General features: G+C 42.6%; 125 protein-coding genes and 6 pseudogenes (2 of these 131 cut by a window edge). 12 read left to right on the plus strand and 119 right to left on the minus strand.

Going from position 1 to position 115,343, the window contains the following annotated elements; genetic code table 11:
* Both ACDD58_RS02295 and malQ read right to left on the minus strand, forming a co-directional pair.
* Positions 1-641 carry the 5' portion of an extracellular solute-binding protein gene (locus ACDD58_RS02295; protein ID WP_118210375.1) on the minus strand. Its footprint begins 697 nt before the window's first position, so only the first 641 of its 1,338 coding nucleotides appear in the window; its start codon is at positions 639-641; its stop codon lies off the left edge, out of view.
* An 84-nt stretch (positions 642-725) separates the two neighbouring features.
* Entirely contained in the window at positions 726-2,339 is a 1,614-nt protein-coding gene (gene malQ / locus ACDD58_RS02300; protein ID WP_118210376.1) for a 4-alpha-glucanotransferase, read from the minus strand.
* Positions 2,340-2,491: 152 nt separating this feature from the next.
* Here malQ and ACDD58_RS02305 point away from each other — a divergent pair, with 152 nt between their 5' ends.
* The gene (locus ACDD58_RS02305; RefSeq protein ID WP_118591467.1) at positions 2,492-3,511 is read left to right on the plus strand and encodes a LacI family DNA-binding transcriptional regulator; all 1,020 of its coding nucleotides are present in this window, start codon (positions 2,492-2,494) and stop codon (positions 3,509-3,511) included.
* 81 nt (positions 3,512-3,592) lie between these two features.
* Here ACDD58_RS02305 and ACDD58_RS02310 read toward each other — a convergent pair whose 3' ends face one another.
* From ACDD58_RS02310 to ACDD58_RS02345, 8 genes are all read right to left on the minus strand, one after another.
* Complete coding sequence (locus ACDD58_RS02310; RefSeq protein ID WP_370775509.1) at positions 3,593-4,831, minus strand: MFS transporter; 1,239 nt, start codon at positions 4,829-4,831, stop codon at positions 3,593-3,595.
* A gap of 164 nt (positions 4,832-4,995) precedes the next feature.
* Positions 4,996-6,291, minus strand: coding sequence for a helix-turn-helix domain-containing protein (locus ACDD58_RS02315; protein ID WP_370775511.1), 1,296 nt, complete (start codon positions 6,289-6,291; stop codon positions 4,996-4,998).
* A gap of 83 nt (positions 6,292-6,374) precedes the next feature.
* Entirely contained in the window at positions 6,375-7,640 is a 1,266-nt protein-coding gene (locus ACDD58_RS02320; RefSeq protein WP_006858962.1) for an ATP-binding protein, read from the minus strand.
* 173 nt (positions 7,641-7,813) lie between these two features.
* Complete coding sequence (locus tag ACDD58_RS02325; RefSeq protein WP_022113081.1) at positions 7,814-8,254, minus strand: MarR family winged helix-turn-helix transcriptional regulator; 441 nt, start codon at positions 8,252-8,254, stop codon at positions 7,814-7,816.
* An 81-nt stretch (positions 8,255-8,335) separates the two neighbouring features.
* On the minus strand, positions 8,336-8,647 hold the full coding sequence (gene trxA, locus ACDD58_RS02330) for a thioredoxin (RefSeq protein WP_015559488.1): 312 nt from the start codon (positions 8,645-8,647) through the stop codon (positions 8,336-8,338).
* A gap of 139 nt (positions 8,648-8,786) precedes the next feature.
* On the minus strand, positions 8,787-9,662 hold the full coding sequence (locus ACDD58_RS02335; protein WP_370775516.1) for an NAD(P)/FAD-dependent oxidoreductase: 876 nt from the start codon (positions 9,660-9,662) through the stop codon (positions 8,787-8,789).
* 348 nt (positions 9,663-10,010) lie between these two features.
* On the minus strand, positions 10,011-11,381 hold the full coding sequence (locus ACDD58_RS02340; RefSeq protein ID WP_370775517.1) for an MATE family efflux transporter: 1,371 nt from the start codon (positions 11,379-11,381) through the stop codon (positions 10,011-10,013).
* A 68-nt stretch (positions 11,382-11,449) separates the two neighbouring features.
* Positions 11,450-12,817, minus strand: a complete 1,368-nt coding sequence (locus tag ACDD58_RS02345) for an MATE family efflux transporter (protein ID WP_370775520.1) — start codon at positions 12,815-12,817, stop codon at positions 11,450-11,452.
* Positions 12,818-12,957: 140 nt separating this feature from the next.
* Here ACDD58_RS02345 and ACDD58_RS02350 point away from each other — a divergent pair, with 140 nt between their 5' ends.
* A complete protein-coding gene (locus tag ACDD58_RS02350; RefSeq protein WP_370775522.1) occupies positions 12,958-14,007 on the plus strand; it encodes an Rpn family recombination-promoting nuclease/putative transposase in 1,050 nt (349 codons plus the stop codon).
* Positions 14,008-14,099: 92 nt separating this feature from the next.
* On the opposite strand, the gene ACDD58_RS02355 is transcribed toward ACDD58_RS02350, so the two are convergent.
* The 3 genes from ACDD58_RS02355 to ACDD58_RS02365 form a co-directional block, all read right to left on the minus strand.
* Positions 14,100-15,746: an IS66 family transposase gene (locus ACDD58_RS02355; RefSeq protein ID WP_370775525.1), complete on the minus strand. Its 1,647-nt coding sequence runs from the start codon at positions 15,744-15,746 to the stop codon at positions 14,100-14,102.
* A gap of 146 nt (positions 15,747-15,892) precedes the next feature.
* Complete coding sequence (gene tnpB, locus ACDD58_RS02360) at positions 15,893-16,246, minus strand: IS66 family insertion sequence element accessory protein TnpB (RefSeq protein WP_006855325.1); 354 nt, start codon at positions 16,244-16,246, stop codon at positions 15,893-15,895.
* A complete protein-coding gene (locus ACDD58_RS02365) occupies positions 16,239-16,577 on the minus strand; it encodes an IS66 family insertion sequence element accessory protein TnpB (RefSeq protein WP_370775526.1) in 339 nt (112 codons plus the stop codon). Before ACDD58_RS02365 ends, tnpB begins: the two co-directional genes overlap by 8 nt.
* Positions 16,578-16,804: 227 nt before the next feature.
* Here ACDD58_RS02365 and ACDD58_RS02370 point away from each other — a divergent pair.
* From ACDD58_RS02370 to ACDD58_RS02380, 3 genes and pseudogenes are all read left to right on the plus strand, one after another.
* Positions 16,805-16,915: pseudogene (locus tag ACDD58_RS02370) on the plus strand (relaxase/mobilization nuclease domain-containing protein); the annotation flags it as partial.
* Between the two features lie 159 nt (positions 16,916-17,074).
* Positions 17,075-17,806 (plus strand): hypothetical protein, encoded by a 732-nt coding sequence (locus ACDD58_RS02375; protein ID WP_370775528.1) that lies wholly within the window; start codon positions 17,075-17,077, stop codon positions 17,804-17,806.
* A 28-nt stretch (positions 17,807-17,834) separates the two neighbouring features.
* On the plus strand, positions 17,835-18,215 hold the full coding sequence (locus ACDD58_RS02380) for a hypothetical protein (RefSeq protein WP_370775531.1): 381 nt from the start codon (positions 17,835-17,837) through the stop codon (positions 18,213-18,215).
* A 74-nt stretch (positions 18,216-18,289) separates the two neighbouring features.
* Here the strand turns inward: ACDD58_RS02380 and ACDD58_RS02385 are convergent, their stop codons facing one another.
* Positions 18,290-18,430, minus strand: a complete 141-nt coding sequence (locus tag ACDD58_RS02385; RefSeq protein WP_370775533.1) for a hypothetical protein — start codon at positions 18,428-18,430, stop codon at positions 18,290-18,292.
* A gap of 20 nt (positions 18,431-18,450) precedes the next feature.
* The gene (locus ACDD58_RS02390) at positions 18,451-20,595 is read right to left on the minus strand and encodes a hypothetical protein (protein ID WP_370775535.1); all 2,145 of its coding nucleotides are present in this window, start codon (positions 20,593-20,595) and stop codon (positions 18,451-18,453) included.
* A gap of 481 nt (positions 20,596-21,076) precedes the next feature.
* On the opposite strand from ACDD58_RS02390, the gene ACDD58_RS02395 reads away from it, so the two are divergent.
* Entirely contained in the window at positions 21,077-22,330 is a 1,254-nt protein-coding gene (locus tag ACDD58_RS02395) for a transposase (protein WP_370775537.1), read from the plus strand.
* A 219-nt stretch (positions 22,331-22,549) separates the two neighbouring features.
* Here ACDD58_RS02395 and ACDD58_RS02400 read toward each other — a convergent pair whose 3' ends face one another.
* The 6 genes and pseudogenes from ACDD58_RS02400 to ACDD58_RS02425 form a co-directional block, all read right to left on the minus strand.
* Entirely contained in the window at positions 22,550-22,693 is a 144-nt protein-coding gene (locus ACDD58_RS02400) for a hypothetical protein (RefSeq protein ID WP_370775539.1), read from the minus strand.
* Between the two features lie 90 nt (positions 22,694-22,783).
* Complete coding sequence (locus ACDD58_RS02405; protein WP_370775540.1) at positions 22,784-23,968, minus strand: IS630 family transposase; 1,185 nt, start codon at positions 23,966-23,968, stop codon at positions 22,784-22,786.
* 116 nt (positions 23,969-24,084) lie between these two features.
* Positions 24,085-24,976 (minus strand): annotated as a pseudogene (locus tag ACDD58_RS02410) (YhcG family protein).
* Positions 24,977-25,001: 25 nt separating this feature from the next.
* Positions 25,002-25,406, minus strand: coding sequence for a hypothetical protein (locus ACDD58_RS02415; protein WP_055169603.1), 405 nt, complete (start codon positions 25,404-25,406; stop codon positions 25,002-25,004).
* Between the two features lie 22 nt (positions 25,407-25,428).
* Positions 25,429-25,779, minus strand: a pseudogene (locus ACDD58_RS02420) (23S rRNA (uracil-5-)-methyltransferase RumA); the annotation flags it as partial.
* 336 nt (positions 25,780-26,115) lie between these two features.
* Positions 26,116-27,090 carry a hypothetical protein gene (locus tag ACDD58_RS02425; RefSeq protein WP_370775543.1) on the minus strand — a complete coding sequence of 325 codons (975 nt, stop codon included), beginning with the start codon at positions 27,088-27,090 and terminating at the stop codon, positions 26,116-26,118.
* A gap of 149 nt (positions 27,091-27,239) precedes the next feature.
* Here ACDD58_RS02425 and ACDD58_RS02430 point away from each other — a divergent pair, with 149 nt between their 5' ends.
* Positions 27,240-28,565, plus strand: a complete 1,326-nt coding sequence (locus tag ACDD58_RS02430) for an IS1380 family transposase (protein ID WP_241070783.1) — start codon at positions 27,240-27,242, stop codon at positions 28,563-28,565.
* 159 nt (positions 28,566-28,724) lie between these two features.
* Here ACDD58_RS02430 and ACDD58_RS02435 read toward each other — a convergent pair whose 3' ends face one another.
* The 98 genes and pseudogenes from ACDD58_RS02435 to ACDD58_RS02920 all read right to left on the minus strand — a co-directional run bounded on the left by ACDD58_RS02435 (position 28,725) and on the right by ACDD58_RS02920 (position 111,855).
* Positions 28,725-30,245, minus strand: coding sequence for an ATP-binding protein (locus tag ACDD58_RS02435; protein WP_370775545.1), 1,521 nt, complete (start codon positions 30,243-30,245; stop codon positions 28,725-28,727).
* A gap of 120 nt (positions 30,246-30,365) precedes the next feature.
* Positions 30,366-31,322, minus strand: a complete 957-nt coding sequence (locus tag ACDD58_RS02440) for a hypothetical protein (RefSeq protein WP_007885387.1) — start codon at positions 31,320-31,322, stop codon at positions 30,366-30,368.
* 171 nt (positions 31,323-31,493) lie between these two features.
* Positions 31,494-32,087 carry a hypothetical protein gene (locus tag ACDD58_RS02445; protein WP_370775548.1) on the minus strand — a complete coding sequence of 198 codons (594 nt, stop codon included), beginning with the start codon at positions 32,085-32,087 and terminating at the stop codon, positions 31,494-31,496.
* 212 nt (positions 32,088-32,299) lie between these two features.
* The gene (locus ACDD58_RS02450; protein WP_370775550.1) at positions 32,300-33,934 is read right to left on the minus strand and encodes a recombinase family protein; all 1,635 of its coding nucleotides are present in this window, start codon (positions 33,932-33,934) and stop codon (positions 32,300-32,302) included.
* 12 nt (positions 33,935-33,946) lie between these two features.
* Positions 33,947-34,846 carry a recombinase family protein gene (locus ACDD58_RS02455; protein WP_243102982.1) on the minus strand — a complete coding sequence of 300 codons (900 nt, stop codon included), beginning with the start codon at positions 34,844-34,846 and terminating at the stop codon, positions 33,947-33,949.
* Entirely contained in the window at positions 34,818-36,434 is a 1,617-nt protein-coding gene (locus ACDD58_RS02460) for a recombinase family protein (RefSeq protein ID WP_199654295.1), read from the minus strand. The genes ACDD58_RS02455 and ACDD58_RS02460 overlap by 29 nt, the downstream gene beginning before the upstream one ends.
* 90 nt (positions 36,435-36,524) lie before the next feature.
* Positions 36,525-36,683, minus strand: a complete 159-nt coding sequence (locus ACDD58_RS02465; RefSeq protein WP_182435217.1) for an SHOCT domain-containing protein — start codon at positions 36,681-36,683, stop codon at positions 36,525-36,527.
* 81 nt (positions 36,684-36,764) lie between these two features.
* Positions 36,765-37,160 (minus strand): hypothetical protein, encoded by a 396-nt coding sequence (locus ACDD58_RS02470; RefSeq protein ID WP_055215788.1) that lies wholly within the window; start codon positions 37,158-37,160, stop codon positions 36,765-36,767.
* A gap of 705 nt (positions 37,161-37,865) precedes the next feature.
* Positions 37,866-38,291, minus strand: coding sequence for an RNA polymerase sigma factor (locus ACDD58_RS02475; protein WP_006859205.1), 426 nt, complete (start codon positions 38,289-38,291; stop codon positions 37,866-37,868).
* Positions 38,292-38,665: 374 nt separating this feature from the next.
* Positions 38,666-39,247 carry an accessory gene regulator B family protein gene (locus ACDD58_RS02480; protein ID WP_370775553.1) on the minus strand — a complete coding sequence of 194 codons (582 nt, stop codon included), beginning with the start codon at positions 39,245-39,247 and terminating at the stop codon, positions 38,666-38,668.
* Between the two features lie 3 nt (positions 39,248-39,250).
* Positions 39,251-39,412 carry a cyclic lactone autoinducer peptide gene (locus ACDD58_RS02485; protein WP_117485427.1) on the minus strand — a complete coding sequence of 54 codons (162 nt, stop codon included), beginning with the start codon at positions 39,410-39,412 and terminating at the stop codon, positions 39,251-39,253.
* 105 nt (positions 39,413-39,517) lie between these two features.
* Positions 39,518-40,813, minus strand: a complete 1,296-nt coding sequence (locus ACDD58_RS02490; protein ID WP_215679529.1) for a sensor histidine kinase — start codon at positions 40,811-40,813, stop codon at positions 39,518-39,520.
* A gap of 1 nt (position 40,814) precedes the next feature.
* Positions 40,815-41,519, minus strand: a complete 705-nt coding sequence (locus ACDD58_RS02495; RefSeq protein ID WP_370775555.1) for a LytR/AlgR family response regulator transcription factor — start codon at positions 41,517-41,519, stop codon at positions 40,815-40,817.
* 56 nt (positions 41,520-41,575) lie between these two features.
* Entirely contained in the window at positions 41,576-41,911 is a 336-nt protein-coding gene (locus ACDD58_RS02500; protein WP_006859200.1) for a helix-turn-helix domain-containing protein, read from the minus strand.
* Positions 41,912-42,114: 203 nt separating this feature from the next.
* Positions 42,115-42,543, minus strand: coding sequence for an HTH domain-containing protein (locus ACDD58_RS02505; RefSeq protein WP_118210394.1), 429 nt, complete (start codon positions 42,541-42,543; stop codon positions 42,115-42,117).
* Between the two features lie 25 nt (positions 42,544-42,568).
* Positions 42,569-43,285: an AAA family ATPase gene (locus tag ACDD58_RS02510; protein ID WP_118210395.1), complete on the minus strand. Its 717-nt coding sequence runs from the start codon at positions 43,283-43,285 to the stop codon at positions 42,569-42,571.
* A gap of 15 nt (positions 43,286-43,300) precedes the next feature.
* Positions 43,301-44,701 carry a prepilin peptidase dependent protein A gene (locus ACDD58_RS02515; RefSeq protein ID WP_118210396.1) on the minus strand — a complete coding sequence of 467 codons (1,401 nt, stop codon included), beginning with the start codon at positions 44,699-44,701 and terminating at the stop codon, positions 43,301-43,303.
* Positions 44,702-44,752: 51 nt separating this feature from the next.
* A complete protein-coding gene (locus ACDD58_RS02520) occupies positions 44,753-45,424 on the minus strand; it encodes a hypothetical protein (RefSeq protein WP_118210397.1) in 672 nt (223 codons plus the stop codon).
* Between the two features lie 123 nt (positions 45,425-45,547).
* Positions 45,548-46,546 (minus strand): hypothetical protein, encoded by a 999-nt coding sequence (locus tag ACDD58_RS02525; RefSeq protein WP_147403018.1) that lies wholly within the window; start codon positions 46,544-46,546, stop codon positions 45,548-45,550.
* Positions 46,547-46,610: 64 nt separating this feature from the next.
* Complete coding sequence (locus ACDD58_RS02530) at positions 46,611-48,017, minus strand: hypothetical protein (protein WP_118210399.1); 1,407 nt, start codon at positions 48,015-48,017, stop codon at positions 46,611-46,613.
* Positions 48,018-48,074: 57 nt separating this feature from the next.
* Positions 48,075-49,265, minus strand: coding sequence for a DUF4885 family protein (locus ACDD58_RS02535; protein WP_118210400.1), 1,191 nt, complete (start codon positions 49,263-49,265; stop codon positions 48,075-48,077).
* A gap of 400 nt (positions 49,266-49,665) precedes the next feature.
* Positions 49,666-50,166 carry a hypothetical protein gene (locus ACDD58_RS02540; protein WP_243102983.1) on the minus strand — a complete coding sequence of 167 codons (501 nt, stop codon included), beginning with the start codon at positions 50,164-50,166 and terminating at the stop codon, positions 49,666-49,668.
* Between the two features lie 2 nt (positions 50,167-50,168).
* On the minus strand, positions 50,169-50,438 hold the full coding sequence (locus ACDD58_RS02545) for a hypothetical protein (protein ID WP_118210401.1): 270 nt from the start codon (positions 50,436-50,438) through the stop codon (positions 50,169-50,171).
* A gap of 66 nt (positions 50,439-50,504) precedes the next feature.
* Positions 50,505-52,040, minus strand: coding sequence for a hypothetical protein (locus ACDD58_RS02550; RefSeq protein WP_370775563.1), 1,536 nt, complete (start codon positions 52,038-52,040; stop codon positions 50,505-50,507).
* 226 nt (positions 52,041-52,266) lie between these two features.
* A complete protein-coding gene (locus ACDD58_RS02555; protein WP_008115723.1) occupies positions 52,267-52,815 on the minus strand; it encodes a hypothetical protein in 549 nt (182 codons plus the stop codon).
* Between the two features lie 45 nt (positions 52,816-52,860).
* Entirely contained in the window at positions 52,861-53,634 is a 774-nt protein-coding gene (locus ACDD58_RS02560; protein WP_006859189.1) for a hypothetical protein, read from the minus strand.
* 95 nt (positions 53,635-53,729) lie between these two features.
* Positions 53,730-54,464, minus strand: coding sequence for a sensor histidine kinase (locus ACDD58_RS02565; RefSeq protein WP_243103023.1), 735 nt, complete (start codon positions 54,462-54,464; stop codon positions 53,730-53,732).
* Between the two features lie 32 nt (positions 54,465-54,496).
* The gene (locus ACDD58_RS02570) at positions 54,497-55,117 is read right to left on the minus strand and encodes a DUF6033 family protein (RefSeq protein WP_242994368.1); all 621 of its coding nucleotides are present in this window, start codon (positions 55,115-55,117) and stop codon (positions 54,497-54,499) included.
* A 71-nt stretch (positions 55,118-55,188) separates the two neighbouring features.
* Entirely contained in the window at positions 55,189-55,722 is a 534-nt protein-coding gene (locus tag ACDD58_RS02575; RefSeq protein ID WP_195492559.1) for a DUF3879 family protein, read from the minus strand.
* Between the two features lie 45 nt (positions 55,723-55,767).
* A complete protein-coding gene (locus tag ACDD58_RS02580; RefSeq protein WP_118585951.1) occupies positions 55,768-56,238 on the minus strand; it encodes a hypothetical protein in 471 nt (156 codons plus the stop codon).
* A gap of 80 nt (positions 56,239-56,318) precedes the next feature.
* Positions 56,319-57,295, minus strand: a pseudogene (locus ACDD58_RS02585) (transposase).
* 150 nt (positions 57,296-57,445) lie between these two features.
* On the minus strand, positions 57,446-58,180 hold the full coding sequence (locus ACDD58_RS02590) for a hypothetical protein (protein ID WP_370775567.1): 735 nt from the start codon (positions 58,178-58,180) through the stop codon (positions 57,446-57,448).
* A 31-nt stretch (positions 58,181-58,211) separates the two neighbouring features.
* A complete protein-coding gene (locus ACDD58_RS02595) occupies positions 58,212-59,165 on the minus strand; it encodes a hypothetical protein (RefSeq protein WP_370775570.1) in 954 nt (317 codons plus the stop codon).
* Between the two features lie 22 nt (positions 59,166-59,187).
* Positions 59,188-59,676, minus strand: coding sequence for a hypothetical protein (locus ACDD58_RS02600; RefSeq protein ID WP_008115717.1), 489 nt, complete (start codon positions 59,674-59,676; stop codon positions 59,188-59,190).
* An 87-nt stretch (positions 59,677-59,763) separates the two neighbouring features.
* A complete protein-coding gene (locus ACDD58_RS02605) occupies positions 59,764-60,801 on the minus strand; it encodes a DUF4885 family protein (RefSeq protein ID WP_118671630.1) in 1,038 nt (345 codons plus the stop codon).
* A 208-nt stretch (positions 60,802-61,009) separates the two neighbouring features.
* Positions 61,010-61,555, minus strand: coding sequence for a hypothetical protein (locus ACDD58_RS02610; RefSeq protein ID WP_370775572.1), 546 nt, complete (start codon positions 61,553-61,555; stop codon positions 61,010-61,012).
* A gap of 218 nt (positions 61,556-61,773) precedes the next feature.
* Complete coding sequence (locus tag ACDD58_RS02615) at positions 61,774-62,157, minus strand: hypothetical protein (protein ID WP_242986232.1); 384 nt, start codon at positions 62,155-62,157, stop codon at positions 61,774-61,776.
* Entirely contained in the window at positions 62,117-62,764 is a 648-nt protein-coding gene (locus ACDD58_RS02620) for a hypothetical protein (protein WP_015516270.1), read from the minus strand. The genes ACDD58_RS02615 and ACDD58_RS02620 overlap by 41 nt, the downstream gene beginning before the upstream one ends.
* 120 nt (positions 62,765-62,884) lie before the next feature.
* Positions 62,885-63,262, minus strand: a complete 378-nt coding sequence (locus ACDD58_RS02625) for a hypothetical protein (RefSeq protein ID WP_370775575.1) — start codon at positions 63,260-63,262, stop codon at positions 62,885-62,887.
* Between the two features lie 66 nt (positions 63,263-63,328).
* Positions 63,329-64,156: a hypothetical protein gene (locus tag ACDD58_RS02630; protein WP_117947338.1), complete on the minus strand. Its 828-nt coding sequence runs from the start codon at positions 64,154-64,156 to the stop codon at positions 63,329-63,331.
* A 16-nt stretch (positions 64,157-64,172) separates the two neighbouring features.
* Complete coding sequence (locus ACDD58_RS02635; RefSeq protein ID WP_370775578.1) at positions 64,173-64,367, minus strand: hypothetical protein; 195 nt, start codon at positions 64,365-64,367, stop codon at positions 64,173-64,175.
* A 247-nt stretch (positions 64,368-64,614) separates the two neighbouring features.
* A complete protein-coding gene (locus tag ACDD58_RS02640; RefSeq protein WP_370775580.1) occupies positions 64,615-65,871 on the minus strand; it encodes a sensor histidine kinase in 1,257 nt (418 codons plus the stop codon).
* Position 65,872: 1 nt separating this feature from the next.
* A complete protein-coding gene (locus ACDD58_RS02645; protein WP_243238044.1) occupies positions 65,873-66,580 on the minus strand; it encodes a LytTR family DNA-binding domain-containing protein in 708 nt (235 codons plus the stop codon).
* A 421-nt stretch (positions 66,581-67,001) separates the two neighbouring features.
* A complete protein-coding gene (locus ACDD58_RS02650; protein ID WP_006859185.1) occupies positions 67,002-67,256 on the minus strand; it encodes a helix-turn-helix domain-containing protein in 255 nt (84 codons plus the stop codon).
* 8 nt (positions 67,257-67,264) lie between these two features.
* On the minus strand, positions 67,265-69,055 hold the full coding sequence (locus ACDD58_RS02655; protein WP_370775584.1) for a VirD4-like conjugal transfer protein, CD1115 family: 1,791 nt from the start codon (positions 69,053-69,055) through the stop codon (positions 67,265-67,267).
* Positions 69,040-70,590, minus strand: coding sequence for a DUF3991 and toprim domain-containing protein (locus ACDD58_RS02660; RefSeq protein WP_147618315.1), 1,551 nt, complete (start codon positions 70,588-70,590; stop codon positions 69,040-69,042). The genes ACDD58_RS02655 and ACDD58_RS02660 overlap by 16 nt, the downstream gene beginning before the upstream one ends.
* Before the next feature lie 39 nt (positions 70,591-70,629).
* Positions 70,630-73,440, minus strand: a complete 2,811-nt coding sequence (mobP3, locus tag ACDD58_RS02665) for a MobP3 family relaxase (RefSeq protein WP_370775586.1) — start codon at positions 73,438-73,440, stop codon at positions 70,630-70,632.
* A gap of 10 nt (positions 73,441-73,450) precedes the next feature.
* Positions 73,451-74,941 carry a hypothetical protein gene (locus tag ACDD58_RS02670; RefSeq protein WP_226948313.1) on the minus strand — a complete coding sequence of 497 codons (1,491 nt, stop codon included), beginning with the start codon at positions 74,939-74,941 and terminating at the stop codon, positions 73,451-73,453.
* Between the two features lie 526 nt (positions 74,942-75,467).
* The gene (locus ACDD58_RS02675; RefSeq protein WP_015517143.1) at positions 75,468-75,926 is read right to left on the minus strand and encodes a hypothetical protein; all 459 of its coding nucleotides are present in this window, start codon (positions 75,924-75,926) and stop codon (positions 75,468-75,470) included.
* Positions 75,927-76,216: 290 nt separating this feature from the next.
* The gene (locus ACDD58_RS02680) at positions 76,217-76,636 is read right to left on the minus strand and encodes a PIN domain-containing protein (RefSeq protein WP_015517142.1); all 420 of its coding nucleotides are present in this window, start codon (positions 76,634-76,636) and stop codon (positions 76,217-76,219) included.
* Positions 76,620-76,865, minus strand: a complete 246-nt coding sequence (locus tag ACDD58_RS02685; protein ID WP_006857303.1) for a hypothetical protein — start codon at positions 76,863-76,865, stop codon at positions 76,620-76,622. The genes ACDD58_RS02680 and ACDD58_RS02685 overlap by 17 nt, the downstream gene beginning before the upstream one ends.
* A gap of 63 nt (positions 76,866-76,928) precedes the next feature.
* Complete coding sequence (locus tag ACDD58_RS02690) at positions 76,929-77,339, minus strand: hypothetical protein (protein WP_015517140.1); 411 nt, start codon at positions 77,337-77,339, stop codon at positions 76,929-76,931.
* 199 nt (positions 77,340-77,538) lie between these two features.
* Entirely contained in the window at positions 77,539-78,165 is a 627-nt protein-coding gene (locus ACDD58_RS02695) for a DUF3879 family protein (RefSeq protein WP_118590733.1), read from the minus strand.
* 199 nt (positions 78,166-78,364) lie between these two features.
* Positions 78,365-78,760 carry a hypothetical protein gene (locus ACDD58_RS02700; protein WP_015517138.1) on the minus strand — a complete coding sequence of 132 codons (396 nt, stop codon included), beginning with the start codon at positions 78,758-78,760 and terminating at the stop codon, positions 78,365-78,367.
* Between the two features lie 400 nt (positions 78,761-79,160).
* Positions 79,161-80,009, minus strand: coding sequence for a hypothetical protein (locus tag ACDD58_RS02705; RefSeq protein ID WP_118590715.1), 849 nt, complete (start codon positions 80,007-80,009; stop codon positions 79,161-79,163).
* Complete coding sequence (locus tag ACDD58_RS02710) at positions 80,006-80,566, minus strand: RNA polymerase sigma factor (protein WP_118590713.1); 561 nt, start codon at positions 80,564-80,566, stop codon at positions 80,006-80,008. Before ACDD58_RS02710 ends, ACDD58_RS02705 begins: the two co-directional genes overlap by 4 nt.
* A gap of 202 nt (positions 80,567-80,768) precedes the next feature.
* A complete protein-coding gene (locus ACDD58_RS02715; RefSeq protein WP_243096624.1) occupies positions 80,769-81,026 on the minus strand; it encodes a hypothetical protein in 258 nt (85 codons plus the stop codon).
* A gap of 502 nt (positions 81,027-81,528) precedes the next feature.
* Complete coding sequence (locus ACDD58_RS02720) at positions 81,529-81,891, minus strand: DUF3846 domain-containing protein (RefSeq protein ID WP_118590711.1); 363 nt, start codon at positions 81,889-81,891, stop codon at positions 81,529-81,531.
* Positions 81,892-81,905: 14 nt separating this feature from the next.
* Positions 81,906-82,160: a DUF6103 family protein gene (locus ACDD58_RS02725; RefSeq protein ID WP_015519964.1), complete on the minus strand. Its 255-nt coding sequence runs from the start codon at positions 82,158-82,160 to the stop codon at positions 81,906-81,908.
* A gap of 53 nt (positions 82,161-82,213) precedes the next feature.
* Complete coding sequence (locus ACDD58_RS02730) at positions 82,214-82,885, minus strand: DUF5688 family protein (protein ID WP_118590709.1); 672 nt, start codon at positions 82,883-82,885, stop codon at positions 82,214-82,216.
* A 9-nt stretch (positions 82,886-82,894) separates the two neighbouring features.
* Positions 82,895-83,248: a DUF6103 family protein gene (locus ACDD58_RS02735; RefSeq protein ID WP_055216309.1), complete on the minus strand. Its 354-nt coding sequence runs from the start codon at positions 83,246-83,248 to the stop codon at positions 82,895-82,897.
* 60 nt (positions 83,249-83,308) lie between these two features.
* Positions 83,309-84,394: a C40 family peptidase gene (locus tag ACDD58_RS02740; protein ID WP_302791111.1), complete on the minus strand. Its 1,086-nt coding sequence runs from the start codon at positions 84,392-84,394 to the stop codon at positions 83,309-83,311.
* Positions 84,370-84,879 carry a gamma-glutamylcyclotransferase family protein gene (locus tag ACDD58_RS02745; RefSeq protein WP_055193265.1) on the minus strand — a complete coding sequence of 170 codons (510 nt, stop codon included), beginning with the start codon at positions 84,877-84,879 and terminating at the stop codon, positions 84,370-84,372. The genes ACDD58_RS02740 and ACDD58_RS02745 overlap by 25 nt, the downstream gene beginning before the upstream one ends.
* A 30-nt stretch (positions 84,880-84,909) precedes the next feature.
* Positions 84,910-85,929 (minus strand): amidoligase family protein, encoded by a 1,020-nt coding sequence (locus ACDD58_RS02750; protein WP_118177360.1) that lies wholly within the window; start codon positions 85,927-85,929, stop codon positions 84,910-84,912.
* A gap of 32 nt (positions 85,930-85,961) precedes the next feature.
* The gene (locus tag ACDD58_RS02755) at positions 85,962-87,797 is read right to left on the minus strand and encodes a VirB4 family type IV secretion system protein (protein WP_118177361.1); all 1,836 of its coding nucleotides are present in this window, start codon (positions 87,795-87,797) and stop codon (positions 85,962-85,964) included.
* Entirely contained in the window at positions 87,790-88,362 is a 573-nt protein-coding gene (locus tag ACDD58_RS02760; protein ID WP_015519970.1) for a hypothetical protein, read from the minus strand. Before ACDD58_RS02760 ends, ACDD58_RS02755 begins: the two co-directional genes overlap by 8 nt.
* Complete coding sequence (locus ACDD58_RS02765; protein ID WP_015519971.1) at positions 88,346-88,624, minus strand: hypothetical protein; 279 nt, start codon at positions 88,622-88,624, stop codon at positions 88,346-88,348. Before ACDD58_RS02765 ends, ACDD58_RS02760 begins: the two co-directional genes overlap by 17 nt.
* Positions 88,605-90,026 carry a DNA cytosine methyltransferase gene (locus tag ACDD58_RS02770; RefSeq protein ID WP_370775596.1) on the minus strand — a complete coding sequence of 474 codons (1,422 nt, stop codon included), beginning with the start codon at positions 90,024-90,026 and terminating at the stop codon, positions 88,605-88,607. The genes ACDD58_RS02765 and ACDD58_RS02770 overlap by 20 nt, the downstream gene beginning before the upstream one ends.
* Before the next feature lie 12 nt (positions 90,027-90,038).
* Positions 90,039-90,899 carry a conjugal transfer protein TrbL family protein gene (locus ACDD58_RS02775; RefSeq protein ID WP_006857288.1) on the minus strand — a complete coding sequence of 287 codons (861 nt, stop codon included), beginning with the start codon at positions 90,897-90,899 and terminating at the stop codon, positions 90,039-90,041.
* A gap of 25 nt (positions 90,900-90,924) precedes the next feature.
* On the minus strand, positions 90,925-91,263 hold the full coding sequence (locus tag ACDD58_RS02780; protein WP_006857287.1) for a DUF3852 domain-containing protein: 339 nt from the start codon (positions 91,261-91,263) through the stop codon (positions 90,925-90,927).
* 29 nt (positions 91,264-91,292) lie between these two features.
* A complete protein-coding gene (locus ACDD58_RS02785) occupies positions 91,293-91,760 on the minus strand; it encodes a hypothetical protein (protein WP_007884370.1) in 468 nt (155 codons plus the stop codon).
* 3 nt (positions 91,761-91,763) lie between these two features.
* The gene (locus ACDD58_RS02790; RefSeq protein ID WP_370775599.1) at positions 91,764-93,533 is read right to left on the minus strand and encodes a hypothetical protein; all 1,770 of its coding nucleotides are present in this window, start codon (positions 93,531-93,533) and stop codon (positions 91,764-91,766) included.
* 106 nt (positions 93,534-93,639) lie between these two features.
* Positions 93,640-94,185, minus strand: coding sequence for a DUF6550 family protein (locus tag ACDD58_RS02795; protein ID WP_055232588.1), 546 nt, complete (start codon positions 94,183-94,185; stop codon positions 93,640-93,642).
* 116 nt (positions 94,186-94,301) lie between these two features.
* Positions 94,302-94,850 (minus strand): hypothetical protein, encoded by a 549-nt coding sequence (locus ACDD58_RS02800; RefSeq protein WP_370775601.1) that lies wholly within the window; start codon positions 94,848-94,850, stop codon positions 94,302-94,304.
* Complete coding sequence (locus ACDD58_RS02805) at positions 94,847-95,251, minus strand: DUF4320 family protein (protein WP_172676015.1); 405 nt, start codon at positions 95,249-95,251, stop codon at positions 94,847-94,849. Before ACDD58_RS02805 ends, ACDD58_RS02800 begins: the two co-directional genes overlap by 4 nt.
* A 23-nt stretch (positions 95,252-95,274) precedes the next feature.
* Positions 95,275-96,147, minus strand: a complete 873-nt coding sequence (locus ACDD58_RS02810) for a secretion protein F (protein ID WP_082414110.1) — start codon at positions 96,145-96,147, stop codon at positions 95,275-95,277.
* 14 nt (positions 96,148-96,161) lie between these two features.
* On the minus strand, positions 96,162-97,091 hold the full coding sequence (locus tag ACDD58_RS02815) for a type II secretion system F family protein (RefSeq protein ID WP_055232593.1): 930 nt from the start codon (positions 97,089-97,091) through the stop codon (positions 96,162-96,164).
* Complete coding sequence (locus tag ACDD58_RS02820) at positions 97,085-98,440, minus strand: ATPase, T2SS/T4P/T4SS family (protein WP_117485255.1); 1,356 nt, start codon at positions 98,438-98,440, stop codon at positions 97,085-97,087. Before ACDD58_RS02820 ends, ACDD58_RS02815 begins: the two co-directional genes overlap by 7 nt.
* Entirely contained in the window at positions 98,437-99,237 is an 801-nt protein-coding gene (locus ACDD58_RS02825) for an AAA family ATPase (RefSeq protein ID WP_055193259.1), read from the minus strand. The genes ACDD58_RS02820 and ACDD58_RS02825 overlap by 4 nt, the downstream gene beginning before the upstream one ends.
* A 12-nt stretch (positions 99,238-99,249) precedes the next feature.
* Complete coding sequence (locus ACDD58_RS02830) at positions 99,250-100,098, minus strand: Flp pilus assembly protein CpaB (protein ID WP_370775604.1); 849 nt, start codon at positions 100,096-100,098, stop codon at positions 99,250-99,252.
* 115 nt (positions 100,099-100,213) lie between these two features.
* On the minus strand, positions 100,214-100,639 hold the full coding sequence (locus ACDD58_RS02835) for a prepilin peptidase (protein WP_015522556.1): 426 nt from the start codon (positions 100,637-100,639) through the stop codon (positions 100,214-100,216).
* 1 nt (position 100,640) lies between these two features.
* Complete coding sequence (locus ACDD58_RS02840; RefSeq protein ID WP_015522555.1) at positions 100,641-101,057, minus strand: septation protein SpoVG family protein; 417 nt, start codon at positions 101,055-101,057, stop codon at positions 100,641-100,643.
* 60 nt (positions 101,058-101,117) lie between these two features.
* Complete coding sequence (locus ACDD58_RS02845; protein WP_007886404.1) at positions 101,118-101,348, minus strand: DUF6133 family protein; 231 nt, start codon at positions 101,346-101,348, stop codon at positions 101,118-101,120.
* A gap of 80 nt (positions 101,349-101,428) precedes the next feature.
* Positions 101,429-101,842 (minus strand): SpoVG family protein, encoded by a 414-nt coding sequence (locus ACDD58_RS02850; RefSeq protein WP_242863444.1) that lies wholly within the window; start codon positions 101,840-101,842, stop codon positions 101,429-101,431.
* A gap of 14 nt (positions 101,843-101,856) precedes the next feature.
* Positions 101,857-102,384, minus strand: coding sequence for a YodL domain-containing protein (locus ACDD58_RS02855; RefSeq protein WP_055193256.1), 528 nt, complete (start codon positions 102,382-102,384; stop codon positions 101,857-101,859).
* Complete coding sequence (locus ACDD58_RS02860; RefSeq protein WP_370775608.1) at positions 102,381-102,635, minus strand: hypothetical protein; 255 nt, start codon at positions 102,633-102,635, stop codon at positions 102,381-102,383. Before ACDD58_RS02860 ends, ACDD58_RS02855 begins: the two co-directional genes overlap by 4 nt.
* Positions 102,629-102,916 (minus strand): AbrB/MazE/SpoVT family DNA-binding domain-containing protein, encoded by a 288-nt coding sequence (locus tag ACDD58_RS02865; RefSeq protein WP_007886400.1) that lies wholly within the window; start codon positions 102,914-102,916, stop codon positions 102,629-102,631. Before ACDD58_RS02865 ends, ACDD58_RS02860 begins: the two co-directional genes overlap by 7 nt.
* Positions 102,897-103,346 carry a hypothetical protein gene (locus ACDD58_RS02870; protein WP_006857271.1) on the minus strand — a complete coding sequence of 150 codons (450 nt, stop codon included), beginning with the start codon at positions 103,344-103,346 and terminating at the stop codon, positions 102,897-102,899. Before ACDD58_RS02870 ends, ACDD58_RS02865 begins: the two co-directional genes overlap by 20 nt.
* Positions 103,347-103,368: 22 nt before the next feature.
* Positions 103,369-104,343: a DNA adenine methylase gene (locus tag ACDD58_RS02875; protein ID WP_055193254.1), complete on the minus strand. Its 975-nt coding sequence runs from the start codon at positions 104,341-104,343 to the stop codon at positions 103,369-103,371.
* A 171-nt stretch (positions 104,344-104,514) separates the two neighbouring features.
* Positions 104,515-104,607 (minus strand): annotated as a pseudogene (locus ACDD58_RS02880) (DUF4314 domain-containing protein); the annotation flags it as partial.
* 297 nt (positions 104,608-104,904) lie between these two features.
* Positions 104,905-105,102, minus strand: a pseudogene (locus ACDD58_RS02885) (DUF4314 domain-containing protein); the annotation flags it as partial.
* Complete coding sequence (locus ACDD58_RS02890) at positions 105,096-105,398, minus strand: Fe-S metabolism protein, SufE family (RefSeq protein WP_370775610.1); 303 nt, start codon at positions 105,396-105,398, stop codon at positions 105,096-105,098. The gene ACDD58_RS02890 and the pseudogene ACDD58_RS02885, both read right to left, overlap by 7 nt.
* A gap of 75 nt (positions 105,399-105,473) precedes the next feature.
* Positions 105,474-107,126 carry a hypothetical protein gene (locus tag ACDD58_RS02895; RefSeq protein ID WP_370775612.1) on the minus strand — a complete coding sequence of 551 codons (1,653 nt, stop codon included), beginning with the start codon at positions 107,124-107,126 and terminating at the stop codon, positions 105,474-105,476.
* The gene (locus ACDD58_RS02900; protein WP_044927633.1) at positions 107,116-107,724 is read right to left on the minus strand and encodes a hypothetical protein; all 609 of its coding nucleotides are present in this window, start codon (positions 107,722-107,724) and stop codon (positions 107,116-107,118) included. Before ACDD58_RS02900 ends, ACDD58_RS02895 begins: the two co-directional genes overlap by 11 nt.
* Positions 107,725-107,793: 69 nt before the next feature.
* Complete coding sequence (locus ACDD58_RS02905; protein WP_178728281.1) at positions 107,794-108,822, minus strand: hypothetical protein; 1,029 nt, start codon at positions 108,820-108,822, stop codon at positions 107,794-107,796.
* A 65-nt stretch (positions 108,823-108,887) separates the two neighbouring features.
* Entirely contained in the window at positions 108,888-109,622 is a 735-nt protein-coding gene (locus tag ACDD58_RS02910) for a hypothetical protein (RefSeq protein ID WP_227970554.1), read from the minus strand.
* A 171-nt stretch (positions 109,623-109,793) separates the two neighbouring features.
* Complete coding sequence (rlmD, locus tag ACDD58_RS02915) at positions 109,794-111,350, minus strand: 23S rRNA (uracil(1939)-C(5))-methyltransferase RlmD (RefSeq protein ID WP_370775615.1); 1,557 nt, start codon at positions 111,348-111,350, stop codon at positions 109,794-109,796.
* A 169-nt stretch (positions 111,351-111,519) separates the two neighbouring features.
* On the minus strand, positions 111,520-111,855 hold the full coding sequence (locus ACDD58_RS02920) for a helix-turn-helix domain-containing protein (RefSeq protein ID WP_118210705.1): 336 nt from the start codon (positions 111,853-111,855) through the stop codon (positions 111,520-111,522).
* A gap of 286 nt (positions 111,856-112,141) precedes the next feature.
* Between ACDD58_RS02920 and ACDD58_RS02925 the strand changes: the two genes are divergently transcribed.
* The 5 genes from ACDD58_RS02925 to ACDD58_RS02945 form a co-directional block, all read left to right on the plus strand.
* A complete protein-coding gene (locus ACDD58_RS02925) occupies positions 112,142-112,654 on the plus strand; it encodes a nitroreductase family protein (RefSeq protein ID WP_370775619.1) in 513 nt (170 codons plus the stop codon).
* Positions 112,655-112,883: 229 nt separating this feature from the next.
* Entirely contained in the window at positions 112,884-114,341 is a 1,458-nt protein-coding gene (locus ACDD58_RS02930) for a transposase (RefSeq protein ID WP_370775622.1), read from the plus strand.
* Positions 114,342-114,408: 67 nt separating this feature from the next.
* On the plus strand, positions 114,409-114,696 hold the full coding sequence (locus tag ACDD58_RS02935; RefSeq protein ID WP_370775625.1) for a hypothetical protein: 288 nt from the start codon (positions 114,409-114,411) through the stop codon (positions 114,694-114,696).
* 94 nt (positions 114,697-114,790) lie between these two features.
* Positions 114,791-115,054, plus strand: a complete 264-nt coding sequence (locus ACDD58_RS02940; protein WP_370775628.1) for a nucleotidyl transferase AbiEii/AbiGii toxin family protein — start codon at positions 114,791-114,793, stop codon at positions 115,052-115,054.
* Between the two features lie 95 nt (positions 115,055-115,149).
* On the plus strand, positions 115,150-115,343 hold the 5' portion of the coding sequence (locus ACDD58_RS02945) for a nucleotidyl transferase AbiEii/AbiGii toxin family protein (RefSeq protein ID WP_370775631.1). It continues 181 nt past the right edge of the window; 194 of the gene's 375 nt are visible here — the first part of the coding sequence; it begins with the start codon at positions 115,150-115,152; its stop codon lies off the right edge, out of view.

Raw genomic sequence — 115,343 nt, forward strand, 5'->3', positions numbered from 1 at the left:
CCTTTTTCTAACATGGTATCAAAGCTCTTAATATCATCATCTGAAAATACACTCTTATCATAGTACATGAACCATGTATTTGATGTAAACGGGAATGCCACTACTGCATCATTGTAAGTAACAGATGCTGTAATAGAATCAGAGTTTGTTGTAGTTACATAGTCAAGATAGCTTCCTCCAAGCTCTGCTAATGCATTTGCAGATACCAGATCCGGGATGTTATCGTTTGCTAACATATATACATCTGCGGAGTTTTCAACATCCTGTGTAACCGTTGCTTTTGCATCACCCTCTGCACATACACCATAATTGAAAGTGATATCCCAGTTTGGATGAGCTGCGTTGAATGCGTCACACTCTTTTGCAAGCCAGCCTGTATCCTGATCTTCCTGTGGGCTCCATACTGTAATTGTACCGGACCATGGCTCATCTTCAGAATCTGCGGCTGCTGCCTCAGTACCTGCGGTATCTACGGCTGCTGCCTCAGTACCTGCGGTCTCCTCTGCTGCTGCATCACTTGTTGTGCTGTTGTCTGCTGCTGCATCGCTTCCAGCATTGTTTGCGGCTTTGTTTCCGCATCCTGCTGCCATGGTTGTCATCATAGCTGCTACCATTAATAATGACACTGCTTTCTTTTTCATTTTTTTCCTCTCCTTTTCTTTTTCCCAAAAAGTTTTCATGAACTTTGTTTTTATATAAAATGCAATCTGCACTTTATAACATAATTATCTGTGATAAACCGACGCAAGCGTCCGGATCCATGCCCTTCGCTCCTCACTCAGTTCATCGGTTCCAATCCTCCATCTCCAGTTTCTCCCGACGGTGGATGGTGCATTCATCCGCGCTTCATTTCCAAGCTTCATCAGATCCTGCATCTGTATGATCACCACATCTGCAATGCTTGCATAGGCAGCCCGGATCAGCGCATCCGGTATTTCTTCTTTATATTTGATATTCAGATACTCGTACAGATAAGCAAGCTCATAATCTGTTTTGTCCCTGAAGTAACCAACAATTGTTTCATTGTCATGCGTTCCCGCATAAACGACAAGATTGCAGTCGGTGTAATTATGTGGAAGATGTTCGTTTGCCGTATCATCCCCAAATGCGAACATCAAAATCTTGATGCCCGGCCATCCGGTTCTTGCCATCAGCTTCTTCACGCCCGGTATCGGACTCTTTCCTGCGATATCCTCAACGATGATGTGTGTATCTCCGATCACTTTTTCGATTGCATCCGTAAGTTTCTTTCCAGGTCCCCTACTCCACTTTCCACTTCTTCCATCTTCTGCCTTGTTCGGTACGACATAATACTTTACGATCGCTGCAAAATGATCAAGCCGTATCACATCAAACAGCTTTGCATGTTCTAACATGCGCGCCTGCCACCAGGCAAATCCATCTTCTTCCATCCGGCTCCAGTTGTATACTGGACTTCCCCACTTTTGTCCATTCTCTGAAAATGCATCCGGCGGAGAACCTGCAACTCCTTTTGGCGTCCCATCCTCTTCCAATAAGAAAAGTTCCCGGTTTGCCCATACATCCACACTGTCTAATGCCACATAAAACGGAAGATCACCAATCAGCTGGATACCTCTGTTATTTGCATATTCTTTTAATTTTTTCCATTGTTTAAAAAATTCAAACTGGCAGAATTCATAGAACAATATGTCTGTATGTAACGTTGTTTCATACTCTTTTAATGCCTCAGGATCCCGGCTTCGAAGCGGTTCGTCCCACTTCTGCCATTCCTCATCACCAAAATGTTTCTTTAATGCAGTATAAAGTGCATAATCAGAAAGCCATCTGGCATTTTCCTCACAGAACGTTACAAAAACTTCATTTTCGATATCGAATCGTGCGAACGCCATTTTCAAAACTTTAAAGCGGTTCTCATAAATCATCGCATAATCAATATCCGCTTCATCATTTCCCCAATGGAAACTTCGGATCTCTTCCACACTAAGCAGCTTCTCCTGCACAAGATCATCCAGATCGATCAGATATGGATTCCCGGCAAATGCGGAATATGACTGATATGGACTGTCTCCAAAACTGGTTGGACCGATCGGCAGCACCTGCCAGTAACGCTGTTTTAAATCCACCAGCAGATCTATAAACTGGAATGCCGCATCTCCTAATGTACCAATTCCGTATGAAGATGGTAAACTTGTGATCGCTAAGAGGATTCCTGCTCCCCTTGCCATTCTTTTTGCATCCAATGATCTTCCCCGGTCCTTCCTCTCTTTTTTTTCGCTTTTTTTCGTATCTGTGATAATTTTATTACTGGAAACGTTTTTTGTCAACGAATTTGCAACTTTTAACAGCGTTTTTGCCATATTTGCCGTTTTTGCTATATCGTTTTTGTTTATTTTTACAACGAAACCACTCAAAAGTTTCGAAAATTTTAGTATGTCTGCTTGTCAACTTTTTGTTTTCTTTATATAATATAAAAAAATCAACTGTTTTTACTAAGGAGAGGATCTTACCCATGGCAACAATCAAAGATATTGCAACAAGACTCGGTGTTTCCGTCAGTACCGTATCAAAAGGTTTAAATGGCGCGAGTGACATCAGCGAAGAATTACGTCAGATGGTGCTTGACACTGCAGTTGAAATGGGATACGCAACAAAAAAATCAAAGAAAAAAGAAAACCGCAAGCTTGCGGTCTTTATCGAAAATATGGAATATGAAACGGAAGATCAGTTTGGCTACGATATCGTACTCGGTTTCAAACAGAATGCTTTCCGCCATAATTGGGATGTCACCGTTATCCCGGTCACACCTGCTTTTCAGCTTACAGAAAAATATGATACATACATGTTAAAGAACGGTTTCTGCGGTGCCTTTTTAGTCGGATTCGCCCTGCATGACGAATGGATGCAGCAGCTTTCCCACACCACAATGCCGACTGTTCTCTTTGATAACTATATCGAAAAAAATCCTAATGTCTGCTATGTCGGCACCGATAATTACGAAGGTATCGACGCAGCCGTAGATCATCTGTATACCCTCGGCCACAAAAAAATTGCTTTTTTAAACGGTTCCCTGCACTCCATGGTATCCGAGCAGCGCCAGGAAGCATTTTTTAACAGCATGAAAGCTCATGGACTGGCTGCTGATGAGAAGCTGACCGCCTACGGCTATTATGTGGCAGACAGTGCAAAATACCATGTTCCGACTTTTCTCGGTGCAGGTGCAACTGCGATCATCTGCGGCAACGATCTGATTGCTTCCGGTGTAATTGCCGAGTGTAAGCTGCGCGGTTTCCGCGTTCCGGAGGATATCAGTGTGATTGGTTTTGATGATCTTCCGCTCTCTGCCTCCTTAGAGCCGCCGCTTACCACGGTTCGTCAGGAGCGTAATGAACTTGGAAAATGCGCTTACGTCGTTTTAAATTCTCTGGTGCACCACATCCCGTTCTGCCGGACGCAGATCCGGGCAAGACTCATTGAAAGAGAATCGACGGCACGCTGTCAGGCAGCACCCGAGATAAAACCACTGGTGTAAAAGTGATAGATTTATAAGCAATGCTATACGGGTATAAAGAGGTGGTTTTCAGTTCTCTGACTGGAAAATTGCAGTATCTCACTACTCCGTTTTCCGAACCGCCTCATATACGGGGCGGTTTTCTTTTGCCGGAATGCAAATCAGTAAAAACATAGCGGTAAGTTCTGCTACTGAGAGCATCAGAATGGCTGACCGATAAGACATAATCTGCCCCAGTGCTCCCGCTGCCATCTGGAATGCCACACTTCCGATCGCAAATACCATATTAAAAAATGCGTTGATACGCGCCCGCATATTTTCGGGCAGATAGCTCTGCACTGCTGTCTCACGGATAGTCGCACTTGAGATGCCAAGTGCCCCACAAAGGAAACGGTTACACAGCATCAGCGGATATGGCAGATATAAAAGTAAAATATCCATCAGTCCATAGACCGTATAGACAAATTTGGTAAACGCATAACGTTTTTTTACCGGTATTTCTTTTTTATACTGAAAAATGCCGCCAAGTCCCCGCCCGATCATTTCCGCACTTTTTAAAAATCCAAGCATCGTAACCGTAAGCCACGGCACTGTCTGGTAAAACGCCTGTATCAGTACGGTATTTCCATCTGACACACCGCTTGTGATACTCATATAAGTATAGATGTTACGAATGCCCTTTTCTTTTTTCAGATAATGAAATCCTTCCCTGATATCCTGACAATACTGCTTCCAGGTATAATCGTCCTGTGCTTCTTCCTTTTCCTCATGAATCCGGCTCTCCACGATGACAGATACCATCGTGATACCGGCAACCAGATAAAAAATGTGTGCCATGGATATTTTTTCATACAAAAAGGTTGCCGCCGGGGACATTGCAATAATGACAAGCGGATAGATCGTATTGCTGACCGCATAGCCCTTCTGCTCCATCCCGTTCGGGATCAGATTTGGATACCATGCATCATATGCAAGACGGTAAAACACCGAAATCGTTCCTACCGCAAGAACAAATATCAGATACAGCAGATAGTTGAACGCATGACCACTGATATAGATTCCCATCATCGCATACAACACCGCTGTCAGGATATCGAGTCCGACAATCCATTTTTTCTTTCCGCCTTTATCAATCAAAGGTGCTGCTAAAACAGAAAGAACAACGTCCGGCAAAACGCCGCAGATCAGTACCAATGCTGATAAGAATGTAGATCCGGTCTCATCAAATACCAAAAGGCTGATCGGCAGGTTCATGGCTTCGCCGCCCACGGCAGTTAAAATGGTTGCTATGGCGATACTGGTGAAATCTTTTGTCCAGAGTGTTTTTTGCTGGTGTGACATGTTTTTCCCTCATTTCATGTTTTGTAGTATAACGTAATGTTTATGATGTCCGGAGCAAATAGTGGATTCCAGACATCATATATCGATTGCTACAGTTATTATATATTCCACTTTAAACTAGATAAAGCGAATTGATTTGGGAAAATCGGCACAAAAAAAGCACGCTAAAACGTACTTTTTCTGGTCTTTGCGGAAATTTGTTCACTAAACTCCAGTGCCTTTTTATATTTTCGCTGCCTCGTATAGGCTTCTAAAATCACATTTTTATACTGATAGAGGAAACCAAACGACTTTTCTTTTATGAGTGCCCTGATCAGTCGTTCGATCAGATCTAAATATGCCGGATCCGCCGTAAAGTCTGGCTTTTGTTCCATGCAAAGTTCCTCATACATCAGACGCTCTGCCATCTTACCCTTCATATCTTTCCGGAAAAGTAACTGCTTCATTATTGCAAGATAATGATCCGCCTCCCTGGTATTTCCAAGGATAAGATGTAACCATGCCTTTTTATGACAGAGCAGGAAATCTTCTGACCGGACACGGTTTAAACAGTCGAGTGCTTCCTCATATCTTCCAACTGCAAGATAGGTCGCCCCCATATTATAATATAATCCCTGCTCGTATTCTTTCCACCATCCGGTATTCTGCAATAGCCTTCTGGTGCGCTCATAATAGACGGTCATCATCTCATCCATATCGACACATGCATATGCGCTTCCATTCATAAAATAATAATCCGCCAGTGCATATACATTTCCCTCTTCCAACGCCGCCGTCACAAAACGGTTCTCCATCCGGTGAATCGCGTCGTATTCTGCCTGTTCATAATAACCGGCAATCAGACAGCACATGCCAAGCGTGTTCTGCAGTCCGTGCTGTACTTTCTGATACCACTCCATTTTCTCTGCCGGATCTTTTGTGAGTCTTGAACAGACCAGACTGTAATAGGCATACTGTTTTTCATCCATGCAGTCTTCTAACTGCGCTAAAGTGCTGACATTCTCATTCAAAAAATTCTGTATGTCATTTCCATCCGCTTCTTTTTTCATCAAACTTTCGATAAAGCTCTCATCTACTTCTTTCCATGTGCTCTTACTGTAATAAATTGCGGACACCAGTCTGATATCGATTGTAAGCGGTGACATCAAAAGCCTGTCCCATTTTCCGGCAAGTTTTTTCCATACCGTTTCATTTTCCAGCCCATATTGCAGATTGTAAAAAAATTCATCCATCTGTTTCCTGCTCTCAGTAAGAAACGCAGAATCTGTCTCATAATTGATTCCAAGTCTTGCAAAAAGCTGCTTTAAAATTGCCATATCCGGCTCCGCCGATCCACGCTCGATTTTGCTTAAATACGAAACCACACAGATGCCATAGCAGACTTCTTTCTGCCCCTTTCCCTGTCTGATCCGCTCCGCGCGCAAAATCATCCCTGCCGGATTTTTTTCTTTTCTATTCATACTTATTTTCCAAATTTTTGTCTCTGTGAACTATCTATCGTCTTTATAAAGCCCATTGGATTTTTCTGTTATAAAATTGCCTCTTAAATCGGCGCAAGCAGGTACTCACACAAAATCTGATATAATTTTTGCGGTTCAACCGGTTTTGCAATATGTGCATTCATGCCCGCTTCCTTGCATTTTCTCACATCTTCCAGCGTATCGTCTGCACTCAATGCTATGATCGGAATGATCTGCGCATCCGGCTTTGCAACCTTCCTTATCGCTCTCGCCGCAACAAAACCGTTCATGTTTGGCATCTGGATATCCATCAGTATCGCATCAAAATGATAGGGTTCTTCCGCTTTAAACTGCTCTAATGCCGCTTTTCCATCCTGCGCACTGATCACATTTACCGCCACATGCTCTAAGATACGCCTGCTGATCTCAACATCAAGTGGATGATCCTCCACAAGCAGAACCCTCTTTCCCCGCAGGATGTTCTGTATCTCCTCCGCGGAACGGTGTGCCACTTCGATCTCCGGCTGTATCTCCGCAATCTCAATCTCAAGATGGACTTTTATCTCCGTACCTTTCTGCGGCTCGCTTTTTACCGTGATCGTTCCGCCCATCAGATCAACGATGCTTCTCACGATCGCAAGTCCGAGTCCCGCTCCGTTTCCCGGTTCACCCTGATTCACGCTCTCCTGCGTAAATGGCTGGAAGAGAATCTGCTGAAACTCTTCGCTCATTCCCATTCCGTTGTCGGACACCACATAGTCGGCACAAAATTGATTGTTGTGCGTGGCATAATTACAGATGCGGAATGTGACCTCCCCGCCCTCCGGTGTAAACTTCACCGCGTTGGAGAGCAGATTAAAAAATATCTGGAAAAACCGCACTGGATCAACCATCATATTAATGTTGATCTCCTCATGCGGCATATGAAATCGGATCCATTTGCGCTCACACATCGGCTCCATCATATTTTCCACTTCATTTAAAAATTCCGTAAACGAATACGGCTTGGGATGAAGATGGAACTTTCCGTTTTCGATCTTAGACATATCCACCAGATCATTCAAAAGTCCCATCAGAAATTCACTCGCGCCGCGTATCCGGTTTAAGCACTCTTCCATCCGCTCCGGATGTTCCGTCTCTTCAAGTCCTAACGCCGTTGCCCCCACGATCACGTTCATCGGTGTCTTGATCTCGTGACTGATGCGCGACAAAAACTCTGTTTTTACTTCTGCAACTTCCTCTTTCGCTGCATCCCTCTGCACCTGCATGCGCCGCAGACGCACCGTGTCAAACAAAAACAATCCCACAAGTGCCGCGATCAGTACTGCGATCAACATTGTCTGTTCCATAACAAAACCCCCAGTGGTTTCTACTCTTCATAAATGACTGCCTGTTTTCCGGCAATCTTATAAGGATAATTTTACCATAGTGGTTTGGTGGGGTGCAACTGGATTAGGGGGAGAAATCACTTTAACTTTCTGTTGCAGATACACTTGTCAAATGTTTGAAATATGATTTATTTTCATTCTTTTCCAAGCACTCCCAGCACTTTGTGCAGCAGCCGGTACAACTCATCAGCATCTTCTTTCTCCAGACACACGCAGCAGCCCATTTTTTTTGGCACCAGCACGGCATCCTCTTTCAGCTTTTCGCCGAGTTCTGTGATCGTCACATTTAACACACGCTCATCCTCACTGTCCCTTGCGCGTACAAGATAGCCTTTCTGCTCAAGCTTTTTCAGGACAGGCGTGAGTGTGCCGGAATCCAGATATAAAAGTGCTCCCATATCTTTCACGCTGATCTGTCTGTGTTCCCAGAGCACCATCATCGCGATATACTGCGTGTATGTCAGGTCAAGCTCATCTAAAAAAGGCTTGTACTTGCGCACGATCTCTTTGGAACAGGCGTAAAGTGGAAAACACAACTGGTTTTCCAGTTTTAATGCATCATATTTATCTGGCATGATAATCCTCATTTCTACCGGCACACCATTCTGCAATCCAGGTTGTTCCCAGACGATGTGCCAGTTCACAGTCAGCTCTTTCTAATTCAGATGTTCCTCGATAAAGCTGCGCATTGCGTCTTTCGGCTGGAATCCAACCGTTCTTGCCACTTCCACGCCATCTTTTAACACGATGACTGCCGGGATGCTGACAATGCGGTACTCCTGTGCAAGTCCCATGTTTTCATCGGAATCTGCGTTGTAAAACTCTGCCTTGCCGGAGAGTTCCTCGGATAATTCTTCCATCACCGGTGCTAACATCTGGCACGGTCCGCACCATACTGCGGAAAAATCGACAACTGCTACTCCTTTTTTTGCTTCATTTAAATCGTTATTTGTAATTTTCTTTACCATAATATTTTCCCTTCCTGCGCTGCCCTTTGCGCATAATATACTGTTTATTTCTAATATATATCTACATATCTATACATCTGCTGTAATGACATACAACGCGGTTTAAATTTTCCACATTCCTTTTTATATGGGCTGTGATTTACTGCTTTCCGGCTGCACGTTTCTTTGCATCCAGATAAGTCACGGCGGATAACGCTGCAACATTGCCCTGTCCGGCTGCTTTAATATACTGATACGGTGTGCCAGTGATATCACCACAGGCGAATAGTCCCGGAATATTTGTCTCCATGGACAGATTAACCTTTACATGATTTCCGTCTAATTCAAGTCCCGGCACGAGCTGTTTCGGAGATACAGCATCACGCAATACAAAAACACCATCCACAAAGTGTTCTCCCTGCTCAGTACGGAGTCCTTCTACTTTCTTTTCCCCGAAAATCTCGTTCGGACGTTCTTTGATCACAGTCACCCGCTCCGAAACCTCCGGTTCATGCTGATACATCGGAAAATAAAGTACTTCTGCTGCCACTTCCGCAAGAAAATCTGCCTCATGTTCCGCATCCTTTCCGTAACCGATAACAGCAACTTTTTTCCCTTTATAAAAGCAGGCATCACAGGTTGCGCAATAGCTGACGCCACGTCCTAAAAACTCATCCTCACCCGGAAGGGTTTTTCCGGAGACAACTCCGCATGCTAAGATCACACTCTCTGCCTCAAGCATTTCCTCGCCTGCCTGAATTGCAAAATAGTCACCCATCGCATAAACAGTACCAATACGGCTGTCCGTAATGTCAATCTCCATCATGGCAAGCTGCTTTTCAAACGTTTCTGCCATTTGGGCTCCGGTCACAGCCGGAAGTCCCGGATAGTTCATGATCTGATGCGCCTTGCTCACCTTATCACTCATCTGCTTTTTGCCGATCAGCAAAATGTTTTTATTTCTTACTTTTGCAGTCAATGCGGCAGAGACACCGCCAGGACCGGTTCCAATGATCGCTATATCTGCTCTCTCCATTTTTCTCTCCACCTCCAAATCATTGTCTTAAATTTAATTGTGTACAATCTTTACGTTTTTTATCATACAGTAAGATACACTCACTTGTCAAGCAAAAAAAGAACCATGAGATTATTTTCTCACAGTTCTCTTTTCCTATGCGTTATTTTATTTTTCTGTAAACTTATATACTTTTGACTTCAGTGTCACTGTGATCTGCTGTCCTTTGCCGGAAATCTTCTGAATGTTAAATACTTTTGCACTCTTCGTTGCAAACGGACTCATTTTTTCTTCTGCATATTTATCGCCCCCGCTTTTCTGCCAGCTTAAACTCGGTTTTAATTGTTTTGCTTTTATCCCATTATACGCTCACGCTTCGCCCTCTTTCAATATCTTTTTGATATTGAATAAAAACAAAGTTGCTGCAACAGTTACCGAGATAAAATCCGAAACCGGCTCTGCTAAAAAGACAGCAAACACCTTGTCCGCAAAGAAATGCGGCAAAATATAGATCAACGGGATCAGCAGGATGATCTTTCGCAGACACGCAATAAATAACGAAATTTTTGCCTGACCAAGTGCCATAAATACCTGCTGTACTGCAAGCTGAATGCCAAATACTCCGGTTGCTGCCATATAGATGCGCAGTGCCCATTTTGTCATTTCGAATAGTTCCTGCGAACTGCTGTTAAACAGATGTACAAAAGCACCCGGTGCAATTTCCACTGCCAGCCAGAAGATCACAGTGTATGTAAAACTGCAGATCAAAAGCAGATGGTATGCTTTTTTAACACGATCCATCTTTTTTGCTCCGTAGTTAAAACTCATGATCGGCTGGGCCCCCTGTGCAATTCCCTGTACCGGCATAAACTGAAGCTGCATAATACTGCTTAAGATCGTCATGGCTCCGACCGCCACATCACCGCCGTAACGTGACAACGATGCATTAAATGCGATATTGATCGCACTCTCCGTCGCATTCATGATAAAAGGTGATACGCCGAGCGCGCATACCGGCAAAAGCACCGATGCTTTTGGTTTGAAATATTTTGTTTTTATTTTCAGTTTTGTCTGTTTTCCTGTCAGGAAACAAATAACCCAGATCGCTGATATTGCCTGCGATATCACGGTTGCAAGTGCAGCCCCCTGCACGCCCATGCCAAATACAAAAATGAAAACCGGATCTAAAATAATATTGCAGACCGCCCCGATCAGGACTGTTTTCATCCCCACTTTTGAAAATCCCTGTGTATTGATAAAGGAATTTAATCCCATTGTCAGCATGACAAACAATGTTCCTTTTCCATAAATCTTCAGATAGGAAAGTGCATACGGCAGCGTGTTCTCACTTGCACCAAACAACATCAGAAGCGGCTCGGCTGTAAATTCCAATACCACCGTTAAAATAACTGCGATCACAACCAGCGCCATTGTACAGTTTCCAAGTATTTCCTCCGCTTCGTCATTTTTTTCTTTTCCCATGTAAATCGCAACACGCGGTGCCCCTCCATATCCGATCAGACCGGAAAATGCTGTGACAAGCATCAGTATTGGAAAACATAAACCCAGACCGGTCAGTGCCACGCCTCCGTTTTCCGGGATATGACCAATATAGATACGGTCTACAAGATTATAAAGAAGATTGACAAGCTGTGCGATCACGGACGGTATTGCCAATGTCAGCAAAAGCTTTCCAACACTGCCCTCTCCCAGGTTGATTTCATTTTTTGACTGTTTCATTTGTATGTTCTCTTCTTTCGTTATTTTTTTACATCTGTCTTTATTTTTATAAAGTCTGCATCAAAGATTTACACTTGCGCCACACTAAATTTTTCCAAAATCTTTTTCTGCTTATAGTGATAATAAATGATCATACCGACAGCACTGACAAACCAGGTGACCGGGTAGCATGCGACGATCTGTGAAAGTGTCCCATCCGGCACGATCCAGGTAACCCATACGACACGCAGCACACAGATACCGAGCATCGTCATTGCCGTAGACACAAGCACATGTCCCTGTGCACGCAGTGAACCGGAATATACCTCGATAAACACAAACAGAAAATAGGTCGGTGATATGATCTGCATCATGCCAAGACCGATCTCCACCACATTTGCATCCGTGGTAAATATACTAAATAAAAACCTTCCGGCAGACATTAAGATCACACTTAACAGGATTGCTGTCACAAACGCCATACCAAGACACTCTTTCGTTCCTTTGCGGACACGGTCCATTTTCCCTGCTCCAAAATTCTGTCCAACAAACGTGGTTACCGCAATTCCAAATGCGCTGTTGATCATCCAGAAAAGGCTGTCTATTTTTCCAAACGCAGCCCATGCTGCCATCGTATCGACACCAAATCCATTTAATGCAGCCTGCACGATCACATTTGAAATGCTGTACATGCTCGATTCGATACCGGTTGGCAGTCCGATCGTCAGCATGTTTTTCAACACGCTTTTATGAATTTTGATCTCACGTGGAATTAACTTTAACCCGGCAGTATGATACATTAATGCCACACTGACGAGCACAGCGCTGATCCCCTGCGCGATCAGTGTTGCCATTGCCACGCCAAGGACTCCCATTTTAAATCCAAGCACCAGCACCAGATCCAGAATAATATTGACGATGCAGCAGATGATCAGAAAATAAAGCGGACGTTTCGAATCGCCGATTGCCCGTAAGATTGCCGCTCCCATATTGTAAACAAAAATAAATAAGAGTCCCGCAAAATAAATCCGCACATAAAGTGTCGAGTCAGGCAGCAGATTTTCCGGCGTATTCATCCATTTTAAAACCATACGTGTCATAACAACACCGATCACTCCGGCAATGATACCGCCTGTGATTGCAAATGCATATGCCGTGTGCAGTGCCTTATGCAGCTGTTCCTCATTTTTTGCCCCAAAATGCTGGGAGATCATAACTGTTGCGCCGGCAGATAATCCGGTAAAAAATCCGACCACCAGATTGATGATCTGACCGGACGAACCGCTGACGCAGGATAGTGCCTCTTTTCCGACAAACCGCCCGACGATCACCGCGTCCACGGTATTATACATCTGCTGGAAAAATGTTCCCACCAGTATCGGAAAAAAGAATAATAACAACTGTTTCCAGATCACGCCTTCTGTAATTTTATTTTCCATTGTATCTTTTGCTGCCATAAAAATGCCTCCTGTCTTGTTGTCATTCGTTTTCTTCCTCTCTTACTGCATTTGCTTCAATTTTTTCCATACCACTTATTATACACTGTTATTATAGTGATTGCCCAAAGAAAAGTATAGTTATAGTTTTTGAAATTACATTGAACCGGAAGATTTCTAAAGTGAATGCACATACAGAGCACACAGTCTTTTTAAACAGTGAGTTTAAAAGCGTCCGATTTGATGTCTATGCCCTGGATGAAGATGAAGTCAGTTATGATGTTGAAATGCAAAATGAGCACACCAGAAATTTACCAAAACGTTGCCGCTATTATCAGAGTGAACTTGATATGTCTGCATTAAAGCCGGGGGAGGATTGCAATGCTTTAAAGCCAAGTTATATCATTTTCATATGTACCTTTGATCCTTTTGGAAAAGGACGATATCGCTATGTGTTTGAAGAATACTGTAAAGATGCAGACATTTCACTGGTGGATGAAACGCAGAAGATCTTTTTTTATACGAATGGAACGGACCGGGAAAATATTACACCTGAGTTATTGCAATTCTTTACTTATTTGAAGAGCAGTACGGAAGATGTTTCCAATATGCAGAAAGATGAACGTATTCAGAAAATTCACGAAAGAGTAACGTACTTAAAACGTAACAGGGAATTGGAGGCAGGCTATATGACAATGGAAGAATATATCCATGAGGAAGCTGGACGAAGGGCAGAGCGTATGGCAAAAGACATGGCTCAGAACATGGCAAAAGATATGGTCAAGAACATGGCAAAAGATATGGCAGATTCACAGATTCAAAGAACCCTTTTAACATTTTTGTCTGATCTTAGTCCGGTTTCCGATGAATTAAAATCTAAGATTGAAAGCGAAAAGAATGCTGATACGCTCACATTATGGCTCAAACTTGCAGCACGTTCTGAATCGATCAAACATAAGACTTTTTCGGTATCCCTTGATATAACGGAACGTATGCTGCACGATATCTTAGTTCTATGTGACAGCAGATGCTCCGAGAGCTTTCTGCCATCCATAATACGCTCTATCTGTTCTTCATCTGCCTCAAACAGATCTCCCAGATGGCATTTTTCTTTCGCATCCATCCCCAGCAATTTTTTCGCATATTGGTTGCAGCTGTCAATTTTACCATCAACATTTAATACGATAATTGCCATTTTTGCCTCATTGTAGATTGCGTCGGTAACATTGTCTTTTGAAAGTAAGTACGTAATCATCTGTACCTTGCCTAAAAAAAAACATGCCGCCCATCAGGGCGGCACATTTTATTTCTTCTTTTTGGTTCGAAATCCTTCCGGTAATTCATTTGACCATGGCAAAAGCCGATTTAGATCATCCGGCTTTGGAAAAGGTCCCATTTTACGAAGTTCGTCTAATACATAGGAAAGATATACATACGGCTTCAGACCATTCAGCAGGGCTGTTTCTGCGATACTGTAAACAACAGCACTGGCATCTGCGCCACGGATACTCTTGGCAAACAGCCAATTTCGGCGGCCTACTGCAAAATTTTTGATTGCACGCTCCGCACTATTATTATCAATGCTCAGATGCCCATCATCCAAGTACCTGCGAAGATAGTTTTCCTGATTCAGCGTATATAAAATGGCATCACCAATAAGGGAAGATCTGTCTACAGAATCTTCCATCGAATGCAGCCATTCAAACAGGGCATCCACCACTGGACACGACTGTTTCTGACGTTCCTGATACCGTTCTTCCGGCGTCTTATCTTTGATCAGTTCCTCTACTTTATACAGGATTCCGATCCTCGTCATTGCCTGATATGCAACTGTTTCTTTCAGCTGCTCCTTTGTGAAATCCTTTTTTAATGCCGTGAGTGCAGCATCAAAACGGCGTCTCGCATGGGTAAAGCATCCGGTTACGGTGATGGAATCGTTCAGTCCATGATACGCCTGGTATCCATCACACGTCAGATATCCATGAAATGTATCTCCAAGGAAGTTTACCGGGTGATATCCGGCACGCGTTCTCTCATAATCAAAGAGAACCATCTGTGGGGCTTCACTGTAATGATCTGTCAGATATACCCACATCCAGTTTTGAGATGATCCTTTCTGATCTGGTTCATCAATCACCTGGATCCTGGTTTCATCGCAATGGATGTATCTGCTCTTTAGGAATTCTTCCTTCATCTGCCCATAAAGCAGTCCCAGATACCGGTCTGCACAGCTGATGATCCAGTTTGCCATTGTTTTTGTTGAAAGATTTAAGTCATACCTTGCGAATTCCCGTTCCTGTCTTGCCAGCGGCATGCCATTGACATACTTTGCATTCATGATTCCGGCAACCAGCGAAGGTGTAGCAATGCTTCCCTTGATCAGCGGAAACTCTTTTTCCGGCCGGATCATAGCACCACATTTTGGACAACTGTATACATAGGTTACTTCTTCAACCACTTCAAAGGTGGAGGGGATGAATTTCAGTCGTTTTACGACTTCTTTTGTGACGACTTTATACTTTGTTCCACAGTCCGGACAATAGCGGTCTTCGCCGGTCAGTTTATATTCGATTGTTTCTGTTACTTCGAAATTAGAGAGATCTTCTTCTTTTTTGCCGGTGCGTTTTTTCCGTTTGTGCGATGGAATCACGATTTCCTCTTCAATCTCAGCAGTATCCATATCTGCATTGGTCTCAGCCTCATTAAACAGATCCATCTGTTCATATCCATCTGCGTATTTTTCACTGGAAGAACCGAAACGTCTTCTTTGTGCAAGCGCAAGACGGTCTGAAAGCATTGCGTTCATAAATTCCAGTTCTTTCTGCTTGTCTTTCAGAAGCTGTACCTCGGTCTCTTTTTTTTGAACCTGATTCTGCATGATTCTCATAACTTCCATCATGTTTTCACGGCTCATGTTATTCAGCTGTTCCTCTGTAAAAAACGGATCCATCCGGCAATCTCCAAACTCTTATATGATAATTCCAGTATAGCATAGAAAGTCCAGCTGTTCGAGAAAAATCAACGTTTTACTGTGTAGGAATATATACCGATATCCACAAGTATTTCGTGATTTTTGCGAATTGACAAATCCGTTCTTTATACAACAATCTTTGGATGTCTTTCTTCAAAAGCTCCCTTCGGAGTAAGTGAAAGACCATCACACAGCCAATGCATTTCTTTCAGGGTCACTTTCTGTAATTCATCCGGAGTATCCGGCCAGTGAAAGGAATCTTTGTCAAGCCTCTTCATCAGAATCCAGAAACCGGATCCGTCCCATTGCAGAATCTTAATAGAAGTCCGCCTGCGGTTGCAGAACGCAAACATGCAGCGCGAATAGGGATCAAGTTTGAATTTTAGCTTGATAATTGCAGCCAGTCCGTGATAGCTTTTTCTCAGATCGGTAGCTCCACAGGCAAGGTAAACGGTTGTGCCACCTGCCAGATCAAGCATGATCTTTCAGCCCCTGGATCAGAACACGAAAAAATTCCGGTGGGCATTCAGGCATCACTTCAATCCGAATAGCGTTTGTGATAAAAATGCGGACTGGAGACGGGCTGATATTCAAAGTCTCATTCTTTGAAATCTCTTTTTCCGTTGGCATTTTTGCAAAAATCATATCTGTATCTGATTGTTCGTCCAATTTTTTCAGCTTGCGCATCCAATAATTCATTGTAGAGACTGGAACGTGATGTTCCTGACACCATGTTTTGCAAGTCTGCCCACTGGATTGAAATTCATGGATTCGTTCAGACCACAGAGTGATTTTTTTATCTTTTTTCATAATGATACAGTTTCCTTCCTTTGTTATGAAAAGAGTGTATCAGAAAAATATAGTTGCTGACAGATACGGATGATTACGTACTTACTTTTGAAATACTGAATTCTGCTGCGCTGGAACGGATAGTTATTTCATCTTTTTTCTTTTTCAAATAGGATGCCTCCTTTATAAATTGAAATGCGTTTTTGCTATTTCATCAAATGGCAAATTCAAATCCAACGTCCTGACATATTCATAATCACATCATATTTTGTGCTGCTGATAACATCGAGCATAACAAATATCACGACTGCAAACAGTCGTATTACCGCATCCGAAAACTAAGTGATGAACTATGCAAAGCGCATAACCTTTCCATCATCATTCCGGGCGGTGAACGTGGCAAAAAATACAAAGAATGGCAGTCTGATCAGAATGGCTCTACTTGGAAAACCCAGCTTAGAAGGGACATCAATTTTTGCATCAAGTCAGCTTCCATATACGAAGATTTTTTACTTTTAATGAGAGCCAAAGGATATGAAATTAAAGGGGAATCCATAGTAACCGCAAGCGGTTCCATAGAAGAAGGTGCTGCCAAATACATCTCTTTCCGTCCTCTGGATAAACAACGTTTTGTCCGTGGCAGTACGAAATCGCTTGGTAAGGAATACACAAAAGAACGTATCCGGGAACGCATCGAAATGAAATGTGAGCAAAAATCTGTTATTCCGAAAAAAGACTACTCTGCCCTCAGGCTCATTGATACCTCGGATGAAAAATTCCAAAACAGTCCCGGACTCCAGCAATGGGCAACTATCGAGAATTTGAAGATTGCTGCACAAAGCTATAATGAAGTTGGTTCTCTCTCCGATCTGAAGCATCAGATTACTGTGAAAACCGAAGCCGGAAAATCTGCCAAACAGAGCGTTGTTAAACTGGAACACCGCATGAAAGACCTTGCAGAAATCATCAAATATGCCGAGCAGTACAAAACCAACCGCTCCTATCACATCGCCTACAAAAAGTCAAAGAATCCAGACGCATATTTCCGCCGATACGAAAGCCAGTTCATTCTATATGGCGGTGCACGACGTGTACTTGAGCAGATTGGGATAAACTTAAAAGGATTGAATGTTGATAAGCTAAAAGCGGAATATCAGGAACTAATGAAACAGAAAAATGAACTGACTTCCACCTACAAGAACTGTGCAAAAGAGGTTCAATCATTAAACCGAAAACTGGAAAATCTGTGATGCACTTGCTTCTCTATTCAAGATGCACTTGTTAGACGTCAAAGAAATCGATATATACGAGACTGTATATGAAGAACAGCGTTTTCAGGACAATGGCTATTATGGAGTACAATATGTCAAGAAAAAAGGCGTATTGGGAACCGATACTATTACCAATAAATACAATGCCCTTTACTATCCCAACTACCTGGAAGTAATCACTGAATTCGATGATAACGAACAATATGACGAATATATGTCTGAACTCAGATGTTGTGGCAATGATATTCCTGAAAACATCCGTATTAACAAATTCTTAAACCAACTTGTCGACTTGTATAAAATTTATAAAAACGGAAGTCTGCCTGAAGAAGCATACCTTCATTCCATAGATGCAATTGTCACTCAAGCCAAGGAGCAATATCGATAGTAAAAAAAGGAGCCAAAGAACTGAGTAAATACACTCAATTCCTTAGCTCCCTTTAGCTCTTATCGAATACCCATTTATCCGACGACAATATTCTTTTTAACTTCTAACACTTTAAACTCACCGTTTTTGGTGGTTCTTATCTCTGCATCATTTCCTCGCTTGGCTATTTTACGAAGTGCTTCAATAACCTTCTTCTCATTTTCTGTTAATGCCATTCACAACCCTCCAATGCAGCTTAGATTATGATAAATGCCTTGTTTACCATTTCAGTCATAACCTGCTCAAGCTCATTTATAAGTATTCTCGTAAAATGCTCACTACCAAAGAATACCTTAAATGAATTCTGTAGCTTTCTCATTGCTCCATCATACCCGGGAGTATTGTTATATATGTTTGTGAGGAACTGTTTCAATTCCGGATTACCATAAGATAAATCATATGCAACACGATCAATCAAAGATGCAAATCTATACTCATTCATAAAAAATTGGACATAAAACTCGTACAGGCGCTGAAGGGCAATATTTCTCTCCCCCATTGCTGGATTCAATCCAGCTTCGAGATCACAGTTTCCATACAATGTTTTCAACACCTCCATCAGGACATCATCATCAAGATTATCTGCTGTAAATTTAACTGCACTGTTTTCATCAAACTTTACAAATGATGGAAATTCATTTTTAAGCATTCGTTTTAGAAGTCCCTTCATATTGATTTCAAAATTTCCATACACTGATGCTCTTGTTTTATGTCCTAATCCAATCGTCAAGTTATTCCAGTAAACATATACGCTTCTACCATGAAGCCTAGGTGTTTTTTTGCTAATCACATATCCATTAACAATATCCGTTTCTTCACAAAGACTATACTGCATACTTTCAATTTCAGCCTTAATTCTCTCTGGATCCACTGAAACCTGAATAGCTGATTTATCCGGTTCAATCGCTGTAACAAACAAAGGATTCTTAACACCGACAGGTAATGTATCTCTAAGTGTTTTCATCGAATAGTCAACAATTTTCTCAAATAGTCCTTCCGGTTCAAAGTTTTGCTTACGTACATCACCTTCCAATGATTTTAATATGTAACTATCCTTGAGATATCTCATAGATAACCAGTCAACTTCTTCCTGCGGAAGCATCTCAGCATACTCATGAACCATTTTTTCTATATCAGCAAGAACCTCTTGGATATTATGAGTATAGGTTTCTTCGTCAATATACAAATCACCAGTGTTTCGTTTATTTATTAAGTTCTCAACCTTACGATCAGCTTTTGTAAACAAGACATACACAGAAGTGTCCAAATGACTCTTCTTCATAAGTTCTTCTTTCTTTTCAACCAAAGCTCTACAACATTCCGTCAATGTATCATCACGTTCCTCAAGGCTTAAAAGAAATAGAATTGTATCAGCTTTACAGTTTAATGCAGCTTCAAGTCCTTCCTTAGTACTTGTTGCATCAATACCTTTCTGAGTAAGCCCCATCGTATCTCTAATGCAAAATCTAAAAGGCAAATCCGGCGATTTAGCTTGAGCAATATCAATAAGTTCCCTTCTAGGTCTACATGCAATTGAGATATGATCAACCATAAGACTATAAGGTGCATATGGATCGAATAAAGTCTCTAATACATTTATTCCATCACCTTTGTCATCCAGGCTATACTGAACCATTTCTTGTGAATACATTTCATTTCCAACAGATTTCAAAAGAATCTCCCCAACAATGTCGCCTATCTTATTAAGCCATTCATCATATCCAGACTTAATTTCTTCTGGCATATCTTCGAGCATTTCTTCAAAAATCATTTCTCTGACTTCTGGTAGCTTTACTTTTTTGCTCTTAAGCTCATCGCGACGTTTTCTTACTTTTGCCTTAAATTCATTCTCTACCATATAGTCGAGTACTGGCATAAGAGCATCTTTCAATTCATCTAAACTAATATCATCTCTAATTTGTCCTAAATGATAATGTGCTTCCTCTGGTTCAAGGATCTGTTCAAATACCTTTTCATCAAAGGCATCCAATGTATCTTCTGTATCACAATCGTTTCTTCCAAACAAATCCATAAGAACAGTTAAGATCGCCATATGTATATCTTTAGCCGCATAATCCTTCTTAATAATCTGAATAGCAAAAGTCTCTTCATCTGCAATTCTTTCATCAAAACAGAATTCACATGGAATTATGGTCGTCTGGCTCTTTTCTCCGATTCCAATTTTCATATAGGGAATAAGCCTATGATTCAACAATAAATAAATCAAAGTGCTCTTACCAGAACCTGAAGGAGCTACCACAACTAATTGTGGCGCTGAACTACGTCTCTTAAGTGCTGATAAAGCAGTGACCTTATTATTTCTAATCTCATAAATCTTCATAAATAATCATCCTTTCAAATATCAATTAGTTGTTTTCAGTTACTGAAAAAATGTTATCCTGACATAAAAAATACCCCCTTGCTAGATAGATTTATAGTCAACTATCCAACAAGAGGGTACAAAAAAACTGTGCCAACATGCACAGCAACATTCGTATCTCTATCACATCTGTCGCATACACATTTCAACGGAGTTCGCTAAAATCATATAAGGACCTGATTACAACTCATCGCCCCGATGGAACGCATCTTGTTGGTCAGTTTTCTATATTCTTATGAGAATGATATCAAACTTTTTCACAAAAGTCAATATGCCGATATCTTGAGTTTCCGTACTTTTATCCACAAAGCCCCGTTTTCATAATCATCGTCATAAACAACTTTCAAAAAATGCCCAAAATATAAGGAATCCTTTCCTGTTTTGTAGTAAAATTAAGGTGTCTAATCAAAAAGATACTAAACAAAAATCAGGAGGACTCCTTATGCTTAATTCTACAACAAATACTTATACTTTGAAACGGGAAATTTTAACTTTTTCAAATAAAATTTCAAAACACCTGTCCAAGCCGGACAAAAAGTTTTCTGCCGAGATGACTTATGGTATGCTTGCCTCCAGAAGCTGTCTTTTAACCGATGTTGTGGATCAGCTTCACGAAGATTCCAAAAAGGTCAATTCTGTTGAACGGCTGACCAGACATTTAAACAATGGCATTTCCTCCACCGCGCTTAAATCTTATCTTACTGCCATCCGTAAATGGGCTCCGCAAGAACCTGTCATACACATTGATGACAGCGATGTTGTAAAGCCTGATGGTTACAAATTTGAAGCTCTCGGACTTGTCAGAGATGGCTCTAAAAGTACTGCTTCCAAAACAGTTTATGAAAAAGGATATCATGTAACAGAAGCCTGTGTTCTCACTAAAAATAATCATCCTGTCAGTATTTTTTCAGAAATTCATTCTTCAAAAGAAAAACATTTTACCTCTATAAATGATGTTACTTTTTCTGCAATGGAACGTGGTGCAGCTCTCTTTGGCAAAGCAACCTTTGCCATGGACAGAGGCTACGATGACAACAAGATGTTTCTGAAACTTGATGAACTGGAACAAGACTATGTCATCCGTCTTACTGCCAAAAGGAAACTCTTCTTCCATGGAAAATGGGTTCCTGCCACACAGCTTCGTAATCAGAGAAAGGGTAAGATTAAAACTGCCCTGACATACAAGGGTAAAAAGCATGATGCCTATCTTTCTCATGTGAAAGTACAGATTACCGCTTCAAAGAAAGATATTTATCTCGTACTGGTTTACGGCATTACAGAACATCCCATGATGCTTGCAACCAATAAGAAAATCAAATCCAAAGAAGACGTGGTAAATATCGCCCTGACTTACTTTTCCAGATGGCGCATTGAGGAATATTTCCGCTGTAAGAAGCAGATGTTTCAGTTTGAAAACTTCCGTGTGAGGAAGCTCGCTGCAATCAATGCCCTGAATTTTTATATTACCCTGTGCATGGCATTTCTGGCACATATGTCCATGAAACCAGAAACGCATGCACTAAAGGTTGCAATCATACAAAAAGCAGACCCTGTAAAGGAAAAGGTACATTTCTGCTATTACCGGTTAGCCAAAGGTATCTCCGGCATACTATCATATGCAAAAGAAGGCGTCAGGCTGTGGTTTCGGACAAAACGTCCGGCATATCGTCAACTCTGCCTTAAGCTGACCGCTTAGATAGATAAAAGAATACATCTCCCAAAGCCCGATTCCGGTGGGGCTTATTAAAGTGCCTCTACTCATAGAACTGTCAATCTAAAATATCAAAAAAACTGACAGATTGGTGCTTTGGGAAGATGTAATCATGTTTTGATTACATTTTGCGGAAACTCAAGGCCGATATGAAAAATCTACATTTTCAGTTTCACTTTCTCTCCAGGTAACTTGCTGTACTCATTATACGTCCCTAAGTAAACTCTCTAAATAAGCCAGATACTTTCTCTCCTGCTGCTTTGCTAAGACATATTCTTCCGACTGGATATAATCTCTTAAGGAATCATCGAATCCGTCCTTGATACATTCTTCAAGTTCCATTGTCATTCACACCTCCAATACCGGGATAAATATTGATTGGCCTGTTTAACAAAATAAAATAACTTCAGATAGCGAACCTAGTATTTCATCCTTTAATTAACTCGACTTTTTGACAGACAGTGTATCAACAATGATTTCTTCCGATACATCAATATCATCGAGATTATATTTCCAATGGAACACAATCGGCTCTTCGTTTATTTCTACAAAATATCTGTAGATACGATTAGTAAGTTCCTCCTTAGATTTAACACGGATACCTTTGAGCATCTGACAAGTCATCTTGCTAAAGAAACTTTCAACCATATTGAGCCATGATCCATGTTTGGGAGTGAATACAAATTCGAATCTTCCCGGTACAGTTGCCAGGTATTTTCTGGTCGCCTCTGATGTATGAACTTTAAGATTATCGAGTACGATGCAAATCTTGTCTCCCTTTGGATACTTATCATCTAACAGCTTCAAAAATTCAATGTATTCCGTGCTGCTGTACTTGTCTCTTACAAGAGGAATCGCTTCTCCTGTTTGAAGATCAATTGCAGCTAATAATGAAAGAGTCCCCAAACGTTTATATTCGTAATCTCTATTGATGGTCGGATGCTTTTCGTTCGGCATTAAATCATCTGATGTTGTTGCAATAGCCTGTATTCCTGGCTTTTCATCATAAGACAGCACATGTATAGGTGTATCTTCAGATATAATGAGCTTTCCAGATTCATCAAACTGCATTTCAAGCTGCTTATACACAAGCAGGACATTATGCATTTTGGAATCAAAATTAGGATCCCTGTTCTCACAATAATAAGTTATTTTATGTGGCTTTATATCTGCCTCGTCAAGAATTGTATGTACTGTACTTTTATGAATGGTGGATAGTCTTGTGTATCCAGCTGCTTCAGCAGTTTTATTGATATGTGAGATTAGCTTTGCATACGTCCATGTTTCAGCAGCATATCCAAAATCAATTGGCTTCTGGCATGCAATGTTAATGATCCAGGCTTTTTCTTCGTCTGTAATCTCTGCATTCCTGCCACGACCAGGGGCATCAAAGAGTGCATTTTCAATGCCGCCTTCTTTAAACTTTTTCAGGCAAAGCATGACGCTGCAGCGGTTGATCCCCACTTTATCAGCAATCGCATCTATTGATACGGAATCCGCACGTAATAATAGAATGCGCGCTCTTGTAACTGTTTGAGCCTGAATTGTTCTGGCACGAGTCTGACGTTCCAGATATTCTCTTTCTTCATTGCTGAGTTCGATTGATGATGCTCTTTTGCCCATGCAAATGCCCTCCAAAATTTTTATAAGGACATTATAGCACAGGTTCTGAATATAGTCGAGTTATTAAAAGGATATTATACTAGTTCCATAAATTTTGCACCACCCTGATGTAAAATTTATTCTTTTTTCATACCGTCAATATATTCTTCTGTCTTACTAGCTTCCAATGCTCGATATTCCTGATTTAATTCTCTCAACAATTCTTCTTCGCTTGGCAAATATAATTTATACTTTGAAGCAAAAATTTGTGTTTCGTTTTCCGGCAATGTATATTTAACTACAGACTCACTCTTGTCTGCACATAATACAATGCCTATCGGCGGATTATCTCCCTCATTCATAAGCTCTCGCTCATAATAATGAACATACATCTGCATCTGTCCTAAATCCTGATGTGTTAAGTCTCCAACCTTTAAATCAATCAATACAAAACATTTTAAGATGTAATTATAAAATACAAGGTCAATTCTAAAATGGCGTCCATCAAACGTTATTCTTTTCTGCCTTGCGACAAATGAAAAGCCTCTGCCAAGTTCCAAAAGGAATTTCTGCCGCAACCTGCTCTTTATTTTTACTGGATAATAATCTTTCGTAAAAGAAAGAATTTATCTGTCTTTCAAGCTGTCTGGTACTCCATTGTGATTTTACGGCTTCCTGCATATAAAATTCTCGTGCTTTATCATTTTCCACACGCATCAAAAGCCGATAATGAGTCCAACTCAATTCGCTACGCAGTGCGTAGCCATTTGGAAATGTCAAATAAAACTGCCTCATATTTTTCAAATTGGCAACAGTAAATCCTTTTCCAAAATCTTGAGTCATTTGTTTCGATAATTCTTTCAATAAACCTGTTCCATACTCCGCCTTTTCGTTACCGCCCTGTTCTTCAATGATTGATTTTCCGATATTCCAATAGGCTTCAACCATTGCAAAATTGGCTGTCTGATAGACTTTATTTCTTGCTGTTATCAAGATGTTCTTTATCTCACCATAAAATTTTTGTTCCATAAAAACCTCCGCAAGACACCTAGTTTTATTTGTATAAATCCTTTCTCAATCGATTTACAAGTATATTAAATTGTTCCTCACTTTTCTGGTAAATAAATTTTTCTAATTCCTTGACAAGACCATCATCTTTTGAAATTAACTTCAACTTAGGAATTGCCATCTTCAAATCATTTATTGCATTATTTCTATTTTCATCATCTGATAGCTCTTGTATATTATACCTTGCAACTCCTAAAGAAAATTTCGCTTCGGCTGGAAAAAGTACAATTTGCGCAAATACAATTATAGATTCATATACTCTCTTTTTTTCCTCAAAAACATACTTTTTCTTATCTTGCAATGGTTGAAAAATAAATGTGGACAAAATCAACGTTATTACAGAAGAACCTAATATACTAATAATTATGGAAATTACATTATCTATACTCATTTGCACCCCTTCCCTGCTACAATTAAATCACTTCAAAATGCTTCAATGCATCCTTTATCGCTTCCACTTTCTCTGCCGTCGGATGTTTCCGCGGCTGTTTCAATTCTTCTACCGCATTAGGAGCATCATACATCGGCAATCCTAAATCTCTCTTTACCTCTGCGATATATGCAGTATGTACTTTGAAGCCATATTTAGCTTCTATGTACTCCTTTATCATTTTGTAGGTCACTCGTTCCTTGGGCTTGTATTCTTCGGCTCTTTTAGCGATATTATCAAGTGGAACTTTTCCCTCATCCTCACCAAACTCAACTTTTACGTTGATATGTCCGTCTGGCTTTTTGTGGGAAAGCAGTACTACCGTCTCCACATGTGTCGATAGGGTAATTGAGATGCACTTTCCAGAGTTTTCACTTTACTCTGGGAGCGAAAAATGTTGCAATCCTCTGTGACGAGGCTGCAAAAAATTGACATGATGCTCTCTCTTATGCCCCTGCATAGCAAAAGATTGCATTGTATTTTAGATGTAAGCCAGACCAGCTTACGATTACTCTGCTCTTTCTCTATGGTCCACTACTCATCCCTTGATGATAACTTCTAAGATATTGTACCATAAATTGTTTATTGGGGAAATTACTTCCCGATAAAAATGGGCAGAAGAAAACCTCCAAATCTGTTGTGGACTTGGAGGCATTATTCCAACCATTTACTATCTTAAACAATAATTTGTCTCTTTATATTTTGTCTCAATAAAAACATCTAACAAAGCTTTTTGCTCTGTAGATAATTCAGCATGATCTCTAATCCATAAATGAATTGCTTTTCCTATTGCATAAGATAATTTTTCCTGTTGCGATGCACTTATATTATTTCTAGAAACATTCGGGATAAATTCTCGATTAAAAATATTAATAACGGCTCCCTTTAATATTACTCCATCAACAAGATATGGTATCTTAATCCTTAATCCTGATAGTAAAACATTCTTAACATAGCATGTATCAGTATTTTCCCATCTAAATCTTCCTTTAAATGTATTTTCCTCATTATAAGGCAAAACAGCATTTGATTCTCCTGTGACAACCCCTTTTTTTATAATTTCTGGCTTTACTGGTGTTAAAGAGCCATGATGAAACTGATTTCTAAATCCGCCTAATGTATATCCACCAATAATGCTCTCACTTGACTCTTCTATTATAAAATCGTAATCTTCAAACTCATCTTCATCTCCCCATATATTTATAGCTTCATAATTTCCTATCTTATCAAGTGCTTCTTGGTAATCTTCTAAAACATCATAGGCTTTAAGGAATTCACTTTCTTCATCTTCTGTAATAATCGGAATTTTCAAGAATGTAATTTTCCCATCTTTAACAAAGTTTTTAATGGATATATTTTCTTCATCCACCGAATACTCCTCTTCATTATAGCAATAACTCTCGTACCCATTTATGTCACTTAAATATTTTGCAAAATTTATTTGTTTATAGCTACAATCAATGAATGCCTCTATACCACTTAAGTATTCTGAAAGACATATGTTTTCTGCAATTATTGTTTCAATCCTCTTAATATTACATTCCAATGGCATTGATACACCTTTTTCCATTGTTGATATTTTAATCGGTATTCCACAATCCAAAAAATTATTTTCTATAAAAGATACCAATCCTATATTATTCACGGCACAGCCGTGAAAGTGGCTGAAAACCACATAGTTTCTATATTTTAACTGAATATTGCTTTTCACCTATCAGATGAATGAAAAAAGAGCATCCATTTGTGGTAAAATTAAGGTGTCGAATCTTAAAAAATAACCCAAAGGAGCCCTTTATGAGTATTGTAAACACCTTAGCCTTAGAAAGCAATAGACAGATAAAAATAAATTTTGATGGAGGAGATCTCTCCTCCGATGCAGGTCTGCTTCTTATCAAAGAATTCATAAGCAAGCTTGGTATTGATAAGCTTTTAGACAAAACTTTCAAGACCAATGATCCTGCATTATTCAGATATCACACGGATCAGAAAAATCTGCTCCAGATGATATATATGATCATTGCCGGTTATTTCGAAGATGATGCTTCCGATGAACTGACCAATGATCCGGTATTCAAGTCTGTACTTGAAAAAGATGCGCTTGCATCACAGCCTACGGTATCGAGATTCTTTAACCGTATGGATGAAGATACCTTAAACCAGTTCCTTGCGATTGCCAGAGTGCTTCGGAAGAAAATTTACAGTATTCAGATGCCATCGGCTGTTATTCTGGATCTGGATTCCACCCTTCTTGATGCATACGGCAGACAGGAAGGCAGAGCCTTTAACTTTCATTATCAAAGCAATGGTTATCATCCGCTTGTCTGTTATGACGGAATGACTGGAGATCTGATAAAAGTACAGCTTCGTGATGGAACACAGTATTCCTGTACAGGAGTGGTTGACTTCCTGCAGCCGATACTGGATGAATACCAGAATGATTATCCTGCAATCCGTATTCTGCTTCGTGGTGATAGTGGTTTTGCGACTCCTGATCTTTATAAGCAGTGCGAAGAAAACGGCACAAGCTATGTGATCCGGCTGAAGGAGAATGGTCTTCTCCGTGAAAAAGCATCCTATTTTGTGGATGAACTTAATGAAATCACCAGAAATAACAAAGTGGATTATGCGGTAGTTTATGGTGAATTCATGTACAAAGCAAAGTCATGGCCTTATGAAAGGCGTGTGGTATGCAAGGTTGAAAAGCCGGAAAACCAGATGGTTTACATGTACACATTTGTTGTCACAAACATGGATTCCGCACCAGAGTATCTTATCAAATTTTACTGCAAGCGAGGTCTGATGGAAAACTTTATCAAAGAAAGCAAATCCGGTTTTGATTTTGCTTCCGTAAGCAGTCATACCAGAATCGTAAATGCAAACAGACTTCAGGTACACGCTCTTGCGTATAACATATTTAATTGGTTTAGACGATTGGCGTTATCAGCAAACATGCGAAAACAACGCATAGATACCGTCCGTTTAAAACTGCTGAAGATTGCTGCAAAAGTAATTCGTTCAGCAAGATATATCACATTCAAGCTGTGTAGCAGCTGCCCTTATAAGAATGAATTCTATGAGACACTTTCAAATATCGGTAAGCTGAATGTACAGCTGGAATAGCAACTATTAACGAACCTTGACAGCTTAATAACCGCTCAGAACTCTGCTACAGGGATTTTATACCCTTTTTGGAGATTGGTTGAGCGATGTTTAGGCTACATGGGTCAATTTGGGGATTCATGGTACAGTTATCAGTTCAGATACTGTTCCGTGAATAATTCAGGCCAATCTTTCTATATTATTATTGAACACACTTAAACATTGGTCATAATCTAAAATTATTTCTGTTCCCTGCTGTCTTACAGTATCTTCATAAGTAAGGCATATGTACTCACTGTTTCTTTCAAATGAAATTCGATTCATTTTCTGTTCATTATAATAAACTGTATTAACCTCCACTTTATCGGATAGCATAAAACATGCCAAAAAACCTATTCCATAATGCCCTATTGGCGAATATTCTCTATCTTGTAGCCTATAATCATCTGACGCATAATAAGATACACCAACATTCAGAAAATACTTTTTCAAAATATCTATAGACATACCACTACCATTGTCCATAACCATAACTTTTTTTCGATCTTTGTCCAAAATCACTGAAATATATGGCTGATAATTTTGATATCTAAATTTTTCCATTTTAGTGGCCGATTCTTCCATAGTCTTACATGCATCAATTGAATTTTGTATTAATTCTCTTAACCCATATTTTCTATCACCATAAATATGCTCTCCCATCAATAAATTGGTCACTGCATTATAATCCAAAGAAAGTCTTAAATCAGAAAAACTAAAACCCTTCGATTGAATTTGGTTTACTACATTTGTTTTTAATGGTAATAGATATTTCTCGTCTACAAAACTTTCACATAAATCTACAGCATTTTTTAATTCTCCATTAATAGCATCAAAGTATTTTAAAAGTTTTCTATGAACAGATGGGTCCTGACTTGTACCCTGAAAGAAAATTTCTAATTCATTTGTTTTAGGGTTTCTTCTTATTTTATCATAGTTCTCTATCACAAAATGTTGTTTCCATTCTAAATCACTAAATTCCTTTGGGTTCAAATATTTATATAAATATAATGGTGCTCTTTGCTCATCAATATCCAAATAGTCAGATATTCTAAGTAGCACAGAGATATACTGTGCATTAAGATCAAAATGTCCCTTTTTTTCATCATTATGCAAGTTCTTTTTTATCCATTCAAAATCTTCATTATGCGACATGCATATTTGTGCAAGTTCAGATTTAAATGAAATATTTGTTGATTCTGGAATCAAAAATAACCTTTCATCCATCTTTGTCTCAATATAATCTCTCGCACGTTTACCATGTACCGGCCTTACGCACTCTTGCAAAGCGGTCATTTCATCCCCATATTTCTCAAGTACTTTACTATATTTTCTTTCACCCAATATCGCATGGTCTGCTTTGATTTCCTTAATTTCGTCCACATTTGCAATCATTCCAATATCATGCAACAATGCACTATATATAAGTAATGCTACTTCTAATTCACTTAGTTTATTTATATCCACAACAAGTGCATACATATATTCCATCACATTTATAGAATGTCTTACACCATGAACTGTATAACTTGCAAAAACATTATTAATTTGCGGTAATATCGTATTAGCATATTCTATAGTTTCATCTAACTTACTTAAAAATTTACTATCTTTTTCCTTTAACCACATATATAAATGGCTTTCCTGTACTTTTTCTATCATCTTAATCACTCTCTATTAGTTATTACCTAATTCCAAATATCCATCTAATTTCAATATTCCTAATATAACAGGAGCCTCCAAGTTATTTAAACTCAAAGGCTCTCTTTTTCTTACATAACTTTATGCAAGTGCAGGTTCCTTCCCTGCAATAATCGCTTTCACTTCTTCTATATCCTTATCTGTGGCTGAGGCTATCTGCTCTGCTGTAAAACCATTCTTATACATTTTTATAATAAGTCCTGCTTCACCTTCCGCACGTCCAATCGCAATACCCTTTTCTTCAATTCCCTGACTCAAGTTACACATAACGCTCACATCCTTCCTGAAGTTCTCCTCAATAGGAATATCGTATTCATTTCCAATTATGTTTAGTTTTTCATCTATTGTAAGTTCCTGTGACAGCAACGCTCCTAACAGACGGTGCAGTTCATATGTCTCATCATGTTCCGGCAGATTCTTTGCCAGTCCAAGCATGATGATATTCAGCAGATCAAGATTTCCCTTCCATTGATAGGAACCGATCAAATCTTCTTTTGTGAGATGCACATGGCTCATGCTGCTCTCTTCCATGTTCATACATACCCAGATCGAATATACACGCTTAATGTCATCGTAGCTGGAATTCTCAAAATCACGTTCTTTTTGTGATGAGATCAGTCTGCTCACATAAAAGATTGCCCGGTTTAAGATTTCGTATCCCTTCGGCTCATCTTTCTGTGCTTCCACATTTATGATGATCTGTGACAATCCGTCTCTCATACGCACATAAAAAACGATATCAAATCTTACCAGACCTTCATTGATCTCTTCATTTTCTGTGTTGAAACCGACCAGTCTCTCACCATTTTTTTCGCTGGCTGCATTTGTGAGTCCAGGCTCTACCGGTACCGTACTGATATGTGGTGTTCCCTCAATGCAGTCGACCACATCCTTGGGATTCATGCCCTTAAACTCATCAACTGTTTTTACCAGTATATGTGCCAGTATGCTTTTCTGTCCTAACAGACGCTTTGCACTCGTATCATACTGTGCTTTTGAATCTGTTGCTTTCACTGCATTTTTCAATTCTGTATTCACTGGCCTTCCTCCTTTTTGTAACAGATATAGTCATCCCCAAAAAGGCATCTGACCACACCTATATTATAACTTACCCATTTCTTTTATACAATCAATTTTTACATTTGGAAAATGAACATAAGAAAAACTCCAAACCTGCCATAGACTCGGAGTCTTGATTCCATCCATTTTTTACATTGTCTGCACTGGAACATGTTGTTCCTGCTCCTCATGTTCCAAAACATCCTGTTCTGGCACAGGCTCTATACCGTTTGCTTGCTCCTGCCCTTTTGCCATATACCGGATTTTAATGCTGCTGTAATCAACCACTGCCGGTTCCAGCACTTTTTTCTCTAACATGTTTAACATCGCTTCGGTGTCAAATTTCCCCTCAAAATAAAGTTCCTCATCCACCTTTATCGGTACATCCATTTCTTCCGGTGAACTGCCAAGGATCGTCCTCCAGCGTCCGGCTACTTTTCCACACATTTCCATAAATTTTTCATGGATATCCGGCTGTTCATTACAGGTCTGCAAAATCTTTTGTGCCACCTTTCTCCATGTAGGTGTCTCTATCCATTCTCCCGATGCGAACTGGACTGCCAGTGGTCTTTTCCCTTTCAGTTCCGCCGGGGATACTGTGATAAGGCTGCTTTCCCGGATCGTATCTCTCTTATCTGTATGCATCTCCCCACTCCGGTACATCTGGAGCAGTGCATCACATTTCGTGTTTACAAGTTGTAACATTTCCTCCCTCAGTTCTTCTATCAGTTGCTCATAATTCATACGCTTTTCTCCTCCTGTCGCACACTTACTTCATGTACTTTTTTTATATCCACTTTCTTTTACTCATTTTCCGTTATATGCTTTCTGCTCCTGCTGTCCTTTCCTATTTTTATGCCAACAATAAAACGCCCGGATCATCGGGCATTTTATTCTTACCATAAACTGGCAGGAACAACGTTTCCTATTTACTTGCTGCCATTCCTGCCGCAGTCTTACTCATATCGAATCTCCTGTTCCATGACTATGCCTGACTGGAACTGTATCAGCAGTTTCTCGCTGGATTCCACTTTGATGGTGGAGATCAGCCGTCTCACAAGGTCATTGTCGAACTCTGGTATCTGGCAGGTGCTTGTGCTTAAGTAATGGTCGATATCTTGGATTCTCTGTTCATAGCTGTCAGACATCTGTTTCTCGTTTCTGGCTGTTTTCTGTGCCTCTTTTAAGGCATTGATTTCCTCTGCTATGGTGCGGTAGCGTTCATCAAACTCCGGTGTGTAAGAGCCGGTCTTTGCATTCTCTGCAATTAGTGCCACCATCTCATCCTGCTTTTCTTTTATCTTTTCTTCGTATTCTCCGGACTCTTTTGCGGTGCTGTAGCTCCCGATGACATGGATGATGTTCTGCCGGAAGTTTTCCATAAATTCCATATCATCACTTGTGATCCTGTGGATGGCTTCCATCACCGCCCTGTTTAATGCGTTCTCTTCGAGTGTCTCGGATTCCCCGCATTTCTTCACTCCGTTGGTCAGCCGATTGCTGCATCTCCAGACCACTTTCTTTTTCCCGTTTCTCGCCCAGGTGACTCTCCTGTACTCCTGTCCGCATTTTCCGCAGATCAGCATGCCGGTCAGTGCATAGGTGGAGGAATACCTGCTTTTCTGGTTCTTCTTCCGGGTGACAGCCGCCTTGCATAAGGATGCCCTCCGCATCATCTCTTCCTGTACCCTGTAGAACAGCTCTTTCGGAATGATTGCCTCATGGTCATCTTCCACATAATACTGCGGTACGATTCCAGTGTTCTTGACTTTCTTTTTTGTCATGAAATCCACCGTATAGGTTTTCTGCAGTAATGCATCTCCCATGTATTTTTCATTGCGGAGCATTTTGTCTATTACCGTGGAATGCCATTTGTCCTGCCCTGTGGCGGTCTTGATTCCCTGCTCTTCCAGATGCTTTGCGATCTTCCCGGTACTGTAGCCCTCCAGATAAAGCCGGAAAATCAGCTTTACGATCTCTGCCTCTTCGGGTACGATGACCAGGTCACCATCCTCGTTTTTGGTGTATCCCATGAACTTTGTGCAGTTTACGATGACCTTGCCTTTTTCAAATTTCCTCACGACTCCCCAGCGGATGTTCTCACTGATGTTGCGGCTCTCCTCCTGTGCCAGACTGCTCAAGATGGTAATAAGGATTTCGCCGGTTCCCTCCAGTGTATTGATCCCCTCTTTCTCGAACACCACCGCCACGTTCTTTTCCTTCAGTTTTCGGATGGTCACCAGCGAGTCTACCGTGTTCCTCGCAAACCTGCTGACCGACTTTGTAAGGATCATGTCGATCTTTCCTGCAAGGGCATCCTGTATCATGACATTAAAGTCTGCCCTCTTTTTGGTGTTTGTTCCACTCTTTCCGTCATCCGCATAGATGCCGGCATTTTTCCAGTTTTCGTTTTCCGATATCTTGCTGGTATAATACTCCACCTGTGCCTCATAGCTGCTGTCCTGCTCTTCCAGTTCCGTACTGACACGGCAGTAGGCAGCGACCTTCATTTTCTTCTCTGACAGTTTCACATTCCGGTCATACTGCACCTTGGCAGGTATCATGCTGATCTTTTTTGCTGTTTCTGCCATCTGCTCTCCCTCCTAATCCTTATATCCGGCTGTGACACGGCTCCCATTGATAAACTCCACTTCTGCCATGTTTCCGCCATGCACCCAGATACGTGCGATTATTTTTCTATATAAATTTTCATCAAATGTTTCCAGTTCCTTTTTTCCTGCAAGGATGTTTTTGACCTCCTCTGTCCGGAACTCCCCATCCCTGACCTCCAGTGTCCGGTAGCGTTCCTCTGCCCTTTCATAGAGCAATTTCATCAGGTCTGTTTCTGTGCGTTCCTGTTCTTCTTTCATCCGCTGCAGGTTCCGCTCCAGAACCCGGTACTGAGGGCTGACCTTTTCCTCCTGCCTGTGTACCCGGAGCAGGCCTTTGTTTCGTATCACTGCATTGATGGCTTCCACACACACCTGCTTTGCCTGCCCGTCTGTAATAAAACTGTTCCTGCAGTTTTTTGCTCTGCCAGTCACATAACTCTTGCACTTCCACTTGGCAGTGCCGCCACGCTCTTTTTTGTGGCTCGGCTGGATATGGCTGCATACTGCCCCGCATTCTGCACACCAGATGACACCTCCGAAGAGGATTCTCTCATCCCTGCCGGGCCTGTGGTCTGCCCTTCCAAGCTCTGTCCTCACCTTTTCCCGTCTGCACTGGACTCTCTCAAACAGTTCCTCTCCTATGAGCTGCGGATAGTAGTCTGTGCCAAGGTAGCTTGGGTTTTCCAGTATCCTGCCGATGGATGCGTGGGTCCAGGACACTTTCCCTTTTGCATTGCATATGTTTCTCCCTTTCAGGTTCTGGGCGATCCTGCCTGCCGCCACCCCGCTGTCATAGTCTGTAAATATCTGTTCCACAATTTTTCTCTGCTCTTCACAGATGGTAATTTTTCCATCCACAACCTTATAGCCGATTGGCATGTGCCACTGCATCCTGTCCGCCTCCCCTCTCCGTCAGTTTCAGTCCGTTGTGCAGGCAGAAGGTGATGTCGTGTTCCTTGGAGACCACGATCTTCTCTGCTGTCATTTTAAACAGTTGCTCGTCAAACTCCTCCCTTAATCCGTCCTGTTCTGCAATCAGTTGGATAAGCTGTTCGGTCCGTACAATTTCTTTTGTCCTCCGCAGCTTTCTGGTCAAAAGTGTCTTTTTTCTTCTGCATTCCGTCAGCTGCCAGCCAAGCTTGCTACTGCTCTCCATAAAAAGAGCAGAGTCCATATATCCTTTCCTCATGACTTGGTTTAGGATTTGGCTCTGCTCGCTTATATCTTTGATTTCCTTATCCAGTTGTCTGATTTCCTCACTGTCCTGCCTTGCTGCCACAAGTTCTGTCAGCTCTTTTAACAGCGGCTCTAATATCGTTCCCTGATTGGTGTACAGCTTGTTCCACATGTCTGTAAAAGCCCGGTGCAGTACATCCTCCCGGATGGCTTTCATGCAGCAGCTCTCTTTATCCTCCACATGTCCGCTGCACGTCCAGATGATTTTCTCATAGGGTTTCCCGATGTAGATTTTCTGCCGCCGGAAGGTTCTTCCGCATTCCCCACAGATGATTCTGCCGGAAAACAGGTATCTTTTGGTGTAGTCACTCTTGTTCATGTGCAGTACATCCACCCGGTATGCCATCAGGTTCTGCACCGCTTCTGCCTCCTCATGTGTGACGATTGGCGGATGGCTGTCCTTGATGAGATACTGGTTTCTCTGTCCGTTGTTTACCCGGCGGACAAATGGGAACCTTGTTTCTGTATAGGTTCTCTGTTGCAGCATATCTCCCTCATAAATCGGATTTTTCAGAATGTCCTGTATCACCCCGTCCTGCCACTTTTCTGCACCCCGGATTGTCGGAATGCCTTTCTGGTTCAGTGCCTTTGCTATCACATACACTCCCATGCCGTTTAGGTAGGATTCATAAATCCACCTTACGGTTTCTGCCTCGGATTCTATGATGACTAAATTTCCATCCTCGTCTTTTCCATAGCCATACGCTGGCGTCGATATGATATAGGTTCCATCCTGAAAGCGTTTCTGTATCGCCCATCGGTTGTTGCTTGAGATGTTTTCTGATTCCCCCTGCGCCACCGATGCCAGGATGGTAATGAACAGCTCGCTTTTTTCTGACAGCGTGTTGATATTCTCTTTTTCAAAGTAGATTCCAACGCCAATCTCCTTCAGCTTTCGGATGGTCTGGATGCATTCCACCGTATTTCTTGCAAATCTTGTGATGGATTTCGTAAGGATCAGGTCGATGTTCCCATCCTCACAGTCTGAAATCATCATCTGGAACTCATCCCTGTGCTTTACGTTTGTTCCGCTGATTCCTTCATCCGCATACACCCCTGCAAACTCCCACAGGGGGTTGCTCTCGATTTTTTCCGTATAGTACTCGACCTGTGCAGTATAGGAAGTTGCCTGTGCCTGACTGCCGGTACTGACTCTGGCATATCCGCACACTTTCAGCCTGCGTTCTTCCTGTGTATGTTTCTGCGCTTTTGCTGCCTTTATGACAGTCACTTTTTTTACCATACTTTTTTCTCCTTTCCCAGTATTTTCAAGGGTTTTCACTCCCTGTCAGCAACATACACTACCACATAGTTTTATATATATCCAGTGTTATTACAGATATACTTTTGCCAGTTCGGGGGAAAAGGTCTTGACATTCAAAACCCGGATTTTTTCCCATTCTTCCTCGGTTAACAGCTTATCTTCATGCATCCTTTTTAAGAGAAATTCAGCAATCTTATACCGCACCTCATTCGCTCCGCTTTCCATCATCTCTCCCCTTTTTCCTCCCACAATTTAAGTAAGTTAAATTCATTCTCCCAAGAAAAACACTTCCGCCCAGAAGAAACACCTTTACATCATCCCGATTTCAGCCATGGTTGCAGCCTCATCTTCTTCCCGGAAATACTGTTCCGATACATCCCTGCTGACTGAAAGCACCTCTCCCGCGTCCTTTTCTCCCATCTGGATCGGGATTAAGAACGGATGGATTTCCTTACAGAATTCCAGATTGGGACAGCTATTGATAAAATAGCCACAGGTATCTAATATCAGCCTGTCACACATATCTGTGATGACGATCTTTTCGGCTTCAAACATGTGGCTGCCGATATAATTTGCGATATTTTCTGCCGTGGTCGAGATATAGTCCTCTTTCCGCTCCCCTCCATCACTCGGATAAAGATAGGCATATCCTGCCCTCTCCGTTTCAAAAATCCTTAACATCATTTCGGTATCTTCTTTCTTCATTTCCTGTTTTCCTCCATTCCCCATTTTTCAGTTTTTCTTAACCCCACAAGAATACGGCGGAAGTTCCCCTCCGCCGCATGGTTTCTGTAATTAAGTCTTACTGCCATAATCCTTCACTTCATAAATAAAAAGTGTCTGTCCCTATTCGTCACTACTCCCCGGAACCGAAACGCCGCCAAAACAGAGAAGAAAAAATCCCAAAGCCGGCATTTCATGGGCAGTCAGTCCAGACTGTCTTTGGTCCCTGCCACTCGGACAGGCAGACATCACAGGTATCTCACCTCCACCACTGCGTGCTGGCTAATCTCAAGGTGTATCATTATTGGCCATTCCCCTCTTCGCGCCTGTCCACCACAGACAGGCTGTACCCCGACTTTCCCGCTCGGCTCCTTAGATGCGATCTTTTTCACAGCATGGCTGGCAGAAAGAACATCTGCCCGATTGCTGCAGGAGTGTCACTGCGCCCCGGTTACGGCTCATGAAACGGCTAACGTATCTGAACTGCTGGATATGGCTGGCAGGATATGGCGTGATTCCATCCTGCGCTCGGAGCCCTGCATTCCTCTCCGGCATTTTTCAATGTGCGTTTTGTCTGCCTGTGTCGTATCCACACACGAGACATGAGAGGATTCCCGGAAGAGACCATCTGTCCAGAAAAAGTTCCTCTCATAAGGTACTCACAGAAAAACACGTTTTGAGGGGGTATTAATCAAAATATTTTTTTATTTTCTTTACCGCACCGTTTATGCTCTCCCGGATGTTCTTCTCTCCGACCCCTTCTTTCGCTGCAATCTGCCGGTATGTCATGCCCTCAAAAAAATAAAAATGCAGCCGCTCTCTCTGCACTGGAGTGAGTGACTGCATTGCTTTCTGCAGGGTTTCTATTTCCATCTGCCGGATGACCGTATCCTCTACCGATTCCCCGGTCAGCTCCACCAGATCTTCCGTTTCTCCTTCTGTATATCCGTCCTTGGTCGTATGTCTGATATCCCGCATTTCCTGTGCGTGGGCTTCTTTGCGGAACGTATCGACAAGTGCCTCGTAGACTTCTCTGGTCACATAGGTGTATTCCAGCTCACCAACTGCATCTTTATAAAAATCCTTGACTCTGATCCTGATCCATTCTGACATTCAAATGTCCTCCATTTCGTAATTTTTTTGAAATGAAGGACATCTGGAGGGCCTCTGGGTTCTGCTTTACTGGAAAAAGACAATAAAAAAAGGTGCTGTTCCCATGCAAAATAAAGCATGCAAAACTGCACCCGGATGTTATCCTTATGAACTTTTCCCTTTCTGCCGCCCCCTGCAATCCGGTGCGGCATAAATTCCCCAAAACATGCCACGCCTTTCTTCTCCTAAGCCTTTTTGCGGTACTATACTTGGAAAGAAAGTGCGCTTCAATATAAGTGTAATAAGTCTTACGGTACCTGTAATAAGTTACCGTCTTGGATTGTCATCCCTCCTGTTTTCCAGAAAAAAAGTCCCTTCCGTTTGTTCGGAAAGGACTATCCATTTTCGGTATGCGACTGTATCCATAGCTGTGCTTTTCCTACGAGCATGAACAGTGCCGTGATGCAGATGCCCGTATAAACAGCGTAAGCATACGGTATCTGGCCTGCATACCACAAAATGCCAAGCACAGCCAGTTCCAACGCTGCAATCAGCCTTGCTTTTCTGCCAAAATGCTTTTGTTCCTCTTTATCCAGTTTCCGGTTCTTGCTGTGCATGGGACTGAGTAAAAAAATAATCCCTGCGGACACCAGCAATACTGCCAGCAGCCATGCCAGCGATGTCTTACAAAACACAGCCTGTGTATAAACCGGAACCAGCAGCACCAGATTGGAACCAAGATAACAGAAAATCCTGCTGTCTGAGTGATATCCACCAGTATAGCTGCGAAGAACCATAAAAGAAAGGGTAAACACTGCCACAACCGCCAGTTGCTCTGTGAGCAGGCCGATGACCAGTGCCGTCACAACGTTTAGAAGCAGGATCATACCATTGCGTATTCCAAACTGGTATAATTCCTGCTCCTCCTCTTTTATGATTCCCCGCTCAACCATACGGTGGCTGAGCCATTTCGTCATGATTTAAAACCTTCTGAGTTTTTTGGAATCTTCTGGCATCTTGTCCTGTCCGAAATACCACATGCAGGAACGGTTGGTTGCCATGGTTGTCACCATGAGTGCCAGTGCTGCCATCACGCTCATGGATTTGCTGCTCAGTCGGTACATCCAGTTTCTTTTCTTCATTTTTAGTAAAACCCTCCTTTTTTTGATATTTTCACTCTAACAGTTTCCATATAAAAATCAATCTATCTGTAACAAGTTGCAGGTTTGCTGTAATAAGTTGCAAGTTCACTCCAGTTTTGTGATTCCATTGAGCAGAAGGGCTGCCTCAAAATGTTCCCCCTGATCCTTTAACAGAAGCTCCCCGCCATATTTTTCTGCCACTTTCCGCACTGAACGGATTCCCCTGCCGTGTTTTATTTTATCTTTTTTGCTTGTCTGTCGATAGGAACTTGTCCCGGATGGCTTGCTGTTCTTAATGGATAAAAGCAGTCTGCCCTCTTGAAACTTTGATTCTACATGAACATACCGTTTTTCCTGTTCCACTGCCATTGCTGCCTCTATCGCATTATCCAGAAGATTCCCATACAGAACACCCATGTCCCCGATATCCACGGATACTCTCTGGGGGAGCAGCGTTGTAACCTGCATCGGTATCTCTTTCTCTTTTGCCTTTATGCTTTTTACTTTTAATATGGCATTCACCACAGGATTTGCGGAATAAATGATCTCTTCTGCCAGCCGGATATCTCCCAATACTTCCTGCAGTCTGTCCTTGATCAGTTCCGCACTTCCCTGTTCCGCCGCTGCGAGCAGTCCCGTCAGCCGGTTCTTCATATCATGCCGGATGTCCTGTATCTGTTCCTGATACCGTTCCATGTCCTGATAGTATTCGTTCCGGTATAAGATTTCCCTCTGGATCATTTCCTCTTCGTGCTGTTTTTCTTCCACTGTCGTATACTTTTCAATCATCAGAAAGATGATATAGTTTGTGATGATAATGACAAAGATGATACACATGCACAGCACCACCATCTGTGCCGAGATTAATTCTTTTGCAACTTCTATCAGTAAAAAACAACTGATCAGGCTGCATAAAGGTATCATTGTCAACATATATTGCGTTTCTTTTGGCATTGCTGATAGTCGAATGCTTCTTCTAGATTTCAGTCTGCAAAACACCTCCACAATAGTTGCTTTCAAAAGTGCCATAAAAAACACGATAAAATAATATGAAACCGTGGTATCGTCCAACACCTTTTCCATGAATGCCTTATTAAACAAATATCCTAATGGTTCTGCAACTCCCATAATCCCCATATACAGCAGAACCGCAATCAGCCTGCTTGCAATCCCTGCCTCATACTGGCAGACATATACACAGAGAATTGCAACCATCGTCACAAAATTCAGCCAGCTTATCCCCATCTGGTTCACCGCACTTCCAATCAGCTCGCACACTATCAGCAGAAGGACCGAAAACTCCATGGAAGTTTTTCTGTTTCCGATGAACTCCTCTAAATATCTGCGGTAAATGCAGAGGTCAAAAAGATTTATGACAAGCCTCACCCCATATAATGCCATGTCACATTCCTCCCTGCACAAACGCTATGTGCTTTTCCGTCAGCTCCTTCCGGTACCCTCTTGTCACTCCCAGCTCTGTGCCGTCTGTAAGCATGACCATGCCGCTGGATACGGAATGAACATGTTTCAAATTAACGATAAAAGAGCCATGAACGGCGGCAAACATGCGCTCATCCAGTTTCTCCCATATTTCATTCAAATTCATGTTGGACTGATATTTCATTTTCTTTGTGTGGATAATCGCCTGACGCCCCCGCTTTTCCAGATACAGGATTTCGTCAAACTTCAGACTGTACCGCACCCTGCGGTAACTAAATGAAAAACTCTGATTGGTCAGATTCAGATAGGTTCCTGCCTTCTCAAACAGCACACGGAGCCTTTCTTCTGAGATTGGTTTTGGAATAAAATCAAATGTGACAACTTCAAATACACTTGGCATGTATTTGGTATAGCTGGTAAGAAACACCAGCAATGCCTTGGGATCTGTCTCACGGATCTGTTTTGCCACCGCCAGTCCGTCCATTCCAGGCATCTCAATATCAAGAATGTACATATCCGGCTTTTGCTCCGCATCTGCACATTCCCTCAATAATTCTTCCGGTCTGGTATAAAACGCATACTCCACCGCATAATCGATCATACGCAGTGTATAGCGTCTGATCCTTTCAATGTCCTGCTGATTATCATCGCAGATTGCTACCCTCATACATCGTCTCCTTCTCAATATATTTATCAAATATACATCCCGGAGACTGTGCTGCATTAACGGCCTGTCATCAGCTTTCTCATATACGCAAGCATACGGTCTATAAATGCATCCCGTTCCTCCCTGCTACAGTTTGCAAGGAACAGTTCAATATCAACCTTATGATTTGTATCCCCCGTAACCAGATAAGTCGGCTCAATCCTGTACTTCTCATACAAGATCAGCATTTTCTCCGGCTGTAAGCCATAGACACCGCTTTCGATTTTTCGATAATGCTCTACCCCTACATCCAGCGTCTCTGCAAAAACTTCCTGCGTATATCCACTGTTTTCTCTGGCGGTTTGCAACCTTTTTCCGATCTGTATATTGATTTCCTTCTTCTCTGCTTTCATGGAATTCACCTCGCTTTTATGGTAATGATACCAACGAGAAATACCTGAAAACAGATTGCAACACAACACTTCAAAAGTCGTATTGCGACATATCTCCATAAACGAAAAGTGAGCAGCAGACACCAATCTGCTACTCGCCTTCTATCTTTCTTTATTCTAATTACATTTCCTGCTATTCCACCAGTTTCCCAAGCACCACATGATTATATTGGCAACTCACAATCTTTTAGCCAAAATCGCAGTTCCATAACAGTCACAGCAATTTTATATTTTACTTCGATTTCAACTTTTTCTAGTGGATTGGTTAAAAGCCTGTCAATATCCTGTTCCTCAACACCAGCCATCTTTGCTATCGTAAGCTTGGATATGCCGTGATAGGAAACAAGCACTTCCAAAAAACCGCTTAGTTGCCTATCCTTATCTTCAATCGCTCCAAAATACAGAAATCCTGCTTTACTAAGTATTTTAAGACGCAATGTAGGATCATCTGGCAAACATTCCACATTGCCCATTACTACTCCATCTATTGTTTCTTCAGTTATTTCTAAATATTTTGAAAGAGTATTTTTATTAAAACGATACTCCTCAATTAAAGAAGTCAACATTTCTGAAATATTTTTTGTTTTTATCATATTTGTGCCCTAACACATTGTTTCTTTACTCTGTCAACAATTTATCCAGCAACATCTGCCTATTGTTTATAAACATTTCTGTCACTTGATAACTCTCTGTTTCTTCATATTCACATAAATGTATGCTTCCATTATCAAAACAATAGATATCTGCATCTGGTATGCCTAATAAAATAGGTGAATGTGTAACTATAAAAAATTGTGCTCCCTCTTTTGCACATCTATATATTTGTATTAACAATGTAAGCTGTCTCTGAGGTGATAATGCAGCTTCTGGTTCATCAAAAAGATACAGACCATTTGGCTGCAAATTGTTCTGCGCTAACGCGAGAAAACTCTCTCCATGTGACTTTTCATGATATTTAACAGAAGGATGCGCAAAATCTGCATATTCTTCTTCCTGCGTTGCAACATTATAAAAACTTTCGGCTCTAAGAAAATATCCCCATTTTTCCTTCCGATAGCCTTTTGAAATTCTTATCGCATCACATAATTCTGAATGTGTATCATGCGTAGAAAAAACATAATTCTTTGTTCCACCCTCAGGATTAAAACCATGTGCTACGGCAAGTGCCTCCAATAAAGTGGATTTGCCACTGCCATTTTCTCCGACAAAAAAAGTAACCGGTTTGTTGAAATCAAGTTTTTTAACACCCAAAAAAGCCTCAATTCTCTTTAAATAACTATCGTTATCAATTCTATCCCAATCGAATGTTACTCCTTGTATAAATTGATTATTCATTTAATTACCTTTGCTTTATTTTTTTATCTGAATTGTACCGTCTGCCATGAAAAACTGTACGTTTAACTCAGACATAATATCTTTGTGCTGTGTCCGATTATATGCTAAAATTTCCCGGATATCGCTTGCGTAATCCTGATAGGTCAGGTTCCCGCCCGGATTATTTAACAGGTCATCCAGTGTTTTCGGCAGACCATGTATCGTTGCATTTTCCACGGAAAGGTCTCCAAGCGATACACTGCCACCGGTTGCCTTATGTAAAAATTTTTCCACATCCGTCGCAGCTTTTAACAGATACTTTTCTTTCTCAGACAATGCCTGTATTTCCGAATCCATAGAAAAATAAATATCCATCAGCTCCTCCGAATGCTTTGACAGAACATCCTCTATCTTCTGTTTCATTACATGATCATTGATACCATCCACACTTACCTGACCATCCGCCCCAATTTTTATGGAAAACGTGGAATCGGAACTATCCATTCCCGCTTCCTGCAAATCAGCAAATATCTTATCTTTTACTGTGGTATTCATTTTTGCACTTGCATTCGCACTATCCAGCTCTGCTGCGGTACAGAAGATATTTAAAAGTGCATTTTCCTGCTCGGTCAGTTCTTTGCCTGCTGCCTTCTTTTCCAGTAAATTGTGAATCTGCTCATCGTCCGGCACTGCCCCACCCTGCATGACCTCTTCTGCCTGTTCCTGATGCAGTTTCTCCATCTGCTCTGTATAATAGGCTTTGTACTTCTGCCGGATTTCCTTAATTGCACGCATTTCCTCCGTATCGGTTAAGCCTTCCTGCATCTGCTTCCTGACTGTCCCTTCATACTTCTGAACCTCTGCCATTTCCTGATAAGCTCCATGACTTTTATCCGCCTGTGTTGTCTGGAAGGAAAGATGATATTCGGCATCCGGGTTTACCATTGAACCGTCCTTTGCCTGTACTTTTACGGTATAACCCCGGTTGTCCGAATTCCAGTTCGGTATGGTAATACTCAGACCTCCATTTCCATTCTCTTTCCCAATGCCAACCTGACTGCCTTCCTCATCATACAAAACCATCTCATAATCACAGCCTTCCGGTATATGATCTAAAGTGATCGTAATATCCTTATTATAGGTATTCTTCGCGAAACTTAATGCCCGGTACTCTGTAATATTGAATTTGTAATAATCCACATCTTGTGTATCCGATAAATTTCCCTTTAAATATCCATCCGGCTTATTGATAAGTGCCGTCAGATCCAGTGTTCTTCCAAACACATCCTGATCCGTATATTTATTTGTTTTCCAGAAATAATCATTGGAAACTTTACTGTTTTCTACTGCTATGTTGTTATCAGTAGGTAAACCTTTTTTCTTAAAATCATATCCTACAAGCTGCGTATGCATCTCTACTGTGCGGGTTATTACCATCTTTTCCTTCTCCTTGTGTATAATTGTTTTTCATAATACTTTCCTATATTCTTATGCTTTCCTGTCAAAAGACGGCTTCTCTTCCAAATAATCCGGCAGTTCTCCCAATTCAGAACTTTGACCATTCTTTTGCGCATGATATTCATTGAAGTAAATTCCGTAAAATTCTCTTTCTTTTTCCCGCTCAGCCGGAGTTCTTTCACATCCCCATCCGTAACCATCTCCCAGATAGGTCAGCACTTTTGTTCCCTGATAAGAAATGTCGGCACCATATCCTCCACCTGTCAGAATCGGACATTCCAGTGTGCCTCCTCCCGCCAGAACAAATTTCTTTTCCGCAAGGTTGTTATTCTTCCCCTCTGCCCTCTCCAGAAAATCAAGCAGTGATAATTCTCCGATTCCCTTGCATTTCGGATTACTGTTTTTTTGTCTTTTTACTGCATTTTTCGCCTGCTGATATAATGCCTTTCTGTCAGGGGATACATCGGATATGTATTCTGCACATAATTTTGTTCTCTGCCTGTGAATAGATTCTAATTCCGCTTTGTTCGTTGTATTGGCAGCTCTCTGAGCCAGTTCTTTAATCTCCGCAACAAACTCCGCCTGTGACTTATTGCTTTTCCCTGCACTTGGAATCATAGACCAGTCAGGTTCGCCGTTTCTCAGTGATGCACTATATTTTGTAATAGCAGAATTCGCTGCATTCGAAATCGAAATTCCCATAAATCCACCTCGCATTTCATAAATAAATCTATCCCTTTATATCTACTGACTTTCTGCCACTCTACTCTCTGGTGATGTCATCCAATTTTATTTGAATTGCATTATATCACTGTATTATGGAAATCAAATCGTATCATTAAATGTACTTCCAACATTACCAGTTACTGCATTCGCATTTGCAATCTGCTTTACAAACCTGCTAATGTCCTGATCTAATACATTCGTTAAAGAATTATTATTCGCCGTATTGCGAATACCACTTGCCTGATATACAGGTGTCATAAGTTCCCTATACTGTTTCATTGTAGCATTCAGAGCCTTTTCATCCTTCATATCCACATTTTGAAATAAGGTTTTTATAGTCGACGAAAGTTCTTTATTTGATGCAGACTGCACAACACTTCCTCTTTGTGTAGCACCTTCCAAATTAGCCATTAATGTCTTTCTTGTCTGCTCTGGTAAATTAGCCATCTGGCTTTTCAGTGAGTCTGCTGCCTTATCACTGAGTTTCATCCGGGTGTTGTAATATGTATTCAAATTTCCTGTGTTTCCCACACCTTCCTGTTCATCAGTAAAATATCCCTGACTATTTTGACGTTCTTTTTGTGCCTGCGTGAGACTATTTATATATTCCTCCATACTTTTGTTTATGACGGCAGCCTGTTCTTCTGTAAGATTTTCTTTTGCATAGCTGCTTACCATATTTGTTGCAATTCCCATAGACGCATAATCTTTGTAATCCAAATCACTTCCCTTGGCAGGCAAAGCGGAAATTGCATTTCTCACAACTTCTTTACATGCTTTCATTTGGGCATTAGTGAATGTAACACCATCTATCTCATATGTAATGTTATCCCCTGTTTTAGAGAAAACATTATCTACAACTTCACTTCTGTCCACACTCAATGTCCTTGACTGATTCTGTTGTTTCTGTTGCATCTCCCTTACTTCCTCATCAGACATTTTTCTCATTGTACCAGATGATTTTTCCTGTAGCTTCTCTGACGTATTTCCCGCATACTTTTTGGTTACAGTGTTAATCACATCGTAATTCTGGGAAATCAACCCCGTATTCATATAATTGTTCACACTAGACGTTTTATAATACCTCCATTCTTTCATTAGGCTGCTTCTTACCGTTTGTGTTGATACCTACGGATTGCAGCAATATATATGTTGATAAAGTTTACTTATTTTCATTGCCTCCCACATCCATCTGAATCTGATATCTTGGAATCGTCCCATTTTCCTTTTTATAAGCCAGAACATCATAAATCATCTGCTTATAATCATAGTATTTTGATACTGCATCTGCATGATTCACAAGGTCTGCAATATTTTCTGGCAGTCCGCTGATAAAATTACTGGAAGAAGCTCCCGTCCCGGATGTTATTTCCAAATCATCTACTGTTACGTTCCCATTTGATACCTTATTCAAAAAACGATCTAATTCCTCTACATAGCCAGCCAGACGATATTCCTGATCACTCATATTTTCTACGGTCTGTGAATGACTCAGATATGAGTTTTTTATCTGCTGCATAAATCTATCTTCCACGAGTTTTTTCACTTTTTCATTGTCTTCATCACTCAGTCCGGTCACACGCACTTCTCCCGCAGAGGAAATCGAAATATGCATGGTACTATCCAATGAAATCCCTGTCTCCTGCAAAGCATCCCTAAAATCATTCTGGAATCTCCGATCTGCTTCATCGGCTTCTATTTTTTGTATATCCTTGATGTTGCCATAGATTTTCACATAGGCTTCTTCCGCATCCGTGAGTGTTTCACCATTTTGTTTTCTTGCCAGCATTTGTGCGGCACTCTCATTTCCAGAATATTGCAATTCCTCAGGAAGTGCCTCAAACTGCTCTTTATGAAGTCTGTCAATGCCTTCTTTCTCTAAACCCTTTCTCATATTTTTCCCCGTTAAGGAATCCAGTAAGCTCTTTTCCCCATTCTGAAGTTCGCGACCATTTCTCTCCTGTGCTTTTTCAAGGGCTTGTGCTGCTGTTTTAGGCATCTCCCCCTGTGCAAAAGTAAGGGTGTAATTTTCATCCAGCTTAACGGCAGAACCATCTGCTTTTTCTATCTTTAAAACAAAATCTGAGGAATTTGACCAGTCACATGGAACTTTTATTGTCTTTGTTCCATCCCCATTATCTGTCGCCATTCCAACCTGATTGCCATCCCTGTCATAGATAGTCATATTGTAATCACAGCCTTCCGGGACTTTCATTGTAATGTAAACCGGTCTGTGATTTAAACACTGTGAACCCGCATCTATTTTCAGGTAATCTACATCACTGTCACTGCTCAATGAACCAATAAAACGATTATTCTTATTGGTGCCAACGATCAATAACGATAAATCCACAACTCCCGAACCGTATCCTTTTACCGCTGCACTTGCAGATGCCCCCGTAAAGGCATTACGATAAAGATTATTGTCTCCATCATTTTTTTCCGTCAGAACAAATTCATCACCTAAGTCCTTCATTTTTGATTGGCATACCGGAGCCGGCATATGATATGTATAATTACCACAAATATTCTTATATTGACTATGATTCTGAATGATTCCAATTCCCATACATGGTTCTCCTTCTTTCGTAATTCTTCAACCAGTTTTCCAAAAAATATTATATTTCTAAAGCACAGAATACCATTGTCTGTTCATACGATCAGCTTCATACTGGTATGTAATCAGCTGGTTCATGTCCTTTAAACCGCTCTTTCCATATAAAATGCTTAAAGTCATATCTGGCACATTGTTCCATCCTCTGGTTGATATCGTTGTAACCAGGTCATGTATCCAATTCTTCATTTGCTGCTTAAACTCTTTCGGAACTTTTCCAGAACTTTCAACTGCACTATCCACTAAGTCCAATATATTCTCTCCCGACTCCGTATAATATGTCCCATTTTTTTCCTCAAGTTTGTCTAATTCATATCCTGTATAACTATAAACCTGATGATATGCTTCGTATTTCATCTTTGATTCCTCTGTTACTTGAGAACTCTCACAGCCATCTTGTGTTGAGCAATAATAGATATGCTTATAGAGATTTTTCCCATTATTACCTACATTTAAAGCATTCTGCATCAACACCTTTGTTTCTTCATCCACACCATCTACCGTTATCTCGTAACTGTATGGATCGACAGTAAAAGTACACTCTTCCTTAATAGAAGATGTATCTACACCAGCCTGCTTTAAAATATTTGAAATCTGTGAATTTACCAATGCTCTTTCAAATTGGATTTTATCCGAATCTACACTGTCGCCGTCTACTTCAATTCCCCTGAACAAAGAATCCTGATAATTTACACCATTTATTTTTCCTGTCCGGCACATCTGCATCTCATAATTATATGCAATCCTACGTTCTGTATCAGTCAAATTAGTCTCGTAATACTCTGAACTCTTATCAAAATACTTGGAATGAATATAATTTTCTGGGTTAGAATGTGTTTTTGCTTCTGCGGCAAGCTTAGAATACTTTTCCGTTAATGCCGCCCTAAATGCTTTACCTGTACTCATATATTCACTTGTTTTCGCATTAATCTGTGTTCCTGCATTCTCAATGAGCTCTTGATTCGTTTTTTTTGCTGAAGCTATATAGGACTTTAAGTCAATGCTGCTGTCAATACTTGTGTTATGTGTTCTTCCACTTGTACTTTTTGTCAGTTTTTCCTTTCCCGATGCACTTATCGTTAAAGTATCTCTTGTGCCTCTACAACCAGTGTTTTGACTGCTTGCCGCTTTTTGTTGTTGACCAAACAGAACATTAAGCAACGACTGATTAGCATTAATTCGGCTGTTAAAAAATATATTCATAATATCACCAACCTCCTTCTTCTAATATTTTATAAACAAAATTATTGTTCATCCAATAATTTGATTATAATCATGTAATAATTCAGATTTTATCATGAGATACCATCTCAATGCTCTTTTCATAACTAGAAGCTGCTGTTGACACCAATGACTGAATATTGACATTATCACTGTTAGCATTTGAGTTATTCAATAGATTGGACAGTCTTTGTTTACTTTCATATGTCCGACTTCTATATACATCTTCCTTTTGTTTACGTTTTATCAAATGTTCCTTTTGATTTTTTTCAATCTGTTCTTCAATAAATTCCTCCAACCGCTTATGACGTTTCTCCCACCAAGTTTCTCCATCATTAGCTGTTTCTAGTCCACTCTTTCCTACCGGACCTGCATAACCATATCATTCTTCCGGTGACGCTCCAATAACATCAAAGCTAACATTATTTGATCCTACAGATAAACCTTTAACTGAATATGCTGAACGAACTCTGTTCAAAACATAGTTCTCATATTCAGGATCGTTTTTCATTCTTTCAAAAGCCTCTTCTTTAATTACAATTGCCCCTGAAGAAAATGTGGAACGAACCCATCCGCTTACGGGAAATTGAGATATTTCATTCATAACCCATTGTTTATACTCATCCAATGTCATCTCATCTTTTGATTTTTCAGAAACCACGCTATTGTTTAAAGCATTGTTTATCTTAGGCGGATAATCAATAGTCACATCTCCCGGAAATTTTACTGTATCAGATTTTTCACTACTTCCATTACAAACCGTTTCTACAATTTTTTCTGAAGATTTTTCCGATACTTTTCCACTATTCTTATTTTGTACAAAACTTGTATAGGTGTTTCTATATGGATTGACACCTATATCTCTTACATTTGCGCCAAACATAATTATTCTCCTCCTAGCTTTTTGCTTATTCCTTCTACCAGTTCTGTGTAGTCGTCAAACTGTGTACTCAATATTTCATCCTTTGAAAAAGTAATTCCAAACTCTTTTTCCACTTCTAAGAATAACTCTAAAAGATTAGCAGCAGAAAAACCAATTTTACTTGACAGAAATCTATGCTCTTTCAGCATTTCAACTTTATCCGCACTACAGCCGAACTTTTCAATAAAAACTTTATCCAACTTATCTTTTATATTTTTATTTGATACCGTCACACTGTATATTTCCTTTCTTGTTTAGCTTCTAAATTGTTCTATGTCTATTATATCTTAACAATTTAATCAAAGTACTTTTCTGAAACTGTACTCATACATATCCGAATACATGTTATCATGCGGTTGGGGCGTCAGCCTTCTATCCAATGCCGCCATATCCACCGTAAAACCACTGTCTGCCACAGAAAAAGCACCATTACTGAATTTAAACTCCGAAGTGAAGTCTGGAATCCCCAGATCACCGCTTGTCCTATTATGTCCTATAATATTTATCAATGCATCCTTTATCCGCTCTATCTTGGCATTGTCTTTTGTTTTGTTGATCAGATTAGCGGCTTTTTCCGGCAGCCCGCCAATCTTTCCGTCTGGTGTCAGGTAAAGGTTCTCCAGAGAAATATCTTCTCCCGTAACTCCTTTTAAGTAACGCCTGACTTCCTGCACATCCGTGGCATACTGCCATGTATTGGACGTCAGATTTCCCACACTGTCAGCAATTCCTGTGTAATACTGATACATCCGGTCACTGTACTTTTCCTCTACCAGTTTCTGAACCTGCTCCCGAACCTCTTTGTCTTCAATGCCACTCACCGTTACATTCCCATTGCTTTCAATTTTTATCTGCATTCCCTCCAGCTCATCACGAGAGATCCCTTTGCTTTCCAGATCCTTTACAAAATCCTCGGAAAAATCATTTTTCAGTTCCGCCTTCTGCTGTGCTTTCTCAAAATCTTTCAGGTTTGCAAAAATCTTCACATACTCCATTTCAGCATCATCCAGTGTCTTTCCTTCCGCCATGTTCTGCAACAATTCATCCACTGTGCGCCCGCCTTTGTATTTCTTTTCTTCCGTCAGACTTTCAAACTGCTTCTGGTGGAGTTTATCCATTTCTTTTGTATAATTTTTCTCTGTATCCATCAGGACTTCATTATATTTGTCGAGGTATTCCCTCCAATTTTCATCTTTCCGGCTGTATGCACCGTGAAGGTTCCCGAATGCCTCCCTTATGGCATCGGTCTTTTCCTGTTCTTTATTTTCCGTAACCTTGAAACTGATTTTATAATAATCATGCGGAGAAACTTCTTCCCCATTTTTGTTTTCTATTTTGATACAATATTTATTGGTATTTGTATCCCAGTTCGGGATGGTCAGTGTTTTACGTCCTTCCCCGTCCCATTCTGCCTTTCCGACCTGATTGCCATATTCATCATATAAGGTGAGGTCATAATCACAGCCTTCCGGCATGTCCATGTATATTTGAACCCCAAAATAATTCTGTATGGTTCGATTAAATGGAATGGAAAAGTTGTAGAAATCCACATCCTTTTTATCACTGAGATTTCCTTTCAGACTGCTGGTTTCGTCCTTAATCAGAAAATCCAGATCCAGAAACGTACTTCCCTTCTTCTTGTCCGAAACCTCATAAGTGGTATGCTGTCTGCGATAAGTGTCATTGCTGCCAAGTGTACAGGAATCTTCCTGAAGTGTCATATTTTTCTTCAGTTTCCCTTCAAAAAATGCCACTGTTTCCTTTCCAGACATGAAAAAAATCGGTTTTTGACGAAATGCCGCCCCATATGTAGAATGATTACTGTTTATTTCCATTTCTTATCCTTCCTCCCGAAAAATATCTTACCTGTATTCTTATGCTTTCCTGTCAAAAGATGAGCCTACAGTATAACAGGATTATCCGGTAAAATAATACTGCTTTTCTCATATGCTGCCGCCGCCAACTGGCTATTTAGATATTCGTTTTGTACAGCTTTTCGTCTTGCCTGTGCTCTTTTTACTGCTTCCTTTTCCTGTTTCTTCAAAATTATAGAAATTGATACTATGCATATGTATCAAAACCTACCTTATTTTTAGTTGTCGCTTCTATAGCAATCATATTTTCTGTTTTTTTATCTTCTTTTTCTTTATCCTCTTTCATTCTCTCCAGCCATTTGTCAATTTCTGAATCCGTACCAGTCTCTCCAAAAATGCCACAGGTTGTCATTTCGGTTCCATTATTCGTAAACTTAAACTCCACTGATATCAGTTTACTACCATGACTTATTGCCGCCTTCTGTGCATTTCGTATAACATCTGGCATAATTGCTAAATTTTCCTCAAGCCATTTCGCAGTTTTTTCATCTCCACATGCCTTTCGCATTACACTTCCGTCAATCAATACAGAAGCATTTTTGCATGGAGTCAAACATTTATACTTGTTAGTCAAATACTTTGAATAGTCTGATACATTTTTAAACTTATTGGCTGAATTCATAGTGTATCCTGCATAATAATTCTTTTCACTATTCTTTGATGGCTTTACATTTTCATTTTTTACATTTCCGTATGTGTATGTATTGGCATACGATGATACTCCATTAATTCCCATACTGCATCTCTCCTTTCTATTTAGCCTTGATTTTTTATTTGCAGGCTATTGGGTTTTGTTCGATACGCTTACTGCCATTGTAAAATTTGTCTCATAAGAAGCTACTGCCTGACTTATTGTGACAGTCTTAGCAGACGAACTACTCTCAGCCACCAATCGAGTTCTGGCATCCTGAGCGGATAACCTTTTATTTTGCGCATATTCTTCATAAGCTGTTCTTTCCGCTTGTTTTTTCTGAATCCGCTTTTTTTCCTGTTGTTTCTTTACCTGATTTTCTATTCTCTTTTTATTTTCTATTCTGCGCTCCCAAAAACTATTTTTTGACTTATCATTAAAAATCTTCCCACCATTCCCATTGTTATAACCAGCACTCCACATCTCAGCATGACATTCTTCTTTTGATGCTCCATAATATATTGTAGAAAACGCTCCTCCGCATATACCGGACCATTTATCTGGTTGTGACCAACCCACTTGCAAATCATTTAATACCCATGCTTCATACTCTGGATCATTCTTCATTGCTTCAAAACCCGCCTCTGAAATTGTAACAGATATTGACTCGCCTGCTCTTGTGGGGTGCATTGGAATTTGAGATATTTTATTGTAAATGTACTGCTTGTATTCCACCATCGTCATATCTTTAGCAGACACAGAACCTATTTTTGAATTGCCCACTATACTTCCACTAGCTTCGCTCTTTTCTCTTACACTATCCGCAAACCTTGTATCTTCCTTCTCCTGATCTTTAGCCGCATTTTTCTGTTGGTACTGATTGTAAGCCCGTGTCATATAGTTCACATTAATTGTATTACTCATAGTAACCTCCTTTGCTTTCTTTATCGGATAAAATAACCTGTTCTCCTAGTCCCATATCATCAAACGACCATATTACGCATACAAAGACCATCTCTTTACAAGATGACCACTGCCTTAAATTCATTTTCATCGCAGGAAAGCACCATATCACCGCCATATTTATCCACAACTGCTTTTACATTTAACAATCCAATGCCGTGATGATCCCCTCTTTTGCTCTTTATTGTGTCATTTTCAATTTCCACCTTTTCTGTCACCGGATTTCTCACCGCAAATATCAGTTTATGATCTTCGCACTCTAATTTCAGATGAATGACCGCTTTTCCGGTATTTTTCAGTACCTTTTCACTCTCCCGGATTGCATTATCCAGTAAATTGGAGAGCAGAATCACGATCTCTTCCTCCTCCAGACAGATCTCCTGCAAATCCCCTACTTTTAGGATCACTGCTATGTGTTTCTCCTGCATGCTGCGGTACTTCTGGTTTAAAACAGCATTGACCACCGGATGGTTCGTGTTGATTGCCGACATCTCGACAGCTATGCTCTCTGTCAGCTTCTGCGTAAATGAAAGTGCCTCATCTGTGTGTCCATTCTTTATCAATGTCTGGATCGTGGAAAGCTGATTTTTATAATCGTGCATTTTTCTTCGCTGACGCTCATAGATTTCTTCCCGATCCTGATAATCTGCAATCCGGTTTTTCTGATTTTGTTCTGTAAGCACCGCAATTTTTATTCTCTCTTCTTTTTCAATGGTATTCTGCATGAACTCCATAAGGATAAGGTTAATCGCAACCAGTCCCACCGAAAGAAATAAAAATACATTCTGCATGTCAATACATCCCGGCATACTCATATCAGTTTCTATGCCAGCACATCAAATGTCGAAACTCCATTTTCTGTCACTCCTGTAGAAGTTGAAGTACCTAGCAGTTCCACCAGTTTTCCTGTTAGGTCTGCCACATCTTTTCCATCAATTTTCAGATTATATTGCCGTTCTTCCTGCTCCTGTTTTTCGGCACGCTGTTTTTCCAGCCGTTCCTCTGTCTCTTTCTTTTCTGCTTTCCTTTTCTCGAGTCTTTCTTCAAGTTCTTTCCTTGCTTTTTCTGTTCCCGGATCAACCTCATCTGTTACCAGTACTTCTTCTGTTATGCTATCATATCCATTTATTGTATCCGTTACACTCAGTACCTTACAGCCACGAGCACTTTGAGCAGCTTTCAATTTTTCGATACTTTCCGGTATTAAAGATAGATTATACTCCAACCATTGTTTTGTCTTTTCATCTCCCATAGCCTTTGACAAAAGAGAACTGTTTATATTTACGGAATAATCCCTGCTTCGTAAACAATCGTATTTTTGTGTTAAATAGTTCTTATATTCATGGGCATTCTTATATGTCCTGCCCGTTTTGTTTCCAGCATTTTGTGTATTGCCATAACTATTCGTATATGACGCATAAGTTCCTATTCCTGTAACTGCCATATTAACATATCTCCTTTCATTATTCGGAGTCCTTCCAACTATGCCACCTGTTGGATTTCTCTCACCTACATCTATACTTTAAAATCTAATCCACCAAGAGTATCATCCATCTGATCTAAAATACTTGTATCAAATGCATCTCCCGGCTTCCATCCAGGATTATTTTTCTTTACCAGTGTCTCCATTCTTGAAGCATAATCTCCAGCCATTCTGCTCAATGTCCACGAAGCGGAATTTCGCTGTTCAGAAGGAATCGTATTCAAATACTGTTTGATTACATCATGTCTCTTGCTTTCTTCTGGTATATATGCACCATTGCTACTGATAAAATCCTGCTTTACAACCTTTTCTAAATCCGACTTCACCTTATCCGATACAGACACTATCTTTTTCCAATCCTTACCATTGATACAACGGTCTGCCTGTTCCTTTGATAAAAAAGGTACACCATCTTTATTATAGTAATAATTGTTATTTCTATATTGACACCCAGAATCTACGGTCGTAATCCCAGTCTGCTTGTGTGAAGAATTTTTCTGAAATAAGAATTTGTTTATTAGCAAACTTTGCGAAAATAAATTTTTATTGTTAATATTTACATTCATATTTCACTCTCTCCTATAATACAAAATTGTAGCCACATTACATTTTTAATATGTATAATATACTTTTATTGTTTCAGTGGATGTTGAAACTGTTCCTTTTGTAACAATCCATATTTTCCACTTGCCTGACGGATCAAAACCATTAAAATCATTAATTGTTATTGTTCCACTCTTACTTACTGTTGTATAATTAACATTTCCATTGCCATCTTCTACATATAAATAAAACGAATCACTTCCTGAACTAACCCTACTATACACCTCTATTTTTAAAATCTGAGGATTTGATCCACTTACAGACCCTGATGAAACAGTTGAAATATTTGATACTGTCCCATATACAGAATTTAATTTTGTTGTTGTCTTAGTCCAATAATTTGTAGCCCTCACTGATACAGTAGAATTTATAGTTATTGTTTCTTCTGCCGGTGCAACTTCTGCTGCCGATACAGGAGTTACAAGAAGAGCTGTGCATAATACGATTCCACTCAAAAAATAAGATATAATTTTCTTCATCGTAAATACCTCCATAATAATATTTCAAAATAATATGGCTACAATTTCTTTCATCAATTTTTAATCACCAGTTTACAACTTTATAAATGGTAGACTTGTTGATGAATCAACCGATTTAAAGCCTTTTTCACAGCATTTGTTTTTATGTGTGTTTCGACATTTTTGACGAAAGTGGCAAAAAATATCTGTCTGCGAATACCCTGGCTTAATTCAAAACGAAATTCCTGTACACTCTTTGTGCGATATTCAGAAAAAGTTTTATCCTGATACGGCAAAAGTTTCATGGCACAATAGCTGATATTGATCAGATTGACCAGCATTTCAATCCCTTTGCAGCTCCGCACCATATAGCTGCAAAAAGACCAGAATGTTTTCTGCTCATAGTCGCTTGTCTCAATATTCCAGCGAAATGAGTACAGAAACAGTGGGATATATTTCATCCAGTCACTGCCGGTCTGATTCAATGGTGCTTTTTCCTGCCATGCACAGAAAATCTGCAGTTCTTCTGGAAAAATCGTACTGAAAACAGGCGTTTTTTACCATGCTCTTTTTCTGTGGCTGTGACATAAGCCAGAACTTCCTGATTGCCAAAGATTCTGGTAAAGACACGGCGGACACCGGTATAGTAATCACCGATTTTTTCACCGGAAAAGGTAAAGTCAGTCTCAACAGAAAGCTGTTTTCCATGTTTAGCCGGACGCCCCCTGCGGCCGGTATGTGCAGGAGCAAGGTCATACATAACAGAATCAATCCTTGCATTACCAATAAGATCCAGGTTCGGATATTCATTGACAATACAGACCAGATTTTGTTTCGTATACCAGCTGTCACAGAGAATAATGACATGTTCCCTGCTTTGAAATTCAGGCATGACTTTACGGATCATGGTGGCAGCAAGTTCCAGTTTGGATTCTTTTTTCTTCCACATACGGTATCCAAGCGGAACGGAAAGATAAGAGATCTTATCCTGATTCCACACAGGTACGCAAAGCATGATACTTACAAAACAGTGTCCATTCAGATAGTTAGAACTGTTTTGTGCAGCATGGTCAAACAGTTTTGAAACGTTTTCTCAAATATTAATCGTCAATAAATTACAATCAGGCATTATTAACATTTGTGTTTGTCATAATCATATCGAATGGCTTGAGTATTTAATTTCCATCAATGTAAACTTATCTTCTTCCAAAGCATTAATCTTTAGCCTTTAAATTTTAACACTCATCAATAACTGCGATAACTGATTTTGATTATGATGAATCATTGTATATTTTTCCTTAAATGATGTGATTGCACCATACATTTTCTCAGTTAAATTTTCTGGGATTTCGTCCTTTCCCTTTGTTTTCTGTTCCCCAATGTAATCTGACGCTAATGCAGACCTTGATGTAATTTTTGAAATTTTATTCATTTCTTCACCGATAATTCCACGGGCATGCTGATTTGTTGTCTCCATTGTCACAAAATCATCCACCGTTTTCTTATATGCTACATCTAAATTGCTTAATTCTTCATCCCGTGTAAGCTTACGAGGTCCATTTTCATCAGCTACATATATTTCTCTGGTTCCATTTTCATAGCCCTTCACAATTTCATCATATAATTCTGCGTATGCTTTAACATAATTATTTGCCTTGTCAGTAATATTTAAGACACTTTTTCCTGTATCAACATTTTGATTCTGCTGTGCTGCCTTCTTTTGAATTTCATAACTATAATCAATATCACTGATTTTTTTACTCTCTAACAGTTCCTTTCTTTGAACCACATCATCATATTTTTCCTGTCCACTCTGCTGTATACGATTACGATAATACTCCAATCCCTCATTAGAAATCGAAAGCTTTACGGATTGTTCCATCGTATGTTTTTCATTTGCCTGCTTATTTTCTTTCTGAACTTTAGCATCATTTTTTTCTATTATGGGATTCATATTATTCATATAACTAGATATTTTCATATTTTTACCTCTTTCAATTATTCAAATATCCCTGATCCAGTTCTTCTTTCGACCAGACTCTTTCATACGTTCCACCAATTTCGTCAAAAACCTTTTGCCATGTAGAAAATTTATGGATTTCCTCCATGCTATCCTTGTTATTCTGAAGCCATTCATACAGCTTTTCATACATAAAACCAGAAAACCGGACACTCCAATTGTTTTTATAATTTTCATTGTCACTGTATGACATTCCATCAGCTCCTATGGATATAATTCCCTGATCTGTCCGTTTTGCCATTCCTCTAATCTCTAAATCAGCCCAGATAAAACCTTCTTCCCGACTCTCAATTAAATTAGGGTATTTGTCAAAATACATCTCCGCTAATTCTTCATACCTCTTCCGATCCGCTTCATTTTGCAGAAGAACCTTGCCACCTCTGCCTTCTTCACCGTCTTTTACTAAATACTGGATGCCGGTACCTGAATGTGTATTTAATGTAAATCCCTGCAAAGTCTCCACATCCAGCGAATCTTTATCCATTACATTCTGCAATGCATCTTTTAATTCATCATCTAATACCAGGGCATCGTAACTCATCGTTCCATGCTCAGAAATCAAAAACTGCTTTCCTGTTGTTTCATCCTGTCTTATTTTTATATCAGAATAGGAAAATGCCCCCAAACGCTCCCCGTCTTTATTGTATATATCAAAACATTCAGCTTCATTATCGGGTACGATTCTATAATTTTCGGATTCGTACTCTGAATATTCCTGTTTCAAAGTATTTATCGTTTTTCCTGACAGTGCCAGATAAGAATCCATCACTGTACTTTTCTTAGCACGATTGATATCCGCTCTACTGCTAATATCCTCCTTATCCACCGTCTGAGCCAAAGTGTCAGCCCACTTATTCTGGTTCCGATTTGGTTTTAGGTTGTTATAACCTGTTGAATAACGGCTCTCCGCTCCTATACTTCCAATCATTTTTTAAATTCCTCCCGACATTTTATTCTCTTATTTTAGATGCCAACACGGTATAAAATTCTTTTTCCTGTTGCAGATATGCTGCCCTTTCATCTGTAACGGCTGCCAGCGGATTTTCTATTCTCTCCAATACTTTGTCGATAGCTGCTAAATAACTTTCTTTCGTTTCACCAAAAATATTGTCATCACCACCTGTCAGAAAATCCTGCTCTACCGATAGCTGCGTTAATATACTGGTTACATCCGTCTGAAATGGATTAAAACCAGTTTCTTCCAATGTTTCCTGCCATGCTGCCTTGACACTCTGCGGCACTGTCTGAAGGTAATAACCACTCATATAAGCAATCTGCTTTTTGGTTTTTTCGTCTGCAAACTGATAGGTTCTGTTATTCGCTTTTTTTGTACTTTTTCCTTTCGATGGAATATAAGACCAGTTTGGTTCTCCATTACTACCAGAAGTAATTAGCTGTTCCCTTCCAACTGTTCCTATATTTGAAAAAGAGATTCCCATAAATCCACCTCCAACAGCTTGAGGTTTTCGTATAAAATTTTATTCAACCACTTCTTAAAGCGGTTCATACTTTCTGTCATCCATTGGTCACACTCTAGCTTCAAACATACTTTGGCTAACACCTTTCATCCACATATTCTGTGCTGCTCCATATCCTTTTTCCTGCCCTATATCATACAATCCACTGCTGTCAAAGCCTATTTTCAACACTAAATCATTTTCTTTCTTCCAGCCATTCTTAGCATATTCTAGCCATCTCTTAGAATAAAGTTCATACCCTGCACCATTTTTAGATTTTTCCTTAAACAATGCAAGTAAATCTGTACCATCCTCTGCAATAAAAGTACCATTTTTATATGTCGCATTGCGTGCATCATACCCGGTTGTCTCATACACTTCATGCCATAAAGAATATTGGTTTGCCTTTGTCATATTTGCCTGCGAATTAACAATTTCATTATCTGCATCATGCGTACAAATCCACGCATGTGTCCATATATTTTTCGCATTATCCCCTTCATTCAGTAATTTTTCTATCTGCGATAATGTATCTCTATCTGCATTTCCGGACACCTTTAGCTGATATGTATATGGGTCAATAGAAAATACCAAATCTGCCTGTTTTGATATTGATATCCCATTCTTTGAAAACAGATTTGATATCTGCTGATTTACAACACTTCTGGCATACTGTTTTTCCCTGTCAGTATTGCGTACATAACCAACACTTCTTGAACCACCTGTATATACATCCTTGTAATTTCTTAATGCATAATCATACCGGGCAAATCCAGCCGAATATTTTCCTCCTGTTTGTAACATTCTTTTCTCATTGCGGTAAGCTATGGAACGCTGATCTTCTGTCATATATGAGCAAAAATTAGGTGAGGTCACATCACAATATTTTGATTCGATATATGCCATTGGATCAGAATGAGACAAATTTTCTTTGTACACTTTATCATAATGCTCCTGCAAAACTTTTTGTACGAAACGATCCTCCTCTGTAAGTCCATCATACTGATATCCTACAGTTGTACCAGCGCTGGAAGTATTGGGCAGGTTGTTTAAATCCCTGCCCGCTGGAATGTTGTTATAATAGTCAGAATTATTTACAGTAACCATATTATCCCCCTGCCTTATATAAGTCTTATAATCTGTATCATGTAAATCATACTGGAACCTTATCGATAAACTTTTTTCATTTTATTTTCCACATTTTTTCTTCATTATTCGGAGTTCTTCCGACTATGTCACCTATTAGATTTCTCTCAGCCTCAATATGATATGTAATCCAAGTTCTCTTTTTTTCCTATGTTCAAATGACTAAGCACTATTTATACTTACTATTTGCATTTGGCAAATTAAGATATGTATCCATACTTTTCGTCCAAAGCAACGATAAGTCAAACCTTCCCAATTTGTTTAAATCTTCTATGTTTTTTTTGAACATTGCGATAAAATCTCTTCTGTCGTTAAGTCCCATATTACCAGCTTCAAGCGGCAGAGACGTGAAACCTCCCTGCTTTTCCACTTTGTAATGTGCCTCCAATGCACGCATTTCGACTACTGTAGCATTTGATGGATTAACATCATTGATATAAATTCTTTGCTCAAACTCTTTCCCGTTTTCATCCACACCTTTCGCTAACACCACAGGATTTTCATCCGTCGAATCATCCGCATATTTAAGACAATAAGAAAGACCTGTACCATTACCTCCTGTCCACAACATATTATCTGTTGTAAATATCTGATATACCTTCGGTGTTTCTGCCGTATAAAATGTCTTTTCCGCAGATGCAGGTGCTTTCATATAATTACTTTTTTGTTGACCGTACAATGAAGATACGGTATCCAGACCAGAACCAATGTTCATATTTCTGTTCCTCCAATCATTTTATCTGAATTGTACCGTCTGCCATGACAAACTGTACATTTAACCCAGACATAATATCTTTGTGCTGAGTCTGTTTATATGCTAAAATTTCCCGAATATCGCTTGCGTAATCCTGATAGATCAGATTCCCTCCCGAATTATTTAATAGGTCATCCAATGCTTTCGGCAGACCATGTCCCTCCTATTTACCATTGCATCTACCCATTTATCACATTCATTCCTTTTGAAATGCTTTCAACTTTCACCGAATCCTCAAATGTGACTGTCATCTGTGTATCGTAAGTTTTCCATTCAAACTGTGACCAGCTTACACCGTTACCGGTATGATCATAAGCCTTGATTGCATCGTTATATTGCTTTTTTTGTTTTTCTGAATATTCCGGCACATTTTCAGTATTATTTATTTCCAACAACATTCTTAAACTATCCGGCACTCCATCTAACGCTTTTCTCCACGCTTCACTCTGTTGCTTTGCAACCGCCATCTCATACTGCATAACATAATCCTGATATGCCTTTTCTCTCGCGGCACTTGCTTCTTTATCTACCTTTAACAACTGCCGTTTGGTATCTTGCTTCATAAGCATTAGACGCTTTTGACAACAGCCTTTCATTGTTCCACGACCGTAATAATCGGCTTCTTTCCTGTTCCTGCTTTGCAATCTTTTCATTCAACATTTCCTGCTGCTGTTTTTTAACCTGCGCCCGTTTTTCCAGATATTCTTCCAAAAGCTCTTTTTGTCTATCTTTCTTGTTGCTTGTCTTTTTATAAAAACTGTTTTGTGAACGAGCATAAAATTCCGATTGATTATTAACACCAGACCATGAATCGCCCCTATAATCTTTAGCAGTAGCTCCTACAGTGAGCACCATAGAAGCTTCCAACGGTGCAAAGGACGAAGTTAAGTCACGTTTAAGTGCTGATAATATCTTTTCCCTGTACTCCGGATCATCTTTCATATTCTTAAATGCTTCCTCTGATATGTTGATAGCCACATTGGTTATAGTTCTATTTCTGGGTATCTTATCAATTTCAGCATAAAATTCCTTTTTGAAAATCGCCATTTCTTCCGCTTCTGATAATTCCTTTGTATTGCCCGTTTCTCCCGTGCTGTTTACGCTCTTTGTACTTTTCGTTGTTGCAACATTGTTCTGATAATAACTCTGTCCTACTCCACTAATAGCCATTTTTAATCCTCCTTTATCAGCACTTTTTCATGCCTTTATATCAAATAGGCGTTTGCGAAACGCCAAAAGCCGCATAAATACGGCATTTTTTGTTGTTAAAATAAAATATCTCCTCAAGATTTATGGTAAAATAGAGTTGCGAGAAACTATCAACCAATCCTGATATGCCTTTTCTCTCGCAGCACTTGCTTCTTTGTCTGTCTTTAACAACTGCTGCTTGGTATCTTCCGTCAATTCCACCTCTTTACCATTGACCGTAACATATCCTCTTGCAACTGCCCTGCTGACCATTGCAGAATCAGAGAAATGCACAATATAAGAATTTTCTTTATCTCCTTTTGTGATACCCAATACATCCTTTCCAGATGTTGCTGTGATTTTTTCTTGTCCGCATACCTTTTTACTTTCTGCATTCTGTTGGCTATAATGCGGATATTTACTATATAAATTTTTCTGTCGGTCATAGATGGAATCAATCTGTTTATTTAAAATGTTCATAGTCCACTGCCCTCCCTTGCTTTTTCCTTATTATTTCAATATTTCTCAAACATTTTAATACCCGCATTAAACAATAAAACCAATTTTTTCAAACAGAAATTCACAATATTTATGCATATCCTGATTTCCGCTTCTTAAAACAGAAGAAAACAAAGACTTTATATCTATATTTCCTCCCGTTCTTTCATATTGCTCCAGATAAAGTGAACGGAACTCTAAATAAGAATCTTGAATATAGTCACATGCCTGATTTATATCAAAGGCATCAAACGATTCATCCAATTTTGTATTCTGAAATTTCTGCTTATTTTCTGCATTTTGCTTTTGACTTTTGGCAACCATTTTGTCCCATTTTATCAGTTCCTCAAAACCTTTATTTAGCTTTTCCAATTCTTCATCCATTGACAACAGACGTCTTTTTCCACTCTCTGGATTATCGCATACATACACTTCTCTTGTTCCATTCCTATATCCTTCTACAATTTTTTGATACATAGTAGAATAGGCATATGCAGCTCCCATTCCAATATCATCGAAACCATATCCATTTTTACTTTCACGGATACTCTTTAAATATTTAGTCTCTTCATCCCATAATTCTTGAAGATAATCCTTTGACCAAGTAGTTTTAGGCACTGTTTCTCTAATATAATTTGCGTAACCAGCGTCTAAGGCAAACCTATCATGTATATATGCGTTTTCCTGATTTTCCCCATCGGCTTCATCTGAATGCCCTATCCTCCGGCATACGTCCTTGCCGGATGTTACGGTCATTTTTTCTTGCGATTCATTTGCCTTATGCTTTTTATGAGAAAGCTCTATAGTTTTCATATGATCGCCTTTTTGATGACCGTACAATGAAGATACGGTATTCTGACCAAAACCAATGTGCATACTTCTATTCCTCCAATCAGTTTATCTGAATTGTACCGTCTGCTATAACAAACTGTACATTCAACTCAGACATAATATCTTTGTGCTGTGTCCGGTTATATGCTAAAATTTCCCGGATATCACTTCCTCTTGCAACTGCCCTGCTAACCATTGCAGAATCAGAGAAATGCACAATATAAGAATTTTCTTTATCTCCTTTTGTGATACCCAATACATCCTTTCCAGATGTTGCTGTGATTTTTTCTTGTCCGCATACCTTTTTACTTTCTGCATTCTATTGGCTATAACGCGGATATTTACTATATAAATTTTTCTGTCGGTCATAGATGGAACCAATCTGATTATTTAAAATGTTCATAGCCCACTGCCCTCCCTTGCTTTTTTTATCGGATAAAATCACTTGTTTTCCCAGTCCCATGTCATCAAACGACCATATTACGCACACAAAGACCATCTCTTTACAAGATAACCACAGCCTTAAATTCATTTTCATCGCAGGAAAGCACCATGTCGCCGCCATATTTATCCACAACTGCTTTTACATTTAACAGCCCAATGCCGTGATGATCCCCTCTTTTGCTCTTTATCGTGTCATTTTCAATTTCCACCTTTTCTGTCACAGGATTTCGCACCGCAAATATCAGTTTATGATCTTCGCACTCTAATTTCAGATGAATGACCGCTTTTCCGGTATTTTTCAGTACCTTTTCACTCTCCCGGATTGCATTATCCAATAAATTAGAGAGCATAATCACAATCTCTTCCTCCTCCAGACATATCTCCTGCAAATCCCCTACTTTTAGGATTACTGCTATGTGTTTTTCCTGCATACTGCGGTATTTCTGGTTTAAAATAGCATTCACCACTGGATGATTCGTATTTATCGCCGACATCTCGACAGCTATGCTCTCTGTCAGCTTCTGCGTAAATGAAAGTGCCTCATCTGTGTGTCCATTCTTTATCAATGTCTGGATCGTGGAAAGCTGATTTTTATAATCGTGCATTTTTCTTCGCTGACGCTCATAGATTTCTTCCCGGTCCTGATAATCTGCAATACGATTTTTCTGATTTTGTTCCGTAAGTACCGCAATTTTTATTCTCTCTTCTTTTTCAATGGTATTCTGCATGAACTCCATAAGGATAAGGTTAATCGCAACCAGTCCCACCGAAAGAAATAAAAATACATTCTGCATATCATCGTTTTCTGAATAAAACATAAGAATGAAACCGACCACCGTAAATACAGGAACACAGAAAAACTGTAACCATTCTTTTCCTGTAATCAGACCGCAGCTTTTTCTTGTCTTGCTAAATCTTCTGATAAACAACATCAGAATGATAAAAACCGTCTTTGATATCAGTGCCTGTAAAAACCATTTTTCTTGGATTGAACCTCCTCTTCCCAGCAAAACAGTCACATAATCAATCAATACAAGCATTGTATAGTTGATGATTGAAAACAAAAAACTCTGCCGGAAGGAAACTTCATAATAAGCCAGATTCAGGAAAGACATAACCAGTATAATCGGGATACATTTTAACATTCCGATCCATGCCCCTGTGACTGCTACCAGATAAAGCACTCCGCAATAAACAAAAAATCTATATCTGTTCCTATATCCGCCATCTCTTTTTTCCATAAAAGTATCAAAAAAGTATAGCGTTCCTTTTACTTCCAGCATTTCCGCAATAAATGTCAATACCCAGAATGTCATGTTATTCTTCTCCCTTATACAGCATATATTCCCTCTTTACCTGTGCATATCGTGCCTTGGGAACCGGAATCTTTTTTCCTGTCGTAAGTGTCATCACATAACTGCTGATTTTGGTAATGTATTTCATATTTACAAGAAAACTTAAATGCGCCCGCACAAATCCCATATCCTTTAATTCGTTTTCCAGTTCATCCAGTTTTTTATAAATCTGAAATGTCCCTTTTTCTGTATAAAATACATTTTTGTGAAGCTCTGTTTCTATATAAATGATGTCATCTGCATAAAGTTTTATCGTTCCTTCCACAAAACGAAATTCGAGAATCCTACGGTTTTTATTAATTTCTGCTATCAAATCATCCATACATTCTTCTATAGTATCTGCAAGGTTATCTTTCAGCAGAAAACGGCTTGCTTTCACCTTATATCCATCCAGTGCGTAATTCATGTATGCCGTCACAAGTACAACCGGAAGTTTTGGGTATTTTTCTTTGATCCTCATAGCTGTTTTCAGCCCATCCATCCCCTGCATATTGATATCCAGAAATAATAGCTGACACGCTTCCAAAGCTGATTGTTCTTCGCATAACTGTTCTCCGGATTCATATTCTGTAATAGTAAACTCATAATTCTTTTTTTCACCATAGTTTGACAGCAAATCTGACAAATTTTTTCTGTCATCTATCCTGTCATCACAAATAATAATGTTCATATTTTTCATTCCTGTCTTTGATTGCTCTCATACCTGTAAACCATACAAGTCTCACCTAGCACTCTTTATTATATCAAACAAATCTTCCGCTCGATCATTCTCCGCATCAAATGACTATTTTTCGCATAGAACGACTATCTCCTATAGAAACGCAGAAGCACTGTATCTCAAACTCTTTGAAATACAATGCTTCCCTGCATTTTCTATATCGTCATGTTGATACCACTACTTTATGAATCCCCCACATGATCCATCTGATAATATTTCAATTCTTAGTTTTTTCCAAAAAAATATTGATGTTTCATATCGCCAACTGTATTTTCTTTTCTCTGTCCTTCCCCCTTAAAGTGAAAAGTTCCCTGCACAGGCCACGGTGAACCATACCATAGTCCACCTGACCGGCACAGTAATCCCTTTGTGCCTATTTTATGATTTCATAGAGCAGGCTGCTCTTTCCTCCGTTCTCACGCCATCTCTGCTTTTTTTGTATAAATCCTGCACACTCCAAATCATGGATTGCACGCTTGACCGTACTTACAGACAGGTGCAGCTCTCTGGCAATGGTACCGATTGCCGGATAGCATGTCCTCTCCCTGTCCGCACGAGTCTCCAGATACAGATAGACCGCCACCGCCCTGTGTGGCAGCTCTGTTTCATAAATTTCTTTCCTAGTCACCCTGCCTCCTAATCTTCCGTCCGTAAGGTCTGCCGCATCTTTTTCATGGTGTCCGTCAGCGGTGTCTGCTGCATCCCTCCTGTCCTTGCCGTTTCTGCAGGTGTCTCGTCTGGTTCTTCCATGCAGCACATATATCTCCGTATGATCTCCTCTTCAATCTCCTGCTTGTCTGCGTATGCTACCTTTCTTGCAGATTTTTCTTCGCTCTCATAAGGTTCTTCAAATGTGATGCCCCATTTTAAGAACAGTTTCAGTTTTGTCCGCATAGGGTGAGTCCCGGTCTTTGATACGATAAAGTTTCCTTTTGGCAGTGACTTCAATTCATCCGCTGTCATGAGTGGTCTTTGGATCATCTGAAGGGACTGGCTCGGATCATTCTTTCCCCGGCTGATGGAACCGGACATGACAGTTTTGCTGCCCAGGCTCTTGGAGAGCACTTCCGCTGACTCCGAGTTCGGTGCGAACCCACCGAAGATGGTATCCTGACAGTTATCGATAATGATTTCTGCACCCTCTTTCCCATAATTCTTATTAAGCTGGGCAAAGGACTGGATCATGGGTACGATACTCACCCTTCTGGATCGGGACGCTGAGAACATCATCTCTGCGCTTTCAATCTTCGGAATCGTTCCGACCTCATCCCAATAGAAAACTACACGGTTGTTCAGTTTCCCTCCGTTCTCGTCTGCCACCACGAGAATTTCCCGGTAGAGCTGCTGTAAAATCAGAGAAATAATAAAATACTTGGTATTGTCCTCCTCCGGCATGACCAGAAACACCGCCGTCTTTTTTTTGCAGAAAAGCTCTGCATCGATGGCGGTATCAAAACAGAGTATCTGCTCCAGCTCGGAATCCAGAAAAGCATTCAGTCTGGACAACGCTGTGGAGAGAACCGACTGCATGGACTGCTCTGCCGTATTTAAGGCTGCCCCTGCAAACCATTTCGCCTTGTGGGTATCCGGGAGTTTTGCCAGAAGTAGCTGGAACTGGTTTTTCCCTTTCACTTTGGATGGTGCAAGTAAATCCTGTATCAGTTTGAACACGCTGATGATATGCCTCTTTCCATCCGGGCAGAATTCCGCAATGAGCAGGATGGCAGCCGTCAGCACGCCTTCTGCCGCATCATAGAAAAATGCATTCTGTCCATAGCTGGAACTGTCCGTACCACCGGAGGAGATAATGGTCTTTGCCGTGATCTTTGCATACTTTTCTGCTTTTGCCTTAGCACTCAGGTCCGTATGGTCTGCAAGATACTCATCCATGTATTTGTTGACCAGATGGAGCATATTGTCACCATCGCTTCTGGTCGGATTACGGAGATCGATGACTGCCGTATGGTAGCCATAGTATTTTTTTGCAATGCCTGCATAGTTGCGGTATAAGTCTCCCTTTGTATCCGTGGTCAGGAAACTCATTCCACAGGCACAGGCATATTCAATGTTGGGATACAGAAAATGTGCGGTCTTTCCGACTCCTGCCGCGCCAATCATCAGGCAATGCACATCCCCGGTATCCACCAGTGCGTATAGTTTTCCTGCCCGCTCCATGCTGCCGAGTACCAGTCCCTGTGCAGCCGGCAGGTTCTCACCCCTGCGCCACAGCTCCGGTTCATAGGGCACCTGCACATAGGTTTCTGCGATTTCCTTTTTCGTGGCAAATCTCGCCGTTCCATGCTGACCGTCCCCGACAGTCCTGCTCTTGATTCCGTTTAATGTATAATAGTGTGACAGAAGTGACACGCCTCCAATCACGGAAAACATTGCCACCCCTGCGATCACCAGCATCACGACTGGCTGCATAGCATCATTCCTCCCTCCTGATGTTCCATTTTCTGTTCCTTCACAGTCTGTTTTGCCGGCTTCATCTGCTCTTCCCCGCAGTCGATGGCAACAAAAATATGAGCCCGGATGCATTCCATCGCAAGGCTCATACATTTTCTGGCAAGCAGTTCCTGATCTTCTTTTTGTTCTAAGTCTTTTGTATCGAACACCTCCAGTGTTTCTTCAAAGGCTGCCTGCATCTGCCGGATGCGGGTGTTGAAGTTTCCCTTGTCTTTATGCGGCTGATAACGCTTTGACAGATTTTCCAGTATCTGGTCTGCACTAGTTTCCCTGCCAAGTGCGATTCCCTCTTTTTCCATGCACCGCACAAGCACTCCGGTCAAAAGCATCCCCGGTCCGTCAAAGGCATCCATAAGCTGTTCCCTGCTCCTGCCCTTTTTCAGTTCATTATAAATATCCTGATAATAACGGCAGATATAACTTCTGTTGGCATACTTGATGTTGATGGATTCCGTCACTTCTTTCAGCACCTCTGTCCATGCCCTGCATTCCATGACTCTCGGATGCTCCTGTGCCGGAATTGTTTCCTCACCATATCTGCCTTTTAAATCCTCATTCCAGTCTTTGCAGGCTGACTGTAACCTCTTTACCGCACCATATCCATTGCGTACCAGAATCTCTGCCAGTCTGCCGCACGCCTCTATGCCTGCCGGATCATGGTCAAGGCACAGCACAACCGTATCCAGTCTGGGATTGTCTTTCAATGCCTGCAGCATGGCATGCTCTGCCACACCGTTTAAGGTGATATAACTGTTCCCCTGCCAGTTCTCTGGATACAAGGACAGAAATGATAACAGGTCAATGGGTGCCTCAAACACATACAGTCTGTTCCCGGTTCCCCTGTATCCAAATCCGTAGGCAACTTCCGAGCCTTCCTGATTCAGCCGGAAGCTCCTGCCGTCAGAACAGCTCCCCTTCACATGGATATGCCGGATTTTCCCCTCGCTGTCCAGTCCGGCAAACACAATGTTGTGATGCTCCGCAGATTCATATATGGTTCCTGCCTTTGCAAAGTACGAGAGGATTTCCCTGTCAATATGACGTTTCTGCAGAAGATATGCATAGACTCTCTTCATGGTCGGATTTTTCTCCGGCAGTTTCAGTTCCTTTGGCTCTTTCTGTTCTTTTCTTTCCTCTGTCTGTTCTTTTTCTACAGCCTGCCGTCCCTTCCCGGCTTTTATCGGTTTTCTTTTTGTCTCCTGCCTTTTTCCCCGTTCAATAAGCTGTCCCTGTTCTCCGTCCAGCAGATAGCTCACCGCCTCCGGGTAGGACATCCCGAAGAACTCCTGCATGAAATCAATGGCATGACTTCCGACCTGTCTGCTGTGGCGGTACCAACTGCTCCCCCGAAAAGTCACACTCCTGTGCCGTTTCCAACGCCATTCATTCCCGGAACGCTCCACTTCCTCATGCTCCCGGCGAAGGATGTCCGCAATATGTACCGCATTGGCTCGCTCCTTCTGTTCCTCTGTAAAGTAAATAAAATCTCCCAATCGTACCTCCTCTCATCATTTCTACTTCTCCTCCTGTGATCACTGTGTCTGTACCATGTCCTCATGGTCATCCACGGCATGTCCCTGTGCAATCTTCTTCTGCCGGATTTTTCGTGCCAGTTTTCTGTCAATCCCCTGCCTGTGGCCTCCGCTCTTCCTTCCAGCCACATTCTCTTCGATGATATGTTCCAGATGCCGCATGAGCCTTGTTGCCATTAAGAGCAGATCGGGGTGTGGCATGTCATTCCAGTGTTCTAAAAAATACGCTGCATAAATGTTTCCCTGCTCTGCGGATTTTAAAAAATAGTCGTATGCCAGTTCCTTGTCCTGCTGGACATCCTTTCCGATCAGATACACTTTACCAAGGGTATATTGTGCATACTGGTTTCCGGTGTCTGCCGCCATCTTCAGATAATGCAGTGCCAGCTCTGTGTTCTTTGGCAGTTCTTCTCCGGCAAGATAAAGTTTCCCTAACCTGTATGCTGCAAATTCATTTTTCTGTTTCGCAGCCAGTGTCAGATACTGTATGGCTGCTGGAATGTTTTTGTTGTCCTCTTCCAGATATATTTTTCCAAGCTGATACTGTGCATAGATGTTTCCGGCATCTGCGGCACGTTTCAGGTGGAACACTGCTTTTTCCATGTCTGCCGCCACCAGTGTGCCTTCCCTGTACAAGCGTCCCAGTGCATAATCCGCAAACGGATTTTCCTGTGCGGCTGATTCTTCCAGCCACTTTACCGCTTTTGCAATCTTTGCGTAATCCGGTGCTGTCCCAGACTCCCCGCTTAACTTTTGGCTCTCCTGTCTGATATAGAGTCTGGCAAGCTGATAGGAGGCATGGGTGTTGCCATAATCAGATGCTTTTGTCAGATAATGTTCGGCTTTCGTTTCGTCTGCCTCTGTCCCTATCCCATGCAGATACATGCAGCCAATACGATACCAGAGCGTATCATCCTTTGATTTTTTCTCCAGATTCAGAAAACCTAGAAAAGCAGCACGATAACAATTTTCCGACTTTTCCTGATTTTTCTCTGTTCCGCATCCTGTCTCATAAAGTTTTCCAAGTTCATACGCCGCATAGGGATTTCCCTTGCTGTAAGACCGGAACAGCAGACTATATGCGGTTTCCTCATTCTGCTCTACTCCTTTCCCCTGCAGATAAAGCATGCCAAGGGAATAGAGCGCATACTTATGTTCCTTTACTGCCGCCTTGAAAAACCACTCCGCTGCCTGTTCCAGATTCTCGTCTGTGCCAAGTCCGTACTGGTACATTTTTCCGATGCGGTATTCCAGATAGGTATTCTTTTTCTTCTGCTCTACATAATGCATTGCCGCTAATGCTTTTTGGTACCACACATCTGCCTTTTCTTTGTCTGCCTCACATCCAATGCCCTGTGCATAAATCTTTCCCATGTCGTGCATGGCATACGCATTCCCATGCTCTGCCTCTTCCAGCATAATCTCATGGGCTGCCTCCTCATCCGGTTCTGCCTCCATCGTGCCATAGAGATATTCCCTCGCTTCTTTATACCGGTCCGTCCATCTGGCAAAATAAGAAATGGATTCCCCCTGCCCTTCTTCCTGCCTGTCTGATTCCTGCTCTTCCATTTCCGTCTGTTCAGGCAGGATATCCGGCATGTCCTCCCCCTGCAATGCGGCAAGGTTTTCCGTCTGCTGTTCGGATATCTCTTCCAGCCGTTCCATTCCTGTTTCCGCTTCTTCCAGATACAGATACCCTTCTCCAAAACGGACTGCCTCACGGATGACCATATTTTTAATGCTCTTTAGCTCCTTCTGCTGTGACAGCGGTATCCTCTCTATTTCCGAATCTTTATAGTAATGCTGTATCTCCTCCCTGCTTTTTAGCCATGCCTGATAGCATTCTGCCACACGCTCTTCCTTTGCCAGTTCATCTACAATGTCATTTACGATGGCTTTCACATCTGCTTTCAAGTATCCATATACCTTTTTCCCTCCGGTATTTTTTAACCGTCTGGATAAAAGCTGCATCTGCTCTGCAATCTTGAGATTATGACAGACTCCCTCCTGCATTTGCTGCAACAAAAAAAGCAGACTTTTTTCTGCCTGCTCTTTTAACTGGTTTCTCTGTTCGGTTGCCTTCTCATAGATGCTTAGAAACTCCTGCCGGAAAATATCATGTGCGTATGCAGAACGCATGGCATCAATTCCCTTTGCCGTCAAGTATCCCTCGGACGGATCAGAAGAATAGACCACCAGATGCACATGGGGATGATGGGATTCATTGTGGAATGCCGCATACCATTTCAGGTTCCGGCTGTCTATCTTACAATTCTCACACAGCAACTGCACCCTGCTCCTCAACAGTGCCTGCCACTGGGCGGCACTGTCATAGCCTAACCGCTCGGCATCCTCCCTCCGCAGGCTGATGACATTCGTCCAGATCACACCGGGATGATTTGCCACCTCTTCTGCCACACGGGACAGCACCACTGGTTCTCCCTCATTTGAAAACAGACCGTGAGTACCTATGATTTCTACTCCCGGTCTGTTTGCCAGATAATCCATATAATTTTTCTTTTTCGCTATGATGTCAAGGTTATTTTCCAACGCCTGCGTAATAAACTCCGATGCATTTTCTCTGGTTGGTCTTTGGATATAATCGTGATACTCATGCATCCGGTTCGCATCGGGAATCTTTGCCAGAATATCTTCAATCAGACTTTTCTGCCGGTCGGTGGCTGGCAGTGAAGATGTCGTGCTGCCTACCTTCTCCACGCCCTCACGGGTGCCGATGTAATTGATGTAATTAGCAAGGTGTGCGGGCGGGGAGTTTTTGAGGTAGTTGCAGCGTAGGATAAGTTTGGGCATGGTGTCCTCCTTATTGGTCTGTCCCTAATTCCTTTTTCAGCTTTTCTGCTATTTTATTGAAATAATCTCTTTCTCCAATAAAATGCATATCGCCAACTGCCTGATATATATTCAATATTTCCAGAACACTCTTATAGTCGTTGCCTCCTCTTTTGTTTTCAACAAGTGCTTTCACAACATCATCAAATCTGCTTTTATCCTTTTTATAGGTTGCCAGAAGCATCTCCAGATCATCTATTGTCATAATATAACATCTTGGATCTTGCTCAAATATTTCCGGCAATGAGCCGACTATCATCTGTGTATTTGTCATACTCTCATACAAAAGAAAAACCTTTATTACAGGTTTCTCTCCTTTATATTCCTGCTCTGATGCCTTCAACTGCTCATATGCCTCTTTTATGTTCCTGTTATAAAATATATCAATCTGCCCAACATCCGGCACCTGCTGTTTTGCTCCCAGTCCAAGTAATCCTGATTTTAATTCAAACAAAAATACCGCTTCATCCACTTCAACATAATAATCAGCACTCTTTTTTCTTTCCTCTGGAATCTTATGCCATGAATTCTTGGGCAGATATAAACCTGCCAGTTCTTCAAAGTAATCCTCAAACATCTCTCCAAAAGCAATTATAAATTTGGTTCCCCAATGATTGTTGTGATAGTAATCCCGAATCAGCCAGTACAATCCATCTGCTATCATCATCTGTACCAAATAGAAACTGACTGCAATCGTTTCTTTCGTCTTTTGCGTAATCACAAATGGTTTGTTGTAGAAAATCTGTTTTCGCAATGATGAGTTTCTCACCTGTTCATAGGTCACAGAATAATAACTTATAACCCGCTCCAGATTTTTCTTTGTCAGGATGCTATTTTCTTTTTTTCTATATAACTCTTCCGGTGCGCTTAATGGATCTGGATGAATAGAACACAGCCACCAGATAATCCATTCTACTGCTAACAATTCCTCTGCTGTAAGTCCAAATAATTCGTTTGTAATCACATTGATATCAACTATTTTTTCCCTGTTAATATTAGGCGAACCGATCAGCATATGGTAATTGCGGTTATAGTTCTGATATATCCATGCCGGATTTGCGTATTTAAATTGTTCATATGACATTCCCATCAAATATTTGAATATACTAGGCAGTCCATTATTTCCAATATATTCACTTCCTGAATGCTTATTTTCATACCCACGATACAGGTTGACCACTCTTCCTGCTAATTGTTCTGTCATAATATCATTTCTGTAATCATTGGAATTCGTGATAGAAAGATATGCCATGTTTGGAATATCCCATGCCGATAACATGACTTTTGCCTGCTTATGTATAAAACCATGCTGAATAATGTTTAAAGGAAATGTAATATTACATACCAAATGTTCATCTAATTTTTCTACTTGATTTTTATATATTTCAATAGATTTTTCTGCAAAAAAATAGATAAAATCTCTGGTAGCATAGTTCTTAATGAACCCTTCAAAATCTTTCAACTATGTTTCCTCCTCATAAATTCACAGCTTTTAAGAGTACAGAAAAGACCACTACCGAAGTAATGGTCCTGTATTCCCTTCTGTGATGTACTCTGTAAAGGGTGGTTTCTGCCACCTGAATACATAACGGCTGGCGGCTCATTTGTGGTGAATGTATGCAGCCGAAAGGCGGTGGTCAATCAATAGAATCCAGTATTTTCTTGATGGGCACACAGTACAGAGTATGAAAAAGCTGCTGAAACTCTCCTTTTCTGGATTGTTCAGCAGCTTTTTATGTAAAATCCTTTGCAAATATATCTGCCCCCACGCAGGGTTCCTTGTGCTGAGCAAATCTGTTAGAATAATCGGAATAAGTCGAACAGAATTATTCTATTCTCACATCAACCTTTTCGATATGGACATAAACCATTGGTAGAGTAACGATTATTTGGTTTCTCGGCTTTCGGGTGTTCTCAACGTAATAGCATACACTGTTTCCGCTTTTCCATCGGTTATGTTTCCACCGTATCGGAATAGTTCTGGCACTTTAATCGGGGCTGAACTCCTTATCAGTGATAACATAATTAAATTCATTTGTGCCGAAGATTTCTTTATCTAAATCTGTAATGGTAAATGTAGTTCCATCAAATTTCATATTTCCGCTGGTGCTATCAATGGTTGTATCGTTTTCCACAGTATTCAGATAAGCAATCCGGTCTCTGCCATGCAGTTCATAGGCTTGCCAACCATCCACCCCCTGAAAATAGGCTGTAACCTTGGCAAATGGTTCATCATTCTCCTTTTTGCAAATGAGATAACTGCTGCTATCCTCAGATACCCATGTAGCAGTCATTCCCCAAGGACCTTCCTTGCTGACATATTCTCCGAATTCATGATTGTTTGTCCAGGTAATTCCCAGGTAAGTCATAAATCCTACAACTACCAAGACAGCTACCAGAGCTACTGCAAGGATAACACCAATTACAGTCTTAGTTTTCTTTTTCATCTAAATCACTCCTTCTTAAATTTGTCTGTTAAGAAATTTTTGATTTAGCTTACGCTCACATTATATCAATATTCAAAAGGATAGTCAATTTAATCCGTCTAAGGGCGCACTTACTCACCACTCAAAAGTGGGCGGTGCTACTGCCTGCGGCAGTCGTGCGCTCTCCGAGGGGGGACGGTTGCCTTCTTCGGCAGGTAGCACTATGCAGCCAAGAGGGGTTGACACCCCTCTGTTTTTACAAAGCCGTATTGCAATGCGAAATATCCCCTTGACAAATCGACTCCTGATAATTAATTTTTTTCTAACTCTCTCAACAACTCATCTGGGAGAATTACTTTTACTCTTGAATGCTTAAAATCAGCCGGATTTCGTGTAACAATATAATCTGCCATAGACTCAACTGCACATTCTTCCTGCAGACCATCTTCAAAATCTGAAAATACATTGTTTTCCAATGCAGCTACTATCTTCTTTTCATTCAAGTCAGAAATCTGAAATATCTCACATAAATTTTTCAGAAGAAATCTTCTTTCTTCCTGACTGAAATTTTTTCTAAGAATATAAAACAAGTTTGGTATGCTATGTGCCGCAAGTATTCCTGTTATTTCCCTTGCCGCACATTTTTCCATAATTCTTTTTGCATCATCAGCATATGGTTCCCGATTGGCAAGTGCATCTATAATAATATTTGTGTCAACCAATATTACCATACTTTTCCTCCCTTGCCTCCTGTAATTCCTTGTCTGCGTCAAAATCTTCTGGTAATCTTCCGCTGAACTTCAGCACATTCTGGAGTGCTTCCATTGCCTGTTTCTTATCTGCAGGTCTGTTGGATGACATTTCCTCAAGATTCTGAAGAATATTAATCACATAAAACATTTTTTCATCTGGAATACGTTCTATCAATTCAACTGCCCGTTCCTTCATCTGTGTCATCATGTACCACTCCTTCCTTTTCTTTTATCATACTGTAAGTCTTACCGCATTTCAATAAATTATTTCTTAAAAACGATCCCCCTGCTGATATTGATATGCCTCCTCAAACCTCACTGCTCCATTGATCCGTTTCACCTCTTCTGCACACTTCGCCTGCAGCTTTCCGAGTGCCTGCTCATCCACACCATGGCTGTATGCGATCACATGGGACAGCTTGGAAGTTTCCACTGCAAGTTTATACATTGCACGAGCCATGCGGTTCTCGCTGTCCTTTACCGTTGCATGCATGACAGAGGAGATGGTTGTCAGCATATAATTTTCTATTTTCTCCGAAGTGAGATATCCGATATAAAACCGCAGTGCCCGATTGACGAATTCGTTTCGTGAACGCACATCTGCCTGTGGTAACAGGGCATCTACCTGCCCCAGCAGTTCTTCTTCAATATAAAATGCTTTTCTTATCTTTTCAGTTCCCATACACTGCCTTTTCATAATTATCTTTGTAAATTTGTGTTATCAGCGGCTCGCTGTCCAGCCTTGCTATTTTTTCATAAATCTGCTCCTTTACATAAAAACAGAGCGCATAGATTTGTTTTCTATACGCTCTGACACCGGGGTTTTTATTTAGTTGTAATTGTGGTAATGGTTATTTAGCCCAAATTGAAGTGATTGTATTTTATACTGATACATCAATAGAATTACGAACTAACCTATTACCATTTTTTACAAGAGTAGATTCCACTGATTCTCTTGTAACGTTATCAAGAATGCTTGTATCAAACTTTTGTCCCGGCTTCCAATTTGGATTAGCTGATTTCACTGCTGCATACATAGCGGCTCTATACTGTCCTTCATATTGTTCTAAAGTCCATGTACCACTTAAACGTTTATCTTTACTTACACTTAACTGATAATCTTTGAAAATATCTGAACGCTTCGTTGTGTCACCATTTGAAATACCGTTTTCCTGAATAAATTCCTTCTTCACATTATCAAACATCTTTTGACGATATTCCTCAGATACACTCGTAAGTTTCTGCCACGATGTACCTTTGCCAGTAACATCCATTCCTGCCACTCCATTTGCATTCAGTAAATCACCATCCGAATCAAATTGTTTCATCAAATTCTTAATAATCGTATCTCTTCCACCGAACGTTTCATATATCATTTTTTCTTCTGGTGACATCATGGATTCATTTTGTATAACGCCTGATAACCAGCCTTTTTCTTTCAAAGCCTTATATTGTTTGCTATTTGTATTGATGCCATTATATGTATTACCTGATCCGCTAATATTCATCGACATATAAAAACCTCCTTGTAAATAAATTCAAAATCCGTTTAGAATTAACTCAATGCTATGTAATATATCGTCATAAACCTCAGAAAAATAAGCACACCAATCTCTACAAATTGCCATTCTGTAAAATTTGTTTGTCACCCTACACACTATCCAACATCTGCTGGCTTATTCCCGTACTCTGCTCCTCAGTTTGTTTCTACACAGCCTCTAATATCATGCTCCTGTATGCTTCTTCGTTTTCCGCACTGACCGACATTTCAATTCCGTCCATCATGTTTTTGACTCTCACATTATCCGCGGCATAATAAAATGTTTCACCGCTATATTCTTCTGTTTCTCCATGCCTTGGAAATCCTATGTCACAAAATTCCTGCAGTTCTTCCTCTCCCTCCCGGAAATGGAATGATACCGTATCCTGTTCCATATCCATTTCAATTCCAAATGATGCCTGCTCTTTCACTGCAAGTTGAAACATCTGCTCTTTTTTAACCGCAGTAAATAATTCTTTTCCCTCTATCTCTTCCGGGAACAAATAATTGCCTTTCATCTGTTCCAGCATTGGTGCTACACATAATCCTTTTTGTGGTGACATCGGATCATTCAGCACACCCTTTAAGCTATGCAGAAAATCAGCTACTGCAAAAGGGTAACTGAACCCTCCTGCATGTTCCGAAAAAAATAGTGTTCCTTCCCGTTTTCATGAACGGTATAAATTGCTTTTGTATTCATCTCATCCCTCCTCACAAATATCTACGATATGTTCACACAGTCTCTGCGGTATCACACTGCGCTCCCTCGAACCTTTCAGTCCCTGCGTTTCTCTCTTGGCTTTGTCATGGTTGGTCGCTCCTTTCTGCTCATAGACATAGAAAAAGGACAGTCGATTTTCTCGGCTGCCCTTGTAAAATAGGGAAAACTTATTTACTTTGCAAGAAAGTCTTGTTCTGATACTTCTTCATTAGAAGTATGGCTGTTTTTTGGGGTGAGGCCTATTAGTCTGAGGTTCCGTCGAGGTCTGTGTTCTGATAGTTTTCATATAACCAGTATTTTCCCTCAATTTCAACGACAATGCTATCGCCATACTGATAAACCGCAGCTCCTACAATATCATCATTTGCTTGGAAATTTTCTTTTGGTTCTTCCGAAGAACTAACTGTACTTTCGATTTTTCCTAACAAATTGAAAGAGCTTTTTTCATCTGCGAAGTTAGGTTGAGGGTCAACGATTCGATAAAGCGTATCATTTACATAGACCATAGGAACAATATCTCCACAAATAGGAACCAATGCCTTTAGCAAATCTTCTCCTGTTACACCTAATTGTGCCTCATCGCTTGCAAAAGGAATACGTAGCAGGTATTGTTGGTCTACTTCGTAAAGATATATATAAATACCCGATCCAATATCTTGTGTGTTACCTAAAAGAGAAAGAATGTCTGTTCTTGTCATTGTTGGTGTTAGTTGTTTAATTTGCTCGGCTGTTACCTGTGTCGGTGTATCAATTGGTTCTTTGTATTCTGGTATTAGACTACGGATTTCTTCGGTCAACGGGCTACTTTCTCCTGCGTCAATCGTTTTCACAGCTTCTTTTATTTCTTTATGAGAATAGTCGCTCAAATCTTCAACAGCAATGCCGAGAGAATTGAGATAATCAACCGCTGCATTATATTGAATTATATCAATGGCAAATGCGGTCAATGGCATCATCAAGCACAAGCAAGCTGCAATAGCTCCCCACTTTACCCAAATGGGCATTTTGTCTTTCTTCTTGTAGCTGAGGGCTTCATCGACATATTTTGTATCAAGTTCGCTCATAGCGTCGGAAAACTTCTTTGTGTTCATATGAATACCTCTCTTTCAATCAAGTATTGTTTCATTTTTTCGCGGATACGGGACAGCCGGACAGAGATGTTTTTCTCCGAAAGCCCCATAAACTCGGCTATGTCGTTGTAGCTGTCAGCAAACCAATAGCGTCGCATAAAGATAACGCGGTTTTCGGTAGTCAGCGTGTCCAAAAAACTTTCAATGCTACGTGCTAATTCTCTGGCGTCAATTTCTGCTTCTACTGTGTTCGGGGCTGCTATACAGGCTTCAATTTCTTCCAAAGCAATCGTGTAATGGCTGCTTCGTTTGGCTGCTTCCTTTCTCCAATAGATTTTGAGTGAAATGTTCCGAACGATTTTCACAAGATAAGACAATAGCGGATTAGGTCGTGCTGGTGGAATGGCGTTCCATGCGCCTAAATAAGCATCATTTACACATTCCTCCGCGTCCCACCGATTCCCTACGATATGGTAGGAAAGCTTGTGGCAAACTTTTCCGTATTTTATGTCCAGTTCCCGCATGCCCTGTTCTGAACGCTCAAAAAACATTTCTATGATTTTTTCATCGTCTATCATCACACCGCCTCCTTTCCGGCTTCACCTATATACTACGGTTTTAGCAGCGAATACTACATCAAATTTCAAACTTTTTCAAAAAAATTATACCACACCTCGCGTGAGATTGCTTGCGTTAGCTTTCGCTGCTTCGCTGGCGGTTCTCCGGCGTTCCTCATTGTATGGGACGGTCAGACGGAAAGAGATGCGGTCTTTCTCAATGTCAAATTCCCTGCAGCCCGTTTCCGGGTCTGCGTCGGTCTGCTGGCAAATCGCCGGATAACGGCGGCTGTATGCAGCAGATGACATCCGGTTTCCCGAAAAGTTTTAAGATATCCTCTGCCGTCACCTTGTTGATGTCATCATACAGATCAATGTTTTCAAACTCTTTCGACCATTTCACACTGAATACTTCATGTCCCCGTTGTTCAAAGGCTTTCCCGATGCTCCTTGTTCCTGCAAATAATTCCAATACTTTCATCGTCCCATTCTGGTAGTGGTGCGCACCTCACCCCATGGGACTACTCATTTCCTCCTTCTTTTTCCTCTGTCTATAGACTTTTTTCCCTGTTTCCGCAAAAGGCATAACTTCTGCCGGCCTCTACTGCCTGATTGCGCTGTATCAAAAATAAAAATGGCATAACCTTTCCGAAGCTTCCAAAAAAGTTATGCCATGCTTAGAACTGCCCAACGGCTCTGCCGGTGGGCGTCTGACGGGTTAAGCCGCTCTTTTGCGGCATAACCCCTTTAACCTGCACTATTTTCGACCCTGTTTTACAGCCCCGTTTCATCCCCATTTTCGGAGTCTTGGATGCCTCCGCACTCCGGTTTTTCTGTTAATTTCTCCAAATCGGCTCACACAGGGCAGAATGCAGCCTAGTCGGTCACTTTATCCAGTTTTGCAGAATAACGTCACACGTTGCCACACGCAGGCTCACACGGCGGTGTCTGTGCCGTTTCCTTTCCATTGTCCTGTCACTTTCTTAAAAAGCGAGGATGGTCATATGTGGCTCCAGTTCCGGTTCCTGCCCTGTAAACTGCTCAATCTCTCCAAATCGTCTTGTATATTCTTCGATCTGCTGCTCCGTCAGGGAAATGAAATCACCGTCCGGGGTATCCCCGCAGATAAAAAATGGACCGCAGATGATATCATCACCATTCCTGCGGTTCGGCTGCATTCCATTTAGTTTTCCTTCAGCGTTGATTACTGCCACACATCCATCTCCAAAACCAACGCACTCAATGTCTCCCTCCACCTCTTCCTGACTTGCCTTAAAGTCATTCGCAATCTCCTTCACACAGGGAGGTTTCCCCGGCTCTACTTTCAGAATCTTTATCTTGTCCATGCTTCCTCCGTTCCCTACTCATTCTCCGCAGCACTGCCGGATGCCGCACTGTTTTTTCCCTGCTGGCGGTTTGCCTTTTTGATTGCAGGCGGCACATCCCCTCTGCTTTCAATGTATTCACGGACCGCCTGCGGCACATATTTCTCATACATTTTTCCAAGGACTTCCTTCAGTTCCGCATCAAAATCTGCGTCCTTTTTTCCCATATACTGTTTCACAGCATTTAACTTTTCCTCATCATATTTGATTGTAACGACTGCCTGTTTCATCACTTTACCTCCAAATTTAAACTCTCAGTTGAAATTATTTTCAGAAAAACACACTATTGATACAGCACCATTCCTGCCTGCTCTTCCTGCACGCTCCCCGGTATGACAGACAGCCTGTGCGTATCCCTGTCATATCGGTAAATCTCATCGGACAGATAGTCTGCATCCGGGAACGCCCTGTTTGCTCCATATACCCCATTCCTCAGCCGTTCCATGTCCAGGCCTTCCCGCTCCACCATAAGATACACATCGTGGATGGATGCCGGAAGGACGATCAGATTTCCATCCAGCTTTTCTGCTGATTTTTGCAGCGTTGCCTCGTCCATCATGTACACCGCCCCATGATCCATGTTGTTGGTAAGGACATAAAAGTCGGCATCCGTCCTCCAGATTCTCTCCGGTTTTTTCTCCATCGAAAGGATATTCTGGTCATAGTGATGCCCGTAGGCATCCTCAAAATCCATAAGGAGCGGCGGACGTTTTGCAAACATATTTGCCCATGCATCCTGAAAAAGCACCTCTTCTTCTATCCCCCAATGCTCCATCTGCTCTCTGGTGACAAGTCCGCAGTCCCTCTGAAACTTTTCGTCATACCCGCTGAGACGGCATACCAGCATGAGGTTTTCCTTCTGCTGATGCGCCAGTCCGTCCCATTCCTCTCTGCCTGCCGCATTGCACACTTCCAGAAACAGACGGTCTTTTATTTTCTCTTCATATCCGTTCACTGATCCGCCTCACATTCCCATGCTCATCGTATTTTCTGCTGTCTCTTCCACAGTTTCCGGCACCGGCTCTCTCGGCTGCTCTTCCTGATTCTGTGTCTCCCTGCTCCGTCTGCCGGATGCTCTCTGCTGTCTTGTGCCTCCCGTTCTCTGGGATTCCTCCTCCTGATTTGCTGTCTCCTGTGGAGTTTCCATTCTGCTCTCCACAAATTTTCTGACCTGTGCAGGAACATTTTTCTCATAAGATTTATCGAGATGGCTCTTCAACAGCTCCTCCACGGTTTTTCCTCCCTGCTCTGCCAGAAAGAAACTTAATGCCTCCAGTTTCTCCCCGGCAAATGTGATTTTTATTTCTTTTTCTGCCATATCGCTCCTCCTTCATTTCCATTTTCTGGCGGAAAACAGATGCCTGCGGCATCAAAAAATTTACTGCGGCCTGCCATACAGTACCTGCTTATCGTTATCAAACAGGGGACGGTACACCACCTTCCCTTTGGAATAGGACGCATCCACGACCATGCCGTCTCCGGCATAGATGCCCACATGCGTGATGTTCATGTATCTTCCGTTTGGTTTGTGGCTCCAGAACACAAGGTCCCCCGGCTGCAGTGATTCCTTTGCAACCGTCAGGTTATGCTCCACCATATATCTTCCCTGCTCTGCCGCCGTTCCCGGCAGGGAGATTCCTATCTGTCTGTAACACCACAGCGTCAGGTAACTGCAGTCGACATAATTCCCGGTTCCGCGGAGTGCCTGCGAGTACGGATGCCCCAGTCTTGATAATGCAAGCTGTACGATATCACTCCCATTCCCGTTGGCCGGCAGATCATACACAGGGATATCCCCTGCCCCGTTCCAGCCGCCCCAGTCGGAAAATTCATCCCCCTCTGTCGGGGCTGCCGTGTCATACTTTGCCCCATACCACACATTGACTGCATTGGACTGTTGTTCATAAGTTGCGGTAACTCCATAGTCGGATGCAAGTTTTTGGAAGATTTTTGTCTTATCCCCAATGGCAACTGCCACGGTATATTTTTCCAGCGTGACGGTCCCGTCCTCCTGCTCTATGTTTTGTGTCCGTTCCTCATAATCCACAAAACAGTCTGCGAATTTTTTATAATCATCCGTCTCAAGCCGTACCCGGTCTGCGCCGAAATACAGAGAATAAAAAACGGATTTGACCAGATACCTGTCGCACACTTCCCCTTCTGTCATGCCATCAATGTCATCTAATATGGCATCCAGCTCCGCAAAACTTTCCTGCATCTGGCGGACATAAGCCTGATAATCCGCAGGCATTCCATCCGGTGCTTCCCCTCCATCGAATGCCAGATGCACTGCCGCCCGGTTATGCTCTGTTCCACCGGAGGCAATGCTAATGTAGCACATGACGGCAAGGATGACCGGAAGACACAAGGCTGCCAGTACGGAGGCAATCCCTGTCCACACTTTTTTATTGGTTCCGGCTGCTATGGCTGCCCTTGCGATCAGAGCGGCAGTTGCTGGCTCCATGGTGCTTCCTCCATTCTCTCTGCTTCCATCTCCTGTTTCATTCGTTCCCTGCTCTTTTCAACACCTGCCATCAGAACATCCTCATCAAATCCTGCCTCCTGATATCCGGTGCGGATGGTAGCAAGGTAATGTTCCGAAGGGACTCCCATGGCATACCCCTCCGTCATGGTATATGCCATCATTTTCTCCCGTTTTCCATCCAGCTCCACTTCCAGCATTTCTTTTCCATACAGTCTCGGATATCCCTCATAACGGTCCAGGTTAAACTCATCTCTCGGACTAATCTCCCAGATTAACACCGGTACACTCTCCCCTTTTTTCGGCTCCACCGTAGCTACCGCCCCGTTCCTGTTTCCACGGAACAACAGCTCATAGTCCTTGATTTCCCCGGTTCCTACCACCTTTGCATCGGGGCAGCGCAGTGCCATCTGCGCCCGGTTTAAGTTCGAGCCGTATGCAATATATCTTCTTCCTGTCATGTTCATATTCTTGTTTCCTTTCTCTGCGTTTTGTTTTTACATGGTCATGTTCATTCCCTGTGCATCCTCCGGCACCTCTTCTTCCATGCTGTCTGCCTGCTGTGCATGTCCGATTTCCAGTTCTTTCTTTTCTTTCATCGCACGCAGTCTTTCCTTCTGTCTCACAGCCTGTTCCGGGTCCTTCCATGCAATGCCGCCCTCCAGATTTTCCAGAAGAAACTTCCGCGCCGTCTTAAATTCATCCCCGATCATTCCCAGCCTTAACAGCCAGGTACGGAATGTATATTTTTCGTTGGTGCTGGCAGTCTTGATCCGGCTGGCACATTTCTGGTTCAATGCCTGCGCAGAAATGGCAAGGCAGAGCTGGATATATGCCTTTATTTTTCCTGCATGGGTAGTGGAGTTAAACAGACGAAACTCAATCGTTCCCTTCTGGAACACGCTGTGCAGATTCAGACAGTGGTAACGGCTTTCATGGTAATGCCTGTGCCTTCCATCAACCCCCTTGTACCAGATCCTGCTCACTTCCTCCAGACTCTTTGGTTTCTTCCGGTTCAGTTCCTGCAAAAAGTCCTCTTCCACCTTCTGGCAGTAACGATGCTCCCTCTCTACATCTACCTGAAGTGCCTTATAGATCAAATCTTCCTTGCTGTACATGATGTTGGTGATGTTCCGCAGTGTCCTTGCATCATGGGGTGCCGCGTTGATATGCACATGGATGCCTGTATTCTTTCCTGCCACTGCACCTGCATGCCGGAGCTGCCGGATGAGTTCTTGTATGACAGGGATATCCGCATATTCACAGATGGGGGAAACAAATTCTACCTTGTACTCACTCCCCGCATAACCGCCGCCTTTTTTCTGTGCCTCAATGCTGGAGTCATACATGACTTTCCACCTGCGGCCTGCCGCATCCCTGACACTGTACACTTCATAGCTTCCACCGTCATAGCTGGCTACAGAGGAAAAATAGGCTGCCATAACCTCCGCAGCACGCTGTCTGGTAATGCCTGTCATCTCGATCTCAATGCCGAATTTCTGCTCCCTCATGTCCATAGTCTGGCATCCCTCCTTCCTTTTTCCCTGCCTTATCGTCCTCCGGCACTTCCGAACAGTTTCTCCTTGTACTCCGGTGCATGTACCATGAGGTTGTAACGTTCATTGCCGCATTTATAGAGACACACGCCCCTCTGCGGATAACGGATCAGGTTGTATTCGCTCTGCTCAAGCTGCAAGGTATCGATATAAAATCTGGAATCGATGTTTCCCGCATTGAACAGAAATACATGGGTTGGGATGGAAAATAGCGGTTTCGTGTACTCCCGGATTCCATCGATATTGAAGTCCTCCAGATTCTGGCTGGCAAGGATGACGGCACTGTCCTTTTTTCGCACACGTTTCATAAAGTTTCGGATATATTCCACGGCGGTCAGGTTGGTAAGGAACAGATAAAACTCATCGATGCAGGCTGCCGTATGCCCATTGGTCAGAAGTTCATTGGACATGTAGGAAAGCACATTAAACAGCATGGCATCCTTCACATTTTTGCTTGCCTGAAGCAGTCCCTTGACACCGAAAGTCAGAAAACTGCTGTCCGTGATGTTTGTATGTCCGTTAAAAAATTTGGACTCCGCTCCCTTACACATGGAGTGAAGTCCAAGACAGATTTCCTGCAGAAGCTCTGCGGTATACAGTTGTTTCTTCTTCACATCGTAATGCTTATATTCCTCCTCCATCAGATCGTAAAGGTCAGACAGGATCGGGTAATCCTTTGACGTAAGCCTGCCAAAGTCCGTATCATCCCCTATGTTCCACTTCTCATAAAGTTTCGCTAACATGATCTCTATCGTGTCAAGCTGGCTGTCCGTAAAATTCTTATAGCTTCGGAAAAAGTCTTTTAAGAAGGAAATATGCTGGCTTAATTTTGAGGAACAGCGGAACGCATAGGGTGCCTCTGTATCTTCCGGGCTGCCGTTTTCATCCCATGTTTTGGGTTCTAACACATTGATGATATACTCCCCGCTCATCAAATCCACAAAACAGCCTCCCAGATTTCCGGTCAAATCCACATATTCATGCTCCGGGTCCAGGCAGATAACTTTCATCCCGGACTCCCGCAGGATGGTCTGTATCAGTTTTAACAGGTAGGATTTTCCCTGCCCGGAGTTTCCAAGGATGAGGATATTGGCATTGGTCTTGTCATCCGCTCTCTGGTTGAAATCTACAATAACATTGCTTCCAAACTTATCCCTCCCGATATAAAATCCGTTCTTATCGGTCTTGCCGGAGTAGTTGAACGGGAACAGGTTCGCCACACTCGAAGCCGGAAGCGCACGTTCAAACTGTTCCAGAAAGACATTCCTGCCAGCCGGATGCACACATAGGAACCCCTGCTTCTGGCGCAGCAGCAGCTTATCCACGTTCAGTTTGGAACGGATGAGTTCTGTCAACACTTCGGTCTGCAACAGCTTCAACTTATCCATGTCCGCTGCGGATAACTCCAGATACACAGCCGTATGCAGCAACGGCTCCCTGTTGCGGTGCATGGTCGCAATGATGTTGGTCACATCCTGCAGGTTGCTCGCTGCCGTGACTGTCTCCTGTAAATTTTCTGTATTTCCCTGTTTCATGCGGTTCTTGTTTGCCGCATTGCTGATGATTTTTTTCTCCTCTGCCGGTGTGACCTGTCTGGTATAGATACGCAGTGTCACGCCATCCTTTTCCCCAAGATGGCGCAGGATTGCCTGCTCATCCGTTGCAGTCGGATATTCCCTGAGTGCCCAGACACTGCGGAACGTATTCCCGCAGATATAATGATCCGTGTAAAACTGGATGACGGACGGCGCGATCATATCAAGGAAACTCTTAAGCCTCTCTTCCCCCGGTGTCTGTGTCTGTGTTTTTTTCTTTCTGTTGTTATTCATTTAAAATGATCCACCTCTCTCCATCAAATTCTTCAAATTTTTCCGTTGTGACATTCTGTTCAAAGTAAACAGCCAGTATCCTCTTCATGTCCTCCTCATCCGCTCTTTTGGATGTAAATCCCTGTTCCACCAGCATTTTTTCGATACGGTTTAAGTAAGCGAACACCTCATTCTCCTTCTGGTTTCTCAGCCGGATAATCAGTAAAAACTCCCTCGCCGTTGCCATCTGCACCTGCATCCGGTCAAGGTGTCCTGCATCCAGTTCCAGCAGTTTCCGCACAGTCGGGTTGGTTTCTTCCTCCGCGCGGTTCTTTAAATATCTTTTGTTGTCCTCAAAATTTTCACGGGAATTTAAGCACATCATCTCGATTTCTGTGATGCCTTTTAATACCGTCATGAGTCCATAGATTCTTGCGGAAAGGCTCTCCTCCGACAACACAGACAGGTTGCTCGGCTGGATCAGAAAATAGACCAGCTCGTCCTTCCGGTAGGTGCGGATGCTGTAATCCGACAGTTCTTTTGTCCCCATCAGCTCCCTTGTGGACTGTTCATTCTTCCGTTTCATTTGCGGTATACCTCCATTCATAATGCTGCTGTTCCACCAAAAAATACGCACATGCATAGCGGATAAATTTTAAGATGGTGGTATCCTCCACCTGTATCGTTAAAAATGCGTATACACCTGCTATCACCATCGGGAACCACAGTTTTGCATAGGCAAATGCAAACACGGATATCAGTACGATGATTCCTGTCACTGCAAGGTCTTTTAGCTCCCACAGCCACATGCTCGCTTTCGATTTCAGATTATCCGGGTATATGTACATCCCGTTCTCCCTCCTGTCTTTCTAAAAAATAAGCAATGCCACAGAGGATATATTCCACACACGGCACTGCCACGCTGTTTCCCAATGCCCGGTACCGGACACTGTCACTTGCTCCCGGAATGTCCGTCCAGTGGTCCGGGAATCCCATAAGTCTTTCACACTCAAGCGGTATGAGTTTCCTCACACGCTTTTTTCTCTGCAGGTCATCCGTGTATGCCACACAGTGCCTGTCCTCTGTTGTCAGCGTATAACTGACTCCCTGCTGATAGCCGCAGCCGTTTCCCCCGTTTTTATCCTGACGGTTGATGACATTTCCGGCGATGCAGTAGGGTTCTCCATGGACAGCAAGCGGCGTATTGTTGCCTCCCGTCCCCAGTGCAGAAGTAATGGTCTGTGCCACTTTCACCGGTCCGCTGTAGCGGGTGTCCGGTCCGTGATTGTCAAACAGGATCGGCTGGTTATTGCCTGCCATCCCTGCCGCTGCTGTAATGGTCGGACAGTATCCGATCCCGATTTCTGCATTTGCCTGACTGCTCGCCATGATAATGGGCGGTGTGCTTGAACTGTGTGCCAGAAGTGTACCGATAAGGTTCCGGTACACATCCATCCGCTGTCCTCCCTGATCCATCAGACACACGATGTCGGCTCCTGTGCCTGCATCAAAAGTGCCGCCTCCAAGATCGGCGGCAGCTTTTTCCCTCTGTTCCCTGCTCTCCTGATAATGCCTCCACACGCTTTCGGACTCAAATAATATCTCTCCGGCACTGTGGCCTCCAAAATCTGCGACAAGGAAGATTCTTCTGCGTCTCTGGGGGACTCCCCAAAATTGAGCGTCCAGTACTCTCCAAGCAACAGAGAATTCCTGTCCCAGAATAATCCCGGCAGGAGTCCATGCCCCATCCGGCGGTCCAGGTAAAGATACGGACTCCTCCGATATACCACAGACTTCTTCGAGGACTCTCTTAAAATCTGCTCCTTTTGGTTCTCCGCTTGAGAAGGCTCCCGGCACATTTTCCCAGACCATATACCGAGGTCGAACAGGGACATCTGCTCTCCTTCCACTGCTGTTTTTCCTCCTTTCCTCCTGCCTGCGCATTTCTTTTATGATGCGTACCTGCTCTAAAAAGAGACCGGAACGCATCCCCGCAAGTCCTGCGCGTCTCCCGGCAATGGATAAGTCCTGACATGGCGAACCCCCGGCTATCACATCCACAACCGGGAGGTTTTCCCCATGCAGTTTTGTAATGTCTCCCATGTGTTTCATCTCCGGGAACCGGTACGTGGTAACTGCCATGGGAAACTTTTCTATCTCACTCGCCCACACAGGTCGTATGCCATTTCTTTTTGCTGCCAATGGAAATCCCCCGATCCCATCGAACAGACTCCCCAGCTTTTTCTCCATCCTTTCACCGCCTTATGCTGCCACTGCTTTGACAACCGTTTTTGAAATGTTGATGGCTGTCTGCGCTGCATAAACTCCGCTCATCAGGTTTGCCTTTGTGCTGGTGTCCAGTCCGAACTGTCCGGCAATCCTCGGCACCTCCGTGGAGGAAAGCATGACACCCAGACCAAGCAGAGGATGGTCCTTGAAGATCATGAGTCCTGCCGTGAGCATGGTGGACTGCAGGAAAGCGGTGAGACAGATTCCAATGACCTGCTTGCACCACTGGGTAAAACCGTCAATATATCCTCTTGGAACAGAAAACATATAAAGGCTTCCAACTGCGATTTGTATGAGCAGGATGCCTCCTCTTTTCAGGTTTCCGAAAAACACTTTTATCACGGCATACCCCATCATCACGGCACAGAATATCTGCAGGATCGGATTCCCCACTCCCGGCATGGCGGCTGACATAAGCACCTGCTGTGCAGTCATCCCGATGCTTTCCGCATCTGTAATGCCGGATAATGCCGATCCGAAGGAACTCTGCAGCGACACACTTAGGGAGTATAAGTTGACCGGAAGAATGGAAAACAGGCTGACCGCCATAAATCCCTTGACATAGTTTAAGGCAGTATCCTTGATACTGCCCCTTCCTCCCTGATACTCTATGGCACATTCAAAAGCTCCGACCACCAGCCCTACCACAAACAATGCCCAGCCAAGCCAACTAAAAAAAGTGGTAATTGCATTCACCCACGGCAGGTCAAACAATTCCACCCCCATATTGTTCATCATTGCAAAAAAATCATTGAGAAATCCAACGATCTTCCCATACAGCCAGTCGATGATCTGGTCTAGTACGGTTTCCGCAACAAAATCAAATATAAACATCTGACACCTTCTTTCTCACCATCCCCTATATGCCAAGGATTTTCCAGATATAGGTCGGTGCCGTCAGCGTAAACACCAGACACGCAAACAGGATTGCGGGTGCCGCCCATTCAAACTGCCCGTGTTTTCGGTAATCAAAGTATGCAGTACCCAGCTTTGCAAAGAAGAATACGGCAAGTATCAGGTCGATTGCCGGGAACACCACCTTATTGACTACTGTCTTGATCTGTGCGGAGGCATCCTGCCATGTACCCTCGATTGCTCCTGCCACGTCCCCTTTTCCTGACGCATATACTGTAGTTCCAAACATCATCGTAAGTGCAAGCACCATCACTGCCATCATCATCCATTTCTTTTTCTTCATCTGATCTTCCTTTCCTTTTTTCTGTTTTTTTACTGCATTTTCATTTCACTGGTCTGCTCCGGTTCTTCCAAAAGGTCTGTCATCTCATAAATGACAGGATTCTCCCAGAACTTTAAATCTCCACGGTATCCGAGTTTTAAGTGGCTGAACTCCTCCGCAAGCTCCCTTACGGACTCCGGCGCATTAGGTGGAAGTTCCTGATTCCAGATCACCCATTCCCCGCTCTGGTAGCGCGGGGTAAGTTCTAAAACTACATAATCCTCCGGCACAAATGCCGGGTAACGCTGCAGCCTGCCCCTCGCATCATAATAAGCTGCTCCCTCCTGCATCACCGTGAGTGACATAAGCCGCAGCGTATCTGCAAGGGATTTTGTGAACCATGTTTCCCTGTCACAAAATTTCCGTATCCTTCCATCCCTTAAGATGGATTCCAGATTTTCTTTTCGAGTGTAATGGTAGAGCAGTCCTTCCGGCTTTTGGATTCTCTCATATCCCATTTCCTACCTCACATTCTGTGGTGCGATATGCCAGTCATCCCACAGGCTTCCCGATATCTGCACAGCGTCTGACAGGTTCATGGAAAGCATTCCATCCGGTGTCCAACAGTCAAGCAGATAAGTATATACCCGGTACTCCCCGTCCGGCATCCAGACCGGTGTGAAGTGTGTCCTCCGGTAATAAGTGGAATACTCATTATTCTTAAATTCAAAGACCGCACTGTATCCATTTCGGGTTCTCTCTAAAAGCCGCCAGTAGGTTTCGTAATAAAATTCCGGGAAATAACTGACTGCCGTCTGCGGTGCCGTTGTTGCAGATGTCTGGCTGCTTGATGCCCTTACACTCAGGGAGACATTCACACCGTACCCGCTTTTTGTAACTATGCCATTTGCTGTCGGTGCCTTTTCATCGGTGACCAGATGCATATCCGCAGTCAGGGATGCCAAATAATGTTTCTCTTCAAATTCCCACCAGCCTTCATCCACATACTCGCCATCATCCTCCCAGTGTCCATGGCTCTGTGTGCATCCTGCCTCACAGCTTGCCGAATGGTCCTCTGACTCCCAGTTCCAGTCACTGTGCCATACCCATTTTTCCTTCCACTTGGCTTTCCAGACACTCCATGCCGCCTGTGTCTTTTCTGGATTTACAGGCATCACTGCATTCTCTTTCCGGTATCCATCATTTCTGTCATCTGCAACAGGATTGGGCGGTGGATTGTCATCCAGATCCACAATGTTCGCCGTGATGGTTCCCCGGCTCACGGATGCACTGCCTCCGCTGGCGGTCACGCTAATCGTGATATGCTGTTCTGTGGATGGGGTATGCCATTTTACCCACACGAGCTGCTGTCCATCCTCCGGGTAATACACGTTTTCAACCTTGTAGCTTCTTCCCAGGATAGAAAATGTCACGGTGACGGAGTTGTCTGGATCGCTCTGTCCTCCACTGACTGTGACCGCCGTTATCACATCCGTATCCACACGGTATTCATAGTCCGCTTCGATGACTTCCGGTGTGATCACCTCATTAAACCGCACGATGCCAAGTCCTAATGCGCGGATGATATCCTCATCATTTGCTTTCTCTGTCTTAGAACCGCTCCACGCCGGATACCCTAAATCCGATGTTTCCAAAAACATGGCAAGCGGCAGGTTTTTATGGGAAAGGGACGGCATTTTCTTTCGCAACAAACCGCCCCTTAACTGATTGTATTTTGCTGCTTCCGTGGCGGTAAACGCAGTCCGGACTCCCTCAAAAGTCACATATGCGATTGGCTCTAATAACAGCTTGTACTCTCCGTTTGTCAGCGTCTGGAAATCCATGCCGACATATCCTGCAATGGCTCTGATCACCTGCTCGTCCGTAAAGTACTGTTTGATGGCTGTAAGGTTCGCCCCGCCTCTTGATGTGCTGATGATCTGTGGCAGGGACTGTGCAGGATTATAAAACGTATAGCCTCCCATCCTTGCAGAAAGTCCTGCGCCATTCCTGTAGGAAGTCTTGCTTACTTTTCCAAAATGCACCCGGATATCAGTCGGATGCTTGTTGGTAAGGTCAATGGATGCTGACACGACTGCACCGTCGCTGGCTCTGATTACCGTCACACGCACCCCCTCATCGTGGCTGCTCCAAAAATTAGTTCCCGTTCCTGCTCCCATACCTCCACCGCCATTGTCGATGTTCCCTTCCCCGGCTGCATAAACCGATACCGGCATCACCATGGCAAGCAACAGCACAAACAGCAGGATTTTCTGTTTGATATATTTCATGCATTTCTCCTTAAAACACAGACAGGAAGATATGGCACACCGCCCGTATCTGCCCGCAAAAAAAGCACAACATTTCTGCTGTGCCTTTCCTTTACATTCTGTTTATTTAATCCATGATTCCGATCTTATTGCCATTTTCATACATGTCATCTGCATATATGCCTGAGCCTTCCCCTTCATCGGTAATCCATCCGAAGCCTTCCACATATACCATGCCGTCTTTGGTATCACCTGTCTTTGGCGTCTGGTTCTCTGCCGGAGCCGGTTCCTCCTGTTTTTCCTCCTCGTAGGACGGCGGTGTATCCGGCTGATCCGTGGCGGTTCCCTCAGACAGTGCAGGCGGCTCACTCGGCTTTTCCGCTTCCGTTTTCTCCGGGGTTTCCTGAATTTCCTGCTCCCTGTCATTTACGGAAGTCCCTGTCTCCGCCTCGATCACAAGCGGCTCTTCCGTCTCTGCTTCTGTGCTTTCTGCCTGCACAGGTTCCGGTGTTTCTGTCTCCACAAAAAGTTCTGTCTCCTCTGATTCTCTCTCCACGGCCTGTGCCTCCCTGTCCGGCTCATGGTAGAGCACTCTGCTGATTCCAAACACAAGCACTGCACATACTGCGAGAAGTCCTGCGATTGCCAGCCACTTTTTTGTCTTATCTTTCATGGCATTCCCTCCTTATGTTTTTTCGATTGATTGATTTTCGTAGTTCACACGCTACCATAGAACGTCTGGAAAGTCTATGGAAATGTAATAAGTCTTACGATATCTGTAACATGTTACTAAAATTTCTCCCTGTAGGCTGCCCTCACCTTCAACCTGACCGACATATTCGACAAGATTTTTCCTGCGAAACGCACAGGCACTTCCATCGTGACCTCTGCATCCGCATAATAAGTTCCTCCCGGCGATGCCAGTGCCGTGTTGTGGATGTCCACAGAAAGATTTTTGAGCCTGTACTCCAGTCCACCACTGTTGTTATAGCGGACATAACTGTTCCCATCCTCTTCCAGACCAAGCAGAAAACACATCCTGCCATAGATATCCCCATGGTCCACGGATGCCGCAAATCCCGTATCGTCCGGCTCATATCCTGCAGCATATCCTTCCCTGACACCATGATAAACTTCATTGTAATTGTCGTTTACCACGGAAACTACGGCAGATTCCATGGCATCTTTGATTCCGGCTGCCGTGATGACAAGGCGCATGTATTCTGAAACACCAAGGATGATAAAAAGCATGGCTATTGTTGCAGCTACAGCAACCGGAGCCATGCTTCCCTCCTGCCCTGTCAGAAGTCTTTTTAAACTCTGATAGCATTTTCTCATTTCCAATACACCTCACTCTTTCCCGATGCCCTCGCCCTTATGGTTACCGGAAACGACCTTAACTTTCCAAAAAGTCCGAGGTCTTTCTGTAACATCAGTGTTACCGTCACCTCTTCATTCAACTGGATTTTTCCGGTTCTTGACCAGCTTACGGCTGGATGTATCCCTGTTTTTTCCTCCAAGGTTCTCTGCCTTGCGGTTGTCTCACTTCCAACCCTGCCGCTGATCTCTGCCTCCCTCACCAGCTCGTCTGCAAAATTGTCAAGCTGTATCTTCGTGATAAAAACCGGGAATATCCTGACGCCAAGGGCAATGACAAACATCACACAGAATACAACGACTGCCGCATCGATATATCCCTCCCCCTTTTTGTCCCTCATAATTTTATAGATCCGCTTCATTTTTTCTCCTTCCTGCGCTTTTATCAGAACAGTGTTCCCATGGACTTTATGATCTCATAGCCGATGATGGCAAAATAGGTTGCAAGGAAACATAAGAGCATGGCAAAAGAAAAGACACGGATTTTCGGCGGGATTTTTGCTGCCTTTGCCTTTAACCTCTGCAGTTCTGCCTGCTTGAAGTCGTGTGTGAGCATCTGGAAATACACTGCACCGTCATCGCCTCTTAACACACCAATCAGTCCACGGACCACATCGGAGAGCTGCGGGGAATTGAGCCTTGCCTCGAAACGGGTGAGTGCTGCCTCATAGCTGCTGGAACGCATGTCGGCACACACAATGTCCAGTTCCTTCTGGAACATGTCCCCGGCATTTTCCTTATAATGCTCCAGCATGGAAAGTACATCCCTGCTGTTTTTCAGCTCCTGTGTGATGGTGGAAACAAAACGGTACAGCTCTCCCTCGATCTGCTCCCTTTTTTCCCTTACCAGCTCTTCTGCTTTTCTTGTCTCCTTATAGTAGACCATGACTCCTAAAAGCACGAGCAGGATGGCAAGCAGCGGAAATACATGCAGTGCCGGAAGGATCAGGAGAAAAATGCTCCCTGCCTTCAGATAGGCATACGCCATATAGGTTTCCGGTGTCATCTTAAGTCCTGCCGCATTAAGGACATTCTGCATCCTGCTTTTTTTGTAGGCATTCATTCCGATGTATTTTCCTAAGTATGCCGCTCCGTCCATGTAGAACGCATCCAGTGTTTTCTGCAGTTTCTTTTCTTTCTTCCCTGACTGCATCATCGCCCTGCCGGTCCGCAGTGTCGGCAGCTTTAAGATGCCCGACAGCAGAAGGAACAGTCCGCATGCCGTCAGGATGAATACAACTATCAGTACGATTTTCAATTTATCCCTCCCCCTTATGTCCGGTATTCAATCGGCTTTGTCAGTTTTATGACGCATGCCGTGGAAACAAAAATAATTGCGCCGGTAACTGCCAGCATAATCTGTCCGGGGATGGTATGCATGAGCGTATCGTACCAGGACTGGTTCAGGAAATATAACAGCGGGATATTCCCCACTGCCAACACCACCATTGTGATAAATTCCTTTCTGGGTTCAAATACCAGATACTCCAGCTCTGCATTCACGATGCGCATGTCCGACAGTTTCACCACGATCGGTGTCAGTGTTGTCTTTAATGACCGGTCATACAGGCAGGACTTTAAGGCATCCACCCATTCCATGAACACATCATTTTCAATCTTTCCCTTAAGCTCCTCCAAGGCTGCCTCAAGGTCTGGATCAATGAGCCGGATTCTTGACACAAAATCTGCAAACACGGTCTTGACCGGCGGATTTAAATATTCAAGGTTTTCCTCCACCGAAGTCAGAATGTCCTCACTGCGCAGATACGCCGTTGTAATAATAGACAGTGCGGTTTCCAGTTCCGATGACACATCCTTTTTGAAATGGGATGCGGTCAGCCTGATGTACCAGAACGGCAGAAATAAAAATCCGCATGCCAGCACCGGAACCAGAAAAACATTTCCGATCATGACCGCAATGGCTGCTCCTGCGGCAAACAGCAGAAGGGATGCAGTGCATAAAAGCGGGAACAGCTCCTCCCTGTCCGTTGTTTTCAAAATTTCCTGTACTTCCTCGATCTCCCTGCGGAAATAGGATTTTTTCCTGCGCTTGGTCTCCTCCAGTATCTCCTCACGGATTCCTTTCGGTGCGTCCAAAAGCCTGTGGAAAATGTTCCCCGTAAAGTCATTTAACCGGATTTGGAACAGCAGGAATGCTCCTGTAATGATCCCGATGCAGGCAATGACCTGTAATGTCAGCATACTTTCTTCCCTCCTTTTTCAATTCTTTCCAGCACATCTTTTGGCATGCCGTTTTCCAAAAATCTCTTTTTGAGGCTCTCGGAAATTCCGCACACCTTCTTATGCGTGCCATTAATGATAAAGCGGTCCCCTTCCATCCGGTTTTCGGTGATCTCATAGCGGTACAGCGGGTTGAACTTCCGCTTTCCGTCTGCCGTGATCTCACACTCCATGATTTCCATGAGTTTCCTCTTGCGGTTCTCAAGCTGCTTGGTGAACACCACGATAGGGAATGCCTCCGTTACAAGGTCCATCAACACCTCGTCATCCATGTCATATTTTCTCTTGCACAGTGTCCTCATTCGGCTGTAAGTGGATTCACAACTGTTGCTGTGGATCGTGGTAAGCACCGTGTGTCCGGTTCTTGCCGATTCCTGTGCCGTGTACGCCTCTGAACTACGCATCTCCCCGACACAGATGATCTCCGGGTTAAAACGCAGTGCCATATCAAGGAGCATGTCCTGATCAATGTTCTGCTTTTCATTTTCGCTGTATCTGGTCAGCGTATGGATGACACTGTTGGTCACTTTTCCATCCTTTTCCCTTACGAGTGCCAGCTCACGGCTGCCGTTTTCGATGGTAAAGATACGCTTTCCATCCGGTATGGTGGTAAGCAGCCAGCCTGCAAGTGTGGTCTTACCGGAACTGGTGGCTCCTGCGACACAGATGCTGATGCCATAACGCAGACACTCTGCCAGAAAGTCCAGCATTTCCCCCGTTGCGGTGCCGCCATCCACAAAGTTTTCCTTTTTCAGGCTCTGCGGATTGACAATACGGATGGATGCTGCAATCCCCACATCTTCATCCACGAGCGGCGTCTTTAACACGGCGATTCGGATATTCTTGCTCAGATGTCCTAACACTGCAGGGGAGGCATTGTCCAACACCATGCCCGACACATGGAGCATGCGCCTTATGACATTGACCGCATGCTCCGGGGACTCGAAGTGTTCCTCCAGCTTTTCACACCTGCCGTCATTGTACTGTATCTCGATATCCCGCCAGGAATTGATATCGATTTCCTCTATCCCTGTTCCAAAAATGTACTTGGTGAGGAAGGAAAACTCTGCCATTTCCGTGTAAAGGTCATCGATCAACTGTTCCTGTGTTTTTCCCTTTACCGTGATACGGTAGTCACAGATGTACTTTGTAATGTACCGCTTGACCTGCTGTTTTACTTCCTCGCTCCCGCCTTCCACCATGAGCGTGGAATATTTGCTGGAGATATACTCCTGCACCTCTTTTAAGACATCCGAAAATGCCCTTCCCTTTTCCTCCGGGGAAAAGAACAGATTCTGGTTATTTTTCATACCCCGAATACCTCCCTGCTGATTTTCTCTATCTCCCTGCGGAATGCCCGGCTCTCCTTCAGGCCGAGTTCCCCAAGCAGTTCCCCTTCTAAAAACTGTGCTTCCACCTCACTGCTGTGCGGAATCTGGAACGACACACTGCCAAGGATTTGTTCCATGTGGCTGCTTGCCTCCTGCTGTCTGATATTGGACACGGCCTTCAACTGCTTGTCGGCATCCCATTTGTGGTCTGATAGCAGTGGAAGCTGGGAGGATAAGTAACTGATGGATTTTAAGTCACACCCTGCCAGCCTTAACACCGTATCTGCCTCCATCAATGCGACCGCCGACAGGATATCCGATGCGATATTGCTGGTGCAGTCCACGATGACATACGGTGCGATCTGTGCTGCAAGCTGGAGCAGTTCTGCCGCCTGCTCTTTTTCATAGGGCGGATAGGTGAACACATTCTCCCCCTTTAACATCCCGACCATGGAAAGATAATCATTCTTCCGGTAGAACATGCAGTTCTTCTTGATGAGGTTTTCCGTCACATGGGATGCGGCAAGAATGCTCCCCAACGACCTTTCCTGTTCAATGTCTGACGGTGCGCATAAGTAAGGCAGCGGCGGAGTGATCATATCCGCAAGGATTAAAATGACATTTCTCTTTTTCTTTGCCAGATGCTCTGCCAGTTTCACAGACACCACCGTCTTGCCGGAGGAAGGGCTGCCCCACACGGCAAGCACGCCTCCCTCTTCCGGCATCTCTTCTTCCCTTTCCTGCTCCAAATTTCTCTGGAACAAAGAATTTTTCATGAAATTCAAACACTATTCCTCCATATCCGTATCATTTTTCTCGTCTGCCGAGGTTTCTTCTGCCGTCACTGCATCCGCTTCCCCTCCTGTCCTCGGCACCTCATTTTTTACAACAGATACCTCTTCTTCCTCTGTGGTTTCTTCCAGAAGCTCCTCCAGCACCAGATCCTGTGCTTCAATGAACTGTGCAGCTTTCTGGCTGTCTCCCCTGTATACCAGTGACAGATGGATTTCTCCCTCTGCTTCCAGCCTTGCCAGCAGTCTGCTCTGCTCCAGTCTGACTAACACCGTGACGGTGGACGGAAGCTCCTTCTCCTCTTCCTGCTCCTGTGTATTAGCATCATAGCCGGACTTTGCCGTCACTGCGATGACCTCCACATATTTTAATTCTGCCGGGATCACTGTCTCCCCACTGCCCAGGTAATCCGGTGCGATGACCGACACAATATCCCCGCTCTTTAATTTGCCGGAGAGTCCTTCCGCAAAAGAACTGATGGTGATGGAGATTGCCTGTTTCTCCCCGTTTAAGTTGTAAAGGTATTTATTTTCTGCAGCCGGCTCGTCTGCTACTTTTTCTGCTACGATATAATCCCCTGCATAAACATCCGCGGTCAGATATTTTCCTTCCGCCTCCGTGATGCTCCTTAACACATTTTCGGGCAGGTTGTAACCTCCCACCTCGACTTCCTGCAGCATTCCTTTTTTGATCTCTTCGCCTGCCTTAACGTCCTTTACAAAACGCACGATTGTGGTCTTTTGGGACAGTCCGGCATTGACAAGCGGTGTCACTGCAAAACAGATGAGCAGGGACACTACAATGCAGAGTACCCCAAGAACAGTACGGTTTTTTAACAGTTTCATGATTCTCTTCTCCTCCTATCTCGATGTCTCCGTATATTTTTTCTTTCTTGCTGCCACGACAGTTCCTGCAAGCAGTGCCATAATCCCTGCCAGTAATAATTTCTTTTTCAATTCTTTAACCTCCTATCCAGATACCAATCAGCATTCCTGCAAAAAGAAACGGAACAAGCGGGTATGCCTGTTCCTGTTCCTTCTCCTCTTTTTGTTTCTTTCTGTTCTTTTTCCTGCCCATGCCCCCTGCCGCATGCCACAGCACCAGCAGGCACAATGCAAGGAACAGTCCCGTAAGCGCTTGGCTCGCTCCAAGAACCAGGCCGCATACCCCCATGAGTTTCACATCCCCTCCGCCGATTCCTCCTATGGTAATGCCTGCAAGGAGCAGCGGAAGTCCTGCAAAAACTCCCAAAAGATTTGGCTGTCCCGGTGGCAGCATGCTGGTAAGTGCCACCAGAACGACCAGCCAGTCCGGGATGGTCCTTGTCCTCATATCCATGACCGCCGCCAAAAACAGAGCAGAAAAAAAGAAAGCCAGCCTGATCATGCTACATTCCCATGTTCATGCCGCCTTCTTCCTGTTCCAGCTCCTCTGCCTCCTCCGGTTCCTCGTCCAGATCCGTCTGCTGGTGCATAAAAGTTTCATACGCTTTCTGTACCGTCTGGTCAAATTTTTCCTTGATTCCCCTGTCGGCAAAGAACACCGCATCCTTGTACTGTTCATTTGCCCCTGTCTTTGTTTTCGGCATGGCAACGGTCAGCCCGTAGTCATCTTCCTTGATTCTGACATTTCGGATCGTCATGAAATCCCCGATCTTTACATCGGCAAGGGCAAGGACACCCTTTTCCGGCTGTGTTTTTGTGATGGCAGCCTCCATCTGCATGTCTGCCCCTGCATTTGCCTGCACTGCGGCATTTTCCTGTACTGCTTCCTGCTGTGTCTGTGTGTTTGCTCTTCTAGGCATCTGTTTTCCTCCATATCCTTCTGTTATTTTTCCTGTTTCCCTGTTTTGGACCGGTGTTCCTTATCCTGCGTAGTTGAACATGTCCTGAATCCTCTGGGTAAGGGTAGGCATCACCACATCCCCGAAGAGTGCATAAAGACCTGCCAAGAGCAGTGCGCCGAGAACGACTGCGATCAGGATTTTGACCGCCGTATCCACGTAGTTCTCGCCCTTGGTATCCTTCATTAACATTCCTGCTCTCACGGCAACTGCCTTTACATTCTGTGCTGCTTTTTTCATCATATTTCTCATATTTTTTTCCTCCAATTTTTTCTAATGATCTGCTGAACCATTTCTGTGCGGTCCGCTCTATGTTCTCTGGTTTTATCCGGTTACATTCCTGCCATCTCCATCGGCTGTCCTTCCGGTGCCTGCATCCCATGATGCTTTGCTACCGTATCCTGCCCCTGCGAAATTGCCTGCTCATAAGCTCCGATGACTGCTTCATGGAGCTGTTTTCTGCATTCCTGCGTGATAGGAAAACAGATGTCCTTGTACTCATTCCCAGCCTTATAGCTTGGCATGGAAACAAACAGTCCATTGCTTCCCTCAATAATCTTGACACCCCGGATTGCAAATGCCCCGTTGATGTTTACGGATGCTGTTCCCTTGATGCTTTCCCCCGGCCGGATGGACTGGATGCGCACATCAAACTGGAGTGGGGAGTTTTCTTTGTTCCCTGCTCCGGATGGTGCCTGCTGTTCTGTGGTTTCTGCCCGGCTCTGGGCAGTTTTTGCCTTTGGCATAATGCTCCTCCTTGTTAAAATCTGATTTCCTCATACCCGGATGGCTCGACATAGAAAAAGCGGCTCGCTTCCCCATCCGCAAACTCGACCACATCCGAAATGGACAATACATGTCCCTGAAACCCTTCCGGTACTCTCCGTCCGTATTTCTCCCAGACTTCCTCCAGACTATAGTTTTCTATCTCCCCCTCATAGACTCTGACATATTCCTCCCTACGCGGCCTGTCATACCCTCTCTTTTTTCTCTCTGCCAGACTGATAAACCGCATCATGATCGGACTGTCCTGTCCCAGTTGATAGATTCTAAGCCTCCTCCCTTCCCCAATGCTGACCTCCGCTGTCTCTTTGACACCACCTCCCTCCGACAGCCGGTCATACACACCCTCCCGGAATACGGGTTCCACCAAAAACTGTTCCTTCACAAATGAAACCAGCTCCTCTTTCTGGAACATGCAGTCAATGACTGCTTTCCCGTCTCCCAGATAGCCAGCCGGATTCCCATAAAAAAATACGATCCCGTTCTGAACATAAATCCTTTTCATACGCTTTCCCCACCCATGCTGCGCAGGTAAGGGATCAACTGCCTGTCTAAGAATGCCTTGTCCCCGCAGAATACAAACATCTTGGAGAGTCCGATCAAAAACGGCTCGCCCTCCATGGTGTGCAGGGTGATGATGCTTCCCTCATCGCAATGCCGGATAAATTCTGCAATGGAGCAGAGATTCCCGTCCACCAGCGTCTGGCTGACCTGATCGTCTTTGATTTCAAATGCCCTGTACTTATTCCTTAACAATCCGTACCTCCCTCCTGCTGTGCGAATTTCAGAATCCTTGCCGCAAGTGCCACCTGTTTTGCCGGACTCATATGTTTTACCGCCGCATTTACATAGGCTTCCACTGCCTGCGGGTCCTGACTCCCCATCTCCACGATATCTACTTTGGATACCATGATTTTTCCACTGCTCACGGACAGCTTTACGATATCCCCGCTCTCAAGCTCTGCCATCTGGCGGAATTCTTTCGGGATCAGGATGCGTCCTTTTTCGTCTAACAGCTTATACACCGGTTTTTTCATCCGTTCCCTCCTCTGTGGTCCGCAAAATGATGTTTACCTTATCCTCCGTGATGCCAAGCTCCCTGCAGATGGCAAGCAGTTCCTCCGGCACTTCCGTCCCCTGCACAAGTTCTGACGGCAGGATGATAATGCGTCCTTCCTGACACACAATGTCAAGGTCTGCGTCCATCGGGATTCCGGCATCCCTTAATAATTCTTCCGGTATCTGGAACGCAATGTTTTCCTCCTTTGCCAGTTCCTCTGCCACATCCTGTCCTGCCCTTGCAAGCAGGAACTCCTTTGCCGTGTTCTTAAGTTCCCCGTCCTCTGCCATATACACAAGTTTCACGGTGTCACCGGTACAGATACCAGCCTGCTCTAACACCACTGCGGGAATCTCAATACACCCGTTTTCCGTCATCTTTCCTTCCATTTCTACTAACTGAAGCATGTTTTCCTCCTTCTTTCTTTTTTTATGTGTCCTGTGGCTCTTCCTCTGTCTCCTTTCCCTTCCACCGGACCGTTTTCTGTTCCCCGTACAGTTCAAACAGGTTCATCTGCATCGGCATGCTTTTTTTCCTTTCCTCCATGTCATAGTTGGCGATTAGAACTTCCGGGAACTCACTTCCGTTGTCATACCTCTGTGCAAGATTATTGATTCTTGTCACCGCTTCAATCTGGAAGTCCTGATACAGCTCACGGATATAGGCACAGTCGTTATAGGAAACCATGAACTTTCCCTGTATGCCTTTTAAGGTATCCCTGAGTCTCACATGATCTTCCTTACGGAACACCACCTCATAATGTCCCTCGGTTTCAAAATACGGCGGATCGCAATAAAAAAAGGCATTCGGTCTGTCATATTGACGGATGAGTGCCTCAAAATCCTTATTCTCGATCACGGTATCCTTCAGCCTGCGGTTTGCCTCCCAGATGATGGTAAAAGTTTTGCGTATGTCAAAAGGCTGGCAGCCATAAGAGGTGCATCCGCTTCCATAGCTGTAACGGATGATCTTATAAAATGCCGCTGCCCTTTTTACATCCCCTACTGCGGCACGCTCCATGAGAATGTCTCGGATTTCTGTCGCCTCTGGTTCTTTCAAGAAGTGTGTTGCAATCTCTAATTCTTCTGCAAGATGTTCACTCTTAAATTCTTCCATGGTCAGAAATTTCCGCAGTGTTGTAAATTCATCTCTGGAGTTGAGCGGCAGGAAGGACAGTTCCCGAAGCAGTGCCATTGGCCTTTCCTTGACACAATAAAAGAGGTTTGCAAGATTTGAATTAAAATCATTGTAAACCTCCATGCATTTATCCGGCGGTTTCCCGAATAAAACCCAGCCGCCACCGCCAAATACTTCTATGTAGCGGTCATAGTTTTTCGGCATGCGCAGATAGATCAGGTCGCGCAGTGCTTTCTTGCCGCCAACCCAGCTTATGATGCTGTTCAAATTTTTTTCCTCCTATTTTGGTTCATTCATATGGAAAGCCTCCCCCTGCACCAGCAGTTCATCCACCATCCTGCGGATGTCTGCCACCTCCTCCGGCATCTGTGTAAAATCCACATGGTGGTCCCTTTCCACAAGCGGTGTGTACCAGTAGTCATATGGGATATAATACTCTGCCAGTGCCTGTTTCTGTTTTTCACTCAAAGAACTGCTCCCCTGCTCCATCATGCCGCCCGGAGTCATGAAAATCGTTCCGAAGTGTTCCCCGGAAGACTCCAGATCAAGCGTGACAAGTGCCAGCGTGCGTATGCCGGAATCCCTTCCGCAGACCACCGCCGGCATCATCACCATCCCATACTCCTCATCCACATATCCTTCCCCGTACACGGTTTCAAATGCCTGATGCATGGCAAGCAGCTTTTGGGCAGCATAGGCGGTATCCCCTCCATTGCATGACACATTCAGCCGATAGAAATCTGTTTCTTTTAATATCTCATTTACTTTCCCTAAAAACTCCCTGCATTTCTTTTCGGACAGGGTTTCCTTCTGCGGTACGACAGTAAAGTCATCCTCTTCCACATTCAGGGCCAGCGTGCTTCCATTTTCCCATTCCACATGAATTTGTCCGATATCATCCACATCAATTACTTTTCCCTCCATGCCGGACGGCATCTGGTGTTCCCCTTCCATCTGCCCCAGCCTGACCACGGTACCCGCAGGATATCTTTCCTTCAGCCGTTCTATCTGTTCCCTTCTTAACATTCCTCACCTTCCTCGATTTCTTTTACCAGTTTTCGGATTCGTATTCCATCCTTTATTCCCTGTATATAAAGCTGTTCCTGTTTTATCTGGCTGATGTCTAACATGCATCCAAAAAGTTCTGTCACCATCCTGTACGCTTGCGGGTTTGGCAGCTCCAGTTCTTTTCTTAAGTCTGCCAGGAACTTTTTTTCCTTCTTTGAAAGCTCCCTTGCCTCTTCCTGATCCATGATCTGCTGGCGGTATGATTCGATAAGCTCCCCAAAAAACTGCACCATGACTGTATCATCCAATTTCATCTTTTTGCCTCCTTGGTTTCTTTGGGACACACAATACTACATACACCAGCACATATCCAGCAGAATCTTATTTTTTTACAGAGTCTGTGTCATACCATGATTCCAGATTCTGTCCAGTTCTTCCTCCGTCATGACGCCCCAGTGTCTTTCCTGTGTCCAGAAACTGACATACAGTTCTCCCTCCTGTGTATAGATTGGTCTTTGTTCAAAGCCTTCTCCCCAGCCGTCACTCATCTGTCCGTCCCAGTAATTTTTCAGTTCATAGATTTCATTTTGTGTCAGCGGCTGGCAGATACTGCATTCCAGAACTCCGAACAGTTCTCCCCGGATGTTCTGCACTTTGGGGAATGCACTAATCACTTTTTCAGCCACCTGTCTGTTCCCGTCAAAATAATGCATAAGTCCCCTCGGTTCTTCTTCCACATGCCTTTCTTTGAGGATGGCTTTCTGGATTTGTTCCTCATAATCTGCCAGTTCACTCCGGTACAGCGTTTCCTGCTCCTCTCCATCCTGATACATCATCCCTATCAGCGAATTGTAAAGATAGAACGTTTCACAGGGTATCCCGTTTTTTTCAAGCGGATCGGCAAACTCTCCCTGATATTCCTGATACTCATGGATTGCCCGCTGCGTGCCAACAAAGCCTTCGGGAATAAATCCGCTGTCTGCCATCGCTGCCTGTCTTTTATCACGGGCAACCCCGGCATAATCAATATACGGCAGGAGAAATTCATCAATTTCAAATATCCCAGCCTCTTTAACCAAAAATTCCCCATACTCTTTATCCGTATGTATCTGCGGATGTATTTCAAATTCATCCAGATTCTTTGCGATGTAAGTGATATCGGTAAATTCACTTGTCCCCACAAATCCTGCCGCCATTGCAAGCTGGTCCATTTTTGCTTCATCAAAACGGCTGACGGTCTGGCACATCTCATTAAAAAGAGTCAGTTTCCGGACATCCCCCTGCAGAAACATACACATATCTTCCGGGGAAGGAAGGATGCTTTCCGGCAGCCGGATATTTTCTATCCCGTTCACAATTCCTTCGGCAAAAGCTGCGATGTTTAATCTTTTCTTTACCTTATCCATGGCACTGATGTCCGTTGGCAGATAAAGGTACTCCTTATCCCCTGCCTCATTTCCAAGAGATAAAACTGCCACGGTTTCATCCGGTCTGTCGATGTATTCTGGAAAGGTTTTTCCGTTATAGACCTCCTCCATGTGGAATCCCTGATCTACCAGTATCCCATGTGGCAGGAACTTACATTTTCCTTCTGAAAAAATCTTCTGCGCATATGCGTTAAAATCCATTCTGCTCTTTTCTTCTTCTGAGATTGCAAGATGCCGGTCCAAATAAAGCCTCAGCCCGACACGGTTTCCGTCCGTCAAGTCTGTAATCAGGGACAGTCCCTGCAGGCTGTAAGTCAGGTTAATCAGTTGTTTCATTTCCCGCATGCCTGTCTCACTGCTGTAGACACCCACCACTCTTTTTTCATATTCCGTCATTCCATCCAGCCTTCTGGCAAAGAAATTAAGTTCGTCCATGTTGACGGTCTGGCCTTTCAGGAACCCAAAATAGGACGGTTCATCCCGCACCTCACTGATACAGCATACCGGTACAATATCTTCTATCCCGATACATTTCATGCAATACTGTATGTCCATGTCCGTTGCCGGCAAAGTTATATCTACCGTCTGTTCCCCATTTTTTGCTCTAATCTTCATTCCACACCTCCCGTTCTACGATGTCCACCCCATACCTTTCCATCACGAATGCATTGACGATGAGCCTTAAGATTTCATCCGGTATCAATTCCCTGTCGGTCAGCTCCGACAGCCGGATATGCTTTGTCCCCAGATACACATCCCTTGCCGCATGGAACAGGATATATTGTTCCAGCGTAACGCTGCCAAGCCGGATGCGGTCAAAATAAATCCCCGTATCCAGCACCTGCTTAGAAACTTTCTCCCACAGGTTTTCATCTGCAGACAGAAGAAATACTGCGGCGGCATAATTCGGAAGTCCGCACAGGTTCTTTTTCCGTCTGCCAAGCAGCAGGGAAGAAAAATCGTTTCTGTGCCTGCTGTCATAAAAAATCAGTTCCTTTTCTGCGTTTCCAAATACCTCCTGTATCCTTTTCTTTAAGTGTTCCATCTGCATCCGACTGATGACACAGTCCACAATCTCCGAATAATTTCCCCTGCTTTTCCACTCTTCCATGTCAAACATCCACCCCTGCCCTCTGGGACGATATCCCGGCGGCTGGCGCATCTGCCGTTCTAATAACTGCAGTCTTGGACTGTTGCAAAAAAATCCCGACATCAAATCTGTCTCCTTTCTTTTTCCATAAAAAAAGACAGCACCCATTTCATTTCTAAAATAAGTACTGCCTTACATGTTCATCTGCATCCCTTTTTCCTGTTCCAGTCTTTCTGACTTGACCTCCTCATAAATTCTTGCGACATCGACACAGCCTGTAACAAAATCATGCCCTGCAAACTGTGGGTATAACGGAATTTTCTTTTTCGGGACTGTCTGATACGATGCCGAAGTATATCCCATCTGCATGAGCTCCTTATATGAGACTGCCCTGCCATCCAGAAAATAGGTTTCCCTCTCTTCCTTCTGCATCTGGCAGAGTGTTTCCAGAATTCCCCCACAGCCGTTTCTGTTCTTGTAGGTGCTAATCGCCGCTGCCGAAATCTTAAGCTCTGCCGCCAGTTCTACCAGAGTGCGGTATTCCTTTCCCCGGATCATGCACATCGGGAATCTGGTTATCATCTGCTCTGCCGGGATGCCTGCCTTTTCCTTTATCTCCAGCAGGATGTCCGCGGCTGTTTCAAAATCCACCCCATGGTTCTCCATCATCTCACGGATGCAGACAATCCCGATGTTATTTTCCCTTGCGAATGCCCGTTTGCTTTGATAAGTTTTTCCGCGGTAGGTTATTTCATACTGTGGCTTGTTCATCTGCCTGATTGGTAGAAACAGTGCCTCTTCCATGCTCATGCTATATTTGAGCCGCTCCCAGACCAGCGAATAATCTTTTCCATAAAAGTTTGCTATCTGTGCCAGTCCATGAAATTCCTTTCCGCAGAAAGAAAGTGTTTCCTTCTGTATGATTTCTGCGATAGCTTCCTCGGCTGTCTTTCCGTCCTGCAGTCTTTTTGAAATGACGGCGGCACTGGTCCCGTACTCCTTTGCAATATCCGTCAGGCTTTTATATTCCCTGCCCCAGACGGTGTAGGTCTGTGCATCTTTTACCTTTTTTGCCCTCTCTACCGACTGTTCAATATCTTTTGTCCTGTAATATTTATGTGCCAGCGGAGCGTAAGGCAGGTCCAGGTCATCGCACAGTTCATGCAGTGAAACATATTTTTTCCCTGCATAGTCTATCTCATGTCCTTTTCTGCGCTTCACTTCATCCCCTTCCTTTCGGATAAAAAAATAGCGGTACCCATTTCATTTCTAAAATAAGTACCGCCTTACATGTCCATGTGCATTCCCGCTTCCATCTCCCCTGCCTCTTCCCCGCCCTCCTGTACTTCCAGTTCCGGTATCATGTTTCTGTTTAAACTGATTTCCTCCTGCTTCATCTGTTCTGAAATTGCTGCAAGTGCAATGCTGTTCATCTTGTTCTGCAGGTAAGTTTCAAACTCCCCTTTCGCCTCTGTCACGGTTTTATCCATCTGTTCAGCAAACAGTTTCTGCAGATAGGGGATATTACTTTTTAACTCCTGCCGTACATTTTTCAATGTCGAGACGATATTTCTCCGGTCCTCCCTGCTCAGGACACGTTTCTCATCCAGAAGTTTTTCAATCTCCTCTGACCTCTTTTCCAGTTGCCGCACCAAGTCACGGGTTGCTTCATCCACTTCCCGGCGCATTACTTTCTGCCTGTCACTGTATGGGCATGGTTCAACGAATGTCCCATTCACTTTTGTAATGGTAACCGGTATCCCCTCTCCAATGTTAAGTGATGTGATTGCTTCGGCAAACTGTGTATAGGACATCTCCACCTCAACGATCATGTCATTGATGTCTGTCCCTGCCAAAAACCAGTCCTCGTTGCCCTCCCTTTCCATCATGCCTTTTGAAATGGACAGGCGTATGACATTATTATGCATGATGGAACTTCCAAACAATGCCGTTCCTGAACCACCGATTGAGGACCTTGCAAACCGAATCATTCCGTAACTTGGGTGCTGCTTTTTCTCCATCCCTGTTTCTTTTCCTTTCTCTGAATTTTGTCCCAAAATACTTAAAAATCTCTTTTTTGCCTCTATGCATCTATAAAAACGTGGAAAAAAATAGGGCAAAAACTGGTCATTTTTTGCTCCAATTTTTGCCCTCAAACCACAACATCTTGTGGTCTAACATGCCTATTTTTCTTATTTTCCACAATACTGCATCAGAACTACCGACTCAACATGTTTTGTCCAAGGAAAAAGGTCCACCGGCTGGCACTCTCTTGCCTCGTACCCATGTTTAGTCAGATATTTTAAATCTCTTGCTAAGGTTTCCGGGTTACACGAAATATACACCACGCGTTTCGGTGCAAGACGGACAACCGAAGATAAAAATGCCTCGTCACTTCCTGCTCTTGGCGGGTCCATGAATACGACATCCACATTGCCATCCGGTGTTGCCTTTTTTCCCGATTTTGTGGCATCCGGCACCTGATTTTTTTTCTGATCGTCACGGTATTCCGCCATCTCCACCATAAACTGTCCTGCATCGGCATTGTAAAACTGGACATTTTTGATGTCATTGCGTTTTGCGTTGGTTACGGCATCCCTGACTGCATCACGGTTTAATTCCACACTGATGACCTCTTTTGCCTTCGACGCTGCGATCAGACCGATCGTTCCGATGCCACAGTAAGCATCCACAATCCTCTCTTTTCCTGTCAGTCCGGCATACTCGATCGCCTTCGTATAAAGGATCTCCGTCTGCACCGGATTGACCTGATAAAATGATTTCGGGGAAATACGGAACGTACAGCCGCAGAGTGTGTCCTCAATATATCCTTTCCCGTAAATAACGGTTTCTTTTTCTCCTAAGATCATACTGGTCTTTTTGTCATTGACATTAAGAACGACCGTTGTGATCTCCGGGTGAAGTTTACGCAGTGCCTTGACAAAATTATTCTTGGACGGAAGGATCGGAGATCCGAGCACTAATACTACCATCACTTCTCCGCTGTGAAAACCGCGACGCACCAGTACATGACGCAGCAGACCATATCCGGTATCCTCATCATAAGTCTTGATTTTAAAGGAACGTAACAGTCCCCGGATATCGCGGATGATCGCATCTGCCGTCTCATCTTCGATCCGGCAGGAATCAATGTTTACAACATCGTGTGTCCCTGCTTTGTATACACCGGAGATAACTGTCCCACCTTTTGCTATGTCAAATACCGCATGCACTTTGTTGCGGTAATGATACGGATTTTCCATTCCGATGATCGGCAGTACTCTGCAAAATCCACCGACATTTTTTCTGACATATTCCTGCTTTTCTTTGAGCTGTTTTTCATAGGAAAGTCCCTGATAATCGCAGCCACCGCATTTTTTTGCATACTGGCACATGTCTGCGTTCTGCTTCTTCGTGATCATTTTTTCCGACGTGTTTTTTCCTGATACTTTTTTCTCTTTTACCGATTTTCCATGATCCGTTTTTTCTTTAAATGCTTTAGTCACTGCATACTTCTTTTCCATTTTTCCGATGGTTCGCTTTTCTGCTTCCTGCTTCACTGTTTTATCAACCGCATATTTTTTCTTTCCCATTTTTCCGGCGGTTCGTTTTTCTGCCTCCTGCTTCATTGTTTTATCAACTGCATACTTTTTCTTGCCTGCAGCTTTATTTTTCGCTATGTCTTTATTTTTAACTTTACTTTTGTTCCTCATTGCACTTTTATTTTTCATTGCATTTTTATCTGCCATTTCAATCCTCCATTCTTTTCAATAAAAACAACACTTTCATTGACACCTCATGTTTACGCACAAGCACAAATCCTGCGCACAATCCTCAATCTCTCATCGTGCTCTGTTCCCCGCTCTGCACCAAGACACAGTATTCCTGCTTTTCACTTGTCCCTCAAACCTTTCCGCCTCACAACTCTTCCACACACTGACTCGGAATGTTCAGATAGGACTCTCCCCAGTTACACATGGCATTTAGGATCGGTGACAGGCTCTCTCCAAACTCCGTCAGGTTGTACTCTGTTTTGGGCGGGACAACCGGATAGACGGTTCTTTTGATAAGTCCGTCTTTTTCCAGTTCCCGAAGTTGCTGTGCGAGCATTTTATCGGTGGCTTTCGGTATCTTTTTATGAAGTTCACTGTAGCGGAGCGTTTTTCCCATCAGATGAAACAAAATGACCGACTTGTATTTGCCGCCGATCAGGGAGATCGTCGCCTCCACCGGACAGTTAAATTCCTTGTTCATAGATCTGTTTCTCCTTACTTACTTTTTCGGAAGTATATATCAAAAAAGTGCATACTTGCTTATATTCTGCATTTCCATATAATTATAGACATGAACGTTCAGAAACACAAGATAGAATCCGAAATAAACAGGATTATCCCAGCGAAACCGCATGAAATTCAATTATGTGCAAAAATCAGCTCAAGCATGGAGGATTAGCGTGAAAAATAAGATTTTTCACACGCAAGATCCGTGCTTACACACAAACTCAAGATGCGCAAAAAACAGCTCAAGAATGGAGATTATCATGGAATTATTAGAGATTGCAAAAAAGAGACATTCTGTACGAAAGTACACAGGAAAAGAAATTGAACAGGAAAAACTGGATAAAATCTTAGAGGCTGCCCACGTAGCACCGACCGCCGCGAACATGCAGCCGGTACGCCTTATAGTCGTAAAAAGCAAAGAAGGACTGGAAAAAGTCGGAAAAGCAGCAAATATTTATCAGGCACCGGCTGCCATTGTCGTCTGTGCCAATAAGACAAAAGCCTGGAAGCGTCCGTTTGACGGCAAGATCACAACCGACATCGATGCCTCGATCCTGACCGACCATATGATGCTTGAGGCAACCGAGCTTGGTCTTGGCAGTGTCTGGATTTGCTACTTTAACCCGGACATATTAAAAGAAGAACTGAACCTTCCGGAAAACTTAGAACCGGTCAATATCTTAGCACTCGGATACAGTGATGAACCGGATGCATCCACAGAGCGTCATAAAGATATGCGCATTGGCATGGATGAACTGGTTTCCTACATTTAAAACGATAAACTGCTTCCTAAGCAAACCTGTGATTTTATTTTGAATCATTACAAAAATTGCCAGGATCATGCATCAGCATCCGAATGGGGCTGTGAAAAAAGAATAGTCCCGAAAAAAAAGAAAGACCAAGAGTTTATAATGAACCCAAGGTCTTTCTTTCTGTTATAATTAATTTGTGAAAAAAAATAATAACATAATCTATTCTAACCCAAAACAGGCAGTTTTGCCAATGCTAATTCAAGATTATTTGGACATCTGTGATCCAGTGCTGACTTTTGACAGCTTTATGGGAGAAATCGAACTGGAGAAATATCTGAAAAATATTCCTCAACATTATACAGGAAGACTCAGATATGACCCGGTCAGCATGTTGAAAACAGTTTTGTTCGGATTTATGGCGAATGGCTATATATCATTGCGTGAACTGGAGGATCAGTGTAAAGTTAATCTCCGCTTCATGTATCTTATGGATCGTCAGGCACCTTCTTACCGTACTTTCGGCTACTTCATTAATGAAGTGCTTGCTGATTCCATTGAAGAAATATTTCAAGACATAAACAAAAAAATCTTCGAGACAGAGCATGTGGATCTTCAGCATCTATACATTGATGGATCCAAGTTTGAAGCAAATGCGAATAAATACTCCTGGGTATGGAAAAAAGCAACCGAAAAATCCAGATACCGTCTCTTTGGTAAGATCACTACACTCTTTGCGGAAATCAATGAGGAACTTTCATGTACAGGTATGAAACTCTGTATCAATAGTGAGTACGCACCAGAGTATCTGAAGGAAGCTGCTGAACAGTATGCAGAAGTCTGGCAGATTAATGAAACAATGTTTGTTCATGGCAGGGGACATCGTAAAACCACGCAGCAACGGCATTATGAGAAACTTAGGGAATATGCTACTAAGTTAGAGGAATATGTGGAAAAAATAAAGATCTGCGGAGAAGAGCGCAACAGCTACTCCAAAACAGATCATTCTGCAACTTTCATGCGTATCAAAAAAGATTATATGGGAAATGATCAGCTGCTTCCAGCTTATAATGTACAGGTTGGTGTTGCAGATGAATACATTGCTGTTGTCGATGTAAATCAGTATCGCTCAGATATGGATTGCTTTGTTCCATTGATGAACAAGTTTTATACGACATATGGTTTTTATCCAAAATACCCAGTGGCAGATGCCGGATATGGTTCTTACAACAATTACATCTTCTGTGAACAGCACGGAATGGAAAAGTACATGAAATTTTCCATGTTCAAGAAAGAGACTACCGACAAGAAGTATCGGGAAGATCCATTTCGTGCAGTAAATTTTTTAATCGAAGAAGACGGAATTATGCGTTGCCCAAATGGGAAAAAATTTTACCTTCAGTATCGTAAAAATGTAAAAGGGAACAAGTATGGACGTCAGGAAGAAGTGTATCAGTGTGAAGACTGCTCCGGCTGTCCGTATGCAGAACAATGTAAAAAGACAGACAAAAACCGTATCGTTCGGATCAACCGCGAACTTACAGCAATGCATCAGGAAGTGATAGAAAATCTCGAAAGTATCCAGGGAGCTCTTCTACGGATGAACAGATCCATTCAGGCAGAAGGTACCTTTGGTATCATGAAAAATGACCGTTGGTACAAAAGAATTGTCCGAAGAGGAATAAAATCTGTATTGCTTCTATTCTGGTAATACATTTGCCAATCAACTGGGAATTTCAACACAGGTTCCCAATAAAGTTGAGATCGTTAGCAATAACATGGCCGCAAAAATAAGAGAAGTTCCAATTGGAAAGAGAACATTCATTGTAAGAAGACCAGTGATTCCGGTAAATGAAGAAAATGTTTATGTGCTGCAGTTACTTGACTTATTAAAAAATCTGGATATGTATCTGGATGAAAGCTATGATGTGGCTCATGATAAAGTATCTCAATTTGTGCGGATACATGGCATCACAAAAAAAGATGTGGATCGTTATATAAGAGAGTTTCCGATTGCAATATTTAAATATTATTATGAATTGAGGTTGGATGATGTATTTGCATAAAGATGATAAAGAATTGTTGAGGGATATTATTGTAACGGTATCAGAATGAACGGTCATAGAGGAAAGTATCGTTGAAAAAGATTACTATGTGACAATGATATTAAAAGAACTAGTACAGAGAAATACCAATGTGGTGTTTAAGGGTGAGACATCTCTTTCCAAGGCTTATCATGTAATAGACCGTTTTTCAGAGGATATTGATATTACGTTTGAAGAATATTTGGGAGAAGCCAGAAGAAAGAAAATCAAATATCAGTTACTACAACCAATCAGCGAAGACTTAGACTTAGCGATTGATAATTGGAAGTCTATCGAAAGCGATAAGGACTATAATCACTATGATTTCTCATATGACTAAGTTTGCTCAGAAGATAAAAAAGGTCTGCGACCATATGTGAAGCTGGAGACAGCGTTAATGTCATATTCTTATCCAACAGAGAAGAACCATTTGAAATGAAGACACAGGCACTATCCAGAACAATCATAGATAAATTTTTTGCTGTTTGTGATTATTTTATGGTAGGAAAGGCAACGAGAAATTCCAGACACTTATATGATATCTTTAAATTGAAAAATTATATTTCAATAGATGATGATTTCAAGAGGCTCTTTGCAGATGTTAGAAAGCATAGAGCAGAAATGGATAT

Source organism: Roseburia sp. (assembly GCF_041325975.1).
GTDB classification, from domain to species: Bacteria; Bacillota; Clostridia; order Lachnospirales; family Lachnospiraceae; genus Roseburia; species Roseburia rectibacter.

Coding starts and splice junctions, on each gene's coding strand:
- malQ (WP_118210376.1), bottom strand. CDS start 2,339: ATGGCAAAAACGCTGTTAAAAGTTGCAAATTCGTTGACAAAAAACGTT.
- ACDD58_RS02305 (WP_118591467.1), top strand. CDS start 2,492: ATGGCAACAATCAAAGATATTGCAACAAGACTCGGTGTTTCCGTCAGT.
- ACDD58_RS02310 (WP_370775509.1), bottom strand. CDS start 4,831: ATGTCACACCAGCAAAAAACACTCTGGACAAAAGATTTCACCAGTATC.
- ACDD58_RS02315 (WP_370775511.1), bottom strand. CDS start 6,291: ATGAATAGAAAAGAAAAAAATCCGGCAGGGATGATTTTGCGCGCGGAG.
- ACDD58_RS02320 (WP_006858962.1), bottom strand. CDS start 7,640: ATGGAACAGACAATGTTGATCGCAGTACTGATCGCGGCACTTGTGGGA.
- ACDD58_RS02325 (WP_022113081.1), bottom strand. CDS start 8,254: ATGCCAGATAAATATGATGCATTAAAACTGGAAAACCAGTTGTGTTTT.
- trxA (WP_015559488.1), bottom strand. CDS start 8,647: ATGGTAAAGAAAATTACAAATAACGATTTAAATGAAGCAAAAAAAGGA.
- ACDD58_RS02335 (WP_370775516.1), bottom strand. CDS start 9,662: ATGGAGAGAGCAGATATAGCGATCATTGGAACCGGTCCTGGCGGTGTC.
- ACDD58_RS02340 (WP_370775517.1), bottom strand. CDS start 11,381: ATGAAACAGTCAAAAAATGAAATCAACCTGGGAGAGGGCAGTGTTGGA.
- ACDD58_RS02345 (WP_370775520.1), bottom strand. CDS start 12,817: ATGGCAGCAAAAGATACAATGGAAAATAAAATTACAGAAGGCGTGATC.
- ACDD58_RS02355 (WP_370775525.1), bottom strand. CDS start 15,746: ATGGATCCGTTTTTTACAGAGGAACAGCTGAATAACATGAGCCGTGAA.
- tnpB (WP_006855325.1), bottom strand. CDS start 16,246: ATGCTTGATCTGGCAGGTGGCACAACCGTTTACCTTGCCTGTGGAGCT.
- ACDD58_RS02365 (WP_370775526.1), bottom strand. CDS start 16,577: ATGAAAAAAGATAAAAAAATCACTCTGTGGTCTGAACGAATCCATGAA.
- ACDD58_RS02375 (WP_370775528.1), top strand. CDS start 17,075: ATGAGAGCCAAAGGATATGAAATTAAAGGGGAATCCATAGTAACCGCA.
- ACDD58_RS02385 (WP_370775533.1), bottom strand. CDS start 18,430: ATGGCATTAACAGAAAATGAGAAGAAGGTTATTGAAGCACTTCGTAAA.
- ACDD58_RS02390 (WP_370775535.1), bottom strand. CDS start 20,595: ATGAAGATTTATGAGATTAGAAATAATAAGGTCACTGCTTTATCAGCA.
- ACDD58_RS02395 (WP_370775537.1), top strand. CDS start 21,077: ATGCTTAATTCTACAACAAATACTTATACTTTGAAACGGGAAATTTTA.
- ACDD58_RS02400 (WP_370775539.1), bottom strand. CDS start 22,693: ATGACAATGGAACTTGAAGAATGTATCAAGGACGGATTCGATGATTCC.
- ACDD58_RS02405 (WP_370775540.1), bottom strand. CDS start 23,968: ATGGGCAAAAGAGCATCATCAATCGAACTCAGCAATGAAGAAAGAGAA.
- ACDD58_RS02415 (WP_055169603.1), bottom strand. CDS start 25,406: ATGAGTATAGATAATGTAATTTCCATAATTATTAGTATATTAGGTTCT.
- ACDD58_RS02430 (WP_241070783.1), top strand. CDS start 27,240: ATGAGTATTGTAAACACCTTAGCCTTAGAAAGCAATAGACAGATAAAA.
- ACDD58_RS02435 (WP_370775545.1), bottom strand. CDS start 30,245: ATGATAGAAAAAGTACAGGAAAGCCATTTATATATGTGGTTAAAGGAA.
- ACDD58_RS02445 (WP_370775548.1), bottom strand. CDS start 32,087: ATGAATTATGAGCAACTGATAGAAGAACTGAGGGAGGAAATGTTACAA.
- ACDD58_RS02450 (WP_370775550.1), bottom strand. CDS start 33,934: ATGGCAGAAACAGCAAAAAAGATCAGCATGATACCTGCCAAGGTGCAG.
- ACDD58_RS02455 (WP_243102982.1), bottom strand. CDS start 34,846: ATGCAGTGGCACATGCCAATCGGCTATAAGGTTGTGGATGGAAAAATT.
- ACDD58_RS02460 (WP_199654295.1), bottom strand. CDS start 36,434: ATGGTAAAAAAAGTGACTGTCATAAAGGCAGCAAAAGCGCAGAAACAT.
- ACDD58_RS02465 (WP_182435217.1), bottom strand. CDS start 36,683: ATGATGGAAAGCGGAGCGAATGAGGTGCGGTATAAGATTGCTGAATTT.
- ACDD58_RS02470 (WP_055215788.1), bottom strand. CDS start 37,160: ATGAAGAAAGAAGATACCGAAATGATGTTAAGGATTTTTGAAACGGAG.
- ACDD58_RS02475 (WP_006859205.1), bottom strand. CDS start 38,291: ATGTCAGAATGGATCAGGATCAGAGTCAAGGATTTTTATAAAGATGCA.
- ACDD58_RS02480 (WP_370775553.1), bottom strand. CDS start 39,247: ATGACGAAATGGCTCAGCCACCGTATGGTTGAGCGGGGAATCATAAAA.
- ACDD58_RS02485 (WP_117485427.1), bottom strand. CDS start 39,412: ATGAAGAAAAGAAACTGGATGTACCGACTGAGCAGCAAATCCATGAGC.
- ACDD58_RS02490 (WP_215679529.1), bottom strand. CDS start 40,813: ATGGCATTATATGGGGTGAGGCTTGTCATAAATCTTTTTGACCTCTGC.
- ACDD58_RS02495 (WP_370775555.1), bottom strand. CDS start 41,519: ATGAGGGTAGCAATCTGCGATGATAATCAGCAGGACATTGAAAGGATC.
- ACDD58_RS02500 (WP_006859200.1), bottom strand. CDS start 41,911: ATGAAAGCAGAGAAGAAGGAAATCAATATACAGATCGGAAAAAGGTTG.
- ACDD58_RS02505 (WP_118210394.1), bottom strand. CDS start 42,543: ATGATAAAAACAAAAAATATTTCAGAAATGTTGACTTCTTTAATTGAG.
- ACDD58_RS02510 (WP_118210395.1), bottom strand. CDS start 43,285: ATGAATAATCAATTTATACAAGGAGTAACATTCGATTGGGATAGAATT.
- ACDD58_RS02515 (WP_118210396.1), bottom strand. CDS start 44,701: ATGGTAATAACCCGCACAGTAGAGATGCATACGCAGCTTGTAGGATAT.
- ACDD58_RS02520 (WP_118210397.1), bottom strand. CDS start 45,424: ATGGGAATTTCGATTTCGAATGCAGCGAATTCTGCTATTACAAAATAT.
- ACDD58_RS02525 (WP_147403018.1), bottom strand. CDS start 46,546: ATGAAAGAATGGAGGTATTATAAAACGTCTAGTGTGAACAATTATATG.
- ACDD58_RS02530 (WP_118210399.1), bottom strand. CDS start 48,017: ATGGGAATTGGAATCATTCAGAATCATAGTCAATATAAGAATATTTGT.
- ACDD58_RS02535 (WP_118210400.1), bottom strand. CDS start 49,265: ATGAATATATTTTTTAACAGCCGAATTAATGCTAATCAGTCGTTGCTT.
- ACDD58_RS02540 (WP_243102983.1), bottom strand. CDS start 50,166: ATGTTTGGCGCAAATGTAAGAGATATAGGTGTCAATCCATATAGAAAC.
- ACDD58_RS02550 (WP_370775563.1), bottom strand. CDS start 52,040: ATGGAAATAAACAGTAATCATTCTACATATGGGGCGGCATTTCGTCAA.
- ACDD58_RS02555 (WP_008115723.1), bottom strand. CDS start 52,815: ATGGGAATTAATGGAGTATCATCGTATGCCAATACATACACATACGGA.
- ACDD58_RS02560 (WP_006859189.1), bottom strand. CDS start 53,634: ATGAGTAATACAATTAATGTGAACTATATGACACGGGCTTACAATCAG.
- ACDD58_RS02565 (WP_243103023.1), bottom strand. CDS start 54,464: ATGCAGAATGTATTTTTATTTCTTTCGGTGGGACTGGTTGCGATTAAC.
- ACDD58_RS02570 (WP_242994368.1), bottom strand. CDS start 55,117: ATGGCAGTTACAGGAATAGGAACTTATGCGTCATATACGAATAGTTAT.
- ACDD58_RS02575 (WP_195492559.1), bottom strand. CDS start 55,722: ATGAATGTAAATATTAACAATAAAAATTTATTTTCGCAAAGTTTGCTA.
- ACDD58_RS02580 (WP_118585951.1), bottom strand. CDS start 56,238: ATGAAGAAAATTATATCTTATTTTTTGAGTGGAATCGTATTATGCACA.
- ACDD58_RS02590 (WP_370775567.1), bottom strand. CDS start 58,180: ATGAATAATATGAATCCCATAATAGAAAAAAATGATGCTAAAGTTCAG.
- ACDD58_RS02595 (WP_370775570.1), bottom strand. CDS start 59,165: ATGATTGGAAGTATAGGAGCGGAGAGCCGTTATTCAACAGGTTATAAC.
- ACDD58_RS02600 (WP_008115717.1), bottom strand. CDS start 59,676: ATGGGAATCTCTTTTTCAAATATAGGAACAGTTGGAAGGGAACAGCTA.
- ACDD58_RS02605 (WP_118671630.1), bottom strand. CDS start 60,801: ATGGTTACTGTAAATAATTCTGACTATTATAACAACATTCCAGCGGGC.
- ACDD58_RS02610 (WP_370775572.1), bottom strand. CDS start 61,555: ATGAACATTGGTTCTGGTCTGGATACCGTATCTTCATTGTACGGTCAA.
- ACDD58_RS02615 (WP_242986232.1), bottom strand. CDS start 62,157: ATGAAGCAAGATACCAAACGGCAGTTGTTAAAGGTAGATAAAGAAGCA.
- ACDD58_RS02620 (WP_015516270.1), bottom strand. CDS start 62,764: ATGGCTATTAGTGGAGTAGGACAGAGTTATTATCAGAACAATGTTGCA.
- ACDD58_RS02625 (WP_370775575.1), bottom strand. CDS start 63,262: ATGAACATTTTAAATAAACAGATTGATTCCATCTATGACCGACAGAAA.
- ACDD58_RS02630 (WP_117947338.1), bottom strand. CDS start 64,156: ATGCACATTGGTTTTGGTCAGAATACCGTATCTTCATTGTACGGTCAT.
- ACDD58_RS02640 (WP_370775580.1), bottom strand. CDS start 65,871: ATGACATTCTGGGTATTGACATTTATTGCGGAAATGCTGGAAGTAAAA.
- ACDD58_RS02645 (WP_243238044.1), bottom strand. CDS start 66,580: ATGAACATTATTATTTGTGATGACAGGATAGATGACAGAAAAAATTTG.
- ACDD58_RS02655 (WP_370775584.1), bottom strand. CDS start 69,055: ATGCAGCCAGTCGTGATGCTGGTGATCGCAGGGGTGGCAATGTTTTCC.
- mobP3 (WP_370775586.1), bottom strand. CDS start 73,440: ATGCCCAAACTTATCCTACGCTGCAACTACCTCAAAAACTCCCCGCCC.
- ACDD58_RS02675 (WP_015517143.1), bottom strand. CDS start 75,926: ATGAAAAAGAAAACTAAGACTGTAATTGGTGTTATCCTTGCAGTAGCT.
- ACDD58_RS02680 (WP_015517142.1), bottom strand. CDS start 76,636: ATGGTAATATTGGTTGACACAAATATTATTATAGATGCACTTGCCAAT.
- ACDD58_RS02685 (WP_006857303.1), bottom strand. CDS start 76,865: ATGATGACACAGATGAAGGAACGGGCAGTTGAATTGATAGAACGTATT.
- ACDD58_RS02690 (WP_015517140.1), bottom strand. CDS start 77,339: ATGGGAACTGAAAAGATAAGAAAAGCATTTTATATTGAAGAAGAACTG.
- ACDD58_RS02695 (WP_118590733.1), bottom strand. CDS start 78,165: ATGAATATTAGCGGATCAGGTAATACATATAATGGCATCAATACAAAT.
- ACDD58_RS02700 (WP_015517138.1), bottom strand. CDS start 78,760: ATGTCACCACAAAAAGGATTATGTGTAGCACCAATGCTGGAACAGATG.
- ACDD58_RS02705 (WP_118590715.1), bottom strand. CDS start 80,009: ATGAACACAAAGAAGTTTTCCGACGCTATGAGCGAACTTGATACAAAA.
- ACDD58_RS02710 (WP_118590713.1), bottom strand. CDS start 80,566: ATGATAGACGATGAAAAAATCATAGAAATGTTTTTTGAGCGTTCAGAA.
- ACDD58_RS02715 (WP_243096624.1), bottom strand. CDS start 81,026: ATGAAAGTATTGGAATTATTTGCAGGAACAAGGAGCATCGGGAAAGCC.
- ACDD58_RS02720 (WP_118590711.1), bottom strand. CDS start 81,891: ATGGACAAGATAAAGATTCTGAAAGTAGAGCCGGGGAAACCTCCCTGT.
- ACDD58_RS02725 (WP_015519964.1), bottom strand. CDS start 82,160: ATGAAACAGGCAGTCGTTACAATCAAATATGATGAGGAAAAGTTAAAT.
- ACDD58_RS02735 (WP_055216309.1), bottom strand. CDS start 83,248: ATGGCAGAAAAAGAAATAAAAATCACATTTGCCGGGGAGAAACTGGAG.
- ACDD58_RS02740 (WP_302791111.1), bottom strand. CDS start 84,394: ATGGAGCCAGCAACTGCCGCTCTGATCGCAAGGGCAGCCATAGCAGCC.
- ACDD58_RS02745 (WP_055193265.1), bottom strand. CDS start 84,879: ATGAACATGACAGGAAGAAGATATATTGCATACGGCTCGAACTTAAAC.
- ACDD58_RS02750 (WP_118177360.1), bottom strand. CDS start 85,929: ATGGACATGAGGGAGCAGAAATTCGGCATTGAGATCGAGATGACAGGC.
- ACDD58_RS02755 (WP_118177361.1), bottom strand. CDS start 87,797: ATGAATAACAACAGAAAGAAAAAAACACAGACACAGACACCGGGGGAA.
- ACDD58_RS02760 (WP_015519970.1), bottom strand. CDS start 88,362: ATGAAACGGAAGAATGAACAGTCCACAAGGGAGCTGATGGGGACAAAA.
- ACDD58_RS02765 (WP_015519971.1), bottom strand. CDS start 88,624: ATGTACATATACCCGGATAATCTGAAATCGAAAGCGAGCATGTGGCTG.
- ACDD58_RS02770 (WP_370775596.1), bottom strand. CDS start 90,026: ATGGAGAAAAAGCTGGGGAGTCTGTTCGATGGGATCGGGGGATTTCCA.
- ACDD58_RS02775 (WP_006857288.1), bottom strand. CDS start 90,899: ATGTTTATATTTGATTTTGTTGCGGAAACCGTACTAGACCAGATCATC.
- ACDD58_RS02780 (WP_006857287.1), bottom strand. CDS start 91,263: ATGAAGAAAAAGAAATGGATGATGATGGCAGTGATGGTGCTTGCACTT.
- ACDD58_RS02785 (WP_007884370.1), bottom strand. CDS start 91,760: ATGGGATATGAGAGAATCCAAAAGCCGGAAGGACTGCTCTACCATTAC.
- ACDD58_RS02790 (WP_370775599.1), bottom strand. CDS start 93,533: ATGAAATATATCAAACAGAAAATCCTGCTGTTTGTGCTGTTGCTTGCC.
- ACDD58_RS02795 (WP_055232588.1), bottom strand. CDS start 94,185: ATGAAAGATAAGACAAAAAAGTGGCTGGCAATCGCAGGACTTCTCGCA.
- ACDD58_RS02800 (WP_370775601.1), bottom strand. CDS start 94,850: ATGAGAAAATGCTATCAGAGTTTAAAAAGACTTCTGACAGGGCAGGAG.
- ACDD58_RS02805 (WP_172676015.1), bottom strand. CDS start 95,251: ATGAAGCGGATCTATAAAATTATGAGGGACAAAAAGGGGGAGGGATAT.
- ACDD58_RS02815 (WP_055232593.1), bottom strand. CDS start 97,091: ATGCTGACATTACAGGTCATTGCCTGCATCGGGATCATTACAGGAGCA.
- ACDD58_RS02820 (WP_117485255.1), bottom strand. CDS start 98,440: ATGAAAAATAACCAGAATCTGTTCTTTTCCCCGGAGGAAAAGGGAAGG.
- ACDD58_RS02825 (WP_055193259.1), bottom strand. CDS start 99,237: ATGAAAAATTCTTTGTTCCAGAGAAATTTGGAGCAGGAAAGGGAAGAA.
- ACDD58_RS02830 (WP_370775604.1), bottom strand. CDS start 100,098: ATGAAACTGTTAAAAAACCGTACTGTTCTTGGGGTACTCTGCATTGTA.
- ACDD58_RS02835 (WP_015522556.1), bottom strand. CDS start 100,639: ATGATCAGGCTGGCTTTCTTTTTTTCTGCTCTGTTTTTGGCGGCGGTC.
- ACDD58_RS02840 (WP_015522555.1), bottom strand. CDS start 101,057: ATGCCTAGAAGAGCAAACACACAGACACAGCAGGAAGCAGTACAGGAA.
- ACDD58_RS02845 (WP_007886404.1), bottom strand. CDS start 101,348: ATGAGAAATATGATGAAAAAAGCAGCACAGAATGTAAAGGCAGTTGCC.
- ACDD58_RS02850 (WP_242863444.1), bottom strand. CDS start 101,842: ATGCCAAAGGCAAAAACTGCCCAGAGCCGGGCAGAAACCACAGAACAG.
- ACDD58_RS02855 (WP_055193256.1), bottom strand. CDS start 102,384: ATGAAAAGGATTTATGTTCAGAACGGGATCGTATTTTTTTATGGGAAT.
- ACDD58_RS02865 (WP_007886400.1), bottom strand. CDS start 102,916: ATGAAAAAACCGGTGTATAAGCTGTTAGACGAAAAAGGACGCATCCTG.
- ACDD58_RS02870 (WP_006857271.1), bottom strand. CDS start 103,346: ATGCTTCAGTTAGTAGAAATGGAAGGAAAGATGACGGAAAACGGGTGT.
- ACDD58_RS02890 (WP_370775610.1), bottom strand. CDS start 105,398: ATGAAATTGGATGATACAGTCATGGTGCAGTTTTTTGGGGAGCTTATC.
- ACDD58_RS02895 (WP_370775612.1), bottom strand. CDS start 107,126: ATGAAGATTAGAGCAAAAAATGGGGAACAGACGGTAGATATAACTTTG.
- ACDD58_RS02900 (WP_044927633.1), bottom strand. CDS start 107,724: ATGTCGGGATTTTTTTGCAACAGTCCAAGACTGCAGTTATTAGAACGG.
- ACDD58_RS02910 (WP_227970554.1), bottom strand. CDS start 109,622: ATGGAGAAAAAGCAGCACCCAAGTTACGGAATGATTCGGTTTGCAAGG.
- rlmD (WP_370775615.1), bottom strand. CDS start 111,350: ATGGCAGATAAAAATGCAATGAAAAATAAAAGTGCAATGAGGAACAAA.
- ACDD58_RS02920 (WP_118210705.1), bottom strand. CDS start 111,855: ATGAACAAGGAATTTAACTGTCCGGTGGAGGCGACGATCTCCCTGATC.
- ACDD58_RS02925 (WP_370775619.1), top strand. CDS start 112,142: ATGGAATTATTAGAGATTGCAAAAAAGAGACATTCTGTACGAAAGTAC.
- ACDD58_RS02930 (WP_370775622.1), top strand. CDS start 112,884: ATGCTAATTCAAGATTATTTGGACATCTGTGATCCAGTGCTGACTTTT.
- ACDD58_RS02935 (WP_370775625.1), top strand. CDS start 114,409: ATGGCCGCAAAAATAAGAGAAGTTCCAATTGGAAAGAGAACATTCATT.
- ACDD58_RS02940 (WP_370775628.1), top strand. CDS start 114,791: ATGATATTAAAAGAACTAGTACAGAGAAATACCAATGTGGTGTTTAAG.